Origin of the sequence: Streptomyces hoynatensis (assembly GCF_003626535.1) — a bacterium.
GTDB classification, from domain to species: Bacteria; Actinomycetota; Actinomycetes; order Streptomycetales; family Streptomycetaceae; genus Streptomyces; species Streptomyces hoynatensis.
In genome coordinates, this window is the sequence record NZ_RBAL01000004.1 from 1 (window position 1) to 114651 (window position 114651).

General features: G+C 75.6%; 95 protein-coding genes, 2 rRNA genes and 1 pseudogene. 60 read left to right on the plus strand and 38 right to left on the minus strand.

Annotated elements, in window-relative coordinates; genetic code table 11:
* The 3 genes and pseudogenes from D7294_RS08160 to D7294_RS32970 all read left to right on the plus strand — a co-directional run.
* Positions 1-105: ribosomal RNA gene (locus tag D7294_RS08160) — 23S ribosomal RNA — on the plus strand; the annotation flags it as partial.
* 94 nt (positions 106-199) lie between these two features.
* Positions 200-316 (plus strand): 5S ribosomal RNA (gene rrf, locus D7294_RS08165).
* Positions 317-1611: 1295 nt separating this feature from the next.
* Positions 1612-2257 (plus strand): annotated as a pseudogene (locus D7294_RS32970) (tetratricopeptide repeat protein); the annotation flags it as partial.
* A 557-nt stretch (positions 2258-2814) separates the two neighbouring features.
* Here D7294_RS32970 and D7294_RS08175 read toward each other — a convergent pair.
* The 3 genes from D7294_RS08175 to D7294_RS08185 all read right to left on the minus strand — a co-directional run bounded on the left by D7294_RS08175 (position 2815) and on the right by D7294_RS08185 (position 6572).
* The gene (locus tag D7294_RS08175) at positions 2815-4605 is read right to left on the minus strand and encodes an IucA/IucC family protein (protein ID WP_120677168.1); all 1791 of its coding nucleotides are present in this window, start codon (positions 4603-4605) and stop codon (positions 2815-2817) included.
* A 4-nt stretch (positions 4606-4609) separates the two neighbouring features.
* The gene (locus D7294_RS08180; RefSeq protein WP_120677170.1) at positions 4610-5176 is read right to left on the minus strand and encodes a GNAT family N-acetyltransferase; all 567 of its coding nucleotides are present in this window, start codon (positions 5174-5176) and stop codon (positions 4610-4612) included.
* Between the two features lie 151 nt (positions 5177-5327).
* Positions 5328-6572: a DUF1015 family protein gene (locus tag D7294_RS08185; protein WP_120677172.1), complete on the minus strand. Its 1245-nt coding sequence runs from the start codon at positions 6570-6572 to the stop codon at positions 5328-5330.
* 78 nt (positions 6573-6650) lie between these two features.
* Here D7294_RS08185 and D7294_RS08190 point away from each other — a divergent pair, with 78 nt between their 5' ends.
* Positions 6651-7694, plus strand: coding sequence for an HAD hydrolase-like protein (locus tag D7294_RS08190; RefSeq protein ID WP_120677174.1), 1044 nt, complete (start codon positions 6651-6653; stop codon positions 7692-7694).
* 115 nt (positions 7695-7809) lie between these two features.
* On the opposite strand, the gene D7294_RS08195 is transcribed toward D7294_RS08190, so the two are convergent.
* Both D7294_RS08195 and D7294_RS08200 read right to left on the minus strand, forming a co-directional pair.
* Positions 7810-8646, minus strand: coding sequence for a siderophore-interacting protein (locus D7294_RS08195; RefSeq protein ID WP_120677176.1), 837 nt, complete (start codon positions 8644-8646; stop codon positions 7810-7812).
* Between the two features lie 136 nt (positions 8647-8782).
* A complete protein-coding gene (locus D7294_RS08200) occupies positions 8783-9835 on the minus strand; it encodes an ABC transporter substrate-binding protein (protein ID WP_120677178.1) in 1053 nt (350 codons plus the stop codon).
* A 56-nt stretch (positions 9836-9891) separates the two neighbouring features.
* Here D7294_RS08200 and D7294_RS08205 point away from each other — a divergent pair, with 56 nt between their 5' ends.
* From D7294_RS08205 to D7294_RS08240, 8 genes are all read left to right on the plus strand, one after another.
* Positions 9892-10983 carry a FecCD family ABC transporter permease gene (locus D7294_RS08205; protein WP_120677180.1) on the plus strand — a complete coding sequence of 364 codons (1092 nt, stop codon included), beginning with the start codon at positions 9892-9894 and terminating at the stop codon, positions 10981-10983.
* On the plus strand, positions 10980-12029 hold the full coding sequence (locus tag D7294_RS08210) for a FecCD family ABC transporter permease (RefSeq protein ID WP_174248297.1): 1050 nt from the start codon (positions 10980-10982) through the stop codon (positions 12027-12029). The genes D7294_RS08205 and D7294_RS08210 overlap by 4 nt, the downstream gene beginning before the upstream one ends.
* A 319-nt stretch (positions 12030-12348) precedes the next feature.
* Entirely contained in the window at positions 12349-13143 is a 795-nt protein-coding gene (locus D7294_RS08215) for an ABC transporter ATP-binding protein (RefSeq protein ID WP_174248313.1), read from the plus strand.
* 10 nt (positions 13144-13153) lie between these two features.
* Positions 13154-13657, plus strand: coding sequence for a hypothetical protein (locus tag D7294_RS32975; RefSeq protein ID WP_241562194.1), 504 nt, complete (start codon positions 13154-13156; stop codon positions 13655-13657).
* Between the two features lie 8 nt (positions 13658-13665).
* On the plus strand, positions 13666-14490 hold the full coding sequence (locus D7294_RS08225) for a TlyA family RNA methyltransferase (RefSeq protein ID WP_120677184.1): 825 nt from the start codon (positions 13666-13668) through the stop codon (positions 14488-14490).
* A 2-nt stretch (positions 14491-14492) separates the two neighbouring features.
* On the plus strand, positions 14493-15410 hold the full coding sequence (locus D7294_RS08230) for an NAD kinase (protein ID WP_120677838.1): 918 nt from the start codon (positions 14493-14495) through the stop codon (positions 15408-15410).
* Positions 15411-15451: 41 nt separating this feature from the next.
* Positions 15452-17254 (plus strand): DNA repair protein RecN, encoded by a 1803-nt coding sequence (gene recN, locus D7294_RS08235; RefSeq protein WP_120677186.1) that lies wholly within the window; start codon positions 15452-15454, stop codon positions 17252-17254.
* A gap of 126 nt (positions 17255-17380) precedes the next feature.
* Positions 17381-18481 carry a glycosyltransferase family 4 protein gene (locus D7294_RS08240; RefSeq protein ID WP_422070669.1) on the plus strand — a complete coding sequence of 367 codons (1101 nt, stop codon included), beginning with the start codon at positions 17381-17383 and terminating at the stop codon, positions 18479-18481.
* 99 nt (positions 18482-18580) lie between these two features.
* Here the strand turns inward: D7294_RS08240 and D7294_RS08245 are convergent, their stop codons facing one another.
* Together D7294_RS08245 and D7294_RS08250 are read right to left on the minus strand one after the other, a co-directional pair.
* Entirely contained in the window at positions 18581-19660 is a 1080-nt protein-coding gene (locus D7294_RS08245) for a fatty acid desaturase family protein (protein WP_241562195.1), read from the minus strand.
* A 351-nt stretch (positions 19661-20011) separates the two neighbouring features.
* On the minus strand, positions 20012-21817 hold the full coding sequence (locus tag D7294_RS08250; protein ID WP_120677188.1) for a glycoside hydrolase family 15 protein: 1806 nt from the start codon (positions 21815-21817) through the stop codon (positions 20012-20014).
* Positions 21818-22160: 343 nt separating this feature from the next.
* Here D7294_RS08250 and D7294_RS08255 point away from each other — a divergent pair, with 343 nt between their 5' ends.
* From D7294_RS08255 to der, 13 genes are all read left to right on the plus strand, one after another.
* Positions 22161-23828: a CTP synthase gene (locus D7294_RS08255; protein ID WP_120677190.1), complete on the plus strand. Its 1668-nt coding sequence runs from the start codon at positions 22161-22163 to the stop codon at positions 23826-23828.
* 5 nt (positions 23829-23833) lie between these two features.
* Complete coding sequence (locus tag D7294_RS08260; protein WP_120677192.1) at positions 23834-24487, plus strand: NUDIX domain-containing protein; 654 nt, start codon at positions 23834-23836, stop codon at positions 24485-24487.
* 36 nt (positions 24488-24523) lie between these two features.
* On the plus strand, positions 24524-26779 hold the full coding sequence (locus D7294_RS08265) for a tetratricopeptide repeat protein (RefSeq protein ID WP_241562196.1): 2256 nt from the start codon (positions 24524-24526) through the stop codon (positions 26777-26779).
* Between the two features lie 97 nt (positions 26780-26876).
* On the plus strand, positions 26877-27992 hold the full coding sequence (gene ald / locus D7294_RS08270; RefSeq protein ID WP_120677846.1) for an alanine dehydrogenase: 1116 nt from the start codon (positions 26877-26879) through the stop codon (positions 27990-27992).
* 428 nt (positions 27993-28420) lie between these two features.
* A complete protein-coding gene (locus D7294_RS08275; protein WP_120677194.1) occupies positions 28421-29506 on the plus strand; it encodes a ParA family protein in 1086 nt (361 codons plus the stop codon).
* Positions 29491-30087 (plus strand): hypothetical protein, encoded by a 597-nt coding sequence (locus D7294_RS08280; RefSeq protein ID WP_174248298.1) that lies wholly within the window; start codon positions 29491-29493, stop codon positions 30085-30087. Before D7294_RS08275 ends, D7294_RS08280 begins: the two co-directional genes overlap by 16 nt.
* Before the next feature lie 46 nt (positions 30088-30133).
* Complete coding sequence (locus D7294_RS08285) at positions 30134-31483, plus strand: segregation and condensation protein A (RefSeq protein ID WP_120677197.1); 1350 nt, start codon at positions 30134-30136, stop codon at positions 31481-31483.
* Positions 31480-32166, plus strand: coding sequence for an SMC-Scp complex subunit ScpB (gene scpB / locus D7294_RS08290; protein WP_120677199.1), 687 nt, complete (start codon positions 31480-31482; stop codon positions 32164-32166). Before D7294_RS08285 ends, scpB begins: the two co-directional genes overlap by 4 nt.
* Positions 32166-33161, plus strand: coding sequence for a pseudouridine synthase (locus tag D7294_RS08295; protein WP_120677201.1), 996 nt, complete (start codon positions 32166-32168; stop codon positions 33159-33161). The genes scpB and D7294_RS08295 overlap by 1 nt, the downstream gene beginning before the upstream one ends.
* 43 nt (positions 33162-33204) lie before the next feature.
* Positions 33205-34290, plus strand: a complete 1086-nt coding sequence (locus D7294_RS08300) for a prephenate dehydrogenase (protein ID WP_120677203.1) — start codon at positions 33205-33207, stop codon at positions 34288-34290.
* Between the two features lie 269 nt (positions 34291-34559).
* A complete protein-coding gene (cmk, locus tag D7294_RS08305; RefSeq protein ID WP_241562197.1) occupies positions 34560-35249 on the plus strand; it encodes a (d)CMP kinase in 690 nt (229 codons plus the stop codon).
* Positions 35246-35896 carry a lysophospholipid acyltransferase family protein gene (locus D7294_RS08310; protein WP_120677205.1) on the plus strand — a complete coding sequence of 217 codons (651 nt, stop codon included), beginning with the start codon at positions 35246-35248 and terminating at the stop codon, positions 35894-35896. The genes cmk and D7294_RS08310 overlap by 4 nt, the downstream gene beginning before the upstream one ends.
* Before the next feature lie 114 nt (positions 35897-36010).
* Positions 36011-37477, plus strand: a complete 1467-nt coding sequence (gene der / locus D7294_RS08315) for a ribosome biogenesis GTPase Der (RefSeq protein ID WP_120677207.1) — start codon at positions 36011-36013, stop codon at positions 37475-37477.
* Between the two features lie 36 nt (positions 37478-37513).
* Here der and D7294_RS08320 read toward each other — a convergent pair whose 3' ends face one another.
* Both D7294_RS08320 and D7294_RS08325 read right to left on the minus strand, forming a co-directional pair.
* Entirely contained in the window at positions 37514-37804 is a 291-nt protein-coding gene (locus D7294_RS08320; protein WP_120677209.1) for a hypothetical protein, read from the minus strand.
* Positions 37805-38006: 202 nt separating this feature from the next.
* Entirely contained in the window at positions 38007-38816 is an 810-nt protein-coding gene (locus D7294_RS08325; protein ID WP_120677211.1) for a hypothetical protein, read from the minus strand.
* 417 nt (positions 38817-39233) lie between these two features.
* Here D7294_RS08325 and D7294_RS08330 point away from each other — a divergent pair, with 417 nt between their 5' ends.
* Positions 39234-39449 (plus strand): I78 family peptidase inhibitor, encoded by a 216-nt coding sequence (locus D7294_RS08330; RefSeq protein ID WP_120677213.1) that lies wholly within the window; start codon positions 39234-39236, stop codon positions 39447-39449.
* Positions 39450-39498: 49 nt separating this feature from the next.
* On the opposite strand, the gene D7294_RS08335 is transcribed toward D7294_RS08330, so the two are convergent.
* Positions 39499-40476 (minus strand): phosphatase PAP2 family protein, encoded by a 978-nt coding sequence (locus tag D7294_RS08335; RefSeq protein ID WP_120677215.1) that lies wholly within the window; start codon positions 40474-40476, stop codon positions 39499-39501.
* 333 nt (positions 40477-40809) lie between these two features.
* On the opposite strand from D7294_RS08335, the gene D7294_RS08340 reads away from it, so the two are divergent.
* Both D7294_RS08340 and D7294_RS08345 read left to right on the plus strand, forming a co-directional pair.
* Positions 40810-42480 carry an MFS transporter gene (locus D7294_RS08340; protein ID WP_120677217.1) on the plus strand — a complete coding sequence of 557 codons (1671 nt, stop codon included), beginning with the start codon at positions 40810-40812 and terminating at the stop codon, positions 42478-42480.
* Positions 42481-42552: 72 nt separating this feature from the next.
* Positions 42553-43773, plus strand: coding sequence for an acyl-CoA dehydrogenase family protein (locus D7294_RS08345; RefSeq protein WP_120677218.1), 1221 nt, complete (start codon positions 42553-42555; stop codon positions 43771-43773).
* 59 nt (positions 43774-43832) lie between these two features.
* On the opposite strand, the gene D7294_RS08350 is transcribed toward D7294_RS08345, so the two are convergent.
* Positions 43833-44276 (minus strand): cell division protein SepF, encoded by a 444-nt coding sequence (locus tag D7294_RS08350; protein WP_120677220.1) that lies wholly within the window; start codon positions 44274-44276, stop codon positions 43833-43835.
* 451 nt (positions 44277-44727) lie between these two features.
* Here D7294_RS08350 and D7294_RS08355 point away from each other — a divergent pair, with 451 nt between their 5' ends.
* The 3 genes from D7294_RS08355 (at position 44728) to D7294_RS08365 (ending at position 48485) form a co-directional block, all read left to right on the plus strand.
* Positions 44728-45648: a S1 family peptidase gene (locus D7294_RS08355; protein ID WP_120677222.1), complete on the plus strand. Its 921-nt coding sequence runs from the start codon at positions 44728-44730 to the stop codon at positions 45646-45648.
* Positions 45649-46209: 561 nt separating this feature from the next.
* Positions 46210-47292, plus strand: coding sequence for a S1 family peptidase (locus tag D7294_RS08360; RefSeq protein ID WP_120677224.1), 1083 nt, complete (start codon positions 46210-46212; stop codon positions 47290-47292).
* A gap of 71 nt (positions 47293-47363) precedes the next feature.
* A complete protein-coding gene (locus D7294_RS08365) occupies positions 47364-48485 on the plus strand; it encodes a DUF5685 family protein (RefSeq protein ID WP_174248299.1) in 1122 nt (373 codons plus the stop codon).
* Between the two features lie 136 nt (positions 48486-48621).
* On the opposite strand, the gene D7294_RS08370 is transcribed toward D7294_RS08365, so the two are convergent.
* A complete protein-coding gene (locus D7294_RS08370) occupies positions 48622-49647 on the minus strand; it encodes an aspartate-semialdehyde dehydrogenase (protein WP_120677229.1) in 1026 nt (341 codons plus the stop codon).
* A gap of 324 nt (positions 49648-49971) precedes the next feature.
* On the opposite strand from D7294_RS08370, the gene D7294_RS08375 reads away from it, so the two are divergent.
* Complete coding sequence (locus D7294_RS08375) at positions 49972-50274, plus strand: urease subunit gamma (protein ID WP_120677850.1); 303 nt, start codon at positions 49972-49974, stop codon at positions 50272-50274.
* Between the two features lie 25 nt (positions 50275-50299).
* Here D7294_RS08375 and D7294_RS08380 read toward each other — a convergent pair whose 3' ends face one another.
* Positions 50300-51286, minus strand: coding sequence for a helix-turn-helix domain-containing protein (locus D7294_RS08380; RefSeq protein WP_120677231.1), 987 nt, complete (start codon positions 51284-51286; stop codon positions 50300-50302).
* Between the two features lie 76 nt (positions 51287-51362).
* On the opposite strand from D7294_RS08380, the gene D7294_RS08385 reads away from it, so the two are divergent.
* Entirely contained in the window at positions 51363-52175 is an 813-nt protein-coding gene (locus tag D7294_RS08385) for a phytanoyl-CoA dioxygenase family protein (protein ID WP_120677233.1), read from the plus strand.
* Between the two features lie 58 nt (positions 52176-52233).
* Here the strand turns inward: D7294_RS08385 and D7294_RS08390 are convergent, their stop codons facing one another.
* Together D7294_RS08390 and D7294_RS08395 are read right to left on the minus strand one after the other, a co-directional pair.
* On the minus strand, positions 52234-52878 hold the full coding sequence (locus D7294_RS08390; RefSeq protein WP_120677235.1) for a response regulator: 645 nt from the start codon (positions 52876-52878) through the stop codon (positions 52234-52236).
* A 271-nt stretch (positions 52879-53149) separates the two neighbouring features.
* Complete coding sequence (locus D7294_RS08395) at positions 53150-53800, minus strand: HAD family hydrolase (RefSeq protein WP_120677852.1); 651 nt, start codon at positions 53798-53800, stop codon at positions 53150-53152.
* Between the two features lie 361 nt (positions 53801-54161).
* Here D7294_RS08395 and D7294_RS08400 point away from each other — a divergent pair, with 361 nt between their 5' ends.
* The 6 genes from D7294_RS08400 (at position 54162) to D7294_RS08425 (ending at position 64108) form a co-directional block, all read left to right on the plus strand.
* A complete protein-coding gene (locus D7294_RS08400) occupies positions 54162-57758 on the plus strand; it encodes a DNA polymerase III subunit alpha (protein ID WP_120677237.1) in 3597 nt (1198 codons plus the stop codon).
* The gene (locus D7294_RS08405) at positions 57755-58738 is read left to right on the plus strand and encodes a DNA polymerase Y family protein (RefSeq protein ID WP_120677854.1); all 984 of its coding nucleotides are present in this window, start codon (positions 57755-57757) and stop codon (positions 58736-58738) included. Before D7294_RS08400 ends, D7294_RS08405 begins: the two co-directional genes overlap by 4 nt.
* Positions 58739-59324: 586 nt before the next feature.
* The gene (locus D7294_RS08410) at positions 59325-61007 is read left to right on the plus strand and encodes a pyridoxal phosphate-dependent decarboxylase family protein (RefSeq protein ID WP_206619484.1); all 1683 of its coding nucleotides are present in this window, start codon (positions 59325-59327) and stop codon (positions 61005-61007) included.
* Positions 61004-62362: a lysine N(6)-hydroxylase/L-ornithine N(5)-oxygenase family protein gene (locus D7294_RS08415; protein WP_120677239.1), complete on the plus strand. Its 1359-nt coding sequence runs from the start codon at positions 61004-61006 to the stop codon at positions 62360-62362. The genes D7294_RS08410 and D7294_RS08415 overlap by 4 nt, the downstream gene beginning before the upstream one ends.
* Entirely contained in the window at positions 62359-62724 is a 366-nt protein-coding gene (locus D7294_RS08420; RefSeq protein ID WP_174248300.1) for a GntR family transcriptional regulator, read from the plus strand. Before D7294_RS08415 ends, D7294_RS08420 begins: the two co-directional genes overlap by 4 nt.
* Positions 62725-62950: 226 nt before the next feature.
* Positions 62951-64108: an NAD(P)/FAD-dependent oxidoreductase gene (locus D7294_RS08425; RefSeq protein WP_120677241.1), complete on the plus strand. Its 1158-nt coding sequence runs from the start codon at positions 62951-62953 to the stop codon at positions 64106-64108.
* Positions 64109-64186: 78 nt separating this feature from the next.
* Here D7294_RS08425 and D7294_RS08430 read toward each other — a convergent pair whose 3' ends face one another.
* Positions 64187-65131: an aldo/keto reductase gene (locus D7294_RS08430; protein ID WP_120677243.1), complete on the minus strand. Its 945-nt coding sequence runs from the start codon at positions 65129-65131 to the stop codon at positions 64187-64189.
* A 90-nt stretch (positions 65132-65221) separates the two neighbouring features.
* Between D7294_RS08430 and D7294_RS08435 the strand changes: the two genes are divergently transcribed.
* Positions 65222-65845, plus strand: coding sequence for a TetR/AcrR family transcriptional regulator (locus D7294_RS08435; protein ID WP_241562200.1), 624 nt, complete (start codon positions 65222-65224; stop codon positions 65843-65845).
* A 347-nt stretch (positions 65846-66192) separates the two neighbouring features.
* Here the strand turns inward: D7294_RS08435 and D7294_RS08440 are convergent, their stop codons facing one another.
* Both D7294_RS08440 and D7294_RS08445 read right to left on the minus strand, forming a co-directional pair.
* Complete coding sequence (locus D7294_RS08440; protein ID WP_120677247.1) at positions 66193-67878, minus strand: glycoside hydrolase family 13 protein; 1686 nt, start codon at positions 67876-67878, stop codon at positions 66193-66195.
* Between the two features lie 54 nt (positions 67879-67932).
* Positions 67933-69018 (minus strand): LacI family DNA-binding transcriptional regulator, encoded by a 1086-nt coding sequence (locus D7294_RS08445; RefSeq protein WP_120677249.1) that lies wholly within the window; start codon positions 69016-69018, stop codon positions 67933-67935.
* Positions 69019-69294: 276 nt separating this feature from the next.
* On the opposite strand from D7294_RS08445, the gene D7294_RS08450 reads away from it, so the two are divergent.
* The 3 genes from D7294_RS08450 to D7294_RS08460 all read left to right on the plus strand — a co-directional run bounded on the left by D7294_RS08450 (position 69295) and on the right by D7294_RS08460 (position 73145).
* Positions 69295-70260 (plus strand): pirin family protein, encoded by a 966-nt coding sequence (locus D7294_RS08450; RefSeq protein ID WP_120677250.1) that lies wholly within the window; start codon positions 69295-69297, stop codon positions 70258-70260.
* Positions 70261-70540: 280 nt separating this feature from the next.
* On the plus strand, positions 70541-70945 hold the full coding sequence (locus tag D7294_RS33670; RefSeq protein WP_120677252.1) for a hypothetical protein: 405 nt from the start codon (positions 70541-70543) through the stop codon (positions 70943-70945).
* A 28-nt stretch (positions 70946-70973) separates the two neighbouring features.
* A complete protein-coding gene (locus tag D7294_RS08460; protein WP_120677254.1) occupies positions 70974-73145 on the plus strand; it encodes a tetratricopeptide repeat protein in 2172 nt (723 codons plus the stop codon).
* 13 nt (positions 73146-73158) lie between these two features.
* Here D7294_RS08460 and D7294_RS08465 read toward each other — a convergent pair whose 3' ends face one another.
* Positions 73159-74751 carry a hypothetical protein gene (locus tag D7294_RS08465; RefSeq protein WP_241562202.1) on the minus strand — a complete coding sequence of 531 codons (1593 nt, stop codon included), beginning with the start codon at positions 74749-74751 and terminating at the stop codon, positions 73159-73161.
* A 606-nt stretch (positions 74752-75357) separates the two neighbouring features.
* On the opposite strand from D7294_RS08465, the gene D7294_RS08470 reads away from it, so the two are divergent.
* A complete protein-coding gene (locus D7294_RS08470; RefSeq protein ID WP_120677257.1) occupies positions 75358-75948 on the plus strand; it encodes a histidine phosphatase family protein in 591 nt (196 codons plus the stop codon).
* A 58-nt stretch (positions 75949-76006) separates the two neighbouring features.
* Here D7294_RS08470 and D7294_RS08475 read toward each other — a convergent pair whose 3' ends face one another.
* Both D7294_RS08475 and ilvY read right to left on the minus strand, forming a co-directional pair.
* Complete coding sequence (locus tag D7294_RS08475) at positions 76007-76888, minus strand: phosphotransferase enzyme family protein (protein WP_120677259.1); 882 nt, start codon at positions 76886-76888, stop codon at positions 76007-76009.
* 204 nt (positions 76889-77092) lie between these two features.
* On the minus strand, positions 77093-77980 hold the full coding sequence (gene ilvY / locus D7294_RS08480; RefSeq protein WP_120677261.1) for an HTH-type transcriptional activator IlvY: 888 nt from the start codon (positions 77978-77980) through the stop codon (positions 77093-77095).
* Between the two features lie 142 nt (positions 77981-78122).
* Between ilvY and D7294_RS08485 the strand changes: the two genes are divergently transcribed.
* Positions 78123-78770, plus strand: coding sequence for a cysteine hydrolase family protein (locus D7294_RS08485; RefSeq protein WP_120677263.1), 648 nt, complete (start codon positions 78123-78125; stop codon positions 78768-78770).
* Positions 78771-78822: 52 nt separating this feature from the next.
* On the opposite strand, the gene D7294_RS08490 is transcribed toward D7294_RS08485, so the two are convergent.
* Complete coding sequence (locus D7294_RS08490; protein ID WP_120677265.1) at positions 78823-79500, minus strand: permease prefix domain 1-containing protein; 678 nt, start codon at positions 79498-79500, stop codon at positions 78823-78825.
* On the minus strand, positions 79497-79850 hold the full coding sequence (locus D7294_RS08495; protein ID WP_120677267.1) for a PadR family transcriptional regulator: 354 nt from the start codon (positions 79848-79850) through the stop codon (positions 79497-79499). The genes D7294_RS08490 and D7294_RS08495 overlap by 4 nt, the downstream gene beginning before the upstream one ends.
* A 98-nt stretch (positions 79851-79948) precedes the next feature.
* Here D7294_RS08495 and D7294_RS08500 point away from each other — a divergent pair, with 98 nt between their 5' ends.
* Complete coding sequence (locus tag D7294_RS08500) at positions 79949-80386, plus strand: hypothetical protein (RefSeq protein WP_120677269.1); 438 nt, start codon at positions 79949-79951, stop codon at positions 80384-80386.
* A gap of 4 nt (positions 80387-80390) precedes the next feature.
* Positions 80391-80687 (plus strand): DUF3817 domain-containing protein, encoded by a 297-nt coding sequence (locus D7294_RS08505; protein WP_120677271.1) that lies wholly within the window; start codon positions 80391-80393, stop codon positions 80685-80687.
* 195 nt (positions 80688-80882) lie between these two features.
* Here D7294_RS08505 and D7294_RS08510 read toward each other — a convergent pair whose 3' ends face one another.
* From D7294_RS08510 to D7294_RS08520, 3 genes are all read right to left on the minus strand, one after another.
* Positions 80883-82820 carry a hypothetical protein gene (locus D7294_RS08510; RefSeq protein WP_120677273.1) on the minus strand — a complete coding sequence of 646 codons (1938 nt, stop codon included), beginning with the start codon at positions 82818-82820 and terminating at the stop codon, positions 80883-80885.
* A 354-nt stretch (positions 82821-83174) separates the two neighbouring features.
* On the minus strand, positions 83175-85091 hold the full coding sequence (locus D7294_RS08515; protein WP_120677275.1) for an AMP-dependent synthetase/ligase: 1917 nt from the start codon (positions 85089-85091) through the stop codon (positions 83175-83177).
* A gap of 100 nt (positions 85092-85191) precedes the next feature.
* On the minus strand, positions 85192-86514 hold the full coding sequence (locus D7294_RS08520) for an acetyl-CoA C-acetyltransferase (protein WP_120677277.1): 1323 nt from the start codon (positions 86512-86514) through the stop codon (positions 85192-85194).
* Positions 86515-86589: 75 nt separating this feature from the next.
* Here D7294_RS08520 and D7294_RS08525 point away from each other — a divergent pair, with 75 nt between their 5' ends.
* Entirely contained in the window at positions 86590-88035 is a 1446-nt protein-coding gene (locus D7294_RS08525) for a 3-oxoacyl-ACP reductase (protein WP_120677279.1), read from the plus strand.
* Complete coding sequence (locus tag D7294_RS32990) at positions 88032-88997, plus strand: MaoC/PaaZ C-terminal domain-containing protein (RefSeq protein WP_241562203.1); 966 nt, start codon at positions 88032-88034, stop codon at positions 88995-88997. Before D7294_RS08525 ends, D7294_RS32990 begins: the two co-directional genes overlap by 4 nt.
* Positions 88998-89048: 51 nt before the next feature.
* On the opposite strand, the gene D7294_RS08535 is transcribed toward D7294_RS32990, so the two are convergent.
* Positions 89049-89699, minus strand: coding sequence for a TetR/AcrR family transcriptional regulator (locus D7294_RS08535; protein WP_241562204.1), 651 nt, complete (start codon positions 89697-89699; stop codon positions 89049-89051).
* Between the two features lie 73 nt (positions 89700-89772).
* Between D7294_RS08535 and D7294_RS08540 the strand changes: the two genes are divergently transcribed.
* The 3 genes from D7294_RS08540 (at position 89773) to D7294_RS08550 (ending at position 92315) form a co-directional block, all read left to right on the plus strand.
* On the plus strand, positions 89773-90240 hold the full coding sequence (locus D7294_RS08540; RefSeq protein ID WP_120677283.1) for an SCP2 sterol-binding domain-containing protein: 468 nt from the start codon (positions 89773-89775) through the stop codon (positions 90238-90240).
* A gap of 6 nt (positions 90241-90246) precedes the next feature.
* A complete protein-coding gene (locus tag D7294_RS08545) occupies positions 90247-91461 on the plus strand; it encodes an acyl-CoA dehydrogenase family protein (RefSeq protein WP_120677285.1) in 1215 nt (404 codons plus the stop codon).
* A 272-nt stretch (positions 91462-91733) separates the two neighbouring features.
* Entirely contained in the window at positions 91734-92315 is a 582-nt protein-coding gene (locus D7294_RS08550) for an LOG family protein (RefSeq protein ID WP_120677287.1), read from the plus strand.
* Positions 92316-92393: 78 nt separating this feature from the next.
* Here the strand turns inward: D7294_RS08550 and D7294_RS08555 are convergent, their stop codons facing one another.
* The 3 genes from D7294_RS08555 to D7294_RS08565 form a co-directional block, all read right to left on the minus strand.
* A complete protein-coding gene (locus tag D7294_RS08555; RefSeq protein WP_120677862.1) occupies positions 92394-93125 on the minus strand; it encodes a phosphotransferase family protein in 732 nt (243 codons plus the stop codon).
* A 630-nt stretch (positions 93126-93755) separates the two neighbouring features.
* The gene (locus tag D7294_RS08560) at positions 93756-94166 is read right to left on the minus strand and encodes a hypothetical protein (RefSeq protein WP_206619485.1); all 411 of its coding nucleotides are present in this window, start codon (positions 94164-94166) and stop codon (positions 93756-93758) included.
* Complete coding sequence (locus D7294_RS08565; RefSeq protein ID WP_206619486.1) at positions 94163-94600, minus strand: MarR family winged helix-turn-helix transcriptional regulator; 438 nt, start codon at positions 94598-94600, stop codon at positions 94163-94165. Before D7294_RS08565 ends, D7294_RS08560 begins: the two co-directional genes overlap by 4 nt.
* A 518-nt stretch (positions 94601-95118) precedes the next feature.
* On the opposite strand from D7294_RS08565, the gene D7294_RS31840 reads away from it, so the two are divergent.
* Positions 95119-95283, plus strand: coding sequence for a hypothetical protein (locus D7294_RS31840; protein WP_158674586.1), 165 nt, complete (start codon positions 95119-95121; stop codon positions 95281-95283).
* Between the two features lie 166 nt (positions 95284-95449).
* Here D7294_RS31840 and D7294_RS08570 read toward each other — a convergent pair whose 3' ends face one another.
* Together D7294_RS08570 and D7294_RS08575 are read right to left on the minus strand one after the other, a co-directional pair.
* The gene (locus D7294_RS08570) at positions 95450-96043 is read right to left on the minus strand and encodes a GxxExxY protein (RefSeq protein WP_147450791.1); all 594 of its coding nucleotides are present in this window, start codon (positions 96041-96043) and stop codon (positions 95450-95452) included.
* A gap of 155 nt (positions 96044-96198) precedes the next feature.
* A complete protein-coding gene (locus D7294_RS08575) occupies positions 96199-96936 on the minus strand; it encodes a TetR/AcrR family transcriptional regulator (RefSeq protein ID WP_241562205.1) in 738 nt (245 codons plus the stop codon).
* A 47-nt stretch (positions 96937-96983) separates the two neighbouring features.
* On the opposite strand from D7294_RS08575, the gene D7294_RS08580 reads away from it, so the two are divergent.
* Complete coding sequence (locus D7294_RS08580) at positions 96984-97448, plus strand: SRPBCC family protein (RefSeq protein ID WP_120677293.1); 465 nt, start codon at positions 96984-96986, stop codon at positions 97446-97448.
* A 28-nt stretch (positions 97449-97476) separates the two neighbouring features.
* Here D7294_RS08580 and D7294_RS08585 read toward each other — a convergent pair whose 3' ends face one another.
* Both D7294_RS08585 and D7294_RS08590 read right to left on the minus strand, forming a co-directional pair.
* Positions 97477-100860, minus strand: a complete 3384-nt coding sequence (locus tag D7294_RS08585; protein WP_147450792.1) for a CHAT domain-containing protein — start codon at positions 100858-100860, stop codon at positions 97477-97479.
* Between the two features lie 88 nt (positions 100861-100948).
* Positions 100949-102112 (minus strand): NAD(P)/FAD-dependent oxidoreductase, encoded by a 1164-nt coding sequence (locus D7294_RS08590; protein WP_158674587.1) that lies wholly within the window; start codon positions 102110-102112, stop codon positions 100949-100951.
* Between the two features lie 135 nt (positions 102113-102247).
* On the opposite strand from D7294_RS08590, the gene D7294_RS08595 reads away from it, so the two are divergent.
* A complete protein-coding gene (locus D7294_RS08595) occupies positions 102248-103159 on the plus strand; it encodes a helix-turn-helix transcriptional regulator (RefSeq protein WP_158674588.1) in 912 nt (303 codons plus the stop codon).
* A gap of 86 nt (positions 103160-103245) precedes the next feature.
* Positions 103246-104433 carry an ROK family transcriptional regulator gene (locus tag D7294_RS08600; RefSeq protein WP_147450793.1) on the plus strand — a complete coding sequence of 396 codons (1188 nt, stop codon included), beginning with the start codon at positions 103246-103248 and terminating at the stop codon, positions 104431-104433.
* A 15-nt stretch (positions 104434-104448) separates the two neighbouring features.
* Here D7294_RS08600 and D7294_RS08605 read toward each other — a convergent pair whose 3' ends face one another.
* Complete coding sequence (locus tag D7294_RS08605; protein WP_120677301.1) at positions 104449-107394, minus strand: glycoside hydrolase family 2 TIM barrel-domain containing protein; 2946 nt, start codon at positions 107392-107394, stop codon at positions 104449-104451.
* 215 nt (positions 107395-107609) lie between these two features.
* Complete coding sequence (locus D7294_RS08610) at positions 107610-108464, minus strand: helix-turn-helix transcriptional regulator (RefSeq protein ID WP_120677871.1); 855 nt, start codon at positions 108462-108464, stop codon at positions 107610-107612.
* Between the two features lie 165 nt (positions 108465-108629).
* Between D7294_RS08610 and D7294_RS08615 the strand changes: the two genes are divergently transcribed.
* The 4 genes from D7294_RS08615 to D7294_RS08630 all read left to right on the plus strand — a co-directional run bounded on the left by D7294_RS08615 (position 108630) and on the right by D7294_RS08630 (position 113628).
* Complete coding sequence (locus D7294_RS08615; protein WP_120677303.1) at positions 108630-109487, plus strand: alpha/beta fold hydrolase; 858 nt, start codon at positions 108630-108632, stop codon at positions 109485-109487.
* Positions 109488-109898: 411 nt separating this feature from the next.
* Positions 109899-111038: a cellulase family glycosylhydrolase gene (locus D7294_RS08620; RefSeq protein ID WP_120677305.1), complete on the plus strand. Its 1140-nt coding sequence runs from the start codon at positions 109899-109901 to the stop codon at positions 111036-111038.
* A gap of 356 nt (positions 111039-111394) precedes the next feature.
* The gene (gene pdxR, locus D7294_RS08625) at positions 111395-112789 is read left to right on the plus strand and encodes a MocR-like pyridoxine biosynthesis transcription factor PdxR (RefSeq protein WP_241562240.1); all 1395 of its coding nucleotides are present in this window, start codon (positions 111395-111397) and stop codon (positions 112787-112789) included.
* Between the two features lie 251 nt (positions 112790-113040).
* Positions 113041-113628 carry an ALF repeat-containing protein gene (locus D7294_RS08630; protein WP_120677309.1) on the plus strand — a complete coding sequence of 196 codons (588 nt, stop codon included), beginning with the start codon at positions 113041-113043 and terminating at the stop codon, positions 113626-113628.
* 134 nt (positions 113629-113762) lie between these two features.
* Here the strand turns inward: D7294_RS08630 and D7294_RS08635 are convergent, their stop codons facing one another.
* On the minus strand, positions 113763-114218 hold the full coding sequence (locus D7294_RS08635) for a group II truncated hemoglobin (protein ID WP_120677310.1): 456 nt from the start codon (positions 114216-114218) through the stop codon (positions 113763-113765).
* Complete coding sequence (locus tag D7294_RS08640; protein ID WP_120677312.1) at positions 114215-114544, minus strand: antibiotic biosynthesis monooxygenase family protein; 330 nt, start codon at positions 114542-114544, stop codon at positions 114215-114217. The genes D7294_RS08635 and D7294_RS08640 overlap by 4 nt, the downstream gene beginning before the upstream one ends.
* Positions 114545-114651 lie beyond the last annotated feature (107 nt).

A 114651-nucleotide genomic window follows, 5' to 3' on the forward strand; every position in this document is an offset into this window, starting at 1 on the left:
GTGATGGGGTAAGGCTCCCGGTAGACGACCGGGTTGATAGGCCGGAGATGGAAGCCTTGTGAGGGGTGGAGTTGACCGGTACTAATAGGCCGAGGGCTTGTCCGCAGATGCTCGCGTCCACTGTGAATTCTTGAAGCTCGTGGAGCTTCTTTTCCAACTGAAGAGTGTGCTTGTTCGCTTGGAGCACTTCTTATAGTGTTCCGGTGGTCATGGCGGAGGGGAAACGCCCGGTTACATTCCGAACCCGGAAGCTAAGCCTTCCAGCGCCGATGGTACTGCACGGGGGACCGTGTGGGAGAGTAGGACACCGCCGGACAATTTTTATGGGACCTCTGGTTCCCCAGCGCACATGCTGGGGAATCGGAGGTCCTTTTTTTGTTTTACCGAGTTCGTGGGCAGGGAAGGCAGGAAACGTCGATGACGGATTCATCGGAGGAACGGCCGGAGCGGGGATCGCGCCGTGAAGAGGATCGGCGCGGCGACGGCCGCGGTGAGCGTCGCGACGATCGCCGAGGCGGGTTCCGCCGGTTCGGCGAGCAGCGGGAGCGGCGAGAGGGGCCGTGGCGGGAGCGTTCCGACGAGCGCCGTGAGGGCGGGCGTCACGGCGGTCCGTTCCGGCGCGAGGACCGTCCGCGGGGCGAGCGCTTCGAGCGCGGCGGATACCGCGGGGGCGAGGGCCGCGGGGACTTCCGCAGGGAGGACCGCCGGGACGACCGGCCGCGGGACCGCGAGGAACGGCCGCGTGGCGAGTGGCGGCGCGGCGGCGACCGGAGGTTCGGCGAGGGCCCGCGCGGGGACCGGCCGCGGGACGAGCGTCCCTATGGCGAGCGCCGCGAGGACCGGTTCCGCGGCGGCCGGCCGCACGGCGAATGGCGTCGGGAGGACCGTCCGCGCGGGGATCGGCCCTACGGCGGCCCCCGGCGCGAGGAGCGCGGCCGGGAGGAGCGTGGCCGCGAGGAGCGGCGGCATGGGGAGTGGCGCCGGGAGGAGCGGCCGTACGGCGAGCGCCGGGAGGACCGGCCGCGGGGCGAGTGGCGCGAGGAGCGTCCGCGGGGCGAGTGGCGGCGGGACGAACGGCCGGGCGGCAGGCGGCCGTTCGGTGGCGGCCGGCGCGAGGACCGGCCCTACTCCCAGGGCGCGCGCGGCCGGGAGCGCGAGGAGCGTCCGGGCGGCGAGCGGCCGCGGCGCGAGCGCTGGGATGAGCGCCCGCGCGGCGAGTGGCGCCGGGACGAACGGCCGAGGCCGGATCGGTCCTCGGGCGAGCGACCCCGCGGAGAGCGCGGGTACGGTGACCGGTCCTACGGTGACCGGTCCTACGGGGACCGGTCGTATGGTGACCGTTCCTTTGGGGGGCGTTCTTCCTCCGGGGAGCGGGGGCGTGAGGGCTACCGCGGGCGGGGCGAGCGGGGTACCGAGGAGCGGCCGCGCCGGGACGGCGGCGGCAGGGACTTCCGCGGGCGCCGCGACGAGCGCGGGGGCCCGCGGGCGGGCTACCGGCGGGAGGGGGCCGGGCGGCGCCCGGGGCCGTTCCGCGACCGGGACCGGGAGCGCGAGCCCGGCAGGCGGCTGCCCATTCCCGACGAGGTGACGGGCGAGGAGGTCGACAGGTCGGTGCGGCAGGAACTGATGAGCCTGCCGAAGACCCTGGCCGTCGACGTCGCGCGGAACCTCGTGATGGTGGCCAGGCTGCTCGACGAGGACCCCGAACGGGCCTATGCCTACGCGCGGGTGGCGCTGCGGCTGGCCTCCCGGGTCGGCGCGGTGCGCGAGGCGGCCGGCTTCGCCGCCTACGGGGTGGAGAAGTACGCCGAGGCCCTGACCGAGTTCCGCGCCGCCCGGCGCATGACGGGCTCGGTGCACCTGTGGCCGATCATGGCGGACTGCGAGCGTGGCATCGGGCGCCCCGAGCGGGCGCTGGCCATGGCCGGGGACCCCGAGGTGCGGCAGCTGGACAAGGCGGGGCAGGTGGAGATGCGGCTGGTCGCGGCCGGGGCCAGGCGGGACATGGGCCAGCCCGAGGCCGCCGTGGTCACCCTCCAGAGCCCGGAGCTCGCCTCGCACTCCGTGCAGCCGTGGACCGCGCGGCTGCGGTACGCCTACGCCGACGCCCTGCTCGCCGTGGGGCGGCGGGACGAGGCGCGGGAGTGGTTCGCGCGGGCCCTCGAAGCGGACCAGGGCGGCGTGACCAACGCCTCGGACCGGCTCGCGGAGCTGGACGGCGTGGAGTTCGTCGACGCGCTCGACCCGGAGGCCGAGGACGAGTTCGCCGGCGAGTACCCGGAGTCCTCCGCTGAGGAGCGGGGCGCGGCCCCCGGGGGCCGCTCCCACCTGTCCTCGCAGCCGGAGGGCGGGGAGCGTCCCGGCGAGGGGTACGGCGACGGGCGCGGCGCGTTCGGCGAGGATGGCGAGGACGGCGAGGACGGCGAGTTCGGGGACGCCGGGCACCCCGGGGAACTCGATGAGTTCGACGAGTTCGACGAACTCGACGAGGTGGGCGAGCTTGACGAGCTAGGCGACGGGCCCGGGCCTTCGGGGGCGGGGCGTGGGCGGCGCTTCGCCGAGGACGAGGGGCCGGGGAGTTCCCGGGCCGGCGCGGGCCGCGGACGCGGTCGGGGCGGCGCCAGGGACGAGGCCGACGAGCCGGACGAGGACGGCGGGGACGGCCTGGACGGCGAGGGCGGCGGCGCGTCCGCCGGGAGGTCCCAGGACGCCGAGGGCGCCGACGGGGGCGAGGGCGGCGCCGGCGGCGAGGGGGGCGCGTAGGGCGCGGCCGTCCCGTGGGTGGCGGTCGGTCACCCACGGGACGGGCCGCCGTCAGGCGTGCCCTGCCAGCGGGTTGCGCAGGGTGCCGACGAGCTGCAGCGCGGTCGTCGGGTCCTGCAGGTCGACCATCTGGCGGTTGTCGCGCAGCTGCAGGCGGTTCAGGCAGGATAGGGGGAAGCGTTCGGCGAAGAGGTCGAAGCGCTTGAACTTCTCGGCGAACTGCGGGGCCGCGCGCTGGTAGTCGGTGACGCAGGCCGCGACCGTGGCCCAGAACGTCTCCTCCGGGAGCAGCCCCTCCTCGGCGAGGTGGGCGTTCAGGAAGCGGAAGAAGCAGTCGAAGACGTCGGTGAACACCGAAAGCGCCCACATCTCCTCGGGGATGTGGGCGCGGACGCGCTCCACCTCGGGGGGCAGGGGCGCCTCGTCGTTCATGACGACGATCTCCTCCGCGATGTCCTTCATGAGGACGCGTCGCGGCACGCCGTTCTCCAGGACGAGGATGACGTTCTCGCCGTGCGGCATGAAGGCCAGGTCGTAGGCGTACAGGCAGTGCAGCAGCGGGGTGAGGTAGGCGTCGAGGTAGTGGCGGAGCCAGTCGGCCGGGTCGAGGCCGGACTCGGCGATCAGCGCGCCGGCGAAGGAGCGGCCCTCGCGGTCGCGGTGCAGCAGCGAGGCCATCGTGGCCAGGCGCCGGCCCGGGGCGAGGGCGGGGAGGGGGCTCTCGCGCCACAGGGCGGCGAGCATCTTCAGGTAGGGGGAGCCCTTGGCGGTGGCGGCCTCGTACTGGCGGTGGTGGTAGCCGATGGCGGCGTGTTCCCTGAGGATGGCGAAGCCGGTGCCGGAGAGGAAGGCGTCGCCGGCGACGAGGCCGGCCACCCAGTCGTTGATGGCGGGGGTGGCCCGCATGTAGGCGGCGGAGAGCCCGCGCAGGAAGCCCATGTTGAGGACGGAGAGCGCGGTCTTGACGTAGTGCTTCTCCGGGTGGCTCGCATTGAAGAAGGTGCGGATGGATTGCTGGGGGCGGTAGGCGTCCTCGCCCGGGCCGAGGCAGATCAGCCGGCGGCGGGCGAGTTCGCCGGCGAAGGTGACGGAGAGGCGGTTCCACCACTGCCAGGGGTGGACGGGGATGAGGTAGTGGTCGTCGAGGTCGAGGCCCAGGGCGCGCATCCGGCCGCGGAAGGCGTCCAGGGTCGCCGGGGAGAGCTCGGCCTCGATCAGCTCCTCGTAGGTGAGGTCGGCGCAGGAGGTGAAGGTGGCCAGTTCGCGGCGGGCGGCCAGCCACAGGAGGCGGACCTCGGGGCCGGCCTCCGGGGCGTAGGCGTGGTACTCGGCGGCGTCGAAGCCGATCCTGCCGCTGTTGGCCACGAAGCAGGGGTGGCCCTCGGTCATGGCCGCCTCGATGGTCTGGAAGGGGGCGCGGGCCAGTTGCGCGGCGGTGAGGGCGGGGCGGGAGAGCTTGTAGGCGGCGCCGGCGAGGGTGCTGCTGATCTCCTCCAGGTAGACGGGCAGGACCTCGTCGGACAGGCCGAGGGTGGTGCGCAGTTCGATGACGAGGTCGAGGGCGTCGAGGGGGAGCGGGGTGCCGTCGGCGGTGCGCTGCCTGGTGATGCCCTCCTCGTCGATCAGCCAGTGGTCGAGGCTGAGGAGGCGGGCGGGGAAGAGGTAGGTGACGGTGCCGTCGTCGCTGCGGACGGCGTAGCGGCCGTCGGTCCCGGGCTCGGGGCGGAGGAGGCGCTCGTGCGAGAACTCGGCGAGCGCCTTGCGTATGAGGTGGCGGTTGGCGCGTTCCCACAGCTCGGGGGTGAGGTGGGCGACGGGCTCGTGGGGAGCGGGGGCTGGCATGGCGTCACTCCTGGGGGGCGGTGGCCGCGTACTGCTCGCGGGTGCAGAAGCTGAGGCAGGCGTCCTTGCCTGGGAGGGAGACGGTCTTCTCGACGCGGAAGCCGACGGCGGCGTTGAGGGCGTGCACGGCCGTGTTGCGGACGTCGGGCTCGACGACGACGCGGCGGGTGGCCGGGTCGGAGAACAGCAGGTGCATGACGGTGTGCAGGACGGCGCGGGTGAAGCCGTGCCGGGGGGTGTCGGTCGGGGCGACGAGGAAGTGCATGCCGGTGTCGCCCGGCAGGACGGGGTAGGTGGCGCCGACGGGTTCGCCGGCCGGGTCGTAGCGTTCGGCGAGGAAGGCGGGCTCGCCCTCGTGGAGGCCGAGGAACGCCTCGTGGTCCGGGGCGGCGGCGATGGTCTCGTACTCGTGCCTGACCTCCTCCTCGGTGGCGTCGCCCATCAGCCAGAAGGCCGACTTGGGGTGGGTGAGCCAGCGGTGCAGGAGCGGGGTGTCCGCCGCGGGGTCGACGTGGCGGACGGCGAACTCGCCGAGCGTGGCGTCCCGGCGGGCGAAGAGTACGGCGGGCATGCGGCTCCCTGGGGGCGGGTGGGGAAGGCGGGCGGGGAAGGGGCGGTGAGGGTGGCGAAGGGATCGGACCGTCAGTGAGGTTAGCCTCACCTAAGTTGCTCGGGCAACGGTGGCCGGCGCGGCGCCGCGGCCCCGCGGTCCTGCCGGGCGCTCACAGGGGGCGCAGCAGCAGCCCGGTGGCGGGCTTGGGGGTGAAGGAGGTCGACTTCTGCGGCATGGTGACGCCGCGTTCGGCGAGGGCGCGCACGGTGCGCTCCGGGACGGCGCGCAGCAGGGCGGCGGTGCCGCCGAGGCGTTCCGCCTGGGCGAGGGCGTCGCCCGCGTCGTGCAGGTAGGCGACCCGGGCGGGTGGCTCGGGGGCGGGCCAGAGGGCGGCCAGGAGGGTCTGGTGCAGGACGGTGGCGTCCAGGGCGCGCCAGGCCGGCGGCCGGTCGGCGCGGACGGTGCGGGCGAGGAGGGCGGGGTCTGGGCGGTCCAGGAGGTGGAAGGAGCCGTCTCCGGCCAGGACGAGGGCCGGGCCTTCCGCGGCGTCCAGGGCGCCGAGCGCCTCGGTCGGGTCGGCGGGCAGGCGGCGGGCCCGGAACGCGCCGCCGCGGCAGGCGCGTTCGAGCGCCTCGGGCAGGGGGAGCCAGGGCAGGACGCGGTGGATGGCCTGCACCCGCAGCGGGTGGCGGGCGGTGTCGACGAGCAGCACGAGGGCGCGGTCCCAGGGGGGCTCGGCGCCGTGCTCGGCGCGCAGCCGCAGGGAGGTGGCCCAGCGGTGGTGGCCGTCGGCGATGAGGGCGCGGTGGCGGGCCAGGCCGCGGGCGAGGGTGGCCTGCTCGGCCGGGTCGGCCAGGCGCCACAGCCGGTGGGCGGTGCCGTCCCGGCCGGTCAGGGCGAGCAGCGCGGGGCGGCGCTCGGCCACCTGGTCGGTCAGGGCGCCGGGGTCGGGGTCCGTGCCGTCCCCGCGGTAGGACAGCAGGAGGGGTTCGAGGTTGGCCGCGGTGGCGCGGGTCAGGGCGGCGCGTTCCGCCACGACCTCGGGGAGCACGTCCTCGTGCGGCAGGACGACGCCCTCTTCCGGGGCGGTCAGGCGCAGGGCGCCGAGCAGGCCGCGTTGCAGGACCCGGCCGCCGGGGGCGCGTTGCTCGTAGACGTAGAGGGCGGGGGTCTCGTCGTGGGTCAGGACGCCGGCGGCGCGCCACCGGGCGAGGGTGGCGGCGGCCTCTCCCGGGGAGCGGGGGAGGATGAGGCGCACGACGTTGTGCGGGTCGGCGGTCTCCAGCGCGCGCTGCTCCTCGGGCCTGACGACGACGTCGTAGGGGGGAGAGGTGACGGCGGCGAGGCTGCCGACCCGTTCCGGCGCGTACCGCAGGGCGCAGAACGGCGCGAGGTCGAGCCCGTCGGCATGCATCCCCGCATCGTATGCCGCCGGAACGCCGCGGCGGAGGGCGCGAGATGATCGGGGGGCGAGAGGAATGAGACGGCTGAGATGAGTGAGACGGCTGAGAGCGGTGGCAGGGCCACCGGGCCGCGTACCCGCCCCGAGGGGGCGGCGCGGCCGTTGAGCGAGGCGTACGACACGGCGCTGCTCGACCTGGACGGAGTGGTGTACGCGGGCGGCGAGGCGGTGGCGCACGCGGTGCCCTCGCTCGCGGCGGCCAGGGCGGGCGGGATGCGGCTCGCCTATGTGACGAACAACGCGGCCCGCACGCCGGAGGCCGTGGCGGCGCACCTGACGCGGCTCGGCGTGCCCGCCGAGGCCGCGGAGGTGGTGACCTCGGCGCAGGCGGTGGCCCGGCTGATCGCCGAGGGGGTGCCGGCCGGGGCGCGGGTGCTGTGCGCGGGCGGCGAGGGGCTGCGGGTGGCGCTGCGGGAGCGGGGGCTGGTGCCGGTGGACTCGGCGGACGAGGAGCCGGCGGCCGTGGTGCAGGGCTACGGCGGCCCGGAGTTGCGCTGGGGGGTGCTGATGGAGGCGGCGCTCGCGGTGAACCGGGGGGTGCCCTGGTACGCGTCGAACCTGGACGCCACGATCCCCGGCGCGCGGGGGGTGCTGCCGGGGAACGGCGCGGCGGTCGAGGTGGTGCGGATGGCGGCGCGGTACCGGGTGAGCCCGCGGGTGGCGGGCAAGCCGCGGCCGCCGATGCACCGGGAGAGCATCCTGCGGACGGGGGCGCGGCGGCCGCTGGTGGTGGGGGACCGGCTGGACACGGACATCGAGGGGGCGCACGTGGGGGGCGTGGACTCGTTGCTCGTGCTGACGGGGGTCACCGACCCGGCCGGGTTGCTGGCCGCGCCGCCCGAGCACCGGCCCACGTATGTGGCGGCCGACCTGCGGGGGCTGCTGAGCCCGCAGCCGGCCGTGGAGCGGGACGCGCAGGGCGGCTTCCGCTGCGGGGGCTGGCGGGTGACCGGCGCCTCGATCGAGGGGCGGGGGGAGCCGGTGGACGCCCTGCGGGCGCTGTGCGCGCTTGCCTGGTCGGGGCCGGAGGGGGTGGCGGCGGCGACCGGGCTGCTGGGCAGGGCGGGCTGGTAGGCGCGGCGGGGCGCCGGGGCCGCCCGGCCGGCGGGGGCGCCGGGGCGCCGGGCCCGCGGTGGCGGGCGGGCCCGGGTGGGCCGGGGTGGGCCGGGGGCCGGACCCGGGCGCGGGGTCAGGCCGCGGCGGTGATGGCCTCCTGGATGAGGGTGTCCTCGGAGGCGTCGCGGCGCCAGTAGCCGGTGAAGGTGACCCGGCTGCGGGGGGTGGCGCGGTCGTTGACGAGGTGCCGGCGCAGGGCGCGTACCTGGCCCGACTCGCCCGCCAGCCAGGCGTAGGGGCGGCCCTTCGGCCAGGCGGCGTGGCGCACGGCGTGGGTGAGGGGGTCGGCCGGGCGCGGCCCGGGGCGGTCGCCGCAGAGCCAGATGATCTCCGCGTCCGCCCGGGTGGGCAGTTCCCTGCGGTCCGCGGCGTGCGGCACGTCGAGGAAGACCCGGACCGGCAGCCCGGCCGGGAGCCAGCGCAGGATGCCGGAGACGGCGGGCAGCGCCGAGGCGTCGCCGGCCAGCAGCACCCAGTCGGTGCCGGGCGGGAGCCGGAAGAGGACGCCCGGGTTGTCCTCGGCCACCGGGCCGAGGACCGTGACCGGGTCCCCTGGGGCCGCGGCCCTGGCCCAGCGGGTGGCGACCCCGGTGTCGCCGTGCACCACGAAGTCGATGTCGACCTCGCCGGCCGCGGGGCGCTGCTCGCGGACCGTGTAGGTGCGCAGCATGGCCCGCTCCTCGGGGTGCATCCGCTGCCAGGCCGGCCACCAGTCCTCGCCCGCCTCCCTGGGCGCCCGCACCTCGCGGCACCCGGGGCGGGGCAGGAACAGCTTGACGCGCTGGTCGCGGCCGCCGCTGGCGAACCCGGCGAGCTCGGCGCCGCCCAGCGTGACGCGGACGAAGCTCGGGCTGATGCGGGCGGCACGGGTCACGCGCAGGTCGAAGAAGCCGAACGAGGCGCGGGACATGGGCACTTCCTTCCGGGGGCTGAGCCGGGCGGTCCCGGGAGGCGGGCGCCGGGCGGGGGAGGGACGCGGGGACTGAAGCGGGGGACGTACCGGGAGACGCGGCGGGGCCGCCGGGCGGAGGGGCGGCCCCGGGCCGTCAGCTGACCTTGCGCGCCGCGGAGAGGGCGTCGGCGAGCTGCTGGAGGACGGGGGCGCAGCCGGCGTGGGAGTAGCGCGGCTCGCTGTTCCAGGGGGTGACCTGGTCGGCCACGACGGCGGGGAGCTGGGCCCAGGTCGGCTTGCCGGAGAGGTCGGCGGGCTGCAGGGCCGAGCTGCGGCTGTCGAGCAGCAGCACGTCGGCGGGGTAGCGGCCGGCGTTCTCCCAGCTGAGGCTCTCGTAGAAGCCGCCTTCGTCCAGGTTTTCCGGCACGATCAGGTCGACGCCGAGCTGCTTGAAGGCGGCCAGGTCGGCGGAGGCGGCGGGGTTGGAGACGTAGAACAGGTCGGCGTCGGCGGAGCAGGCCAGCACCTTGATGCCGGCGTTGTCGCGCGCCGCCTGGCGCAGCGCCTCGGCGGCCTGCTCGTACTGGGTCTTGGCCTGGGTCACCGGGCCGGCGGACAGGTCGGCGCCCAGGGCCCCGGCGAGTTCGGTGTAGCGGGCGATGATCGAGTCCAGGGTGACGTCGGGGTCGACGGTGGGGGCCACCTGGATGCCGATGCTCTTGGCCAGGCCCAGGATGTCGTCCGCGCTCTCCTCGGGGACGTACCACAGGGTGTCGGCCTCGAACATGTTGGAGATCAGCAGCTGCGGGTTCAGCTGGGCGTACGCCTCGACGTTGAACTCGCCCCAGGCGCTGCCGAGGCTGGTGAGGCTGTCCACGTCCAGGTCGCCCGCCTGCACGTCCGGCTCGCCGTTGGCCTGCTTGGTGGGGCCGAAGACGCCCACGCACTCGACGCCGTAGTCGTGCAGTGCGGCGGCCGTGCCGACGAAGGCGACGATGCGCTCGGGAATCGCGTCCAGCTCCACCTTCTCGCCGCGGTCGTCGGTGAAGCTGAAGCCGCCGCCCGAGCCGGAGCCGGAGCCCGAACCCCCGGAGGAACCGGAGGAGTCGTCGCTGCCGCAGGCGGCGAGCAGGGCGCCCGCCCCCAGGGCGCCGCCCGCGGAGAGCAGGGCACGACGGGACAGACGCGGGAGGCGGGAGGTGGTCATCTCGGTTTCCTTGGTCTCGTGATGAGCGATAAGCGAGGTTAGGCTAACCTAACCGCATGCCGATTGAGAGTCCCACCGAGGGAAAATCCCCCGTGGCCCTGGTGCGGGAAGAGGGCCCGCCCGCCCCGCAGGCGCCCGCGCCCGAGGCGGCACGCCGGCGCACCGCCCGGCGCGCGGCGGGACTCGTGGCCGCGCTGTGCGTGCTGGCGCTCGTCCTCGCGGCGAGCATCGCCTTCGGCGCCAAGTCCATGCCGCTCGGCCAGGTCTGGCACGGACTCTTCCACTACTCGGGCACGGAAACCGACGTGGTGGTGCGCGACCTGCGCCTGCCGCGGACCCTGCTCGGCCTGATGGTGGGCGCCGCCCTCGGCCTGGCCGGGGCCGTGATGCAGGCGCTGACCCGCAACCCGCTGGCCGACCCGGGGCTGCTCGGGGTCAACGCGGGCGCCGCGGCGGCCGTCGTCTCGGCCATCAGCTTCCTCGGCATCCACTCCGTCGGCGGCTACGTCTGGTTCGCCTTCCTCGGTGCCGCCCTCGTCTCCGCCCTGGTCTACGTGCTGGGCGGCGGCCGCACCGCCACCCCGGTCAGGCTGGCCCTGGCCGGCACCGCCCTGACCGCCGCCCTCTACGGGTACGTCCGCTCCGTCGAGGTGTTCGACACGGTGGCCCTGGACCAGATGCGCTTCTGGGACGTCGGCTCCCTCGCCTCGGCCACCCCCGAGGTCAACCGGCAGGTGCTGCCCTTCATCCTGGCCGGGGCGCTCGTGGCACTCGCCCTCGCCAGGCCGCTGAACGCCATCGCCCTCGGCGAGGACACCGCACGGGCCCTCGGCACCCACCTCAACCGCACCCGCCTGCTGGCCATGCTGGCGGTGACGCTGCTGTGCGGGGCGGCCACCGCGGCCTGCGGCCCGATCGTCTTCGTCGGGCTGATGGTGCCGCACTTCGTGCGCGCCCTCACCGGGCCCGACATGCGCTGGACCCTCCCCTACGCCGCGGTGCTCTCGCCCGTGCTGCTGCTGGGCGCCGACGTGATCGGGCGCCTGGTGGCGCGGCCCTCGGAACTCCAGGTCGGCATCGTGACCAGCGTCATCGGCGGCCCCGTGTTCGTCTACTTCGTCAGGCGGCGAAGGATGGCCCAGCTGTGACGGCGCGGAAGGGGACGACCCTGGCCCTGCGCCCGCGGGCGGGCCTTTCGGTGCGGGTGGACGTCAGGAGCGCGGTCGTCGTGCTCGTGCTGCTGGTGCTGGCCTGCGCCGTCGGCGTGGTCCTGGTCGGCACCGGCGACTACGCCATCTCGCCGGGCCGGGTGCTGCGCACCCTGACGGGCGGGGGCACGCCCGCCGAGGAGTTCATCGTCCGCGAGCTGCGGCTGCCGCGGGTGCTGGTGGCCCTGCTGGTGGGGCTCGCGCTCGGACTCGCGGGCGCCGTCTTCCAGACGATCTCGCGCAACCCGCTCGGCAGCCCCGACGTCATCGGCTTCGGCCAGGGCTCGGCCGCGGGCGCGCTCACCGTCATCGTGCTCTTCGGCGGCGACAGCTTCGCCGTGGCGGGCGGCGCGGTGGCCGGGGGCGTCCTCACCGGCCTCGGGGTCTACCTGCTGGCCTGGCGCGGCGGCATCCACGGCTACCGGCTGATCCTGGTCGGCATCGGCGCCTCGGCCATGCTCGCCGCGGTCAACGGCTACCTGCTCACCAAGGCCGAGATCGTGGACGCCGCCCGCGCGGTGCTGTGGCTCACCGGCTCCCTGGACGGCCGCGACTGGGCCCAGTTCTGGCCGCTGCTGCTGGTCTGCGCCGTGGCGCTGCCCGTGCTCGGGACGCAGACCAGGGCGCTGCGGATGCTGGAGATGGGCGACGACGCCGCCCGGGCGCTCGGCGTGCGGGCCGAGCGGACCCGGCTCGTCGCCGTGGTGGCGGCCGTGCTGCTGACCGCGACGGCCACCGCGGCCTGCGGCCCGATCTCGTTCATCGCCCTCACCGCCCCCCAGCTGGCCCGCCGCCTGACCCGCGCCACCGGACCCAACCTGCTGCCCGCGGCCGGCATGGGGGCGCTGCTGATGGTGGTCTCCGACTTCCTGGCCCAGTGGGCCTTCGGCGACCACAGGTTGCCCGTGGGCGCGGTGACCGGGATGCTCGGCGGGTGCTACCTGGTCTGGCTGCTGTTCACCGAACGCAGGGCGGGCCGGATGTGACCGGGGGGAAAGGGCCGGCCCGCGGCGGGCCGGCGGGCGGCCTTCGGGGCCGGAGAGGCCAGGAGGGCGGGCGGATGAACGCGCGGCGGGCCGGGGATGGGCCGCGGGCCCGGCGAGCGGACGGCCGGGCCGAGGATGTGAGGCATCGGTGAGGCACCCGAGAAAGGACAGGGCCGTGAGCAAGACTTCCCCGGCAGGCGGGGCGCCTGGCCCGGCGCCCGGCACCACGAGGACGGCGGGCGAGGAGCAGGCCCCGCGCACGGGCCGCGGGGAGCGGCCCGCGGGCGCGCGGGAGCCGGGGGAGGCGGGCGGGCCGCGGCTGCGCGCCGCCGAGGTCACCCTCGCCTACGACCAGCGGGTCATCGCCGAGAAGCTCTCGGTGGACATCCCGGACCGTTCCTTCACGGTCATCGTCGGGCCCAACGCCTGCGGCAAGTCGACCCTGCTGCGGGCCCTGTCGCGGCTGCTGCGCCCGGCCGCGGGCGCGGTCCTGCTGGACGGGCAGGCCATCGGGAGCCTCCCGGCCAAGAAGCTGGCCAGGGTGCTCGGGCTGCTGCCGCAGTCGCCGATCGCCCCCGACGGCATCACCGTCGCCGACCTGGTCTCCCGCGGCCGGTACCCGCACCAGGGCCTGCTGCGGCAGTGGTCGGCCGAGGACGAGCGGGTGGTCGAGGAGTCCATGGCCGCCACCGGGGTGTCCGAACTCGCCGACCGGTTCGTCGACGAGCTCTCCGGCGGCCAGCGGCAGCGGGTGTGGATCGCCATGGCGCTGGCCCAGCAGACCCCGCTGCTGCTGCTCGACGAGCCGACGACGTTCCTCGACATCGCCCACCAGATCGAGGTCCTCGACCTGTGCGCGCGGCTGCACGAGGAGCAGGGCCGCACGCTGGTGGCGGTGCTGCACGACCTCAACCACGCGGCCCGCTACGCCACCCACCTCATCGCCATGCGCGAGGGCCGGGTGGTCGCGGAGGGCCCGCCGGGCGAGGTGGTCACGGCCGAGCTCGTCGAGGAGGTGTTCCGGCTGCCCTGCCGGGTCATCGACGACCCGGAGACCGGCACCCCGCTGGTCGTTCCGGCCGCGCGGCGCCCGGCCCGGGTGGTCACCGGGTAGCGTCTGGCGCATGCACCAGCCCGAGCCCGTCCCCGCCAGGCCGCTCCCGGGGCCGCCGCCCCCGCCCCGCCCCGGCGGCCCGAGCGGCCCCCGCCCCGGAGCCCAGGCCGCGAACCCCGGGCCGCCCGCCGCGCCCGCAGGACCCGGCCCGGCCGCCGCCGGGCCCCCGGCCGCGCCGCCCGAGGGCACGCCGGCCGCGGCGGGCACGCCGGCCGCGGAGGCGTCCGCGGCGGGCACGCCCGGCCTCCCGCCGGCCCCGGACGCGGCCCCGGACCCGGAGGCGGGCCCTGGGCCGGAAGCAGGGGCGGCGGGGGAGGGCGTGGCGCCCGGCGCGCCGCGGCCGCTGGGCATCGAGGTGCGGCCCACCGGCCACGGGCAGGTGGACGCCCTCCTCGGCAGGCTGGCCGACGCGGGCCAACTCGGCGTCGACGCCCACCTGGAGGTGTACGAGGATGTGCACCGCGGGCTGCGCGAGACGCTGACCGCGCTCGACCGGCCGACCCCCAGGAGCTGAACCGAACCGTGGCAGCAGCAACCCAGCGACGCCTCAGCCGCCTCGACGCGGAGCTGGTGCGCCGCAAGCTCGCCCGCTCCCGCGAGCACGCCCGCGCCCTCATCGAGGCCGGGCGGGTCACCGTCGACGGCACCAGGGCCGCCAAGCCCGCCACCCAGGTCGCCACCAGCGCCGCCCTGGTCGTGCGGGAGGACGCCGCCGACCCCGGCTACGTCTCCCGCGGCGGCCACAAACTCGCCGGTGCCCTGGCCGCGTTCACCCCGCGCGGGCTGCGCGTCGCCGGCCGCCGCGCCCTGGACGCCGGCGCCTCCACCGGCGGCTTCACCGACGTGCTGCTGCGCGCGGGCGCCGCCGAGGTCGTCGCCGTGGACGTCGGCTACGGCCAACTCGCCTGGTCCCTGCGCAACGACGCCAGGGTCACGGTCAAGGACCGCACCAACGTCCGCGACCTGACCCCCGAGGACCTCGGCGGGACGCTCGCCGAACTCGTCGTCGGCGACCTGTCGTTCATCCCGCTCGGCCTGGTGCTGCCCGCCCTGGTCCGCTGTGCCACGCCCGAGGCCGACCTCGTGCTCATGGTCAAGCCGCAGTTCGAGGTCGGCAGGGAACGCCTCGGCAGCGGCGGGGTCGTGCGCAGCCCCCGGCTGCGGGCCGAGGCCGTCACCGCCGTCGCCGCGCAGGCCGCGGGGCTCGGCCTGGGTGTGCTCGGGGTCACCGCGAGCCCGCTGCCCGGCCCCTCGGGCAATGTTGAATACTTTTTGTGGCTGCGCGCCGGGGCTCCCGCACTCGACGCGGCCGACGTCGACCGCGCCGTGACCGAGGGACCCCAGTGACCATCAGCACCGACGCACGCACCGTCTTCCTGCTCGCCCACACCGGCCGCCCCGCGGCCATCCGCAGCGCGGAACTCGTCGTCAACGGCCTTCTCGCGCACGGCATCGGCGTCCGGGTCCTCGCCGAGGAGGCCGCCGACCTGCCGCTGCCCGCCGAGGCCGAACTGATCGGCAAGGCGGAGAAGGAGGACCTCGGCTGCGGGGTCGTCGAGGGCTGCGAACTGCTCGTCGTGCTCGGCGGCGACGGCACGCTGCTGCGCGGCGCCGAGTTCTCCCGCGCCACCGGCGTGCCCATGCTCGGGGTCAACCTCGGCCGCGTCGGCTTCCTCGCCGAGGCCGAACGCGACGACCTCGACCAGGTCGTCGACCGCGTCGTCAACCGGGCCTACGAGGTCGAGGAGCGGATGACGCTGGACGTCGCCGTCCTCGGCGAGGGCAGGGTCCTGCACCGCGACTGGGCGCTCAACGAGGCCTCCGTCGAAAAGGCCGCCAGGGAACGGATGCTGGAGGTCGTCATCGAGGTGGACGGCCGGCCGGTCTCCGGCTTCGGCGGCGACGGCGTCGTCTGCGCCACCCCCACCGGCTCCACCGCCTACGCCTTCTCCGCGGGCGGCCCCGTCGTCTGGCCCGAGGTCGAGGCGCTGCTGATGGTCCCCATCAGCGCCCACGCCCTCTTCGCCAAGCCCCTGGTCACCGCGCCCGACTCGGTGCTCGCCGTGGAGGTCACCCCCCACCCGCCGGGGGGCGTGTTGTGGTGCGACGGGCGGCGCACGATCGACCTCCCGCCCGGCGCGCGCATCGAAGTGCGCCGTGGGGCGGTGCCCGTGCGTCTGGCCCGCCTGCATCACGCGCCCTTCACCGACCGTCTCGTCGCGAAGTTCGCCCTGCCCGTGGCGGGGTGGCGGGGCGCCCCGCACTGATGTGCGTGGACCGTCGTCGCCAGCCGCCCCGCGAACCTCGTATGGTCGTATCCGTGTTGGAGGAGATGCGGATCAAGGGCCTGGGCGTGATCGACGACGCGGTCGTCGAGCTGTCCTCCGGCTTCACCGCGGTGACCGGTGAGACCGGAGCGGGCAAGACCATGGTCGTCACCAGCCTCGGGCTGCTGATGGGCGGGCGCGCCGACGCCGGCTACGTACGGGCCGGGGCGCCGGCCGCCGTCGTGGAGGGCCGCATCAGCCTCCCGCCCGGCGCGCCGGCCGCGCGGCGGGCCGAGGAGGCGGGCGCCGAGCTCGACGAGGGCGCGCTGCTCGTCAGCCGCACCGTCTCGGCCGAGGGCCGCTCCCGCGCCCACGTCGGCGGCCGCAGCGTGCCCGCCGGGCTCCTCGCCGAGCTCGGCGAGGAGCTGGTGGCCGTCCACGGGCAGACCGACCAGCAGGGGCTGCTGCGCCCGGCCAGGCAGCGGCAGGCCCTCGACAGGTACGCGGGGGAGGCGGTCGCCGGGCCGCTCGCCGAGTACGAGGAGGCCTACCGGCGGCTGCGCGCCGTCCAGGCCGAGCTGGCCGAGCTGACCACCCGCGCCCGCGAACGGGCGCAGGAGGCCGACCTGCTGCGCTTCGGCCTGGAGGAGATCGCCGCCGCCGAGCCCCGCGCCGGCGAGGACGCCGAGCTGGACGCCGAGGCGGAGCGGCTCGGCCACGCCGACGCCCTCGCCTCGGCCGCCGCCGCCGCGCACGGCGCGCTCGCGGGCGACCCGGCGGACCCGGGCGGCCTGGACGCCGGCACCCTGGTGGCCGGCGCCCACCGCGCCCTGCAGGGCGTGCACGGCCACGACCCGGCGCTCGCCCAGCTCGCCGACCGGCTCGGCGAGGTCGGCATCCTGCTCGGCGACATCGCCCAGGAACTGGCCGCCTACGCCGACGCCCTGGACGCCGACCCGCTGCGCCTGGCCGCCGTCGAGGAGCGCCGCGCCACGCTCGCCCACCTCGTGCGCAAGTACGCCGATCCGGCGGCCGCCGCCGGCTCCGCCGAGGCGGGCTGCGCCGGGGTCCTCGCCTGGGCCGCGCGCGGCGCCGCCAGGCTGGCCGAGCTGGAGGGCGACGACGACCGCATCGGCGAGCTGACCGCGGCCCGCGACGAACTGCGCGCCCGCCTCTCCCGGCTGGCCGCGGCCCTCACCGAGGCCAGGACCCAGGCCGCCAAGCGGTTCGCCGACGCCGTCACCGAGGAGCTGGCCCAGCTGGCCATGCCGCACGCCAGAATCCTCGTCGACGTCCGCCAGACCGAGGCGCCCGGCGGCGCCGACGGCCCCGACGCCCTCGCGCTCGACGGCCGCCACGTCGCCGTGGGCCCGCACGGCGCCGACGAGGTCGAGCTGCTGCTCGCCCCGCACCCGGGGGCGCAGCCGAGGCCCATCGCCAAGGGCGCCTCGGGCGGCGAGCTCTCCCGCGTGATGCTCGCGGTCGAGGTGGTCTTCGCCGGCGCGGCCCCGGTGCCCACCTACCTCTTCGACGAGGTCGACGCGGGCGTGGGCGGCAAGGCCGCGGTCGAGGTCGGCAGGCGGCTGGCCAAACTGGCCGACTCGGCGCAGGTGGTGGTGGTCACGCACCTGCCGCAGGTGGCCGCGTTCGCCGACCGGCACCTGGTCGTGGAGAAGACCAGCGACGGCTCGATCACCAGCAGCGGCGTGCGCTCGGTGCACGGCGAGGGCCGGGTGCGGGAGCTGTCGCGGATGCTGGCGGGCCAGGAGGACTCCAGCCTGGCCCGGGCGCACGCCGAGGAACTGCTCGCCACCGCGGCCCGCCTCGGCGGGCGCGGGGCGTAGCCCGTGCGAGTGGCGGGCGCTACCGCGCGGAGGGCCCCGGCTGGCATATTTGAGCGCGATCCCACCCCCAGGCGAACGAGAGGTTGCCGTGCGCGACGACGCCGGACCCCCGAGACGGGGCACGCCGTGAGCAGCGCGGCGCTGCACGTCGTGCAGCTGCTCGGCGGGGGCAGCGCCGGCACCGGGATGCACGTCAGGTCGCTGTCGGCCGGCCTGGTCGCCCGCGGCGTCGGCGTCACCGTCTGCGCCCCGGCCTCGGCGGAGCGGCGTTACCGGTTCACCGCGGCCGGCGCCCGTTTCGTGCCCACCCCGGTCACGGCCAGGCTGGAGGCGCTGAGCACGCTGCGCGCCGTGTGCGCCGGCGCGGACCTGGTGCACGCCCACGGCATGCGCGCCGGCATGCTGGCCGCGCTGGCGCTGCGCCGCCGCGCCGTCCCCCTCGTCGTCACCTGGCACACCCGGTCCACCACGCCGGGCATCCGCGCCCGGCTGCGTTCCGTCACCGAGCACTTCGTGGCGCGCGCCGCCTGGGTGGTGCTGGGCGCCACCTCGGACCTGGTCGACCGGGCCCGCCGGCACGGCGCGCGCGACGCCCGCCTCGCGCCGGTGGCGCTGCCGCCCAGGAGCCGGGGCCGCGGCAGGAGCCCCGACCCGGACAAGGCGCGCGCCGACCTGGGCGCCCCGGACCGCCCGCTGCTGGTCACCGCGGCCAGGCTGGACCGGCAGCGGAGCCTGGACGTGCTGCTGACCGCCGCCCGCTCCTGGCGCGGGCTCACCCCGCAGCCGCTGCTCGTCGTCGCCGGCGAGGGCCGGGACCGCGCGGCCCTGCAGCGGCGCATCGACCGCGAGGAGCTGCCGGTGCGGCTGCTGGCCCCGGCCACCGAGGCCGCCCGGCTGCTCCCGGTCGCCGACGCCGCGCTGCTCGTCGCCGAGTGGGCGGGGCGGGCGCCCCTGGCCCAGGAGGCGCTGCGGCAGGGCGTGCCGCTGGTGGCCACCGAGGTGGGCGGCGTGCCCGAGCTGGTGGGGGACGCGGCCGTCCTCGTGCCGTACGGGGACCCGGTGGCGCTCGGCGCGGCGGTGCGGGCGCTGCTCGCCGACCAGGACAGGCGCGCGGCGCTGGGCGAGGCCGGGCGCGCGCGGGCCGGGACCTGGCCGACCGAGGACACCACCGTCGCCCAGGTCCTGAGCGTCTACGACGAGCTCACCGAGGCCAGGCCCGCCTCCTGAGGGCCCCGGGCACCAGGCCCGCGGGCCCGGCAGGGGCCCGGAGAGCGCCGTGGCCCGGCGTCCCGGGCCGGCGGGGCCGGGGGAGCCGGGCGGAAGGGGTCAGTACTCCAGCTCGGGCCGCAGCGGGCCGCCCACCGCGTGGAGGTGGCGCAGCACCTGCGCGTAGGAGTGGAACAGCCCCGTCTCGTGGTAGTCGATGTGGTGCTGGGCGCAGAAGGACCGCACGATCTCCTGGGCGTGGCGCAGGTTGGGCCGGGGCATCGACGGGAAGAGGTGGTGCTCGATCTGGTAGTTCAGCCCGCCGAGCATGAAGTCGGTCAGCCGGTGCCCGCGGATGTTGCGGGAGGTCAGGACCTGCCGGCGCAGGAAGTCGATCTTGTCCTCCCGGGCGAAGATCGGCATGCCCTTGTGGTTGGGCGCGAAGGAGCAGCCCATGTACAGGCCGAAGAGGCCCTGCTGCACGAGCAGGAAGCACACGGCCTGGAGCGGGGGCAGCACCCAGAACAGCGCGGCGAGGTAGCCGATCACGTGCACCGCGAGCAGCGCCGCCTCCGCCAGCCTGGCCGGCCACCCGGTGCGGCCCCGGTCCAGCAGCGCCCGCACGCTCGCCACGTGCAGGTTGATGCCCTCGAGCAGCAGCATCGGGAAGAACAGCCACGCCTGGTGGCGCGCCAGCCAGCCGGCGGCCCCGCGGCGGCGGCGCGCGTGGTCCTCGGTGAACGCGATCGGCCCGTCCGCGATGTCGGGATCGCGGTCGACCTGGTTGGGGTGGGCGTGGTGCCGGTTGTGCTTCGCGATCCACCAGCCGTAGCTGAGCCCGACGAGCAGGTTCCCGTGCAGGCGCCCCAGCAGGCCGTTGACGCGCTTGGAGGCGGCGATCTGGTGGTGCCCCGCGTCGTGCCCGAGGAAGGCGGTCTGCGTGAACATCAGCGCCAGGAAGGCGGCGACGGCCAGCTGCCACCAGGAAGGCCCGAGCAGGGCGAAGGCGGTCCACCCCGCGGCGAGCAGCAGCAGGTTCACCACGATCTTCACGGTGTAGTAGCCGGGCCGCCGCTCCAGCAGCCGGGTCCGCTTGATCAGCCGGGACAGCGCGGCGTAGTCGCTGCCGCGGCGGCCGGGTGGAGCGCCCTGCGCGGCGAGGCCGGCACCGGCTTCCCGGTCGGCGATGTCGATGGTCACTGCGGTCTCCTTCGAGCCTGGGGAGGGCGCCGGCCGCACGCGGGCGCCGAAAGGGCAGGGCCCGGCGTGGGAATCAGCGAAAAGGCACGATCAGGCAGACTCGCGGGGACCGCCATGGCACGGCGGGCACTTCTCCCGCCGGCGCCTTCCGGGTGGCGTGCGCCCGGGCCGATCGTCGGGGAGACACAGAAGTCGACGCTGCTGTCAACGGAGCGAAGAAGCTGAAGCTTTCATCCGGGTGGAACACGTCCACGGTACAGGGCCGGGCGGGTAACCCGTCCGGCCGTGCGCCCGGGGACCGGGAGGCGGTGAGGCGGCTCCCGGGCGGGGAGCCGCCTCACCGCCCGCGGCTCAGCCGCCGTAGGCGCCGGAGGCGGTGAGGCGCAGGGCCGTGTCGATCAGCGGCACGTGGCTGAAGGCCTGCGGGAAGTTGCCCACCTGCCGCATCCGCCGCGGGTCCCACTCCTCGGCGAGCAGGCCCAGGTCGTTGCGCAGGGCGAGGAGCTTCTCGAACAGCTTCCGCGCCTCGTCCACGCGCCCGATCATCGCCAGGTCGTCGGCCAGCCAGAACGAGCAGGCGAGGAACGCGCCCTCGTCGCCCTCCAGGCCGTCCACGCCCGGCTGCGCGCCCGCGGTCGGGTAGCGCATGATGAAGCCGTCCAGCGTGGAGAGCTCCCGCTGGATCGCCTCGATGGTGCCGATCACGCGCTTGTCGTCCGGCGGCAGGAAGCCCATCTGCGGGATCAGCAGCAGCGAGGCGTCCAGCTCCTGGGAGCCGTAGAACTGCGTGAAGGTGTTGCGTTCCTTGTCGTAGCCGCGCTCGCACACCGTGCGGTGGATCTCGTCGCGCAGCTCGCGCCAGCGCTCCAGCGGGCCGTCGACCTCGCCCGACTCGATCAGCTTCACCGTGCGGTCCACGGCCACCCAGGCCATGACCTTGGAGTGCACGAAGTGCCGCCGCGGGCCGCGGACCTCCCAGATGCCCTCGTCGGGCTCGTCCCAGTGGTCCTCCAGGTACTGGATCAGCTTCAGCTGCAGCAGGTTGGCGTGGTCGTTGCGGGCCAGGCCCGTCATGTGCGCCAGGTGCAGCGCCTCGGTCACCTCGCCGTACACGTCGAGCTGGAGCTGCCCCGCCGCGCCGTTGCCCACCCGCACCGGCTGCGAGTTCTCGTAGCCGGGCAGCCAGCTCAGCTCCGCCTCCGCGAGCTCGCGGTCCCCGGCGACGCTGTACATGATCTGGAGGTTCTGCGGATCGCCCGCCACCGCGCGCAGCAGCCACTCCCGCCAGGCCCTGGCCTCCTCGTGGTAGCCGGTGCGCAGCAGCGAGGAGAGCGTGATCGCCGCGTCCCGCAGCCACGTGAAGCGGTAGTCCCAGTTGCGCGAGCCGCCGATCTCCTCGGGCAGCGAGGTGGTCGGTGCCGCCACGATGCCGCCGGTGGGCTCGTAGGTGAGCGCCTTCAGCGTGATCAGGGACCTGATCACCGCCTCCCGGTAGGGCCCGTGGTACGTGCACTGGGACACCCAGTCGCGCCAGAACTCCTCGGTGGTGGCCAGCGCCTCCTCCGGCTGCGGCACCGGCGGCGGCTGCCGGTGCGAGGGCTGCCAGCTGATCGCGAAGGCCACCCGGTCCCCGGGGGCGACGGTGAAGTCGGCGTAGGTGGTCAGGTTCCTGCCGTAGGTCTCCACCCCGGTGTCCAGCCAGACCGAGTCGGGACCCGCCACCGCGACGGTGCGGTCGCCCTCCTTGCGGACCCAGGGCACCACCCAGCCGTAGGAGAAGCGCATCCGCAGCGCCGAGCGCATCGGGACCCGGCCGCTGACGCCCTCCACGATCCGCACCAGCTGAGGGGCGTCCACGCCGCGCGGCGGCATGAAGTCGATCACCCGGACCGTGCCGCGCGGGGTGTCCCACTCGGACTCCAGGATCAGCGAGTCCCCCCGGTAGCGCCTGCGGCTGGCCGGCGGCGGCGGCGCGTCCTTGCCGTGCGCCGGGCCCAGCCGCCACAGTCCGTGCTCCTCGGTGCCCAGCAGCGAGGCGAAGACGGCATGGGAGTCGAAGCGGGGCAGACACAGCCAGTCGGCAGAGCCGTCCCGGCCGATGAGAGCCGCGGTCTGCATGTCCCCGACGAGTGCGTAATCCTCGATGCGCCCGGCCACGTGCCACTCCAGTCGAACAGTGCTCCGCCCCCCGTGGGACGTGCGGATTTTCCCTCGCCCATCTGAGCGTCCGAGCAGAATACGAGAGGCGAGGCGGTGCTTACGACACCTCTCGGATATCGGATCGGGCCACCGCGGTGACCTTGTTCACGTTAGATGGGAAAAGTCGAGATCCTGCATGAGATCGGCTTCGGCGCCGCTTCAGGTTCCGGCCACTGATACGCTGGCACTCCGTGGAGCGGAGGGCAGCGATCCCCCGAACCCCCTCATCGGCACCTCCCCGGGTACCCCGTGCGGAGGCCGTTGTGCATCCGACCTCGCGACACGGGAGCTCCCTTTGGCCATGCCGCCCAACAGCACGACGACAAAGCACATCTTCGTCACCGGCGGGGTCGCCTCCTCGCTCGGCAAGGGGCTCACCGCCTCCAGCCTGGGCGCCCTGCTCAAGGCCAGGGGCCTTCGGGTCACGATGCAGAAGCTCGACCCGTACCTGAACGTCGACCCGGGCACGATGAACCCGTTCCAGCACGGCGAGGTCTTCGTCACCAACGACGGCGCGGAGACCGACCTGGACGTCGGCCACTACGAGCGCTTCCTCGACGTCGACCTCGACGGCAGCGCCAACGTCACCACCGGGCAGATCTACTCCACCGTGATCGCCAAGGAGCGGCGCGGGGAGTACCTGGGCGACACCGTGCAGGTCATCCCGCACATCACCAACGAGATCAAGCACCGCATCCGGCGCATGGCCACCGACGACGTGGACGTGGTGATCACCGAGGTCGGGGGCACGGTCGGCGACATCGAGTCGCTGCCCTTCCTGGAGGCCGTGCGGCAGGTGCGGCACGAGGTCGGCCGGGACAACGTGTTCGTGGTGCACATCTCGCTGCTGCCCTACATCGGGCCCTCGGGCGAGCTGAAGACCAAGCCCACCCAGCACTCGGTCGCCGCCCTGCGCAGCATCGGCATCCAGCCCGACGCCATCGTGCTGCGGGCCGACCGGGAGGTGCCCACCGCGATCAAGCGGAAGATCTCCCTCATGTGCGACGTCGAGGAGGCGGCCGTGGTCGCCGCCATCGACGCCAAGTCGATCTACGACATCCCGAAGGTCCTGCACGGCGAGGGCCTCGACGCCTACGTGGTGCGCCGCCTCGCCCTGCCGTTCCGCGACGTGGACTGGGCCCAGTGGAACGACCTGCTGCGCCGCGTGCACCACCCGGAGCACGAGGTCACCGTCGCCCTGGTCGGCAAGTACATCGACCTGCCCGACGCCTACCTCTCGGTGACCGAGGCCCTGCGCGCCGGCGGCTTCGCCAACAACGCGCGGGTCCGCGTCAAGTGGGTCACCTCGGACGACTGCCGCCCGCCGGGCGGCGCCGCCGAGCAGCTGGCCGGCGTGGACGCCGTCTGCGTGCCGGGCGGCTTCGGGGACCGCGGCGTGGAGGGCAAGATCGCGGCGATCACCTACGCCCGCGAGAACCGCATCCCGCTGCTCGGCCTGTGTCTCGGCCTGCAGTGCGTGGTCATCGAGGCGGCCCGCAACCTGGCCGGCATCGAGGGCGCCAACTCCACCGAGTTCGACCAGGGGGTCGCCCACCCGGTGATCTCCACGATGGAGGAGCAGCTGGACATCGTGGCGGGCGAGGGCGACATGGGCGGCACCATGCGCCTGGGCCTGTACCCCGCCAAGCTGGCCGAGGGCTCCCTGGTGCGCGAGGTCTACGGCGGCGAGGCGTACGTCGAGGAGCGCCACCGGCACCGCTACGAGGTGAACAACGCCTACCGGGCCGAGCTGGAGAAGAAGGCGGGCCTGGTGTTCTCCGGCACCTCCCCCGACAACAAGCTGGTGGAGTACGTCGAATACCCGGCGGACGTCCACCCGTACCTGGTCGCCACCCAGGCCCACCCCGAGCTGCGCTCGCGGCCGACCCGGCCCCATCCGCTGTTCGCCGGGCTGATCCGGGCCGCGGTACGGGCGCGCGGCGCCGAGCCGCTGGGCGTAGGAAACTGAGCGCCATGACCGAGCAGCCCCGTGACTTCCTCGCCGACACCCCGGCCGAGTGGCCCGTCACCTCGTCCCAGACCCCCTTCACCGGCAACAAGACCAGCGTGCGCGCCGACGAGGTCGTGATGCCGGGCGGCCGCACCGCCCGCCGCGACTACCAGGTCCACCCGGGCTCGGTGGCCGTCCTCGCCCTCGACGAACGCGACCGGGTGGCCGTCATCGAGCAGTACCGCCACCCGGTGCGGCACCGGCTGTGGGAGATCCCGGCGGGGCTGCTCGACGTGCCGGGGGAGCCCCCGCTCGACGCCGCGCGGCGCGAGCTGTACGAGGAGGCCCACATCAAGGCGGACGACTGGCAGGTGCTCGTCGACGTCTACACCAGCCCTGGCGGCTCCGACGAGGCCGTGCGGGTCTACCTGGCCCGCGGCCTCGCCGAGGCGGAGCAGGAGCGGTTCGCCGCCGAGGAGGAAGAGGCGGAGATGCGGCACGCCTGGGTGCCGCTCGCCGAGCTGACCCGCGGGGTGCTGGCCGGCCGGCTGCACAACACCTGCCTCGCCGTGGGCGTGCTGGCGCTCACCGCGGCCCGCGCCGAGGGCGGCCTCGGCACCCTGCGCCCCGCCGACGCCCCCTGGGAGGCCCGCCCCTTCGGGCCTGACGTGTCCTGACCTGGCGTCACCAGGAGCGTGGCATACGCTCGGCCCGTGACGGACCTGACCGAACAGCCAGTCACCGGACGGATGCGGGTTCCCGAGTTCCTCGGCCGCCGGCGGGAACTCGCCGACCTGCGCGCCGGCCTCGACCGGGCCGGGCTCGACACCATGGCGGGCCGTCCCGCGGCCCGCTGCCGGGTGCTCCTCGTGGCCGGCCGCCCGGGCACCGGCAGGACCGCGCTCGCCGAGAAGTTCGCCGCCGAGCTGGTGGCCGAGGGCGGCCACAGGAACGGCGTGCTGCGCGCCCGCCTCACCGGCCCCGGCGGGGTGCCCGAGCCGGCCGAGCGCGCCGTGCGCGAGCTGCTGGCCGCCCTGGGCGTCCGCCCGCCCGTGGGCGCGGACGACGGGGAGCTGATCGACGTGCTGCACGAGGCGCTGTCGGGGCGGCGGGCCGTGCTGCTGCTCGACGACGTGGCCTCGGCGCGGCAGCTCGCGGAGCTGGTCCCCGACGGCCGGGACAACCTGGTGCTCGCCGTCTCGACCGGTCCGCTCACCGGCGTGCCGGACGTGCGGCCCTGCACCCTCGGCGGCCTCGACCGGCAGACCGCGCTGCGGCTGCTGGCGCGCGGGGCGGGCCCGGTGCGGATCGCCAACGACCCCAGCGCGGCCGATCGCCTCGCCGAGGCGTGCGGGGACCGGCCCGCCGCCCTGGTGCTCGCCGCGGGCTGGCTGGCCGCGCATCCGGAGGCCACCGTCGCCGATGCCCTCCGCCGGCTGTCGGCGGCCCGGGACCCGGCGTTCGCGCCGCCGGAAGACCCCGAGGCCGCCGGGGCGGCCGGGCCCGGGGAGGGGGAGGGCGGCGGACGGGCGGACCCGCCCAAAGACCAGGAAGCGGCGGAGGTCCCCGCCGGCGCCGGGGACCTCGCGGACGAGCCGCTGCGCCGCGCCTTCCTCCTGGCCCACTCCGGCCTGCCCGCGCACGCCGCCCGGCTGCTGCGGCTGCTCGTGCTCGCCCCCGCGGGCCTGGTCGACGCCCACACCGCGGGCGCCCTGGCGGGCTGCCCCTTCGGCGTCGCCAGGGCCACCCTCGCCGACCTCGCGGCGGCCGGCCTGCTGCGCCTGGCCAGGCCCACGGTCGTGGGCGGCGCGGAGGCCGGCGCCGGGGACGGCGAGGAGTACGCCGTCCCCGGCTGCTTCGACCCGCTGCTGCGCGCGCTGCTGCGCCACCGCGAGCGCCCCGGCGAACTCCTGCTGGCCCGGGCGCGGATGCTGGAGCGCACCGTCCGCAGGCTGCGCGCCTGCCAGGCCGTCACCGAGCCGCGGGGCTCGGCGGCCAGGGAGTGGCTCGCCGGCCAGCCGGCCGCGCTGCGCTTCCCCGGCCCGGCCGCCGCGAACCGGTGGCTCGCGGCCCACAGGACCGCCCTGCTCGCCGTGGCCCGCCTGGCCGTCGCCGACGGCGAACTCGACACCCTGGCGCGGCGGGTGATCGCCGCGCTCGGCCACGCCCTGCTGGCGCACCTCGGCGACGAGGAGGCGGCGCCCGACCTGTACCGGCTCCACGAGTTCTCGCTCACCGTGGCCGACCGGCAGCGGCTGGCGGGGGAGCGGGCCGCGGCCCTGCTCAACCTCGGCGACCTGGACGCCCGCGCCGGGCGCCCGGCCGCCGCGCTCGACCGGTACCGGGCCGCTCTGGAGGCCGCGCGCGGCGAGCGGGAGCAGGTGGAGGACTCGCTGGTGGGCCGGGCCCTGGAGTCGCTCGGCGCCACCTACGCCTCGGGCGGGGACTGGCCACGGGCCGCCGACTGGTTCGGCCGTGCCCTCGCGCTGCGCCAGGCCCGCGGCGACCTGGCCGCCGTGGCCAGGCTCCAGGGCCGGGCCGCCGACGCCCTGCACCGGGCCGGGCTGTGGGACGAGGCGCTGCGCGGCTGGCGGGCCGCCGCCGCCGCGCACCGCAGGCGGGGCGAGACGGGGGAGCAGGCCGTGGCCCTGGCCAGGGCGGCCGAGGTGCAGGACTTGGCGGGCTGGCCCGAGGACGCGCTGCGCACCGGGGAGGACGCCCTGCGCCTGGCGGCGCGCGCCGGGGACCTGCCGCTCCAGGCGGCGCTGCGCGCCCGGCTCGCGGACTGCGCCGAGCGCTGCGGCCGTCCGGCGGAGGCCAGGCAGCACCGCTCCGCCGCCGCGCGCCTGCCGGCCGCCCCGCCCGCGCCCCGGGACCGGGCGCACCGGGAGCCACCCGGCGGGCAATCCTCTGGATCAGCAGAGGGAACGGCTTTTGAAACACAGAACACACGCCCAGGAAATGAGTGAATGCAAGGCTGGACAACCTCATCTCCTTAGTTAGAATGGCAGTGGTAACGCAACGTAGCGCACCGTAGATCGCCGCAGATCGAGGACCGTGATCGACGTGAAGGTCGGCATCCCCCGCGAGGTCAAGAACAACGAGTACCGAGTAGCCATCACCCCGGCCGGCGTGCACGAGCTGGTCTCCGGTGGGCACGAGGTCTATGTGGAGCGGGGGGCCGGGCTCGGCTCCGCGATCCCCGACGAGGAGTACACCGCGGCGGGCGCCGTCGCGCTGGCGGAGGCGGACGAGGTCTGGGCCCGCGCCGACCTCCTGCTGAAGGTCAAGGAGCCGGTCGCCGAGGAGTTCCACCGGCTGCGCAAGGACCAGGTGCTCTTCACCTACCTGCACCTGGCGGCCTCCGCCGAGTGCACCCGCGCCCTGCTCGACTCCGGCACCACCGCCATCGCCTACGAGACCGTCGAGGCCGCGGACCGCTCCCTGCCGCTGCTCGCCCCGATGTCCGAGGTGGCCGGCCGGATCGCCCCCCAGGTGGGCGCCTACCACCTGATGCGCTCGGCCGGCGGCCGCGGCGTGCTCCCCGGCGGCGTCCCCGGCACCCCGGCGGCGCGGGCGGTGGTCGTCGGCTGCGGGGTGGCCGGCCGGCAGGCCACGCAGATCGCCGTCGGCATGGGCTTCCACGTCACGCTGCTCGACACGGACGTGGCCAAACTGCGCGAGGCCGACCGGGCGTTCGGCACCCGGGTGCAGACGGTGGTGTCCAACGCCTACGAGCTGGAGCGCGCGGTACTCGGCGCCGACCTGGTGGTCGGGGCCGTGCTGGTCCCGGGGGCCAGGGCGCCCCGGCTGGTGAGCGACGCGCTGGTGGCCCGGATGAAGCCCGGCAGTGTCCTTGTCGACATCGCGATCGACCAGGGCGGCTGCTTCGAGGGCTCGCGGCCCACCACCCACGCGGAACCGACCTTCCGCGTCCACGAGTCGGTGTTCTACTGCGTGGCGAACATGCCGGGCGCCGTGCCGAGCACCTCGACCTCCGCGCTGACCAACGTCACGCTGCCGTACATCGTCAGGCTCGCCTCGCTGGGCTGGCGGCGGGCGCTGCGCGAGGACCCGGGGCTGGGGCGCGGCCTCAACGTCCACGACGGGCAGGTGGTCTCCGTCCCGGTGGCCGGGGCCCACGGCCTGCCGCACACCGAACTCGCCGCGATCCTCGGCTGAATCGCGCGCGGCGCCGCGTCAACCGGCGGGTCAACATCAGGAATGTCACACGACCCGCGGTGGTTGGCCGCGCCGCGCGCGAAGCGGTACCCTCCCCTCCGCGCCGCGCCCACCGGTCAACTCGTCATGAATGTTGCGCTTTAGCCGATTCGCGCCCCCGGGAATCGTCCCACTGGCGAGGCTTGTGCCCTTGACAAGCGAGTGTTCGACGGCCGACACATCCGTGCCGGTCCGGCGGATTGTGTTGCTGTGAACCGCCGACACGCCATAGAGTCGCCAATCGTCGGCATGGTGCAACGCTGACTCTGTCTAGAAGTTCCCTGGTCCCCAAGGAGGTAAGACGACTTGTGAATGAGTCGACAATTACTCCCCGGGGAGGACAACCAGGCATCCCGGAGCGGCAGCACAGCGCCTCGGATCTGACGGGCATGGGCTCCGTCGCTGTCCACACCTACGCAACCCACCAGAGCCAACCGAGCATGACAGCGCATCAGAGCACGGAAGGCCATGACGCGAACGCCATGGCAGCGAACCGCACGGTCGGCTCCACCGACCGTCTCCCCGACTACGAAGACCTCCCCGACGGGCAGTTCTACGACCCGGACGCGGAGTACGAGCCCGATCCCGAGTACGCCGCCACCATCGCGCCCGACGCGGCCAGGCAGCGCCGCGAGCGCATCGGCCCCACCGGTCGCCCGCTGCCGTACTTCCCCATCCCGGGGCCGCTGACCGAGCGCGGCCCGGCGAAGATCATCGCGATGTGCAACCAGAAGGGCGGGGTCGGCAAGACCACCTCGGCCATCAACCTGGGCGCCGCGCTCGCCGAGTACGGCCGCCGGGTCCTGCTGGTCGACTTCGACCCGCAGGGCGCCCTGTCCGTCGGCCTCGGGGTCAACCCGATGGAACTCGACCTCACCATCTACAACCTGCTGATGGAACGGGGCATGGCGCCCGACGAGGTCCTGCTGAAGACCGCCGTCGCGGGCATGGACCTGCTGCCGAGCAACATCGACCTCTCCGCGGCCGAGGTGCAGCTCGTCAGCGAGGTGGCCCGGGAGTCGACCCTCCAGCGCGCCCTGCAACCGCTGGTCAACGACTACGACTTCGTCATCATCGACTGCCAGCCCTCGCTCGGCCTGCTCACCGTGAACGCGCTCACCGCGGCGCACAAGGTGATCGTGCCGCTGGAGTGCGAGTTCTTCGCGCTGCGCGGCGTCGCCCTGCTGACGGAGACGATCGAGAAGGTGCAGGAGCGGCTGAACCCCGACCTGCGCCTGGACGGCATCCTCGCCACGATGTACGACTCCCGCACGGTGCACAGCCGGGAGGTCCTGGCCCGCGTGGTCGAGGCCTTCGACGACAACGTGTACCACACGGTCATCGGGCGCACCGTCCGTTTCCCGGAGACCACCGTGGCCGGGGAGCCGATCACCACCTACGCCTCCAACTCGGTCGGCGCGGCCGCGTACCGCCAGCTCGCCAGGGAGGTGCTCGCCCGGTGCCACGCCGAGTGAGTCTCCCGGCGGCCGACGAACTGTTCCGTAATACCGGTGGGGCCGCGGTGCAGCCCTCGACCCCGCACGAGCACGGGGGCGGCGGCACCGCAGCCGAGGCCGCGCCGCGCGTCCCCGCGCCCGCGGGGGAGCCGCGGCAGGGCGCCGCGGACGGCGCCGAGGGCGCCGAGTCCGGCGGCCAGGCGGCCGAGGAGGGCCGCAGGCGCCGGATGGCGGCGGAGGCGCCCGCGCGCGGCGCCACCGAGCGCCAGGTCCCCGGGCAGCCCAAGCGCGACGCGACCGGCCCCGGCGCCTCCGCGGGCGCCAAGGGCGCCAGGGCGGGCGCGGCTCCCGCCCCGCGCAAGGGCGGGCGCCCGGCGCGCAGGCCCAGCGGGCGCGAGCGCCACGACGAGAAGATCACGGTCTACGTCTCCGCCGAGGAGCTGATGGACCTCGAACACGCCCGCCTCGTGCTGCGCGGCGAGCACGGCCTCGCCGTCGACCGCGGCCGCATCGTCCGGGAGGCCGTCGCCGTCGTGCTGGCCGACCTCGAATCCCGCGGCGAGGCGAGCATCCTCGTGCGCCGCCTCCGCGGGCGCTGACGGCGCCGCGCCTCCGGCCCGCCGCCGAGCGATACCCTGCCCCGCGATGACCCCGCCCCCCGCCCGCCGCCCCCTCGGCCGCGGCCCGGGCACCGCCCCCGCCGCGGCGCCCGGCGCCCCCGCCGCGCCCGGCGAACCCGTGCCGACCGGGCGGCCCGCGCCCGTGCCGCAGGCCCCCGCCGCCCCGGCGCCGGCCGCCCCCGGGCAGGCCGCGTCCCCGTCGGCCCCTCCGGCGCCGGCCGCCCCCGAGCGGCCCGAGCCCGCCCCCGAGCGGCCCGAGCCCGCCCCCGAGCGGCCCGAGCCCGCGCCCGAGGGGCCCGTGTCCGCCTCCGGGGCCCCCTCCGTTCCCGACGGCGCGCCGCGCGGCGACGGCGCGCGGGAGGCGCACGCCGAGGGCCGCGAGACCCCGGCGGACCCGGGAGAGCGGGCCGGGCAGGACGCCGGGAACGGCGAGGGCGCCGGGGACGCCCCGGACCCGGGCGAAGGGGCCGCGGGGGACCGGGGGGCGAAAAACGAAGGCGAGGGGGAGGACGAGGGGGAGGACGAGGTCGAGGGGGAGGCCGGGGGCGACGGGGAGGCCGGGGCGGACGACGGCCGGTTCCGGGTGGTGCTCGAGAACTTCGAGGGCCCCTTCGACCTGCTGCTTCAGCTCATCTCCCGCCACAAGCTGGACGTCACCGAGGTGGCGCTCTCCCGGGTCACCGACGACTTCATGGCCCACATCAGGGCCATGGGCCCGGACTGGGACCTCGACCAGACGACGGAGTTCCTCGTCGTCGCCGCCACCCTGCTCGACCTCAAGGCCGCCAGGCTGCTGCCCGCCGCCGAGGTCGAGGACGAGGCCGACCTCGCGCTGCTCGAGGCCCGCGACCTGCTGTTCGCCCGCCTCCTCCAGTACCGCGCCTTCAAGCGGGTCGCCGCGATCTTCGAGGACCGGCTGGCCGCGGAGGCGCTGCGCCACCCGCGCACCGTCGGCCTGGAGCCGCACCACGCCGAGCTGCTGCCCGAGGTCGTCATCAGCATCGGCGCCGAGGGCTTCGCCCGGCTCGCCGTCAAGGCGATGCAGCCCAAGCCGCCGCCCCAGGTCTACGTCGACCACATCCACGCCCCCCTGGTCAGCGTCCGCGAGCAGGCCAAGCACGTCATCGGCCTGCTCAGGCTGCGGGGCGAGGCCAGCTTCGCCGAGCTGACCGAGGACGCCCCCGACACCCTCACCGTGGTCGCCAGGTTCCTCGCCCTGCTGGAGCTGTACCGCGAACGCGCCGTGGCCCTCGACCAGGAGGAGGCGCTCGGCACCCTGATCGTCCGCTGGCAGGGCGCGGAGCCGGGACGCCCGCTCGTCACCGACGAGTTCGACCAGGAGAGCAGGCCGCAGCCCGAGGAGGAACGCAGATGAGCAGCACGGCGCCGAGCGCCGCCGCGACCGGCGGCGGGGAGGCCGCGACCGGCGGTGAGGAGGCCGCGCCCGCCCTCAAGCCCTCCCTGGAGGCCGTCCTCATGGTCGTGGACGAGCCCGCCACCGAGGAGCACCTCGCGAAGGTGCTCGGCCGTCCCCGGCGCGTGGTCGCCGCCGCCCTGCGCGAACTGGCCGACGAGTACACCCGCGAGGGCCGCGGCTTCGAGCTGCGCCTGGTCGCCGGCGGCTGGCGCTTCTACACCCGCGCCGCGTACGCCGAGGCCGTCGAGGCCTTCGTGCTCGACGGCCAGCACGCCCGCCTCACCCAGGCCGCCCTGGAGACCCTCGCGGTCGTCGCCTACCGGCAGCCGGTCAGCCGTTCCCGGGTCTCGGCCATCCGCGGCGTGAACTGCGACGGGGTCATGCGCACCCTGCTCCAGCGGGGTCTGCTCGCCGAGGCGGGCACCGAACCCGAGACAGGTGCGATCCTTTACGTGACGACGCACTACTTCCTCGAACGGATGGGCCTGCGCGGCCTGGACGAACTGCCCGAGCTCGCGCCCTTCCTCCCCGAGGCGGACCAGGTCGAGGGCGAGAGCCAGGAGGCCGGGGACACGGCGTCGTCGTTCACCGGCCTGGTGGACGCGGAAGACGACAGCGGCGACTCCCCTACGGATCATTGATGCGAAGCAGCGGCAGGAACAGCAACCGGAACCACCGGGGCGCGGGCAACGGCCGCGACGAGCGACGGCAGCGCACCGGCCGTCCCCGCCCCGAGGAGCGGACGTACGGCAGGACGTACGGCGGGAAGGGAACGGCGGCCGGCCAGGGTGGCGGCGGCAAGCGGCGGCCCCAGGCCCCGGCCCGTTCCCGCGAGTACGACGCCCAGATCGAGGAGCGCAACCGCGAGCGGCACGAGAAGCCGCCCGTGCGCCTCCCCAGGACCTTCGGCGAGCCCGAGGGCGAGCGGCTGCAGAAGGTGCTGGCCAGGGCCGGCCTCGGCTCCCGCCGCTCCTGCGAGGAGCTGATCGAGCAGGGCAGGGTCGAGGTCAACGGCAAGGTCGTCACCTCCCAGGGACGGCGCGTCGACCCGGAACGCGACGAGATCAAGGTGGACGGGCTGACCGTCGCCGCCCAGTCGTACCTGTTCTTCGCCCTCAACAAGCCCGCGGGCGTCGTGGCCTCCATGGAGGACCCGGAGGGCCGCCAGTGCCTCGGCGACTACGTGCAGAACCGCGAGACCCGCCTCTTCCACGTCGGCCGCCTGGACACCGAGACCGAGGGCCTGATCTTCCTCACCAACCACGGGGAGCTGGCCCACCGCCTCACCCACCCCAGGTACGGCGTCGCCAAGACCTACCTGGCCGCCATCCAGGGCCCCATCCCGCGCGACCTGGGCAAGCGCCTGAAGGAGGGCATCCAGCTCGACGACGGCTACGCCCGCGCCGACCACTTCCGGATCGTGGAGAACACGGGGAAGAACTACCTGGTCGAGGTGACGCTGCACGAGGGCCGCAAGCACATCGTGCGCCGCATGCTCGCCGCGGCCGGCTTCCCCGTGGACAAGCTGGTGCGCACCAGCTTCGGGCCGATCAAGCTGGGGGACCAGAAGTCGGGCTGGCTGCGGCGGATGACCCACACCGAGGTCGGGCAGCTGATGCGCGAGGTCGGCCTGTGATCCGCCCGCGGCCCGGCCGGCCTGCCCCGACTACGCTGGGCTGATGCGCACCGCACTCGTCCTCGGCACCGGCCTGATCGGCACGTCCGCCGCCCTGGCGCTGTCCGCGCGCGGCGTGCGGGTGCACCTGGAGGACCGGGACCCGGACCAGCCGCGGACGGCCGCCGCGCTGGGCGCAGGCACGGAGGAGCCGCCCGAGGGGCCCGTCGACCTCGCGGTGGTCGCCGTGCCGCCCGCCCACCTCGCCCCCGCCCTGCTCGCCCTCCAGCGGCGGGGCGCGGCCCGGGGCTACGTCGACGTGGGCAGTGTGAAGGGCGGGCCGCGGCGCGAACTGGCCGCGCTCGGCGGCGACCTGGGCACCTACCTCGGCACGCACCCCATGGCGGGCAAGGAGCGCTCCGGGCCGCTGGCGGCCACCGCCGACCTCTTCGAGGGCAGGCCCTGGGTGCTCACCCCGACGCCCACCCTGGACACCGAGGTGCTCAACCTGGCGCTTGAGCTGGTCGCGCTGTGCCGGGCGGTGCCCGTGGTGATGGACGCCGACGCCCACGACCGGGCCGTCGCCCTGGTCTCGCACACCCCGCAGCTGGTCTCCAGCCTGGTCGCCGCCCGCCTGGAGCGGGCGGAGGAGGCGGCGGTGCGGCTGTGCGGACAGGGCATCCGCGACGTGACCAGGATCGCGGCCTCCGACCCGGGGATGTGGCTCGACATCCTCGCCGCCAACCCGGGGCCGGTCGCCGACGTCCTCGCCGAGGTCGCCGCCGACCTCGACGAGACCGTGCGCGCCCTGCGCGCCCTGGAGTCCGCGGACGAGGCCAAGCGCGGGGCGGGGGCGGCCGGCGTCGAGGCCATGCTGCGCCGCGGGCGGGCGGGACGGGAGCGGGTGCCGGGCAAGCACGGGGCGGCGCCCGCCGCGTACGAGACGGTCGGGGTGCACATCTCCGACCGGCCGGGCGAGCTGGCCAGGATCTTCGCCGACGCGGGCCGCGCCGGGGTCAACATCGAGGACGTCCGCATCGAGCACGCCACCGGGCAGGCGGCGGGCCTGGTGCAGCTGTCGGTGGAGCCGGAGGCCGCCCGGGTGCTCACCCAGGCCCTGCGCGAACACGGCTGGTCCGTGCGGCAGTAGCCCCCCGGGGGCCCGCCCCGGGCCCTCGGGGGCGGTGCGGGGTCACCCGCCGGGGGCCGGTAGTCTTCTCCTCCGGAGTGTTCTTCGAAAACCGTCTCCCGAGCCTTCAGGGGAGCCCCTTCCCCGGGCCTCCCGCCGAGGGCCACCGCCGGGTCCGTCCCGGGGCCGGAGCCTGGGCCGCGCCGCGGGCTCGCCCCGGGAAGGCCCGCCAGGACCACCCGCTTCCGCGCGCCCGCCGCGTGGCCGCTCTCAGAAAGGTGCCCACCGCCGTGGCTGCAACCCCCGTCATCGTTGCCATCGACGGCCCCTCCGGGACGGGCAAGTCGAGCACGTCCAAGGCGGTCGCCATCCGCCTCGGCCTTGGCTTCCTCGACACCGGCGCGCAGTACCGGGCGATGACCTGGTGGATGCTGTCGAACGGCATCGACGTCGACGACCCGGCCGCGGTGGCCGCCGCCTCGGCCAAGCCCACGATCGTCTCCGGCACCGACCCGCAGGCCCCGACGATCACCGTGGACGGCACGGACGTCTCGGTGCCGATCCGCGGCCGGGAGGTCACCGCCGCGGTGAGCGCGGTGAGCGCCGTGCCCGAGGTGCGGGCCAGGATCACCGAGCTGCAGCGCAGCATCGCGGCCGAGGCGCCCGCCGGCATCGTCGTCGAGGGCAGGGACATCGGCACCACCGTGCTGCCGAACGCCGACCTGAAGGTGTTCCTGACCGCCTCGCCCGAGGCGCGGGCCGCCCGCCGCAGCGGGGAGCTGCGGGGCAAGGAGGCCGCCGACCTGGCGAGCACCCGGGAGGCCCTGATCAAGCGCGACGCCGCCGACGCGGGGCGCAAGACCTCCCCGATGGCGAAGGCGGCCGACGCCGTCGAGGTGGACACCACCGAGCTGACCCTCGACGAGGTCGTCGCGTGCGTGGTCGGCCTCGTCGAAGAGCGCCGACGGCCCCTCCGGTGAGCAGGTCGGGCCCGCCGCACGCGCGCGGTGCGGCGGCCGGGCGGCGGCTCGCGGTCGCCGTCGTCCACACGGCCTACCGGCCCCGGGTGCTCGGCGCCTGGCGGGTCCCGGACACCGGGCCCGCCATCCTGGCCGTCAACCACTCGCACAACGTCGACGGGCCGGTGCTGATGGGCACGGCGCCGCGGCCGGTGCACTTCCTGGTGAAGAAGGAGGTCTTCGTCGGGCCGGTGGGCGCCTTCCTGCGGGGCATAGGGCAGGTCAGCGTCGACCGGCACGGGACCGACCGGCGGGCGGTCACCACCGCGCTGGCCGTGCTGGACGCGGGCGGCGTGCTCGGCATCTTCCCCGAGGGCACCAGGGGCGGCGGGGACTTCGCCAGGCTGCGCGCCGGGCTGGCGTACTTCGCGCTCCGCTCCCAGACGCCCGTCGTGCCGGTGGCGGTGTTCGGCAGCAACGAGCGCCGCGGCCGGGTGATCCCGGCGCTGCCGCCGCTGCGTGGCCGGATCGACATAGTGTTCGGCGATCCGTTCACCGTGGGCGGCGGGGGCAGGCGCACCGGGGCGGCACTGGACGAGGCGACCGCCCGCCTCCAGGAGCGGCTGACCGCTCACCTGAAGGACGCCAGAGGGCTCACCGGCCGCTAGCGGCGCGCGACACTTGAGACGGGGCGCCGCGCGCGGGCGCCCGGCACACGACCAGCCACACCGGCCGCGCGGCCGGATGGGGCGCAGACGAGTACGGACGAGGAACGCAACTCCATGACAGAGCAGAACCACCAGGGCACCGCGGGACCGCACGGTGCGCTCGGCGAGGCCGAGTACGCGGAGTTCATGGAGCTCGCCGCGGAATCGGGCTTCGACGCGGAGGAGGTCGAGAGCGACCTCGCCGCCGCGGCCACGGGACCGCTGCCGGTGCTCGCCGTCGTCGGCCGCCCCAATGTCGGCAAGTCGACACTGGTCAACCGGATCATCGGCCGCCGCGAGGCCGTCGTCGAGGACCGGCCGGGCGTCACCAGGGACCGGGTCACCTACGAGGCGGAGTGGACCGGCCGGCGCTTCAAGGTGGTGGACACCGGCGGCTGGGAACAGGACGTCCTCGGCATCCAGGCCTCGGTGGCCGCCCAGGCCGAGTTCGCGGTCGAGGCGGCCGACGCGGTCGTCCTCGTCGTGGACGCCACGGTGGGCGTGACCGACGCCGACGAGGCCGTCGTCAAGCTGCTGCGGCGCGCCGGGAAGCCGGTCGTGCTGTGCGCCAACAAGGTCGACGGCAGCTCCATGGAGGCCGAGGCCGCGTACCTGTGGTCCCTGGGCGTCGGCGAGCCGCACCCCGTCTCCGCCCTGCACGGCAGGGGCACGGGCGATCTGCTCGACGCCGTGCTGGACGCGCTGCCGGAGGCACCGGCCGAGACCTTCGGCGCCACCGTCGGGGGCCCGCGCCGGATCGCGCTGATCGGCCGGCCGAACGTCGGCAAGTCCTCGCTGCTGAACCGGGCCGCGGGCGAGGAGCGGGTCGTGGTGCACGAGACGGCGGGAACCACCCGCGACCCGGTGGACGAGCTGATCGAACTCGGCGGCAAGACCTGGAAGTTCGTCGACACCGCCGGCATCAGGCGCCGCGTGCACCTGCAGGGCGGGGCGGACTACTACGCCTCGCTGCGCACCGCCGCGGCCCTGGAGCGGGCGGAGGTCGCCGTCGTCCTGATCGACGTCACCGAGCCGATCAGCGTGCAGGACACCCGCATCATCACGATGGCCGTGGACGCGGGGCGCGCCCTGGTGATCGCCTACAACAAGTGGGACCTGCTGGACGAGGAGCGCCGCTTCTACCTGGAGCGGGAGATCGAGCAGGAGCTGGTGCAGGTGCGCTGGGCGCCGCGGGTCAACATCTCGGCGCGCACCGGACGCCACCTGGAGAAGCTGGTCCCGGCGGTGGAGACGGCGCTCGCCGGCTGGGAGAGCCGGGTGCCGACCGGCAAGCTGAACGCGTTCCTCGGCCAGCTCGTCGCCTCGCACCCGCACCCGCTGCGCGGCGGGAAGCAGCCGCGCATCCTCTTCGGCACCCAGGCGGGGACGCGGCCCCCCCGGTTCGTCCTCTTCGCCTCCGGCTTCCTCGAGGCGGGCTACCGCAGGTTCATCGAGCGGCGGCTGCGCGAGGAGTTCGGCTTCGAGGGCAGCCCGATCCACGTGTCGGTGCGGGTGCGGGAAAAGCGGTCGAGGAAGAAGTAGCGGGCCCGGCGGCCCCGTTGGTGCCCGCGGGGCCGCTCACAGCCCGTGCACGGCCGAGTGGGCGCCGCCCTCGTGCCTGGCGGGGGTGAGGGCCGCCGCGGGGGCGGGCTCGCCCGGGTATCCGTAGCCGTAGCCGCCGTGCCTGCGGTCGTAGTCGCCCCAACTGCCGTAGCCCACGCCGTGGATGGTGCCGAAGGCCACGAAGCGCAGCTCCTCCTCGCCCGAGCGGTCGCCGGGCAGGGCGCGGAAGAGCCTGCGGTACTCGGCGCACAGCGAGTCGTAGATGGGCGTCGCGGAGGCCGTCGGCCCCTCGTAGGGGGCCCGCATGGCGGGGATCGCGGGACTCGCGGTGGACAGGGGCGGAACCGCGGGAACCGCCGGAACGTGGCGGTAGGCGGGGGAATGTCCCGAAGGCGCCGTGCGTGAGGGTTCGTAGGAATGCACGTCCCCTTCAACGAGACCGCGGCCCCGCGGATGCGGGGCCGCGCGACGGTATACCTGATCGCCTCAGCCGGGGGCGCGCCGGGGTTCAGGTGCCGGCCAGCGGCATCGCGGCGGCCACCAGCAGGCCGTTGACGGCCGCCTTCTCCAGCGCCTCGCGCAGCAGGTCCTCCCGCGGCTGCTGCCCGATCACGCCGGCCGGGGCGGCGTAGACGAAGACGGTGTGGTGCTGGTTGGCGCTCGCCCGCCACCCGTCGGTGACGGCCAGCGGCTGGTGCGCCTGCCACCAGGCGGAGGGCCGCCCGCCCGCGGGGTCGCCCTGCAGGACGGCGTGCAGCTGCCCCATGGCCAGCAGCACCGACCAGCCGGGCAGGGGGGAGGGGGCGAGGGACACGTCGGCCACCCGCTGGAAGCCGGCCTCGACCAGCAGCGGCAGGAACTCGTCGCCGGGGCCGGTGCTGCCGGGCCGCGCGATCGGGCCCGTGGGCTCCACGACGATGGCCGGGTACAGCTCCTCGCCGATGAGGATCTGGCCGCAGGTGACGCCCAGCACGGCCGCCTCCCGGCCGGGCTCGGCCGAGGTGGGCTGCGGCGGCGCGGACGGCTGCCGGGCGAACTCGCTCTCGCCGCTCAGGGACCGCACGGCTCCCTTCAGCTGCTCCTCGGACACCGAGACCACCTGCGAGGGGATGCAGGTGGCGTGCGCGAAGGCCAGCACGGCCGTCTCCTCGCCGACGAACAGCACGGTGCTGGTGCGCTCCTGCTCGGTGTGCCCCGGGGTGCGGCAGGAGGTGCAGTCGTAGCTGCCGGGGGCGTTCTCGCCGGCCAGCAGCCGGTCTGCCTCTTCGTCGCCGATCTCGGCGCGTACGGCGTCGCTGACTTCGAGCAGCGGAGACAAGGGGGACACAGTGGCTCCTACGTTCGGGCTGTGACGTCTCGGGGGGTGGCGCCCGCCCTCGGCGGCGGGTGCTCCGTGCTCAACGGCGCGGGCGGCGCCCGGGTCACGCCCGGGCCCGGGCAATCGGCGGGGCCCGCCCCGGGCGCCGCCGGAGTTGAGCTGCCATTGACCGGGCGTTCACCAAGGTTCACCTGGTGTGTGAATTTTTTGTGCCGTGCCTTTCGGCGGGAAGTCCCCGGAAAAGCCCCGCGGGGTTTATCCGGGAGACCGGAAACGGGGAGTGCTTTGGCGCGGCAATTACACAACGTGCACGTCGGGCCGAGGGGAAAACGCCGCGGACCTTCGTGACACAAGCGTGACAGTTCGATGATCGGGCCGGGACTTCCGGGGTGTCCACGGGGACCGTACGGTGGCCCCATGGGACCGCTACCTCGCCAGCCGCAGCCCCCGGCCGACTCCCCGGAGGACTACGTCGGCATGGCCGCAGAAGCCGCAGAGCAGCGCGCGCGGGAGCGCGGCTGGCCCCGGGTGCGCCGGCTGCCTCCCGACGCCGTCATCACGATGGAGTACATGGCCGGGAGGCTGAACCTCGCGGTCGAGGACGGCCGCGTCGTGCGCTGCTGGCGGGGCTGAACCCGCGGCACCGCGCCCGGCGGCCCCGCGGGCCCCGGAACGACGCGGCCTAGTGGCTGCCGACCGGGCGCGGCGGGTGCTCGGGGCGGCTCGGCTGGTGCGCCCGGCCCGGCGTCCGCAGCCTGACCCTGGCCTGCACCGGCTCCGTGGGCCGTGCCGGGCTGAGCGGGGGCTCGCCGAGCGGGGCGGGCGGCTCCTCCTCCTGCCGGGCCGCGGCGGTCACCGGCTGCGGCGTCACCTCGAGCGGCGGGAGCGGCCCGAGCCCGGACCCGGGGCGCGGACCGCCGCCGCGCAGCCCGGTCCGCAGCCGGTCGCGCCAGCGCAGCAGCATCCGCTCGACCCGGTCGATCGCCGGCTCGCACCAGGGCAGGGCCAGCAGCACCAGAAGGCCGGCCGTCCAGCCGAGGAGCACGTCGCTGACCCAGTGGGTGCCCAGGTAGACGGTGGTGGCGCCGACGCCGAGGGCGCACAGCGCCGCGATGACGGAAAGGCTGCGCCGCGCGCGCTCCGTGGTGGCCAGATAGGCCAGGATCCCCCAGGTCACGACCGCGTTGGCGGTATGGCCCGAGGGAAATATATCCCCGTTGAGGAACATCTCGTTCGAGCCCATCACGGTCGCGTAGTGCGGCCCCTCGCGGCCCATGCCGAGCTTCGCGGCGCCGACCGTGACGTTCAGCAGCAGCAGGGCGGCGGACATCACCAGGAGCGGGCGCAGCGTGCGCTGCCGCCAGGAGCGCCAGCCCAGCCAGGCGGCGACCAGCACCGCCGTGGGGCCGCGCTGGCCCAGCACGACGAAATAGTCGAGGAAGGCGTGCATGGCCGGCCACTGCTTGTACGGCCGGAACAGCATCACCTGCCAGTCGAGCCGCACCAGCCAGGACGTGCTCAGCACCGCCACCACCACGGCCGCGTAGAAGCCGAGGGTGACCCACAGCAGCACGACGCGCGTGCGGCTCATCACGGGAGCCGGCACGGCGGGCGGCCTGGGCTCCTGTTCGAGCCGGGCCAGGAGTCGGTCGGTACGCACTTTTTCAAGATTACCGGGCCTGTTGCGGGCTTCCGTCCGGGGGCCGCCTTCGTAATGGCGATGTGATGTCCCGCGCGAAATTTCACCCGTCTGGCTTCCCCCGGCTTTACGAAATAGCCAGACCGGGAATTGTCGCTCCGTCATTTGCCGGGCGGCTCGCACGCGCATTCCCCGCGCTGCCCCGTCAGGTGAACACCCGAGGCGAGGCAGGCGAACGGCTGCCGTACTCTGGTGCACCATGTGCCGTCTCCACCGTGCCCGGCGTGCGCGCACCGGCGGGTCTTCCCCCACGGTGGTGAACGGGACGTGAGCGCACGACAGTAAGGAGCGCCGATGTCCGGGACGCCCCGGCCCGGAGTCCCCGCCCGTGGCCCCGCCCCGCGAACCGCCCCTCGGCCCGTGCCCGGCCCCCTCCCCGGCCCGCCGGGCGCGCCAGGACGCTGGATCGTGCTCGCCGTGCTGTGCGTCAGCCTGCTCGTGGTGGCCGTCGACGCCACCGTGCTGCACGTGGCCGTGCCCACCGTCACCGAGGACCTGCGGCCCAGCGGCGTGGAGCTGCTGTGGATCGTCGACGCCTACCCGCTGGTGTGCGCCGCGCTGCTCATCCTCTTCGGCACCCTCGGGGACCGGGTCGGGCGGCGGCGGGTGCTGCTGCTCGGCTACGGCTGCTTCGGGGTGGCCTCCGCGCTGGCCGCCTACGCGCCGGGCCCGGGCATGCTGATCGGCGCCAGGGCGCTGCTCGGGGTCGGCGGGGCCATGATCATGCCGGCCACGCTGTCCATACTGCGCCAGGTGTTCCCCGACCGGCGCGAGCGGGCCGTGGCCATCGGCATGTGGAGCGCGGTCGCCGCCTTCGGGGCCGCGGTGGGGCCGCTGGTGGGCGGCCTGCTGCTGGAGCACTTCTGGTGGGGCTCGGTCTTCCTGGTCAACATCCCCCTGATGGCAGGCTGCCTGCCCGTCGGCCGCCTGCTGCTGCCCGAGTCGACCGGCGACCGCCGCGGGCCCTGGGACCTGGCGGGGGCCCTGCTGGCGGCCGGGGGCCTGTTCTGCGCCGTCCTGGCGGTGAAGCGGGTGGGCGCCGGCGAGCCGCTCACCCCGGCCACCGCCCTGGCCGCGGCGGCCGGCCTCGGGCTGCTGGCGCTCTTCGTCCGCCGCCAGCGCCGCCGCCCCGAGCCGCTGATCGACCTGGCGGCCTTCGCGAGGCCCGCGTTCGGCACCTCCCTGGGCTGCATCGTGCTGACCGTGCTCGCGCTCGTCGGCCTCGCCCTGGTGGCCGCCCAGTACCTTCAGCTGGTGCTCGGCCTCACCCCCCTGGAGACCGGGCTGCGGCTGCTGCCGCTCAGCCTGGCCGCGATCGCCGCGGGGCTGGCCGGGGAACGGCTGCTCGGGCGGCTCGGCCCGCGCCGCATGGCGGCCTGGGGCTTCCTCCTCACCGCCTGCGCCGTGCTCGCGCTCACCCTGCTCGGCGAGCGGGACGAGCCGGTCGTCATGGCCGCGGGCTTCGTGCTGCTCGGCTTCGGCCTGGAGACCACGCTGTTCGCGGCCTACGAGTCCATGCTCAGCGACGCGCCCGCCGCCAGGGCCGGGGCCGCGGCCGCCCTGGGCGAGACCGCCTACCAGCTCGGGGCCGGCATAGGCATCGCCCTGCTCGGCAGCCTCATGAACGCCATGTACGCGCCCGCGGTGCGCGGGGTACAGGGCGTGCCCGCGGCCGACCGGCGGGCGGCCGGGCACTCGCTCGGCGAGGCGTACGCCGTCGCCGGGCGGCTCGGCGGCGGCACCGGCGAGACGCTGCGGGAGGCCGCGCGCGGGGCCTTCGTGCACGGGATGCACCTGACGCTTGCGGCCAGCGCGGGGCTGCTGCTCCTCGGCGCCCTCGCGGCCCGCCGCCTCCCGCGCAGCCTGTGCCGGCCCGCCGCCTGCGCCGAGCCCGAGCCCGGCTCCCGCGCGGCGGGGACGCCGGGGGAGACAGCGTTCTTGCCCAGCCGGATTACCCACCCGTAGCCTCGCCCGGTGACCGAAGAACCCGCCTCGCCGCAGACTTCCTCCACGCCCCCTGGGCCTTCTGGGCCTTCTGTGCCCTCTGCATCCTCCGCCCCCTCCGGGGACCTCGCCGGCCGCTCCCGGGGCTTCGACCCCGGCGATCCGCTGGGCCTCGACGAATTGCTCGACGCGGAGGAGCTGGCCGTCCGCGACACCGTGCGGCGATGGGCCGCCGAGCGGGTGCTGCCGCGGATCGCCGACTGGTACGAGCGCGGGGAGCTGCCCGAGATCCGGGAGCTGACCAGGGAGCTGGGCGCGCTCGGCGCGCTCGGCATGAGCCTGCACGGCTACGGCTGCGCCGGGGCCTCCGCGGTGAGCTACGGCCTGACCTGCCTGGAACTCGAGGCGGCCGACTCGGGCATCCGCTCGCTGGTGTCGGTGCAGGGCTCCCTGGCGATGTACGCCATCCACCGCTTCGGCTCCGAGGAGCAGCGGCGCGAGTGGCTGCCGCGGATGGCGGCGGGCGAGGTCATCGGCTGCTTCGGGCTGACGGAGCCCGACCACGGCTCCGACCCCGCCGGGATGCGCACGCGCGCCGAACGCCGCGGCGGGGACTGGGTGCTGACCGGCCGCAAGACGTGGATCACCAATGGCTCGGTGGCCGGGGTCGCCGTCGTGTGGGCCCGTACCGAGGAGGGCGTGCGTGGCTTCCTGGTGCCCGCGGGCACCCCCGGCTTCGCGGCCGCCGAGATTCGGCACAAGGGCTCGCTGCGGGCCTCCGTCACCAGCGAGCTGACGCTCGACGGGGTGCGGCTCCCGGCGGCCGCCGCGCTGCCCGAGGGCCGCGGCCTGCGGGCGCCGCTCGGCTGCCTGAGCCACGCGCGCCACGGGATCGTGTGGGGGGCGATGGGGGCGGCCAGGACCTGCTTCGAGACGGCCCTCGGCTACGCGCGCACCCGCGAGCAGTTCGGCCGCCCGATCGGCGGCTTCCAGCTGACGCAGGCCAAGCTCGCCGACATGGCCGTGGAGTTGCACAAGGGCCTGCTGCTCGCCTGGCACCTGGGGCGGCGGCTCGACGCCGGGCGGCTGCGCCCGGAACAGGTCAGCTTCGGGAAGCTGAACAACGTCCGCGAGGCGCTGGGGATCTGCCGCGCCGCCAGGACGATCCTCGGCGCGAACGGGATCTCCCTGGAGTACCCGGTGATGCGGCACATGGCGAATCTGGAGTCCGTGCTCACCTACGAGGGCACGAGCGAGATGCACCAGCTGGTGCTGGGCAAGGCGCTCACCGGGCTCGACGCGTTCCGCGGGTAGCGCGGGCCGCGCCGGGCGCCGCCGGGCGCGGCCCGCCGTCGGGCCGCCCCGGCGGGGCCTCAGCTCTGGTTGAAGAAGCCGTCGTCCTCGGCGGTGCTGCCGTCGCCGCTCACCACCTGGTAGTCGGCGGGCGTCAGCAGGAAGACGCGGTTGGCCACGCGGTCGATGGAGCCGCGCAGGCCGAAGATGAGGCCGGCCGCGAAGTCCACCACCCGCTTGGCGTCGGCGGACTCCAGGGTGGTGAGGTTGACCACGACGGGCACGCCGTCGCGGAACAGCTCGCCGACGCGGCGGGCGTCCCGGAAGTTGCGCGGAGTGACGGTGGCGATCCGGCCGCCGCTCTCGTGGGCGGACTCCGCCGCCACCCGCACCCGCGGGTCGGTCGTCCACGGCCCGGCGCCGCCGCCCGGCTCGGGGTCCTCGGCGTACTCGTCTTCGTAGTACGGCATGTCGCGGTCTTCGACGAGACCCAGCCAGGCGCTTGCCTTCCGTACCGATCCCATGGACTCCTCCTCTCACTCACGCGGCCCTGTACCCGTCCGCTCCCCTTATCGTCGTCCATCATGCGGAGGATGCGCCAAGGGGATAGTCCTACGAACCGGGTTTCGTGACGGTTCTGGTGCAATACATGTGCTGTGCCATCAGCGAAGTCGCGGTATCGGGAAGTTGACGCAGCGTGAGGCCGACGCCCCCCGAGCGAGTGACGTGCGGGCCCGCGTGCCCTCCCCGGGCGGCCCTGCCGGCCTTGCTGACCGTGCCGGACCTGCTGACCGTGCCGGCTGTGCTGACCGTGCTAACTGTGCTGGCTAAAAGAGGTTCTTTCCAACAGAGCCGGCGGTGAGAAGACTCGGAGACAGCGCTTGTCAGGAGCATGCCCTATCCGGCGGCTCCCGGCCTCGCCTCCCGGGTCCGGCCACCCAACGGACCCCAAACCCCACTGGAGGTAGAAACAACGTGAGTATGAAGCGCACCAACCCCCACAGACGCGTCTCGCGGCGCGTGCGGCTGCTCGCGGCCGCCTCGGGTCTCCTGGCCGCCGCCTCCTTCGCGCTGCCGAACGCCGCGGCGCAGGCGGAGCCGGTGACCACCTACAGCACGGCCCAGCTCCAGGCCGCGAGCAGCGCCGTGCTCGACGCCGACGTGGCGGGCACCGCCTGGACCGTCGACAAGGCGACCGGGGAGGTCCTGGTCACCGCCGACGAGACCGTGTCGGACGCCGAGATCGCGCGGATCGAGCACGCCGCGGGCTCGCTGGCCGGCGCGATCACGGTGGAGCGCACCGAGGGCACCCTGCAGCGCTACCTCGCCGGTGGCGACCCGATCTACGCCGACCTCGGCTGGCGCTGCTCGGTCGGCTTCAACGTGACCATCGGCGGGGACTACTACTTCCTCACCGCGGGGCACTGCACCGAGGGATACCCCGACTGGTACACCAACTCCTCGCTGACCACCTACATCGGCCCGACCGTGGGCACCAGCTTCCCCGGCAACGACTACGGCATCGTGGAGTACGCCAACTCCTCCATCGCCCACCCCGGGACGGTGAACCTCTACAGCGGCTCGCGTGACATCACCGGCGCCATCAACGCCACCGTCGGCCTGTCCGTGCAGCGCAGCGGCAGCACCACGGGCCTGCACGGCGGCTCCGTCACCGGCCTCAACTACACCGTGAACTACGGCGGTGGCGACATCGTCTCCGGGCTCATCAGGACCAACGTGTGCGCCGAGCCCGGCGACAGCGGCGGCCCGCTCTTCTCCGGCAGCAGCGCCGTCGGCCTCACCTCGGGTGGCAGCGGCGACTGCTCCTCGGGTGGCACGACCTACTTCCAGCCCGTCGTCGAGGCGCTGAACGCCTACGGCGCGTCGATCCTCTGATCCGTCAGGCCGGGGCCCCTGCGGCCCCGGCCGCTGAGGCACCCGGGCTCCGTCGAGCCGCCGGGTTTCCTCCCGCCCACTGCCCCCGCCCGGTCCGCCGGGCGGGGGCAGTGGTGTTTCCCTGGCGTTCTCGCCTCGCCGGCGCCGCGATGTGACGCACCTCACTAGAGGGCGACTCGAATGCCGTCCGGCCCTCGGGCTACCCGGGGCCTGCGGCGTCGATTTTCGGACAGGTCTAGTCCTCCTCGCGCGGCGGTCGAGGCCACGAGCCGCGTGCGTATGCATGCGCAAAGTGCCCCCGTTCTTTCGGCCCGTCGCGGCAAAACCGGGAGTGTTCCGGATGGTTTACGCGCATTACCCCATCCGGTGCGACCGCGAGGGCGGGGCAGGATCTCGGCCTTGTGTGGCCGAGGAGCGCTGGGAATACTCGCCGGTACCGCTTGGCATGGACGTGACTGCTTCCCCCGGGGCCCTCCGGAACCCTCGGGAGTCCCCCGGGAAGTGGCCAAGTTCGTGCTCTCTCCGGAGCCAGTGGCTCCAACCCCCACAGGAGGAAAGAGCGTGACACACCGACGCATCCCACGCCGGCGCGCGGCGGCCTGTGCCGCGGCCGCGGCGGTGCTCGCCGGCACCCTTGCCGTCGCCCAGGCGAATGCGGCGCAGGGCGACGAGACGGACGCCTCCCCGGCCACCCTGTCCTCGGCCGAGGCGGGGCACCTGGCCACGACCCTCGCCGCCGGACTCTCCCCACAGGTCGCGGGCGGCACCTACTACGACGGGGACTCCCGGACGCTGGTCGTCGGGGTCACCGAGGAGTCGGCCCTGGCCGCCGTCGAGGAGGCGGGCGCGCAGGCCCGCCTGGTCGACCACAGCCTCGCCGAACTCGACCGGGTCAGGACCGAGATCGCCGAGGTCGCCGTGCCGGGCACCGCCTGGGCCGTCGACCCGGTCGCCAACCGGGTCCGGGTGACCGTGGACGGCACGGTGCACGGCGAGGACCTGGCCACGATCCGCCGGGCGGTGGAGGAACTGGGCGACACCGCGGCGCTCGACACGGTCCAGGGGCGGTTCCGGCCCTACCTCGCGGGCGGCGACGCCATCTACACCTCGAACGCGCGCTGTTCCCTCGGCTTCAACGTCACGGTGGACGGCCGGCCCGGCTTCCTCACCGCGGGGCACTGCGGAGAGGTGGGCAGCACCTGGTCCGACTCCGCAGGCGGCGAGGAGATCGGCACCCTGACCCAGGGCGAGTTCCCCGGGCACGACTACGCGCTGGTCGAGTACGGCTCCGACACCGAACACCCCAGCGAGGTCGACCTGTACGACGGCACCACCCAGGAGATCACCGGGGCCGCCGAGGCCACGGTCGGCCAGACGGTCGTCCGCAGCGGCAGCACCTCGGGCGTGCACGACGGCGAGGTCACGGCGGTCGACGTCTCCGTGGAGTACCCGCAGGGCGTCGTGGAGGGCACCATCGAGACCACGGTCTGCTCGGAGCCAGGCGACAGCGGCGGCGCGCTCTTCTCCGGCAGCAGCGCGATCGGCCTCACCTCGGGCGGCAGCGGCGACTGCACCTCGGGCGGCACGACGTTCTTCTTCCCGGTGACCGACGCGCTGGCGGCGGTGGGCGCTACCATCCCCTAGCGAAAAGCGGATCAACGGACCATCCGAGCCTCCGGCCCGCCGCCGGGGGCTCGGCCATGTACGGGGGGATCGTGTTCGGAATCATCAGGCCCTGCCGCCACCACCTGTCCCGGGAGCTGCAGCAGGAGTGGACGGCGCACCTGTGCGGCCTCTGCCTCGCGCTGCGCGGCACGCACGGACAGGCGGCGCGCCTGGCCACCAACTACGACGGGCTGCTGATCTCGGTCCTGTTCGACGCCCAGGCGCCCCGGGAGAGCGCGGGCCGCAGGCAGCGCAGGGCGGGGCCCTGCCCGCTGCGCGGGATGCGCACCGCCTCGGTCGCCGAGGGGGAGGGCGCCAGGCTGGCGGCGGCCGTGTCCCTCGTGCTCGCCTCGGCGAAGATCCGCGACCACGTGCTCGACGGCGACGGGCTGCTCGCCCGTCCCGCGATGGCCGCGGCGGCGCGGCGGGTGGCCGCCGGCTGGGACCGGGCGGGCGCCCGGGGCGCCGCGGGCGTCGGCTTCGACACCGCCGTGCTGGTCGAGGCCGTGGAGCGCCAGCAGTCCCTGGAGGCCGCGGCCGGGCTCGGCAGCCCGCTGCTCGCCGTGACGGAGCCGACCGAGACGGCCACCGCGGCGGCGTTCGCGCACACCGCGCACCTGGCGGGCCGGCCGGGGAACGCCGCGCCGCTGGCCGAGGCCGGCCGGCTGTTCGGCCGGGTGGCCCACCTCCTCGACGCGGTGGAGGACCGGGAGGCGGACCTGGCCGCCGGGGCCTGGAACCCGATCACTGCCACCGGCACCCCGCCCGACGAGGTGCGGCGGCTGTGCGACGACGCGGTGACGGGCGTGCGACTCGCCCTGCAGGAGGTGGAGTTCACCGACCGAAGGCTCGCCCACACGCTGCTGGTCCACGAGCTGGGGCGGTCCGTCGACCGCACCTTCGGCACCCCGGGCTGCGCCCACGTCCCGCCGGGCGGGGCGCCCCCGCGGCCGCCGATGACGCCGCGTCAGCGCGGGCTGCTGGCCGGCTGCGCGGTCTGGTCGGCGATGTTCTGCACCTGCCAGGTCTGCTGCCGCGAGGACTACCCCGACCCCTGGTCGGGCAAGCAGCGCCACGGCTGCTGCCACTACAGCGACTGCTGTGACGGCTGCGACTGCTGCTCGAACTGCTGTGACGGCTGCAACTGTTGCGACTGCGGCTGCGACTGCTGAACCCGCCGCGCCCGCCCGGGGCCCTCGCCCGAGCCGTCCCGGGCGGGCGCAGGCGCCGCGTGGCCCCGGGCCCCGGCCGGGGGAGGGGCCGCGCAGCCCGGGCGGGGCGCGGGGCGGCCGGGGCGGGGGCGGGGCCTCAGGACTCGGCGGCGACCAGCTCGGCGATCTGCACGGCGTTCAGGGCCGCGCCCTTGCGGAGGTTGTCGTTGGAGACGAAGAGGGACAGGCCACGCTCCACCGTCTCGTCGGCGCGGATGCGGCCCACGAAGCTCGCGTCGCGGCCCGCGGCCTGCAGCGGGGTCGGCACGTCGGCAAGCGCGACGCCCTCCGCCTCGGCGAGCAGCTCCCGGGCGCGGTCCGGGCTCAGCGGCCGGGCGAAGCGGGCGTTGATCTGCAGCGAGTGGCCGGTGAAGACCGGCACCCGCACGCAGGTGCCCGAGACGGCCAGGTCGGGGATCTCCAGGATCTTGCGGCTCTCGTTGCGCAGCTTCTGCTCCTCGTCGGTCTCCCCGAGCCCGTCCTCCACGATCGAGCCGGCGAGCGGGAGCACGTTGAACGCGATGGGCCGGGCGTAGACCTGCGGGGCGGGGAGGTCCACCGCCTCGCCGTCGAAGGCCAGCCGGGCGACGTCCTGGCCCACGGCGGACCTGACCTGCCCGTCCAGCTCGGCCACGCCCGCCAGGCCGCTGCCCGACACCGCCTGGTACGTCGCCACCACGAGGGCGGTGAGCCCGGCCTCCGCGTGCAGCGGGCGCAGCACGGGCATCGCGGCCATCGTGGTGCAGTTCGGGTTGGCGATGATGCCCTTGGGGCGGCGCGCGATCGCGTGCGGGTTGACCTCGGAGACCACCAGGGGGACGTCGGGGTCCATGCGCCAGGCCGAGGAGTTGTCGATCACCACGGCGCCGGCCGCCGCCACCTTCTCGGCCAGCGCCTTCGAGGTGCCCTTGCCCGCGGAGAACAGCACGATGTCCAGGCCCGAGTAGTCGGCGGTCGCCGCGTCCTCGACCGTGAGCGCCGCGTCCTCCCAGGGCAGCGTGCTGCCCGCGGACCTCGCCGAGGCGAACAGCCGGAGCTGGTCCACCGGGAACTTCCGCTCGGCCAGAATGCGGCGCATGACGCCGCCGACCTGCCCGGTGGCTCCGACGATTCCGATCTTCATGGGGCTCCTTCGGCTTTCTGGTACGGCTGCTCTCGTTCGGCTGCTCCCGCCGGGGTACGGCGCCGGCCGTCCCCCTACCCTGCCTCGCCCGCGGCGGTCACGGCCAGTCGATTCCGGCCGGTGGACGCGCCACCGCCCGTCACCGTGCGCATTCCCGGCCGCCCCCGGGTACCCGGCACGCCCGGCATCCGCCCCGGCGGGGGCGGCATTGGCGGGAAGCGTGCGGTGTGCGTGCTGTTTCGTGCGGGTGTGCACGGGTTCGTACGGGTTCACTACAAGTTCCTGCCCATCGTAGACAGAGGACAAGGTGAGGTGGACGGCGAGATGCGACTGAGCCAGGACGAGCAGGAGCGGCTGCTGACCCACGTGGCCGCCGACGTCGCGGCCAGGCGCCGCGCGCGGGGGCTACGGCTGAACCATCGGGAGGCGGTCGCCATGATCACGGCGCACGTGCTGGAGGGCGCGCGGGACGGGCGTTCCGTGGCGGAGCTGATGGACTCGGGGCGGCGGGTGCTGGGACGGGCCGACGTGCTCGACGGGGTGGCGCAGCAGCTGACCGAGGTGCGGGTGGAGGCGGCCTTTCCCGACGGGACCCGGGTGGTGACCGTGCCCGAGCCGGTGGTCTGACCCGCCGCGGCGCCTCCCGGCGCCCTCACTCCCGGCCGCCCGCCTCCCCGGCCGACCCGGCCTCCTCGCCCGCCCCGCCCGTCCCGGTCTCCCCGGCCGCCCCGGCCCGCCGGGCGCGCCAGTCCCGGGGCGGCAGGCCGTAGCGCTGCCGGAAGACGCGGCTGAAGTGGTAGGGGCTGGCGAAGCCCGAGGCGGCGGCGACCCGTTCGACGGGCAGGCCCGTGGCCTCCAGCAACTGGGCGGCGTGCCGCAGCCTGGCGTCGCGCAGCGCCCGCATCGGGCTCTGCCCCAGCTGCTCGGCGAACAGGTGGGCGAGCCGCGAGGGGGAGAGCGCCACGTGCGCCGCCAGCGACTCGACCGTGTGCGCCGCCCCGGGGTCGGCCGCCAGCAGCGCGGCGGCCCGCCGCACCCGTGGATCGACGCGCCCGGCCGCCCCCGCGCCCGGGGCGGCCGCGGCGGCCGTGGCCAGCACGATCACCTCCTCCAGGCCGCTCAGCGCGAGTTCGCGGGCCGCCGCGCCCTGCGCCACCGCGACCCGCGCGGGCACCGGCTCCGGCTCGGGCCCTGGCGGCGCCGCCTCGCCCGCCCACCTGGCGTCCGCGTGCATCCGCCGGAACGCACCGGTCACGCGCGGCCACAGCTCCCGCGGCACCCGCCGCACGGCGTACAGCCGGTCGCCGAGGAGCGAGGGCCGCAGCCAGCCGCCCCAGGCGGCCCTGGCCTGGCAGTGCACCCACCAGAACGCCCAGTGCCCGGCGCCGGGCGCCACCGCGTAGTGGTGCGGCACCCCGGGCCCGAGCACGACCAGCTCGCCCGCCCCCGCCTCGGCCGCCGTCCCGCCCTGCCGCAGCAGGCCCCGCCCCGCGGTGGTCCAGGTGAACAGCCAGCTGCGGGCGCCCACCGGCCGGCGCACGGCGTACCCGGGCGGCTCGTCCAGGCAGCCGACCGTCACCAGGCCGGCCGGCGGCCCCGGCGTAGCAGGCGCGGGCAGGTCCTCAGCATCCACGGGCATCCCCTCGCGGCTCGGGCCCGCCTAGCGTCTTCGCCGACAGGACACAGGGGCGGGCCACAGGGAAGGAACAGGCGTCATGACGGCGACGGCGATCCTGCCAGACGAGGACTACCGGCGGTTCGGGGAGCAGGGCTTCACGGTGGCGCGCGGGCTGTTCGGCCCGGCGGAGATCGAGGAACTGCGCGGCGAGTTCATGGCGCTGCACGCGGCAGGTCCCGTGCCGGGGCACTTCGAGCCGCGGCGCCGCGCGGGCGACCCGGCGGGGGACCCGCTGCACGCGTACCCGCGGGTGATGCACCCGCATCAGATCAACGAGGTCGCGCGGCGCTACCTGCTCGACGCGCGGCTGCGCCGGGTGCTGGAGCGGCTGCTGGGCGAGGAGGTGCTCGCGGCGCAGAGCATGTTCTACTTCAAGCCCCCGGGCGCCCGCGGCCAGGCCCTGCACCAGGACAACTTCTACCTGCGCGTGGAGCCCGGCACCTGCGTGGCGGCCTGGGTGGCCTGCGACGAGATCGACCGGGAGAACGGCGGCCTTGAGGTGGTGCCGGGCACCCACCGGATGGACCTCTTCTGCCCGGAGGAGGCCGATCCCGAGCTGTCCTTCGTGCGCGAGTACGTGCCGCCGCCGCCCGGCCTGGCCGCGGTGCCCGTCGACATGTCGCCGGGCGACGTGCTGTTCTTCAACGGCAGCCTGGTGCACGGCTCGCAGCCCAACCGGACGGCCGACCGGTTCCGCCGCTCGTTCATCGGCCACTACGTCGGGCGCTCGGCGCGGCGGATCGGCACCTGGTACCGGACGATGACGATGAGCGGGGACCCGGTCCCGCTGCCGGAGAGCGAGGGAGCCGGCCCGTGCGGCACCGAGTTCGGGCAGGCGGGACCGCACTGAGCCGGTGCGGGGCCGCGGCGGGCCCGCGCCCGGGTGCGGGCCCCGGGCCCGGGGCCGTTCAGCCGAGGATGCCGCGGGCGTAGGCGGTGGCCACCGCGGCGGCGCGGTCGTCGGCGTCCAGCTTGGCGCAGATGTGCGTGAGGTGCGTCTTCACGGTGGCCTCGCTGACGAGCAGCCTGGCCGCGATCTCGCGGTCGGGCGTGCCGCGGGCGGCCAGTTCGAGCACCTCGCGCTCCCGGCCGCTGAGCGCGGGCCGCTCGCGGCGGTCGCGCGGGTTGCGCGCCCGGGACACCAGCCGGGAGGCGACGGCGGGGGACAGCACGGTCCTGCCCTCGGCCGCCGCGCGCACCGCGGCGAACAGCTCGTCGCGCGGGGCGTCCTTCGGCAGGCAGCCGGTGGCGCCCGCCTCGACGGCGGGCAGGGCGCCGGAGTCGGTGTCGTAGGTGGTGAGCACCAGCACGCGGCAGCGCAGCCCGCGGCGGGTGAGTTCGGCGATGGCCGCCACGCCGCCGCGGCGCGGCATCCGCAGGTCCATCAGGACGACGTCGGGGTGCAGGCGCTCGGCCTCCTCGACGGCCGCGACCCCGTCGGCGGCCTCGCCGAGTACCTCGAAGTCCCCGTCGGCCGCGAACATGCCGCGCAGCCCGTCCCTGACGGCGGGGTGGTCGTCCACGATCAGCAGGGAGATGGGGCGGTCAGGCATGGCGCACCGCGGGGATCCGCGCCGAGGCCGCCGTGCCCCGCCCATGCTCCGGCGCGAGGCCGGGCCGGCCCGCGATCCGCGCGGCGGCGCCCTTCCCGGGCGGGGGGCGGAGGGCGGTCGGCTCGGCGCTGGTCATGGCCTCCAGCATGCCGTTCTCCTCCCACCGCAACCAGCGGACGGCCGCCGAGGGGCCGATCGGCCGGATGCGTGGGTTCGCCCGGCCGGGCGGGCCGGGCGGGACGGTGGGCCCGGCGGCCGGCGGCCGGGGGGCTCAGGCGGCGAGGAGGGCGGGGAGCTTGCGCATGTCGTCGAAGACCACGGTGCCGGGTCCCGCCAGCCATTCCGCCGGGGTCAGGCCCCCGGCGTAGCCGAAGGAGCGCATGCCCGCGGCCCTGGCCGCCCGGACGCCGTACTGGCTGTCCTCGACGACCGCGCAGTGCGCGGGGGCGACTCCCATCTGCCGGGCGGCGTGCAGGAACAGGTCGGGCGCCGGCTTGCCGTGGGCGACCTCCTCGGCGCTGAAGATGCGCCCGGCGAAACGCGGGTACAGGCCGGTGCGGGCGAGGGTGCGGCGCATCTTCTCGTGCCTGCCGCTCGACGCGATGCAGTGCGGGATGTCGATCGCGTCGAGCGCCTCGGAGACGCCGTCGACCTCGGTCAGCTCCTCCTCGATGATCTCGGCGAGCCGCAGCTGGTACTCCTCGGCCCAGCGGTCGGCCGCCGTCTCGCCGAGCCGTTCGCTCACCTGCGCCCGCACCGCGCGCTCCGAGCGGCCGAGGAAACGGTCGACGATCTCGCGCTCGCTGAGCGGCCAGCCGAGCTCGGCGCCGAGCTCGACGCAGACGCGCAGCGCGAGCGGCTCGCTGTCGACCAGGACTCCGTCGCAGTCGAAGATGACGAGTTCGACGCGGGGGACGGCCAGGGGCTCAGGAATAGCTGCCACCCGGGCAGCCTAACCCGTGGCCCACCCCGGGCCGGTGGGGAGAGGGGGCCGGGCGGCTTCGCGTGGCGGCCGGGGCGGCGCGGCGCCCCGGGGCCGCGGGGGCCGCGGGAGCGCATTCCGCGCCCGGGGAAACGAAGTTGGGCAGGGGAGTCGGGGAGGGGCGCGGGGGCGGGGCGTGGGCCGGGTTCCGCCGTGCCGGGCGGCGCTCGGTTTTCGGCCAGGGGGCGGGCGGCCACGCCGGGGGTGACCTGCGCTTTCCCGCAATCGCACGCGTGTTCGATGGCTGGTTTATGGTGGGACCGAACGGTACGGACGGGGTCCGGCGCGACGGGAGGTGCGGATGGCTGCTGGGTTCGTCCACCTGCACGTCGCCTCCGGCTTCTCCGCCAGGTACGGCGCCTCGCACCCGGAGGCGCTCGCCGCGCGGGCCGCGGAACGCGGGATGGCGGCCCTCGCGCTGACCGACCGGGACACCCTGGCGGGCGCGGTGCGGTTCGCCAGGGCCTGCGTGCGCGCCGGGGTCAGGCCGCTGTACGGGGCCGACCTCGCCGTGGCGCCCGCCGCGCCGCCCGCCCGCGGCCGGAGGGACCGGCCGAGGACGCCGGTGCGCGGCGGCGCGTTCACCGACGAGTCGGCGCCGCGCGCGGTCTTCCTGGCCGGGGACGGCGCGGAGGGGTGGGCGCAGCTGTGCCGCCTGGTCACCGCCGCCCACGCCGGGACCGCCGGGGGCGGGCGGCCCGTGCTGCCCTGGTCCGAGCTGCGCGCGGGCGGGCTCGACGGGCTGATCGTGCTGCTCGGCCCGGAGTCCGGGCCCGGCCGGGCGCTGGCCGCGGGCCGCCCCGACCGGGCCGCGGAGCTGCTCGCCCCCTGGCGCGAGGTCTTCGGGGAGGCGCTGCGCCTCGAGGTCGCCGCCGCGGGCCCGCCGGACGCCCGCCGCACCGCCGCCCGCACCCTCGGGCTGGCCGCCGGGACGGGCGTGCGCCCGGTGCTCACCAACGCCGTCCGCTACGCCGACCCGGGCCAGGGGCAGGTCGCCGACGTGCTCGACGCCGCGCGGCGCCTGGTCCCCATCGACCCGCGCGGCCCGCTCGACGGCGGGGAACGCTGGCTCAAGGGCCCGGCCGAGATGGCGCGGGCCGCCGCGGAGATTGCCGAGGCGGCGGGCTACGGGCGGGCCGCGGCCCACCGGCTGCTCGCCCTCACCGAGGAGACGGCGGCGGCCTGCCGCGTCGACCCCGAGGCCGACCTCGGCGTCGGCAGCGTCCACTTCCCCGAGCCGCGCCTGGTCGGCGCGGGCGCCCGCACCGCCGACCGGGTGCTGCGCTCCCGCTGCGCCGCGGGCATGGTGGCCCGCCGCTACGACCGCGACCCGCGCCGCTGGCGGCGCCTGGAGGAGGAGCTGCGGATCGTCGCGCGCCTGGGCTACGCCTCCTACTTCCTCACCGTCGCCCAGGTCGTCGAGGACGTCAGGGGCCTGGGCATCCGGGTCGCCGCCCGCGGCTCGGGCGCCGGCTCCCTGATCAACCACCTGCTCGGCATCGCCCACGCCGACCCGGTGGAGCACGACCTGCTGATGGAGCGCTTCCTCTCCCCGCGCCGCGCCGTGCTGCCCGACATCGACATCGACGTGGAGTCGGCCCGCAGGCTCGACGCGTACCGGGCCATCTTCGAGCGCTTCGGGGAGCGGCGGGTCGCCACCCTCGCCATGCCGGAGACCTACCGGGTGCGGCACGCGGTGCGGGACGTGGGCCTCGCGCTCGGCCTCGACCCGGCCGAGGTGGGCCGGCTGGCCACGTCCTTCCCGCACATCAGGGCGGGGGACGCGCGCGCCGCCCTGGCCGAGCTGCCCGAGCTGCGCGGCATCGCCGCCGAGCCGCACGACCCGAGGCTGTGGGAGCTGGTGGAGGCGCTCGACGGGCTGCCGCGCGGCGTCGCCATGCACCCGTGCGGGGTGCTGCTCTCCGACGCCTCCCTGCTGCGGCGCACCCCCGTCGTGCCCACCGCGGGCGAGGGCTTCGCGATGTCGCAGTTCGACAAGGAGGACGTGGAGGACCTCGGGCTGCTCAAGCTCGACGTGCTCGGGGTGCGGATGCAGTCCGCGATGGCGCACGCCGTCGCCGAGACGGAACGGGCCAGGGGGGAGCGGATCGACCTGGACCGGGTGCCGCCAGACGACCCGGAGACCTACCGGCTGATCAGGTCGGCCGAGACGCTCGGCTGCTTCCAGATCGAGTCGCCCGGCCAGCGCGACCTGGTCGCCAGGCTCCAGCCGAGCACCTTCCACGACCTGGTTGTCGACATCTCGCTTTTCCGGCCTGGGCCCGTGGCCGCCGACATGGTGCGGCCGTTCATCGCCGCGCGGCACGGCGAGAAGCCGCCGCGCTATCCGCACCCCGACCTGGAGCCCGTGCTGCGCGAGACCTACGGCGTGGTGGTCTTCCACGAGCAGATCATCGGCGTCGTCTCCCGGCTGACCGGGTGCGACCGCGCCCTGGCCGACGAGGCGCGGCGCGCGCTGTCCGACCGGGAGCGGCAGGGGCGGGTGCGCGCGTGGTTCTTCGCCGAGGCGGAGCGGCGCGGCTACGCCCCCGAGGTGATCGCCCGCACCTGGGAGATCGTCGAGGCGTTCGGCTCCTACGGCTTCTGCAAGGCGCACGCCGTCGCCTTCGCGGTGCCGACGTACCAGTCGGCCTGGCTGAAGGCGCACCACCCGGCCGCCTTCTATGCCGGGCTGCTCGAACACGATCCGGGGATGTACCCCAAGCGGCTGCTGCTCGCCGACGCGCGGCGGCGTGGGGTGCCGGTGCTCCCGCTCGACGTCAACGCCTCGGACGCCGCCTATAGAATCGAACTGGAGTCTGAATCCGGCCGGTGGGGGATTCGGCTGGCCCTCGGCGAGGTGCAGGGCATCTCCGAGGCGGAGGCGGAACGCATCGCCGCCGGGCGGCCGTACGCCTCGCTGGCCGACCTCTTCGCCAGGGCCGCCCCCTCCCGGCCGGTCGCGGAGCGGCTGGCCAGGGTCGGCGCGCTCGACGCCTTCGGCGGCAACCGCCGCGACCTGCTGCTGCACCTCGCCGAACTGCACAGGCGGCAGCGGGGGAGTGGCCAGGGTGGGCATGAACTGCCCTTCGGCGAGGCCGAGTTGTCCCCGCCCGCGGGGCTGCCCGACCTCGATGGGGGCGAGCGGCTCGGGGCGGAGCTCGGCGTGCTCGGCATGGAGACCTCCCGCCATCTCATGGCGGACCACCGGGCCTTCCTCGACGAGCTCGGCGCGCTGACCGCCCGCCGGCTGCGCGAGGCGGGGCACGGCGAGACCGTGCTGGTCGCCGGGGCCAAGGCGGCCACGCAGACCCCGCCGATCAGGTCGGGCAAGCGGGTGATCTTCCTCACCCTCGACGACACCACGGGCCTGGTGGACCTGGCCTTCTTCGAGGACAGCCACGCCGCCTGCGCCCACACCGTCTTCCACTCCTGGCTGCTGCTGGTGCGCGGCACGGTCCAGCGGCGCGGGGCGCGCGCCCTGAGCGTGGTCGGCCAGGCCGCCTGGGACCTCGCCGAGCTGGCCGAACTCCGCCGCACCGGCGGCCTGGACGCGGTCGCGGAACGCCTTGCCCGGGACCCGGACCCGGCCGCGGCGGACGCCGCCGGGGACGCCGCAGGAGGGGACGCCGCCGGGGAGGACGGCGCCGGAGGGCCGGAGGGCGGCGCGGGAGGCCCGGCGGAGGGGGCCCGGGAGGAGGCGGGCGCCGGCGCCGCGCCGGGCGGGCCCCCCGCGGGCGACGGCCGGGGGAGCGAGGGGCCGCGGGACCGGCGCATCGGCCTGCCCACCGGCTACACCCTCCACCCCTGGGCCGACCTGCGCCCCGCGGGCGGCTCCGTGAAGTCCGGGGCGGCGCCGCGCAGGCTGTGGCACGCGAGCCCGGGGAGCGCGGGATGAACGACCGCCAGGTGCTGTACGTGCGCTTCCTCGGCCCCGCCGGGCGTTACCCGGGACTGCTGCGGGTGCTGCACGGCATCACCCCCGTCGTGCAGGCCGTGCCGCCCGCCTCCGCGCTCGCCGACGTCAGGGGCGCGTTGCGCTACTTCGGGCTCGACGCGGCCCGGCTCGCCCAGCTGGTCAGGGTCAGGTCGCTCGCCCTGCTCGGCGCCGACTGCGCCATCGGCGTCGCCGTCAACCCGCTGCTCGCCAGGATGGCGGCGCACCGGCCGGACGGCGCCCCCGGCGTGGCCGCGGTGCCCGGCACCCCGGAGGCGATCGCCGCCTTCCTCGCCGGCCGGCCCGTGGGCGACCTGCACGGCGTCGGCCCCGCCACCGTCCGCACGCTCGCCGGGTACGGCCTCGACACCGTCGGCGGGGTCGCCGCCACGCCCCCCGCCACCCTCCAGCGCATCCTGGGCGCCGCCGCAGCCCACCGCCTGCTCGCCCTGGCCAGGGGCGTGGACCCGACCCCCGTCACCCCCAGCGCCCCGCCCCGCTCCGCCTCCGCGGAACACCGCTTCGCCCGCGACGAACTCGACCCTGGCGTCAGGCGGCGGGCCCTGCTCACCCTCGCCGACGAGCTGGGCTACCGGCTGCGCGGCACCGGGCAGAGCGCCCGGGCGCTGACCCTCACCGTCCGCTACGCCGACAGGACCGCCACCACCCGCAGCCGCACCCTCGCCGAGCCGACGGCCCACACCCAGGCGCTGGCCGGCACCGCCTACGCGCTGCACGACGCGCTCGGCCTGCAACGCGCCCGGGTCAGGGCCGTCTCGCTGCGCGCGGAGGAACTGGTCGACGCGGCCCTGGCCCCCCGGCAGCTCTCCCTCGACCCGGCCGAGGAACGCCGCCGCCGCGCCGAGGCGGCGGCCGACCGCGCCCGCCGCCGCTTCGGCCGCCGCGCCGCGGGACCCGCGGGGAACCTGGGGGCCGCCTGAGCGGCCGGGACCGGCCCCGGCCCCGCGTCACGGCCGCGGCGCCCGCCTCACTCCCCGCACGGCCGCTCGGCCCGCGGGGCCCCGGACCCCGGTCGCCGCCTGCGGCCGTCCGGCGCCTTCCCGGCCCGCGCCCGGCGCCGGGCCTGCGCCGCGCCTGCGCCGGCGCGAAGCGGCGGGAGCGGCGGGAGCAGGTGGGAGTGCCCGAAGCGGCGGAGTGCCGGGAGCGGCGGGAGTGCCCGAAGCGGCGGGAGTGCCGGGAGCGGCGGAACGCCGGAAGAGGCGGAACGCCGGAAGAGGCCGGGAACGCGGCAGTGCCGCCGCCTCTCCGGGGGGTGGGGGGGTGTGAGAGGCGGCGGCACTGGTCCTCCTTGCCGACGTGCAGAACGCTAACCCGCCCGGAGGGCCAAGTCCCCCCGCTTATGGTCCCGTTAAGGACCTGCTCAGGGTCGGTTAAGTCCCGTCCCCCGGGCGGGTGTGACCGGGGCGCACGCCCGAGGCGCGGTTGACAAGGTTAGGTATGCCTAACCTAAATTGACTCCGCGTCGCACCCGCAGCACCGCCGAGACAAGGGACACCCACAGAACCCATGAGCACGCCCGGCCACGCCCCATCGGTGCCCCCGCCGCCCCCCCTTCTAGAGCCGGACCTGCTGGCCGGCACCGCCGCCGGGCTCGCCGAGACGGGCCGGCTCTTCACCGGGATGGCACGGGAGGCCGCGGCGGCGCTCCGCGGCCGCCCCGGCCCACTCCCCGCCCTCGCCCCCCACGAGCTCACCCGCCTGCTCGACGCCGAACTCCCCGACGGGGTCCTCCCGCCGGCCGGCGGCGGCCGGCAGGCCGTCCTCGCCCTCGCCCGCTCCTACGCCGCCCACACCGTCGACCTCGCCGCCCCCAGGACCGCCGCCCACCTCCAGCCCCCGGCGCTCGCCGTCGCCGTCGCCGCCGACGCCCTCGCCTCCGCCTTCAACGCCTCCGTCGACACCTGGGACAGCGGCCCCTACGCCGTGGAACTCGAACGCCGCCTGATCCGCGCGCTCGCCGCGCTCGCCGGCTTCGGGCAGGCCGCCGACGGGGTCATGACCGCAGGCGGCACCGCCTCCAACCTCCAGGCCCTGCTGATCGCCCGCGACGCCGTCCTGCGCGCCCGCGCCGACGTCAGGGGCGCCGGGCTGAGCGGGCTCGCCGCACGCCCCACCGTCTACTGCTCCCGGCTCGCCCACTTCTCCGTCGCCAGGGCCTGCGCCGTCCTCGGCCTCGGCGAGGACGCGGTCCGCCAGGTCCCCGTCGACGCGGCCCACCGGATGGACCCGGAGGCGCTCGAACGGGCCCTGCGCCACCGGCCCGCGGAGGAGGTGCCCGTGGCCGTCGTCGCCACCGCGGGCACCACCGACTACGGCTCCTTCGACCCGCTGCCGGAACTCGCCGCCGTGGCCCACGCGCACGGCGCCAGGCTCCACGTGGACGCGGCCTACGGCGGCGGCGCGCTGTTCTCCGACCGGCTGCGGCCCCTGCTGGACGGGCTCGACGCCGCCGACACCGTCACCATCGACCTGCACAAGACCGCCTGGCAGCCCGCCGCCGCCAGCGTGCTGCTCGTCCGCGACGCCGCCGACCTCAAGGCCAGCACCGGCCTGCGGGTCGCCTACCTCAACCCGGACGACGACGGGGCGGCCGGATACGACGGGCTGCTGGGCAACTCCCTGGCCACCACCCGCAGGGCCGACGTCCTCAAGGTGGCCGCCACCTTCCTCGCCCTCGGCCGGGCCGGCATCGGCGCGATGCTGGAGGCCTGCCACGACCTCGCCCGGCACGCCGCGGATCGCGTCCGGGCCCACCCGCGGCTCGAACTCGCCGCCCCGCCCGTGCTGACCACCGTCGTCTTCCGCTACCTGCCGCGCGCCGCGTCCGGCGCCGCCGCGCCGCGGCACCCCGGGCCCCTGCTGGACGCCGTGAACGCGATGAACGCCGAGCTGCGCCGCGGCCTGCTGCGCGGCGGCGGCGCCCTGGTCGGCAGGACCGAGGACGCCTCGGGCGCGGTCCGGCTCAAGCTCACCCTGCTCAACCCCCAGGCCACCGCGCACGACGTCGACGAGCTGCTGGCCGCCGTGGACGCCGCGGGCCGGGCCACGGAGGAGCGCGGCACGGCCCGCCTGGGCAGGCAGCGCGAGGCCGGGCCCCCGCGGCCGCCCAAGGCCCGGGAGGAACGCGAGGCACGAGTGGCCCGCGAGGAACGCGAGGAACGCGAGGAACGTGAGGAGCACTGCCGATGAACGACCGTCAGCCCGCAGACGTCCTGGACCTGGCCGCGGTCGGCATCGGGCCGTTCAACCTCTCCCTCGCGGCGCTCGCCGACGGGGTGCCCGGCCTGGCCTTCGCGGCCTGGGACCGGCGCCCCCGCTACGACTGGCACCCGGGGCTGATGTTCGACTGGGCCACGCTCCAGGTGAGTTTCCTGGCGGACCTGGTCTCGCTGATCCGCCCCACGAGCCGCTGGTCCTTCCTCAACTACCTGGTCGAGCACGACCGGATGTACCCCTTCTACCTCGCGGAACGCTTCCACGTCCCGCGCCGCGAGTACGCCGACTACTGCGCCTGGGCCGCCGCCGCGCTGCCCGGCTGCCACTTCGGCACCGAGGTCGAGGCCGTGCACTGGGACGCGGAGCGGGCGCTGTGGGAGCTGCGGCTGCGCCCCACCGGCGAGGGCGGCGCGGCGGCCCCCGCCGTCAGGCACGCCCGCAACCTCGCCCTGGGCGTCGGCACGGAACCCGTCCTGCCGCCGCCGCTCGCCGCGCTCGCCGGCGAGCGGGTCTTCCACTCGGGCGAGTACCTCGGGCACGTCGAGCGGCTGGAGCGGGCGGGCGTCCGGGACGTCACCGTGGTCGGCTCGGGGCAGTCGGGCGCCGAGGTCTTCCTCGACCTGCTGCGCCGCCAGCGCGCCGCGGGCTGGTCGATCAGCTGGCTGACCAGGTCCTGGGGGTTCGCCCCCCTCGACTACTCCAAGCTGGTCCTGGAGTACACGACCCCCGCCTACATGCGGTACTTCCACGGCCTGGCCCCCGAAGTCCGCGACCGCCTCATCGCCTCCCAGTGGCAGCTCTACAAGGGCATCGACACCGAGACGATCGACCTGATCCACGCCGAGCTCTACGACCACCTCCTGGACGGCGACCGGCCGCCGGTCACGCTGCTGCCGGCCACCGCGGTCCTGGACGCGGAACGCGCGGGCCCGGGCGTGCGGCTGACCACCTCCCACGCCGACACCGGCGGCCGGGCCGAGCGCACCACGGGCGCGGTGATCGCCGCCACCGGCTACGCCGCCCGCCGCCCCGCCTGCCTGGAGCCCGTGGCCGACCTCGTCCGCTGGGACGCGCAGGGGCGTTACGAGGTGACCGAGGAGCACCGGGTGCGCACCGCCCCCGAGGTCACCGGCGGCCTCTTCGTGCAGAACGCGGAGCTCCACACCCACGGCGCCGCCGCCCCCGACCTCGGCATCGGCGCCTACCGCAGCGCCCTGATCCTCAACGCGGTCTGTCCGGCCGCCGCCTTCCCCATCCCGCGCCGTACCGCGTTCCAGACCTTCGGCCCCGCCAAGCAGGAGGACCCTGGGGCAGAATTCGGGGCGTGAACGTCCACATCGATCCGCGTTCCCCCCTCGCGCCCTACGAGCAGCTGCGGGCCCAGGTCGCCGCGCAGGCCCGCAGCGGCGAGCTGCCCGTCGGCCACCGGCTGCCCACCGTCCGGGGCCTGGCCGGGGAGCTCGGGCTCGCGGTCAACACCGTGGCCAAGGCCTACCGTGCGCTGGAGGCCGACGGCGTGATCGAGACCAGGGGCCGCCACGGCACCTTCGTCGCCGCCGCGGGCGACGCCGCCGCCCGCGAACTCGTGGCGGCGGCCCAGGCGTACGCGCAGCGCGCGCTGCGCCTCGGCCTCGACCGCGCGGCGGCGGAGGCCGCCGTCCGCGACGCCCTGCGCGCCCACTACGGCTGACCGGCCCCGCGCCCGGGAACGGCCGGGCGGCGTGGCGTGCGGCCGGGCGCGGCCCGGCGGCGTGCCGGCCGGGTGCGGCCCGGTGCGGCCCGGTGCGGCGCTGCCGGGTGTGGCGTTCGCCGGAGCGGGTAGCGGCAGCGGACGGGGCGGGACCGGTTCGGGACGGGACCGGTTCGGGACGGGAGAACGCGGGGGCAGGGAAGCGGGGGCAGGGAAGGGGAAGCGCATGCGCGTCGTGGTGATCGGCTCGGGCATCGTCGGGGCGAGCGCCGCCTACCACGCGGCCGGGCTCGGCGCCGAGACGGTCCTGGTGGACGGGCCCCTCGCGGGGGAGGCCACCGCCGCGGGGGCGGGGATCGTCTGCCCCTGGGTCTCCGCCCACGAGGACCCGCACTGGTTCCGGCTGGCGGCCGAGGGCGCCCGGTACTACGCCCCGCTGGCCGCCGAGCTCGCCGAGGCGGGCGAGCCGGAGTTCGGCTACCGCCGGGTCGGGGCCCTGCGGGTCTCCGCGGACGAGGCCGAGCCGGCCCTCGCCCGCGAACGCGCCCTCGCCAGGCGGCAGTCCGCGGCCGACACCGGCGAGCTCGAACTGCTCGCCCCCGACCGGGCCGCCGAGTTGTTCCCGCCGCTGGCGCCCGGCCTGCACGCCCTCCACATCCCGGCCGCGGCCAGGGTGGACGGGCGGCTGCTGCGGGCCGCGTTGCGGCGGCAGGCCGAGCGGCGCGGCGCGCGGGTGCTGACCGGCCGGGCGGAACTGGTCCGCGCGGGGGACCGCATCGCCGGCGTGACCCTGGCGGGGGAACGCCTCGCCGCCGACGCCGTGATCGCCGCGGCGGGCGCCTGGACGGCGGACCTCCTCGCGCCCCACGGCATCGAACTCCCCCTGGCGCCGCAGCGCGGCCAGATCGTCCACCTCGGGCTGCCCGGCGTGGACACCGCGCGCTGGCCGGTCATCCTGCCCGGCGGCACCGGCCACTACCTGGTGCCCTTCGGCGACTCCCGGGTGGTGGCCGGCGCGACCCGGGAGACCGGCGCGGGCTTCGACCACCGGGTGACCGCGGGCGGGCTGGCCGAGGTGCTGGTCCAGGCCCTCGCCGTCGCCCCCGGGCTGGCCGGGGCCACCCACCTGGAGACCCGCGTCGGCTTCCGCCCCGCCGCCGCGGGCGACCGCCCGCTGCTCGGGGCGGTGCCCGGGCTCGCGGGCCTGGTCCTGGCCACCGGCCTCGGCGCCACCGGCCTCACCATGGGCCCCGTGGCCGGCCGCCTCGCCGCGGCCCTCGCCGTCACCGGGACCGCCCCGTTCGACCTCGCCCCCTACGCCCCCCTCGGCCCCGCCTCGCCCGCGCCCCCGTCCCCCGCCGAACCCGGCACGGCCCGCGACTGAGCCCCTCCCCGCCCGGGGCGTTCCCCGCCCGGCCCGACCGGGCCCCCGCCCCGGAGTTCCCCGCCCCGGCGCGCGAGTTCAGTCCCGGGGGGCTTCGCCCGGCCGCGTGCCGAGGGCGTCCAGGGAGGCCCGCGCGGCCTCGTCGAGGGCGATCGCCCCGGCGGCGATGTTCTCCGCCAGGTGGCCGGGGTCCGCGGTGCCCGGGATGAGGAGGACGTTCGGCGCGTGGTGGAGCAGCCAGGCCAGGCCGACCTGCCCGGGGGTGCAGCCCAGGGAGCCGGCGGCGGCGGTCACGGCCGGCTGCTCGGTCACCTTGGGCACGCCGGGGAAGGCGCCGCCCAGCGGGAAGAACGGCACCCAGGCGATGCCCTCCGCGGCGCACAGCCGCAGCATCTCCTCGTCGCCGCGCGAGGCCAGGCTGTAGGAGTTCTGGACGCAGACGATCCCGGCGGGCAGGGCCCGGCGCAGCCCGTCGAGGGTGACGGCGCTGAGGCCGATCGCGCCGATCTTGCCCTCGTCCCGCAGCGCGGTCATCACCGCGAGCTGGTCGTCGAGGCCGACCACCTGGTCCCCCTCGGCCCGCAGCCCGGGCCCGGTGTCCAGGCGGCGCAGGTTCACCACCGGGATCTGCTCCAGGCCCAGGGAGGCGAGATTGTCCTCCACGCTCGCCCGCAGCTGCTCGGGCCGCTGGGCGGGGCGCAGCGGGAGCGGGCCGTCCGGATCGGGGTCGGCCCCGACCTTGCTGACCACCACGACGCCGTCCCCGGGCCGCAGCGCTTCGCGGATCACCTCGTTGACGAACCCGTCGCCGTAGAACCGGGCGGTGTCGAGGTGGTCGGCGCCCAGCTCGATCGCGCGGCGCAGGAGCGCGACGGCGGCCCGGCGGTCGGCGTGCAGGCGTTCCAGCTGCATCGCGCCGTACCCGATGCGGGAGACCGTGTGGGCGCCGAGCGTCCCGGCCCCTCCGGGGCGTGGCGCGCCGGTGGCGGTGTACTCGGCGGAGGCGTGGGCGGACGAGGGCATGGGAGATCCCCTCCTCATGAGACGATGAACGTAGCGGAGGAGCCTCCGCTTCATCCGGACTATAGCAGCTTTACCGGAGGTGCCTCCGCTTTGAGTTCCGCCGACCCGACGACCCCCGGCGCCGGCCCCGGGAAGAGGCCGCGCACCCCACGCGCCGACGCCCAGCGCAACCGGGACCGGCTCCTCGGGGCCGCCCGCGCCGCCTTCGCCACCGTGGAGGGCACCGTCTCGCTCGAGGCCGTCGCCCGCGCGGCCGGCGTCGGCATCGGCACCCTGTACCGCCACTTCCCGACCCGCGAGGCCCTGGTGGAGGCGGTGTACGCCGCCGAACTCGACGAGGTCACCGGCAGCGCCCCCGCCCTCCTCGGGGAACTTCCGCCGGACGCCGCGCTCAGGGCCTGGATGGGGCGGTACGCCGCGTTCGTCGCGACCAAGCGCGGCATGGCCGACACCCTCCGCGCCGGCTGGGCCTCGGGCCGGATCGCCACCCCGGCCACCCGGGAACGCATCACCGCCGCCCTCGCCCTGCTCCTGGCCCGCGGCGCCGAGGCCGGCTCACTCCGCGGCGACGTCGAACCGGGGGACCTCACGGTGATGCTGATGGGGATCTTCCTCGCCGGCACGGCCGACGGGTCCGCGGCACAGACCGCGCGCCTGGTCGACCTCGTCATGGACGCGCTACGGCCCCCGGCCGCGCCCCCCACCACCGGCTGACCCCGGAAACGACTCGGCCGCACACGACTCGGGCGGCCCGCTTGTCCGGACCGCCCACACCTCGCGGGCCCCGCCGGCGCCCCCACCACGCCGCCACGCCCGCGCACTCCCCGCTCCCCGAAGCCGCCGCGCCCGGGGTTCCCGCCCGGGCCCACGGCTCCCGCCGCGCCCGGGGCTCCCCGCCGCGTTCACCTTCCCGCCGCGGCGCGGGGCCGTTGCCGCCCGGTGCGGCGTGCGGGCCGCACCCGGGCCTCACCCGGGGCCGGCTGCCACCGGGCCACCACCCGCACGGGGCGAGTGGTGCGCGGGCGACTCTCCGCGCGGGGAGCGCCGCCCGGTCCCAAGGGTCAGGGGCGGGACGCACCGCCTCCCCACAGCCAGGCCGTCGTGTCCGGCGGCAGCAGCCCCCCGGCCAGCCGGTCACTGGTCAGCAGCACCCCCCAGTTCCGCGGCAGCGGATAGGGCTCGCCGGAGAAGTTGACCGCGCAGCGCAGCAGCGGGGAACGCTCGAAGGCCAGCACGCCCTCGGGGGTGTCCAGCCAGCGCAGCGTCTCGCCGTCGAACCCCGGCTGCCCCTGCCGCAGCCGCAGCGCCGCCCGGTACAGCTCCAGCATCGAGCCCGGGGTGCCGGACTGGAACTGGGCGCTGAAGTGCTCCCACTCCACCGGCTGCGGCAGCCACGGCTTCTCGCCGCCCTTCGGCCCGAAGCCGAACGGCGCGTCCGAGCCCGACCACGGCAGCGGCACCCGGCAGCCGTCCCGGCCGCGCACCGTGCCGCCGGAACGCGTGAACGCCGGGTCGCGCAGGACCTCGTCCGGCAGGTCCTCCACCTCCCACAGGCCGAGCTCCTCGCCCTGGTAGAGGTAGGCGCTGCCGGGCAGCGCCAGCATCAGCAGCGCCGCCGCCCTGGCCCGGCGCGTGCCGAGACCCAGGTCGGAGGGGCCGGCGTCCGCGTCCCGCTCCCTGGCCGAGGTCACCCGCCGGCCGTAGCGCGTGACGTGGCGGGGCACGTCGTGGTTGGACAGCACCCACGTGGAGGGGGCGCCCACCGCGCCGAGCGTGGAGACGCTGCGGTCGATCGCCTCACGCATCGCGTTCGGCTCCCAGGCCGAGCCGAGGAAGGTGAAGTTGAACGCCGTGTGCAACTCGTCCTGGCGCAGGTACAGCGGGAGCCGGTCCTCGCTGACCCTGGCCTCCGCGACGAAGACCCGGTCCCCCGCGTAGGAGTCGGCGATCTTCCGCCACGTCTGGTAGATCTCGTGCACCGCGTCCTGGTCCCAGTGCGGGTGGTCCTCCTTCCGCCGCTCGTGCTCGAACTCGAACAGCGCGTCGTCCGGCAGGCCGAGGTCGGGCAGCGCCGGGTCCTTGGCCAGGCCGTGGGCCACGTCGATGCGGAAGCCGTCCACGCCCCGGTCGAACCAGAAGCGCAGGATCGACTCGAACTCCGCGCGCACGTCCCGGTTCACCCAGTTGAGATCCGGCTGTTCCGGCGCGAAGAGGTGCAGGTACCACTGCCCTGGCGAGCCGTCGGGCTCGGTCACCCGGGTCCAGGCCCGGCCGCCGAACCTGCTGCGCCAGTCGTTGGGCGGCAGCGAGCCGTCCGGGCCCTTGCCGTCACGGAACACGTACCGGTCGCGTTCCGGCGATCCCGGCTGCGCCGCGAGGGCCTCCCGGAACCAGCGGTGCCGGTCCGAGGTGTGGTTGGGGACGATGTCGAGGACGACCCGGACGCCCAGCGCGTGGGACTCCGCGATCATCTCCTCGGCCTCGGCCAGCGTGCCGAAGACCGGGTCGATGTCCTTGTAGTCCGCGACGTCGTAGCCACCGTCCTTCATCGGGGACGGATACCACGGATTGATCCAGACGGCGTCGACCCCCAGCTCCTTGAGATACGGCAGGCGGGCGCGCAGTCCGGCGAGGTCGCCGACACCGTCCCCGTTGCCGTCCGCGAAACTGCGGAGGTAGACCTGATAGACGACGGCGGTGCGCCACCAGGGTGCGGCCGTTTTGTCGTGAATGCGGGTGCGGGGCACGTATCTTCCATTCCTCTTGCGAGTTGACCCTGGAAAATGCGCGGGTGGAGCGGCTCACCGCGCAAGTGTGCGGCTGTGCTGGTCCGGTTCAGGTCCCGGCCGAGGTAGGGAGACGGTCTGATAACGGGGTCGCGCGACGGGGGCCGCGCCCGTGGTGCCGCGAACTATCAGCTCGGTGGGCACCACCACCCGGGAGGGTTCCTCGCTCGCCCCCGACAAGGCGTCGAGTATCTGGCGGGCGAGCAACTCCCCCTGGTGAGCAACGGGTTGTGCGATCGTGGTGAGATCGAGCAGCTCGGCGGTCTCGTGGTCGTCGAAGCCGATGACCGAGACGTCCTCCGGCACGCGCAGGCCGACCCGGCTCAGCATGCGCAGGGCCCCGAAGGCCATCTGGTCCGATTCCGCGAACACCGCGGTCGGCGGGTCGGGGAGGGAGAGCAGCCGCGACATCGCCGAGGCGCCCTCCTTGATGCCGAGGTGCCCCGGGGCTTCCAGGTCCGGGTCGTAGGGAATCCCCGCCTGGGCCAGCACCGTGCGGTACGTGTGCTGGCGGACGATCGGGGTCGTGAAGCCCCTGGGGTCCACGGGGGCACCGGTGATCATCCCTATCCGCCGGTGCCCCAGGTTGATGAGGTGACGAACGGCGGTGCTCGTCCCCTCGGCGTTGTCGATGGAGACGTGCCAGCAGCCGGGAATGCGGGTGCCGAGCACGGCGATCGGCACTTCCATCGACACCAGCGCCTCGCGCTCGGCCGCCGAAAGCGGCAGGTTGAGCACGATCAGCGCGTCCACGCGGCGACGCAGCGGCATGCGCGCGAAGAAGCGCTCGTGCACCCGCTCGTCGCCCAGGTTGTACAGCAGAATGTCCAGGTCGTTGGCGCGCAGGACCGAGTCGATTCCGGCCACGACCTGGCTGTAGAACCACCGGTTCACGAACGGCAGGACGACACCCACGGTGCCCGTCCTGCCGCTGGCGAGGCTGGAGGCGTGCGGGGAGATCGTGTACGAAAGCTCCTCCGCGGCGCGCAGCACCCGCTCCCGAGTGGCCTCGGAAACATTCGGTAACCCGCGCAGGGCGCGCGAGACCGTGGCGGTGGACACCCCCGCGCGCCTGGCGACATCGATGATGCTGGCGGCCATAACCCTCCGATCACGGCGATGAGCCGAACGTACTGCCGCAAGCCGAGGGAGTGCAATCGCTTACATGAAAAGATCTTGGGTGTTTGCCGAATTGGTGCCCCAAGGCGCCGGCCCGACGGAAGACTCCCAGGTGAAACGCGTGAAACGGATGATGTAAGCGTGTACATGCACGGCCGTCCCGAGGCGCTGACCAGGCATGCTACCCGCGTTGACCCAAGGGCCGCGCACGCGCGCCGACAACTCTGTGGCCAGGGGGAGAGGGGAGAGGATCGGCCCATGAGCAATCTCGACCTGAAACCGACCCCTACCGTCTGTGGGGGCGCCGGGGATTCGGGCCCCGTCCACGACGTGCAGCCGGCGCGGCAGGTGCCCCTCGGCGAGAGCACGGTGGTCCGCCGGCTGCTGCCCCACCTCGGCCGCCGCACGGTGGGCGCCTGGTGCTTCGTCGACCACTACGGGCCCGAGGACATCGTGGACCGCCCCGGCATGCGGGTCCCGCCGCACCCGCACATCGGCCTGCAGACCGTCAGCTGGCTGCACGCCGGCGAGGTGTTGCACCGCGACAGCCTCGGCAGCGCCCAGACGATCAGGCCCCGCGAACTGGGGCTGATGACGGCGGGCCGGGCGATCGCGCACTCCGAGGAGTCCCCACGCGCCCGGGCGCACGCCCCCGTGCTCCACGGCGCCCAGCTCTGGGTCGCGCTCCCCGCCGAACAGCGCCACCGCGCGCCCTCGTTCGAGCACCACGCCGCCCTCCCCGAGGTCACCGGCGGCGGCCTGAGCGCCACCGTGATCCTCGGCACCCTCGACGGCGCCACCTCGCCCGGCACCACCCACACCCCCCTGGTCGGCGCCGACCTCGCACTGGCCGAGGGCACGGACACCCGGCTGCCCCTGGAGGAGTCCTTCGAATACGCGGCCCTGGCGATGGCGGGCGCCTGCGAGGTGGACGGCGTCCCCCTGACCCCCGGCGCCCTCCTCTACCTCGGCAACGGCCGCCGCGAACTCCCCCTCCGCGCCACCACGCCCGCGTCCTTCATGCTCCTGGGCGGCGTCCCCTTCGAGGAACGGCTCCTCATGTGGTGGAACTTCGTCGGCCGGTCGCACGAGGACATCGCCCAGGCCAGAACCGACTGGACGAACGGCGTCCGCTTCGGCGAGGTCCACGGCTACGACGGCCCCCGCCTCCCCGCCCCCGAACTCCCCGCAACTCCCCTGAAACCACGGGGAAGAACCCCCTGACCGGCCCGAACGCCCCCCACCCGGCCCTCGCGTTCCTCCCGCCCCTCACCGTTTCCGGGCGCGTGCGTCCGGCAACGCCCCCACCCGCTGACCGCCCCGCCCGGCTCCCTCCGCCCCCATGGCGGGCGGGGGCGAGCGCCCACGCGGCGCCGCGGCCCCCGGTGCGGCAGGGCGGCCACGCGGGGGTGCGGACGTGGCGCTGGGGGCCGGACCGGTGCGGGCGTTGGCGCTAGGCTGGTCACGCGACGGTGTGGTCCGGTGACAGAGGTGGGGGTGGCTGATGGTTGATCCGCTTTCGCTGGGGGCCGTTTCGGCGGCGGTGACGGCCGCGGCGAGTTCGGTGGGGACCGAGGCCGGGCGGGTTTCCTGGGAATCGCTGGCCTCGCTGGTGCGCCGGGCCTTCGGCCGTGGCGGCGAGGAGGCGGCGGGGGATGCGGAGGGGGCGGCAGGCGCGAGGGTGCTGCCACTTGACCCCTCCGAGCCCGGCCAGCCGGAGGAACTGGCGGCGCTGATCTACGGCAGGATCTTCCAGGACGAGGAGTTCGCGGAGGCCTACCGGAAGTGGTGGCACAGCAGCGAGGCCGTGGTGGGCATGGGCGGCGTCCAGGTGAACAACACGGTCGGCGGGCACGCCCGGGTGCAGCATCTGGTCCAGGGCCAGAACGTCACCTGGCACTCGCACTGAGCGCACCGCAGGCAGAGGCGGAGCAGCGATGACGGACGAGAGGCCGCAGGCCATCCGCAACGAGCTGGCGCACATCGGTGCCCATACGGTGATTCAGGCCGGGGGCGACGTCGTCGTCCACGGCGGGATGGACCGCGGCCCGTACCGGCCCCCGGTGCCCTCCCAGGTGCCCCCCAGTACCCCGTGGTTCGTGGACCGCACCGGGGCGCTGGCCTGGTGGTCGGATCTGCTGCGCGGGACGGAGCAGCGCCCGGCGTGTGTGGCGGTGGTCAGCGGTATGCGCGGTGTGGGGAAGACCGCCCTGGTCCGGCGCATGGCCGAGGAGGCCGGGGGCCGGTTTCCCGGCGGCCAGATGCACGTCGACCTGCTGGACTGGCGTGGCGAGACGGGCCGTGTCGACGTCTCGGGCGCCCTGCGCGGGTGCCTGCGGGCGCTGGGCGTGACCGAGCCCTTCCTCCCGGCCGCCTTGCCGGACCTCATGGCCATGTTCCGCACCATGACGGCACAGTCGAGCGTGCTCGTCGTCCTGGACGAGGTGACCGAGCCGGCGCAGGTGGAGCCGTTCGTGCCCAAGGCGGCCGGCAGCGTCGTCCTGGCCGTCAGCGATGCCCGGCTCGCGGAACTGGTCACCGCCGGCGCGTTGCCCCTGCCGGCGGTCAGGCCGCTGGAGCGCACGGATGCCCTGAAACTGCTGGCCGCTCGGTGCGGCGAAGAACTGGTCGCCGCGGATCGCGTATCGGCCGAGAACCTCGTCGAGTGGTGCGGCGGCCTGCCGCTGGCGCTCGACCTCATCGCCGGGCGGCTGGCGCTCGACCCCGTCCGGACCCTGTCGGATCTCGTCGCCGAACTGGCAGACGACGGCGCCCCTTCGGACGATTCCGCCTTACGGGAGACCCGTGCCGTGACCGCTGCACTCACCGCCGTGTACCGGAACCTTCCCGAGCGCTGCCGGCACCTCTACCGAGGGCTTGCGGTGTTCCCCGGCAGCGAGTTCGACGCGGACATCGCGGCGGTGATCGCGGAGGTGAGCCCGGCCGCCGCCGGCCGGCTCCTGCGGGTGCTGGAGGAGGCGAGTCTGATCACCGCGGCCAGGGCGGGAGAGGAGCGCTATCGCTTCTACGAGCTGGCCAGGACCCACGCACGTGCGCAGGCGGAAGGGCGGCCCGAGGCCGAGCGGAGGGCGGCGCTGCGGCGCGTCGTGGAGTACTACCGGGTGCGGGCCGCGTGCGCCGACCGGGCCGTGATGGGAGACCGGTACCGCGTCACCGAACACGCCACGCTCCTGGCCGGTGTCGAGGACCCCTTCGCCGGCAAGGACGGCGCACCGGCGGCGCTGGCCTGGCTGTCGCGGGAGCGGGGCAACGCCCTGGCCGCGCTGCGTGCCGCCGTGGCCGAGGGGAGGACGCTGTTCACCGCGGCCTGGCAGCTGGCCGAGGCGTTGACCGCGCTCTACCTCAACCAGCGCTTCGTCCGCGACTGGATCGAGTCGGGCGAGCTGGGCATCGCCGCGGCGGCCGGGGAGCCGGACGGCGGAAACAAGCGGGCCGAGGTCCGCTTGAGCTGCCTGCTGTCGCGGCCCCTCGCGGACGACGGCCAACTGGAACGCGCCCGGGAGCTGATGGACCGAGCCGTGCCCCTGGCCGACCAGACCGGCGACCTCGTTCTGCGCGCCTCGGCCCGGGAGTTCCTCGGACGCCTGTGGGAGCGGGACGACCCGGAGCGCGCCATCGCCCTCTTCGAGAGGAGCGCGCGGCTCAACGAACAGGCGCACGTGCCGCGTGGCGTCGCGCTGGCCGAGTACTTCATCGGCTGTGCCGAGACCGCCCGCGGTCGCCACCAGGCGGCCCTGGACCGGCTGACCCGGGCACTGCACCTGTTCCTCGCGCCTGAGGAGGGCGAGGGGGACCGGCGCATGGCGGGTCGGGCCAAGGTCGCCCTCGGCGAGGCGCACCGGGCCCTCGGCGACGAGGAGGCGGCCAGGCGGAGCCTGAGCGAGGGCGCGGAACTGCTGGAGACGGCGGGCGCGGTGGCCTATGAACTCCCCGCCCGCAGGCTGCTGGCCGGCATGGCGCGGGCCGACGGCGACCGGGGCGCCGAACGCGCACAGCTCGGCCGGATGCTCGACATCCTCACCGCCGGCGGCAGCCCGGACGCCGCCGCGGTACGCGAGCGGCTGGACGAGCTCGACGGCCCACCCTGACGCGCCTTCCGGCTCATCGCTCCGGCCACGGGCTCAGCGACACCTCACGCGCGCGCCCACCCAGCCGTACCCGGAAGGCGCCCGCCATCGGCAGTCCGGCCCGCAGGCACACGTAACCCACCGCCGACAGCACGGCGGGATCGTCGGGTTCCCCCCTCCCGGCCGCCCGCACCGTCCGGCCGTCCCGCGTGAGCAGCAGCGCGCCGCCGTCCGGCAGCCGGACGGCGGCGAGGGCGCAGCCGGGATGGCCGTGCCGAAGCGCCGCCAGGCGCCGCAGCGACTCCTCGGCCGAGGAGACCGGATCGCCGCGCGTCACCACCGACGCGCTCTCCGCCCATCCGTGTCCGCCGTCGGCGAGATCGCTGACGAGGTGGCTGAAGGAGCGGTCCGACTCCTCGCGTCCTGGCCGGGCCGCGGCGGGGAAGCGGCGCACCTCGATCACCCACGCCCCGGCCTCCCGGACCAGGACGCTGTTGATCACCTGCGCCGTGTCCCGGCGTCGTTCGGGTACCGGATCGGCGAACGCCGCGGGGCGGCGGACCGGTGCGGGCGGCTCCGCCAGGTGCAGCAGGCCATAGACGGCCGAGCGCAGGCGCGCCAGGGCCGTTCCCGGGTCCTGGAACGCCAGCCTTGCCAGCTCCCCGGCCGTCTCGGGGCGGTGGCAGGCCAGTTCGCTCTCGATCTGCTCACGCAGTCCCTTGGCCGCGTCCAGGCGCGGCGCTCTGCGCCCGAGCCCGTCCATCGCCGTGCCCGGCACCGACTCCTCGCCGAAGGCCGCCAGCAGCACGGGGCGGCCCAGCGCCGCCGCGTACAGCGTCACGGAGCCGTGGTCGCCGAGAACGATGTCGCCCGCGAGCACGGCCGCCTGCCATCCGGCGAATGGCGGGATCAGCAGCAACCCCGCGTCCAGCGCCGCACGTTGCAGCGTGCGGATCTGCCAGGGGCTGTGCCCGAACCACACGTTGGGATGCAGGATGGCGGCCACCGCATAGTCGTCCAGCGGGAGTTCGGCCAGCAGCCGCCGCGGCAGATCCGGCACGGTCCCGATCAGCGACTGCGTTCCCCAGGTGGAGGACACCACCACCAGCCGCCTGCCGTCGCCCTCCTGGAGCCCCAGAGCCCGCCGGTAGCGCGTGCGCGCGGCACGGCTGTCCAGCAGCCGGTCGTAGCACGGGTCCCCCACGAGCAGCGTCCGTCCCGCGAGATCCGGCCGCGCGGCCGCCAACTGCCCGGCCTGCCCCGGGTGCGACACGGCGTACCAGGACCGTTCGCTCTCCAGCAAGGCGGCCGGGACGACCCCCGACAGACGCCGTCCCGGCCCCCGCGCGTCCGGGACCATCTTGTGGAACCCCACGCCGTGCGGCAACACCAGCACCGGGGCCCGCAGATGCCCGAACGAGGCGTTCTCCGTGGCCGTCAGCACCAGGTCGCACGGGCCCTCGCCCGCCTCCTCCCACCCGATCACCCGCACCTTGTGCGCCCCGAGCAGGTCGAGGACCCCGCCGTTGAACGCCGAAGTGGAGTCGTACCCGAACAGCACCTCGACCCGCGGATCGTCCCCGAACAGTGCCGGCAGCACCTCAAGCAACCGCGTGGACGACGTCACCGTCCGGGCGGCCACAAGCACCGTGCGCTCGGGAAGGAACGTCCGCCACCGGTCAGCACGGGCACCCACCGACACGGCCGGCGCTGAAGCCCCGTTCACGCCGCCCCCGAACGCAACGTCATCCCATCCCGGCTCCCCGGCTCCCCGGCTCCCCGGCTCCCCGGCTCCCCGGCTCCCCGGCTCCCCGGCTCCCCGGCTCCCCGGCTCCCCGGCTCCCCGGCTCCCCGGCTCCCCGGCTCCCCGGCTCCCCGGCTCCCCGGCGTTAGCATAGGGTGTCCTTTCTTGTCAAGTGTGGGTTGCTGTGCCACGTCTTCCTACGGTACGGCCGCCGCCTGCCGGCGCGGCGCCGCAGTGAACTCGCCCGTGGGGATGTCGGCCGGTGCGCGATACGCGACGTGCTGCCCCGCGGCGGGCGCCGCGCGGCGGGGCGGTCCCCTCCCGTGCGGCGGCCTTCCCGGTCCGCCCCGGAGGAACGGGCCGTCCGGCAGGCGCCGTTGGCCCGGGCGTGCTCGTCCCGCCACCCGCCCGCGCCGCTCGTTTCGCAGGCGCCCCGGCCGGGAAGGCCGGACGGAGCGGCCCGTCGCCGCCGTCGGGGGGAGCCTGGGCATGGCAGTGGAGATCGTGTACGAGACGCACGCGACGACCACGGACAACGAGGCCGGCGTCTCGACCGGTTGGCTTCCGGGTCGGCTCTCCGCGCAGGGGCGGCGGGAGGCCCGCGAACTGGGGGAGCGGCGCCGCGGCCAGGACCTCGCGGTGGTCTTCACCTCCGACCTGCGGCGTTCCGTGGAGACCGTTCGCCTCGCCTTCCCGGACGGGCGGCCCCCGATCCGGCAGGACGCGCGGCTGCGGGAGTGTGACTACGGCGAGTTGAACGGCGGGCCGTCCTCGCTCGTCGCCGCCCGGCGGGCCGGTCACCTCGAGGTTCCCTTTCCCGGCGGGCAGAGCTACCGGCAGGTCCTGGACGCCACGGGTTCCTTTCTGCGGGAGGTGGCCCGGGAGTGGGAGGGGAGGCGTGTCCTGGTGATCGCCCACACGGCCAATCTGTGGGCGCTGGAGTGCCTGCTGGCGGGGGCCTGCCTCCCGGATCTGCTCGCGGCCCCCTTCGTCTGGCAGGCCGGCTGGTCCTACACGCTGCCCACCGGCTGGGGCGGGAGAGCCGGCGAGCCCGCCCCGCCGGAACCCCGGCCCGGGTAGGCGCCTCCCGGCCACCGGCGAACGGCAGCGGCCGGGCCGTGCGCGGCAGGCCCGGCGGTCAGCCGTTGAGCCTGGCCGCCTGCACCAGCCGCCCGGTCACCGCGTCGAGGGTCGGCCAGGGCGGGCCCTGCCGCAGCAGGCGGAGGAGTTCCTCCCCGAATCGCCGCCCGTGGGGAAACTGGTCGCCACGCTCCCAGCGCCACGCCGCGACCATCGCGAGAACGAGGTGCCGGCACTCGTCCAGCAGCCCTCGGTCGACGTTCGGGTAGTGCGCGCAGACCGCCTCGGGCACGTGGGCGAGGTCGAACTCGACGGGTCCGCGGCAGCACGTTTCGAGGTCGATGACCAACGGCCCGTCTGCCGTGGCGAGCACATTGCCCGGATGCGGCTCGCCGTGGAGCAGCTGCTCCGCGGCGCCGCGCTCCTCGATCGCCCGCCGCAGGCTCGTCAGGCTGCCGCCGAGGAACGCGCGGTCGCTGTCGGCGAGTTCCGGGGAGAGGTGCGGGTCGGCAACGATCTTCTCCGCATCCGCGATCCGGTCCGTGAACCGCGGGCTCGCCATCTCGACCCGGCGCATGCCGGCGTGCAGCCGCTCCAGCGTCTTGGCGTAGTCGGCCGGTGCGAGTGGGGGCGGCACGGGCTCGTAGTAGGTCCACAGCGTCACGGCGAAGCCCTCGCGCGTGTACACCCGCGGGTCCACCCGGGGCTCCAAGGGGCACACCGGGCAGCCGGCCTCGGCGAGGCGTTGCGCGAGCTCGACTTCGAACTCTGCGACCTCCTGCCCGACCGGGGCGACCCGGGCGAAGACGTCGCACGGCGTCAGCCGCAGCGCCAGCTTGTTCGAGTTGTGCAGGACGGTCGCGTGCTCGGCCGGCAGGCCGAGCGAAGCGGCGACCGACGTCGCAGCCGCGATCGCACGCGTGATGTCGGGCCTCTCCACCCCCGCATGCTGTCAACGAGCGTGACCTGGTGCCAACGGAATTACCGTGGCCCGCGCGGCGGGGCGGCGGCCGGCCGCCCTCCCGGAACCCCGGAACTCCCGGAACCCCGGGAACTCCGGGGGCGAGGGGCGGACGGGCCGGCCGACGGGCCCGCGTCGACGGCGGTCAGGAACCGCGGGTTCGGCGCGTGGCGTCGATGCCCGTCACGGCCGGGCCGGGCGGTCCGCCCTGTCCGGCCGGGTCGCCGCCCAGGCCGCGGCGATCACGGGGCGGTGTACGTCGGCCCGCCGGATGCAGACGCCGATGGTGAGCCGGTCCGGGGCGGGCGAGACGGGCACCTGCCGCAGCCTGGGGCGGAGCCCGCTGTGCCGGAGGACGAGAGCGGGGACGATGCCGGTGCCGTAGCCCAGCGCGACCAGGGTGAGCAGCGCCTCGTGGCCGTCGGTCTCGGCGGCGATGTGCGGGCGGATGCCCAGGCCCCGGAAGTACTGGTCCGCGGCGGTGCGTACGAGTCCCTGCCGTGGCAGGACGAAGGGCTCCGCCGCGGCGGTGAACTCCTCGCCGGCCGGCGCGGAACCGGCCCGGACGAGGACGAGGGGCGTCCTGGTGATCTCCCGGGCGAGCACGGTGGCGGGTATCCGCGCCGGGAGGGCCGCGACGGCGAGGTCGGCCTCGCCCTGGTCGAGTCGGGCGAGAGCGGCCGCGGCGTCACCGGTCCGCAGGGAGACGGTCACGCGCGGGTGCGCGTGGCGCAGGGGGCCGAGCAGGTCGGGCACGAGGGTCTGGCATGCGGTGACGGAGGCGAACACCCGCAGGTGCCCGCTGAGATCGTCGTCTGCCGCGGCGTCGCTGCGGTAGCGGGCCCACAGGTCCAGGGCTTCGGCCGCGTACCTGCGGAAGGCGCGGCCGTGCGTGGTCAGGCACACCCCGTGGGGGCCGCGGTCGAGGAGGCGATGGCCGGTGGCGGCTTCGAGGCGCTGCACGGTCCTGGACAGCGTGGCGGGGCTGACGTGGCAGTCGGCCGCGGTGCGGGTGAAGCTGAGTGTCTCCGCGAGGTGGAGGTAGAGCCGGTACTGGTCGTGGTCCTGCACCTTTCACCTTTCGCAATGCCGCGGTACGCACGTTGCCGTTGACGTAACTCCTGGCGGGAGCATACAAACGGGGCCTGTCACCACGTGCCGGCGACCAGCCGATGCGTGGATACCGGCCGAAGGCCGGAGCGTGAGGAGACCGATGCCCCCCATGGACTACACCGATCCGCAGTGGCGTTCCTCGGCCCTGGTGCTCGTGGACGTGCAGCGGGACGTGCTCGACGACGGCGCCCTCCCGGTGGCGGGGACCCGCAAGGTGCTGCCGCGCCTCGCCGAGCTGGTGACGGCGTTCCGCGCGGCCGGACGCCCCCTCGTTCACGTCGTGCGGCTGTATCCGCCGGGCGGCACCGACGTGGACCTGCCGCGCCGGGCGGCCGTCGAACAGGGCCTCGGCGTTCTGGCGCCCGGCACGCCGGGCAGCCGGCTGCTCCCGGAGGTCCTGGGCGAACGGTGTGCCGAGCTGGATGCGGAACTGCTGCTTTCCGGGCGTCCGCAGTGGCTCGGGGCCGACGAGGTGGCCCTGTACAAGCCGCGTTGGAGCGCCTTCCACCGCACCGTCCTGGAGGACCTGCTGCGCGGGTGGAACGCGAACACGGTGGTGGTCGCCGGCTGCAACCTGCCCAACTGCCCGCGAGCCACTCTGTTCGACGCCAGCGAGCGCGACCTGCGCTCGGCACTGGTGACGGACGCCGTCTCCGGGGCGAGCCCGGAGCGGCTGGCCGATCTCGCCGGGATCGGCGTGCGGCTCACCGTCACCGCGGAGGTGGTGGCGGAGCTGGCCGGGCCGTGACCGGCCGGTCGGGGCGCCGGGGGTGAGCGGGGCGGGCCGCCGTCCCCGCGCCTCAGGCGAGGGGCCGGGGCTCGGGGGGCCTCGCCAGGCGGGCGCAGTGCCGGCAGGCGCGGGCGGCGGCGGCGATCCGGGTGTGGCCGGCCACCGTGAGGAGGGCGAGCACGGCGGCGAGGGCCAGGTGGCCGGTCAGGGCGGCGGCGGTGGCCAGCGTGAGGGCGCCGAGGCCGAGCGTCACGGCCGCGGCGGTCCCGGCCCAGGCGACCGCGAAGGGCAGCCCGCGCGGGAGGGGCAGACGGCGGCCGAGCCCGCCGGTCACGGCCAGGGCCGCGGCGGCGAGCAGCGCCGCAAGGGCCGCGGCGCCGCCCAGGTGGGCGGCGGTCACCTCGGCGGCCGACAGCGGCCGGCCCCCGGGCACCGTCGTCACCAGCTGCCGGCAGAGCAGCAGCAGGGGCGCGGCCAGCGCGACCCGGCGCGCGGTGTGCCTGGCCTGGGCGATCGTCAACTCCCGCTGGAAGGAAGGCGCGACCTCCTCGACGGTGCCGAACTCGCGGACCGCCTCGCGGGCGGCCCGCTCCCGCTCGGCCGGCGTGCCGTCCCCGGCCCGGTCGGCCACCGCGTCGGCGAGCCCGTCCCGCACCTCGGCCAGCATCCGGTTCTTGGCGCGCGCCGGGCCGTGGAGCGCCGCGGAGAGGGCCGTGACATGCCGCTCGACCGGGTCGGCGGAGCTCACGCGGCCGGTCCCGGGGCGGCTGCGGGGCCCTGGCCCGGGTCGAGCACGGACCCGATCGCGGCGGTGAACCGGCGCCAGGCGGTGCGCTCCTCGGCCAGGCTGCGGCGGCCCGCGTCGGTCAGCTCGTAGCAGCGCCGCCGCCGCTCCCCGGCGGAGCGCCAGTCGCTGCGCAGCAGCCCGAGCCGCTCCAGCCGGTTGAGCGCCGGGTAGAGCGTGCCGGTGCGCAACTCGAGGGCGCCGCCGCTGCGTTCCTGGACGGCGGTGATGATCGCGTACCCGTGCAGCGGCCCCGCCTCGAGGACGGACAGCAGCAGGGCGTCCAGGTGTCCCCGAACGGCGTCTCCCTTCATAGGTAGACAGCCTACAGCTCCGCCCGGGGTGTCGTGGTATGTATTGGCTACCTACATGTTGGCTGTCTACTCTCACTCGTGGTTCCTGGAGGACACCCGTGACCGCGTTCCTGCTGTCGATTCACGTCCTGGCCGCGATCCTCGTGGTCGGGCCGATCGCCGTGGCCGCCTCCGCCTTCCCGCGGCACGCCCGCGAACCGGGCCCGGAGGCCGCCGGGCGGGCGGCGTTCCTGCACCGGATATGCCGGGCGTACGCCGTGGCCGGGGTCGCCGTCCCGGCCTTCGGCATCGCCACCGGCGCCTCGCTCGGCGTCCTCGGCGACGCCTGGCTGCTCGCCTCCCTCGCCCTGACCGCGGGCGCCGCCGGGTTGCTGGCGGCGGCGATCCTGCCCGCCCAGCGGCGGCTGCTGGCCGAGCCGCCGGGGGAACCGGGGCCGGCCGCCCGGCTGTCGGCGCTGACCGGGATCTTCAACCTGCTGTGGGCGGCCGTCGTGGTGCTGATGATCGTCCGCCCCGGCTCGTCGACGGGGGCGTGACCCGATGACCTCGCTCCGCGCGCTCCGGGCGGCGGCCGCCGTCGAGGCCGTCTCGCTCCTCGTCCTGCTGGCCAACCTCGCCACCGTGCACGTCGAGGCCGTGGCCTCGCTGGCGGGGCCGGTGCACGGCACCGCCTACCTCGCCATCATCGCGCTCACCGCGCTGACCCCGGACTTCGCGGCCGTCCCCGGCGCCCGGCTGCTCGCCTGGGTGCCGTTCGCCGGCGGCATGCTCGTGCTGCGGCGGCTGCCCCGCGGGGCGCGGCGGCGTGAGGGACCCGCGGCGCGGGCGCCGCGGTGAACCGGCGTGGTGACGGCCGCCGTTGACCCGGCCGTCACCGGCCCGGCGCGGGCCGGCGGGAGGCGCCATGGGCCCGTCCGGCCGGCCGCGTCCGTCAAGGCAGCGGCCGGTCCCCCGGGTGCAGCCCGGGAACCCGCACCGGACCCGTGGCCGGCGGCGAGGACGGCGCCGCCCGGCCGGGGGAGCGCCGGTGGGTCAGGGGCTCGTGGCGCCGGTGGCGCGCAACCACAGCACGAGGTGCCAATCCTGGTCGTTGGCGACGGGGTCTGCGGTGTGGCCCGGGCGGCCGTCGATCGCGGAGGGCATGACGAAGGCGCAGGTCGCCGAGCCGTCTTCGCGGTAGTTGGCCATGTTGGCGCGGAGGATCGCCTCGGCGAGACGGTCGGTGCCCGGGGTGCGGAGGGTGGCGGGCAGGCGCAGGAGGGTGGTGGCGGTCAGGGTGCTCCAGTAGTGGGGGAAGACGTCTCCCCACAGGCGGTTGGCCCCGAACCAGTAGCCGTCCCAGTGGCGGATGGCGATGCCGTGCAGGCGGGCGTGCGGCTGCGGGCCCCCGAAGGCCAGTAGCCAGGGCAGCCGTTCGGATATGGCGTCGTGGAAGACGGCTTCGCCGGTGAGGGCGTGCGCGTCGGTGAGGAGGTCGATCAGCGGGGCCACCATCGACTGCTCGTAGTTGACCTCGTGCGCGGGCAGCCGGCGGCCCCGCGCGACGAACTCGCGGGCGCTGTCGACGAGCCGGTCCCGCAGGGCGGCGGCCCGCACCGCCTGCCCGGCGGCCTGGAGGCTGCCGCACACGGCGGTGGTGGTGGGGGAGCTCCCGATGGACAGGTGGGTGGCGCCGCCCAGTTCGAAGCTGCGCTCAAGGATGCAGGCGGCGCGCGCCAGGTCCTCCTCCCGCCCGTGGACGCAGTACCGGTCGTGGAAGAACTGGGCCAGCCACGGCATGTCGTACAGCCGGGGCTTGATGTGCCGGCTGAAGGAGCCGCGGCGGGGCGCGCCGGTCTCGTCCAGCAGGTGGCGGACGGCGAACCGGGACCAGCCCTCAAGCAGCGGGCCCGGCTCCTCCGGGTCGGCCAGGCCGCGGGCGGCGGCCTGCTGGAGCAGCAGGGGCATGGCGATCCGCTCCGAGCCGTCCGACCAGTCCGACCAGCCGTTGGTCGCCAGCCTCAGCCCGGTACGGGTGTCGACCGGCACGAACGCGTGGGCCAGCAGGCCGGGCCGCTCCACCGGCCGCTGGTGCGCCGCGATGTAGGCGACCCGGCGCCGGACCATCTCCTCCAGGGGCAGGTGGAACAGGACCTCGGTACGGGCGCCTTCCCCGACGTCGAGGGTGTGGGTGCCGTGCACCGACGACTCCACGCGGAAACGGCCCTCGCTCTCCCGGGTCACCTGCACGCCGGGATCGGGGCTGTCCACGAAGGCCGCCTCCACCAGGATCGGCTTCCCGACCTCGGCGGCGTAGGCGGAGAAGGCGGCGGGCGGCCGGGTCGCGGCGGTGAACTCGGCCACCGAGGCGTACCAGCCCAGCTCCCACTCCAGCGTGACCGCCTCCCCGGGGGCCAGGTGCAGCGCCGGCTGGCCGCCGAACGCCTCCGGGTTGCGCGCCCGGTCGGTGACCAGCAGCACCAGATGGCCGCGGACGTGGGAGAGGGACGCCTGGTTGCGGGACTCCACCGCATACGCCCGCAGGGCGCCCTCCCGCACGACCAGGCCCAGGCAGCGGCCCCGGCCCGACATCGGCTGCGCCAGGGCCCACGCCCAGGTGCCGCCGGTGAACAGGTGCGCGTGCACCGCCCGTTCCAGCGAACCCTCCGCGTCGGGGTACCAGTCGGCGAACGGGGTCTGCACGCCGAGTCCGGTGAGCGTAAGGGGTTCTGCGGCGGTGTTCACCACCGCGTACCGCTCGCGCAGCAGCTCGCCGTCCACCCGGCGCCGCACCTCGACGCAAACCCCGGGCAGCGGCGTGTGCACCGCCTCCACGGCGCCGTCCACCACCCGCAGCGCGGCCGGAGCGTGCCAGCGGGCCGCGCCCCGGTCCGTGACCAGGTGGCCCGAGCCCCACTGGTGTTCCAGGGAATGCCACACGGCCGTGGCCGCGTCGTGCAGAAAACCGCGCTCGGGGGCCTGCTCGTCCACGAACTGCGACGGCGCACCCGTGACCGGATCGAGCTCAGCCCGCCCGGAACCGAAGAGAAGTGCCGGGGGAATCCGGGTCTCGACAGGCGGCAACGGCGTGGCCTTTCCCTCCGTGCGGCGCCCGGCCTCGCAACCGGCGCGCCGAAAGCGCTTTCTCAGATCCGCGGGCATGCCGCCGCATCGCCCCGTCCCCACCCGGGGGAAGGCGCGCCGGACGCCCTCAGCATCGCCACCCGGGCGCGGCACCGTCAACCCTGTCGCAACAGAATCCAACAGGAATGTCCAAAGCCGGACAGGGGGATGGAATGAAAGCCGGAGCCGGAGCCGGGGTGCGGGCGCAGGCCCAAGGGCCCGTCACCTCGCGTACAGCTCCTCGACGGCCTCGGCGTAGGCCGCCGCCACCGCCTGCCGTTTCACCTTCAGCGACGGGGTGAGCAGCCCGTTCTCCTCGGTGAACTCGCCCGGCACCAGCACGAACTTCCGGATCGCCTCGGCCCGGGACACCGCCTCGTTCGCGTAGTCCACCGCCCGCTGCACGTCGGCGCGCAGCTCGGGGTCCCGGCACAGCTCCTGGCGCGGCGTGTCGAGGGGGCGCTTGCGCACCGTGAGCCAGTGGGCGAGTGCCTCGGGTTCGAGGGTGATCAGGGCCGCGACGAACGGGCGCCCGTCGCCGACGACCATGCACTGGCCGACCGGCGGGCGGCTGCGCAGCCGGTCCTCCAGGACGCTGGGGGAAACGTTCTTGCCGCCGCTGGTGACGAGGATGTCCTTCTTGCGGCCGGTGATCGTCAGATAGCCGTCCTCGTCGAGGCGGCCCAGGTCGCCGGTGGCGAACCAGGCTCCCTCGCCCAGCGCCTCGCGCGTGGCCGCCGCGTCGTTCCAGTAGGCGCCGAACACCGTGCCGCCGCCGACCAGCACCTCGCCGTCCCCGGCGATGCGCACCGCTGTCCCCGGGATCGGCCGCCCGACGGTGCCAGGGCGCGGGGCCAGCGGCGGGATCAGGGTGGCGGCCGAGGTCGTCTCCGTGAGGCCGTAGCCCTCGTAGACGAGGATGCCGCAGCCGAAGAAGAAGAGGTTCAGCCGGCGGTCCAGCGGCGAACCGCCGCTGATCGCGTACCGGATGCGGCCGCCGAGCGCGGCCCGGACCCGGCGGTAGACCAGCAGGTCGTACAGCACCCTGGCCAGCCGCAGCCCGGGCCCGGGGCCGCGCCCCTCGCCCAGGTAGGCGCGCAGCGCCGCCTGGGCCCAGGCGACGGCGATCCGGTCGGCGCGGTCGAACGAGGCGCCGCGGCCCATCCGTTCGGCCTGCGCCCGGCCGAGGTCGTGGATCTTCTCGAACAGGTAGGGCACGCCGACCAGGAACGTCGGCCGGAACGAGGCCAGTTCGGGCCGCAGCTCCTCGGGCCGGACGCTGGGGCAGTGGCCGATCTCGATCCGCGCGGACAGGCAGGCGAGCTGGATGGTGCGGCCCAGGATGTGGGCGAGCGGCAGGAACACCAGCGTCGAGGGCGTCTGCCTGGCCACTTCCAGGAAGACCGGCTGCAGCAGCTCCACCAGGTTGGCGGCCTCGGCGTGCAGGTTCGCGTGGGTGAGCACGCAGCCCTTGGGGCGGCCGGTGGTGCCCGAGGTGTAGACGAGGGTGGCGACCGACCCGGGGGAGAGGGCGGCGCGCCGGGCGGTCAGCTCCGCGTCGGGCACCGCGCGGCCGAGCGCGGTGAGCCTCGCCAGCGCGCCGTCGTCGATCTGCCACAGCGGCCGCTCCCCGATCACCTGCCGGGCGGTGGCGGCGTGCGCGGCCGTCTCGACGACGACGAGCGAGGCGTCCGAGTCGGTCACGATCCACTCGATCTGCCCGGCCGACGAGGTGGGGTACACCGGCACGCTCTGCCCCCCGGCCGCCCAGATCGCGAAGTCGAGGACGGCCCACTCGGGGCGGGTGCGGGCCATCAGCGCCACCCGGCCTCCCGGGGCGAGACCGGCGGCGATCAGGCCCTTGGCCACGTCCGCCACCTCGCGGGCGAACGCGGCGGCGGTGACCGGCAGCCAGCGCCGCCCGTCCGGCGACTTGCGGCGCATCACGACCGCGTCCGGGGCCTCGGCGGCATTGCGGAAGGGGATGTCCGCGGCGCTGCCCGTGGTGGGCGGCGCCACCAGGGGTGCGGCCCGCACCTCCCGCACCGTTCCGCCGGCCTCGCGCGTCACCTGGTAGGCGACGCGGTCGGCGAGGTCGCCGCGCTTCTTCGCCCGCTTCAAGTCCTGCCTGGCGCCCATGGCACTCCCTGGGGTCGAGGCGGCCCCGGAGGGCCGGGTGTGGCGGTGTGGGGTCGTGGGGGAGAGGAGCGGGGGAAGGGCGGGAGGGCGGCGGCTTCCGTCAGGCGGCCGCCGCGGTGGCCGGCGCAGTGGCCGGGGTGGCCGGGGCTTCGAGGAGGGCGGTCACCGCCTGGCCGCCGGCCGCGCAGATCGAGATCAGCCCGTGGCCGGTGCCGCGCGCGTGGAGCAGCTTGGCCAGGGTCGCCACGATGCGGCCCCCGGTCGCGGCGAAGGGGTGCCCGGTGGCGAGCGAGGAGCCGGTGACGTTCAGCCGGTCCCGGTCCACCGCGCCCAGCGGCTTGTCGCGGCCGAGGCGGTCCCTGCAGAACGCCTCGTCCTCCCAGGCGGCCAGGGTGGCGAGCACCTGGGAGGCGAACGCCTCGTGGATCTCCAGGAGTTCCAGGTCGCCCAGGGTCAGGCCCGCCTGGTCGAGCAGCGCGGGCACGGTGTGGGCGGGGGCCGTCAGCAGGCCGTCGGGACCCGACACGAAGTCGACGGCGCCGGTGCGCGCGTGGCCGAGGTAGGCGAGCACCGGCAGGCCGTGCGCGGCGGCCCACTCCTCGCTTGCCAGCAGGACGGTGGCGGCGCCGTCGGTCAGCGGGGTGGAGTTCCCCGCGGTCATCGTGCCCTCCTGGCCGCCGAACACCGGCCGCAGCCTGGCCAGTTTCTCCGGCGTGCCGTCCTCGCGCAGGTTCTGGTCGCGGCTCAGCCCGCGGAAGGGCGTCAGCAGGTCGTCGAAGAAGCCCTCCGCGTAGGCCGCGGCCAGCCGCCGGTGGCTGGTGGCGGCGAACGCGTCCTGCTCCCGGCGGCCGATGCCCCACTCGGCGGCGGTGCGCGCCGCGTGCTCGCCCATGGAAAGGCCCGTGCGCGGCTCGGCGTTGCGCGGGATCTCCGGCACCACGTGCCGCGGCCGCAGGCCGCCCAGGGCCCGCAGCCGCCCGCCGAAAGAGCCGGCCCGCCTGGCGCGCAACAGCACCTGGCGCAGCCCGTCGTTGAGGGCGAGCGGCGCGTCGCTCGCGGTGTCCACGCCGCCCGCGACGCCGCACTCGATCTGGCCGAGCGCGATCTTGTTGGCGACCAGGATGACGGCCTCAAGGCCGGTGCCGCACGCCTGCTGGACGTCGTAGGCCGGGGTGCGGCTGTCCAGCGCGCTGCCGAGCACGGTCTCCCGCGCGAGGTTGAAGTCCCGGCTGTGCCTGAGCACCGCGCCGGCCACGAACTCCCCCAGCAGCCTGCCCTCCAGGCCGAACCTGGCCACCAGGCCGGACAGCGCGGCGCCGAGCATCTCCTGGTTGGAGGCGGTGGCATACGGCCCGTCGGCGCGGGCGAAGGGGATGCGATTGCCGCCGAGGATCGCCACCCGGCGGGCGACTGCCGCTGTCATGCCCGTCTGCTCTCTCTCCCTGTGCGCTCCTGCTTTACTTCTCAGTAGACTTACCTTCCAGTAAGGAGGAAATCAATGGCCGATCGGTATCTGTCGTTCGCCACCAGCCGCCCCGGCCGCTTCCTCGCCCGCCGCCTGGGGCTGCCGCGGCCGGTCCGGCTGACGCGATACCGGCCGGGTCAGCCGGTGGCCCGCGGCCCGGTGGTGCTCGGCGGTGCGGAGGGTGCCCGGGCCGGCAAGCAGCTGCGCGCGGTGCTCGACTCCTGCGGGGCGCGGGTCGGGGAATCGCAGGGCAGGGAGGGCGGGGGCGAGCAGCGCGGGGAGGGCGGGGGCGAGCAGCGCAGGGAGGGCGGGGGCGAGCGGCGCAGGGAGGGCGGGGGCGAGCGGCGCAGGGAGGGCGGGGGCGAGCGGCCCGGCGCGCTCGTCTTCGACGCCACCGGCATCGCCGACAGCCGGCAGCTCGCCGAGCTGCACGCCTTCTTCCACCCCAGGGTCCGCGCCCTGGCCCCCTGCGGCCGGGTGCTGGTGCTCGGCAGCCCGCCCGAGACGGCCGCCACCCCGGGAGAGGCAGCGGCGCAGCGGGCGCTGGACGGCTTCGTCCGCTCGCTCGGCAAGGAGCTGCGGAACGGCTCGACGGCGCAGCTGGTGCTGATACCCCCCGGTGCGGAGGACGCGCTGGAGTCCACCGTCAGGTTCCTGCTCTCGGCCCGCTCGGCCTACGTCTCCGGGCAGACCCTGCGGCTGGCCCCGGCGGGCGCGGCGGCGCCGGCGGACTGGGACCGGCCGCTGGCCGGCCGGACCGCCCTGGTGACCGGGGCCGCCCAGGGCATCGGCGCGGCGGTGGCCGAGGTGCTGCACCGCGACGGCGCCCACGTGGTGTGCCTCGATGTCCCGGACAAGGCCGAGGCGTTGCGCGCGGCCGCGGACCGCCTGCGGGGCACCGCGGTCGCGCTGGACGTCACCGGCGAGGACGCCGCGCGCCGGCTGGTGGACGGGCTGAGCGGCCCGGCGGCCGAGGGGCTCGACATCGTGGTGCACAACGCGGGCATCACCCGCGACAAGACCCTGGGCCGGATGGACGCCGCCCGCTGGCAGGCGGTCATCGACGTCAACCTGCGGGCCGTCGAGCGGCTGACCGCAGGGCTGCTGCCGCAGCTCCGCGACGGCGGCCGGATCGTGTGCACCTCCTCCATCAGCGGCATCGCGGGGAACGTCGGCCAGACCAACTACGCAGCGAGCAAGGCCGGGTTGATCGGCCTGGTCCAGGCCACGGCCCGCGCCGCGGAGACCGCGGCGCGCGGCATCACCGTCAACGCGGTGGCGCCCGGGTTCATCGAGACCCGGATGACCGCCGCCCTCCCGCTGTTCATCCGCCAGGCCGGCCGCCGGATGAACAGCCTGAGCCAGGGCGGCCTGCCGGTCGACGTGGCCGAGGCCGTCGCCTACCTGGCCTCGCCGGGCAGCGGCGCCCTGAACGGGCAGGTGCTCCGCGTGTGCGGCCAGGCCCTGCTGGGAGCGTGACCGCCGTGCTCGCCGCCTACGCCCGCGCGCTGGTGCCGCGGCGCCGCGCCGACCCCGCCGGGGCCGTGGTGCCCGAGCGGACCGTGGTGCTCCCCGACGTGGCGTTCGGCCGGGACCGGCTGGAGCGCTACGCCCGCCTCACCGGCGACCCCGCCCCGCGGGACCGGGTGCCGGCCTGCTACCCGCACCTGATCGCGTTCCCGGCCGCCATGGACCTGATGACGCGGCGTGACTTCCCGTTCCCGGTGCTCGGCCTCGTCCACACCGCCAACCGCATCGACCAGGTGCGGCCGATCGGCCCGGCGGAGCGGCTGACCTACCGGGTGGGGATCGAGCAGCCGCGCCCGCACCGCAGGGGCAGCACGTTCGCCGTGGTGACCGAGGCCGACGACGGCACCGCCGTGGTGTGGCGCTCGGCCGCCACCTACCTCAGCCGCCACCCGCGGCCCGAGGGCACCGCTCCCGGCCCTCCGGAGGTGGGGGATGGCACGGTGGGGGATGGCGCTACGGGAGAGTGGCCAGGCGCGGAGGCTGCGGCGGCGGGGCATCCGGCGGCGGTGCATCCGGCGGCGGGGCGTCCGGCCGCGGGGCGTTCGGGCGGGGAGGAGGAGCCCGGCGGGGCGTGGGCGGCCGAGGAGTGGACCGTGCCGGCCGCCATCGGCCGCAGGTACGCGGCCGTCTCGGGCGACCGCAACCCGATCCACCTGCACCCGCTCACCGCCCGCCCCTTCGGCTTCCGCCGGGCCCTCGCGCACGGCATGTGGACCAAGGCCCGCTGCCTGGCCGCGCTGGCCGAACGGGGCGCCCTGCCGGAGGAGTTCACCGTGACGGTGACCTTCCGCGCGCCCGTCCTGCTGCCCGCCCTGGTGACCTTCAGGACCCGCGGCGGGGCGTTCGGCCTGCGGGGCGAGGACGGCCGCCGGGAGCACCTGCGCGGCCTGGTGTCCCCCCACCGGGCCTGAGGCCGCCCGGTGGCACCCGCGGTGACCGCGCCGCCCACCCGGCGCCCGCGGTCACCGCGGGGGCGCCCAGACCTCGCCCGCCAGCACGTTGCGCATGCCCACCCAGGTCATGTTCATCAGCCGCAGCGTGACGCCCTCGGGCGGCTCCCCCGGGTGCAGCTCCATCCAGTCGGTCAGCGAGTCGGCCGCGCCCACCAGGGCGTGGGCCACGAAGTCGGCGTCGTCCCGGCCCAGGTGCACCGCGCCGCCGGCGCCCCGCGCGATGCCGTCGCCGATCAGCCCGGTGACCTCGGCCCGCACCGAACGCCTGGCCGCGGCCAGTTCCGCCGCGATGGCCTCGCTCTGCTCGGGCGCCTGCCGGTGCAGCACCACCCAGCTGTCCCGGTGCGCGGCCACGAAGCCGAAGAACGCCGTCAGCCCCGCCCACAGCCGCCTGGCCGGGTCGTCCCCGGCGCCGGCCGCCTCCCGGAACGCGGTGACCAGACGCTGGGTCTCGCGCCGGATGCAGGCGATGAACAGGCCCTCCTTGGAACCGAGATACAGATAGACCATCGGCTTGGAGATGCCCGCCAGGTCGGCGATCTCGTCCACCACCGCCGCGCGGTAGCCCCGCTTGGCGAAGACCCGCAGGGCGGCGTCGATGATCTCCTGCTCGCGCACGCTGCGGGGCAGCCTGCGTCTCGGCCTGTCGATGTCGGTCACCCTTGCCAGCCTATCCACACGTCTTCTAATCTTACTCATCAGTAAGTCTACTTGAGGGTAAGGAATGGATGCGATGCCCGATCCGACGCCCGGCCTCGGCGGCCTGGCCGACCTCGACTTCGCGAGCATCACGCCGGCCGAGTTCGCCGCGCTGGTCAAGAAGCTCTCAGGCAAGGAGATCGCCGAGCTGATGCGCGGCGACCTGCGCACGCGCGTGCTGGCGGAGATCTTCGCCCGGATGGTGCGGCAGTTCCGCCCGGAGAGCGCAGGATCGCTGCGCGCCCTGATCCGCTGGGAGGTGCTCGGCGACCCGGCCGTCGTCTACGAGACCACCATCGCCGACGGCGCCTGCACCGTACGCGAGGGCCGCTCCGACGCCGAGCCGCGGGTGACGCTCACCCTGCGCGACGCCGAGTTCCTCAGGCTGGTCTCGGGCAACGGCAGCCCCGTCACGATGTTCATGACCCGCAAGCTCAAGGTCGGCGGGGACATCGGGCTGGCCTCGGGACTCACCCGCCTCTTCGACATCCCCAAGGCGTGAGGGCACATGAGCGGTTTCTCCCTTGACCTCACCGAGGAACAGCGCGACCTGCGCGACTGGGTGCACGGCTTCGCCGCCGACGTCGTACGGCCCGCCGCCGCCGAGTGGGACGAACGCGAGGAGACCCCCTGGCCGATCATCCAGGAGGCGGCCAAGATCGGGCTCTACGGCTTCGAGTCGCTGGCCGAGATGTTCGGCGACCCGAGCGGGCTGTCCCTTCAACTGGCCAACGAGGAGCTGTTCTGGGGCGACGCCGGCATCGGCATGGCGCTGTTCGGCACCTCCCTGGCCGTGGCGGGGATCTTCGCCGCGGGCACCCCGGAGCAGCTGGCCGAGTGGGTGCCGCAGTGCTTCGGCGACGCAACGGCCCCCAAGGTCGCGGCGTTCTGCGTCTCCGAACCCGAGGCCGGCTCCGACGTGTCCGCCATGCGCACCCGCGCCCGGTACGACGAGGCCCGCGACGAGTGGGTGCTCAACGGGCAGAAGGCGTGGATCACCAACGGCGGCATCGCCGAGGTCCACGTCGTCGTCGCCTCGGTCGACCCCGCCCTCGGCGCCCGCGGCCAGGCGGCGTTCGTCGTCCCGCCCGGCACCCCGGGCCTGGCCGGCAACCGCAAGATCAAGAAACTGGGCCTGCGCGCCTCGCACACCGCGGACGTCTTCCTCGACGACGTCCGGGTGCCGGGCCACTGCCTGCTGGGCGGCAGGGAACGCCTCGAACGCCGGCTGGCCAGGGCCAGGGAGGGCGGCCGGGCCAAGGGGCAGGCGGCGATGGCCACCTTCGAGGTGTCACGGCCCACCGTCGGCGCGCAGGCGCTCGGCATCGCGCGCGCCGCCTACGAGTACGCCCTGGAGTACGCGGGCGGGCGGGTGGCGTTCGGCCGCCCCATCGTCGAGAACCAGGCGATCGCCTTCGCCCTGGCCGACCTGCGCACCGAGATCGACGCGGTGCGGCTGCTGATCTGGCGCGCGGCCTGGATGGGCCGCAACGAGCGCCCCTTCACCGCGGGCGAGGGCTCGATGGCCAAGCTCCGCGCGGGCGAACTCGCGGTCCGCGCCACGGAGAAGGCCGTCCAGATCCTCGGCGGCGCCGGCTACAGCCGGGAGCACCCGGTGGAGCGGATGTACCGGGACGCGAAGATCTACACCATCTTCGAGGGCACGAGCGAGATCCAGCGCCTGGTCATCGCCCGCGCCATCTCGGGCCGCCAGATCCGGTGAGCCGGCGGCGGGGCCGGGGCGTGCGGACGGCACACCCCCGCCCCGTCCAGCGCGAGCCCCGCACCGCGCACGAACGGGCGCCACCAGGCGCGCGTACCCTTGCCGTCCCTCCCGGAGGGGTGGGCGGCGAGCCGGGCCCCCGCCGGGCGCCGCCACCTGCCCCCGCCTCGCCGGGCCGGTCCGAGGGTCGTTACCCGTGGTTAAGCCTTGGCCGGCGCCGGCCCGCCTGTGGTACACCGGAGCCTCCGCCGCCGCCGACCCGGGAGATCTTCATGCGCCGCCTCGCCGTCTTCCTCGCCTCCTCCGACGGGCACGACCCGGCGCACGCCGAACTGGCCGCCGGCGTGGGCACGGAGCTGGCCAGGCGCGGGATCGGCCTCGTCTACGGCGGTGGCCGCCGGGGGCTGATGGGCGCGCTCGCGGACGCCGCCCTGCAGGCGGGCGGCGAGGTCATCGGCGTCATCCCGCGCAGCATGGTCGAGCGGGAATGGGCGCACCAGGGAGTGACCGAACTGCTCGTCTGCGACTCGATGCACGAGCGCAAGGCGCTCATGGCCGAGCACGCCGACGCCTTCGCCGCCCTGCCCGGCGGCCTCGGCACCCTGGAGGAGATCTTCGAGGTGTGGTCCTGGCGCCAACTCGGCTTCCACGCCAAGCCCGTCGGCCTCCTCGACGCCGGTGGCTTCTGGACGCCGCTGCTCGCCGCCCTGCGCGGCATCGCCGACGCCGGCTTCCTTGCCGCCGCCACCCTGGACGACCTCGCCGTCGCCACCGACCTGCCGGGCCTGCTGGAGGCACTGGAGGAGCGGCTGCGCGCCATCCCCCGGCCCGCGCGCGGCGAGAGCCTGCGGTAACGCGGGGGGCCTGCGGCGGGTCCCGCCCGTCTAGCCAGTGCCGGGCGGGGGTGCGGGGCGCTCGCGCGAGGCCCAGGCTCACGGCATCCGGGCCCGCAGGACGGCGATCTCGGGCGCGGGGTCGAAGCCGTGCTCCGACAGCCAGCGGATCGCGCTCAGGCTGCGCACCGACCACCAGGCCCGGATCACGTCGCGGTCGACGTCGGTGCCGTACCCGGCGAGGACGTCATCGAGGTGCTCCTCGTGGCCGAGCGTCAGGGTGGCGAGGTCGAACAGGGCATCGCCCGGGCCCGCCTCGGACCAGTCGAGCACGCCGGTGACCCGCTCACCGTCGACGAACACGTGGGTGATCTGGAAGTCGCCGTGTGCGAACACCGGCGTCCACGGCCGCAGCGCCGCCTCGGCGACCCGGCGGTTGTGCGTGACCACGTCGGCGGGAAGGATCCCGCCGGCGATCAGCATGGCGCATTCGCGGTCGAGGTGTGAGACGGTCTTGTCCAGGCTCTGACCGGGCCACGGCGGCGGCGGCGCGTCGTGCAGCGCCCGCGCGGCGGCGCCCGCCGCGGCCCACGCCCCCGGCGTCGCCTGCGAGGGCTCGCCGAGGCGGCCGAGCGCCACCCCCGGGAGGGCGGCCAGCGCCAACACGGGCGGCTTGCGCCACAGGACCTCCGGGGTCGGGATCGGCGCCCTGGCCATGGCCTCGACCTCGACGTCGGCCCGCGCCTGATCGGCGTCCACCTTCAGGAACACGTCGCCGACGCGCAGGGTCGTGCGTTCGCTGTGGGCGACGACGACCTCGACCTCTGCCATGGCGGCCTCGACCTCTTCCACGCCGGCCATTGTCGCCGGGCGGGCGGCGCAGTTCACCGGGTTTTCCCGCGCCGGGGCGCACCGGGCCCCCGGTGGGGGTGGGGTTTGTGGGTGGTCTGCGTGGTGGGTGGTTGGCCGGGGCGGGAGCGGTGGGCGGTCTACATGGCGGGTGGTCGGCCGGGTGCGGGTGGGTGCGGATGCACGAGGGGGAGGCTGGCTGCGGAGGGGGGTGCCGTGGGTGGCGGGGGGTTGTCCGTCTGCGGGGGTGTGGGGGGTGGGGCGCCGTTCCGGGGTGGGTGGGGGTGCGGGCCGGTGGATACGGGGGTGGCGGGTCTCGTCGCGGCCGGGGTCACAGAGGCAGCTGCTGCCGCGTACGACTTCCCGCCGTGGGGACGGCCGGGCGCCGTTGCTGAGGCCATTCCCGTCGACGAGAGAGGTGAGTTGTTCTTCCCCCGGGATGGCACCCGGCTGCTATTCGGGGGGTTTGCCCTGTGGGCGGCTGGTGCCGTGGGCGCAGGGGGCCGTCGGGTTGGCGTGGACGCAAGTGCAGGGAAAGTGCGCGAGGACCGGAAGGTCCACGGATACGGCTCGGCAGTCACGGCATGTGGCTGGTGTTGGGCTGGGGCTGGGTCAATGACCGTTGGCCGTCCAGGGGAACGGGGTCCGGTCCGGTGCCACCCAGCCCGTGCGGGCGGGAGCGCTCGCGAGCGTTGCCGGGTGGTAGAAGCGGGTGAGCAGGCGCTTGTCGAGGAGCGCGGGGTGGAGGGCGGCGAAGTCGTCGAAGTCCGCGCAGGGCGTTTCGGCGGCGTGGTGGCCCACCAGTTCGACCCAGGCGCGGCTGATGGTGGTGTGGTACTTCTGCGGCGCGCCGGCGTATCGGGCGGTGCGCCGGATGCCGCCGCTGACGAGGGTGATCGCGGCGGGCGTTCCGTATCGGCGCACGGCCAGCCAGGTCAGGTGCACGTGCTGGCGATGCCCGAAGTGCCCGGTACCCGCCATGACTTGGGTCATCAGCTCGTCGAACGGATCGGCCGCACTCACGCCCCCACCTCCGCCAGCGCCCGGAGCACGGCGTGAAAGCCCTCGACGGCTTGGCGCGGCAGCCCGTCGAGGGCGCGGCGTTCCAGTCCGGAGACGGCCTCGGTGACGGTGGCCGCCACCTGCCGCCCGGATTCGGTGAGTTCGATGAGCACGGAACGGCGGTCACCCGGACGCGGCCCGCGGGTGACGTGGCCGCGCCGCTCCAGCCGGTCCACGATGCTGGTCAGCGTGGTCGGCCGGGAGCCGACCGCGGCGGCAAGTTCGGAGGCGGTACGGGGGCGGCCGTCGGCGAGGTTGGCAAGGGCGTTGATCTCGGCGGCGGTCAACCCGAGCCCGGCGAGTTCGGCGGCGAGGACCTGAAGGGTGGCGTGAGTGGCGCGCTGGAGCGCCAGAAGAGGAGAGAGACCTTCCGGCGGCACGTCTGCGGATGTCACGAAAATGGATAGTACGAATTCGTAGTAACTTGCGCAAGTGCCTTCCATCGCCGCCCACCCCCGCCGCCCCGTTTCCTGCTCACCGGTCCCTCCCGGAGACATGACCGGGCACGCGTGCCATGCGTCGAACGTCCCACGAAGCTCGGTGGAGTCTCCGCTTTTCGTCGACGGGAATGGCATCGGCAACGGCGCCCGGCCGTCTCCGCGTCGAGAAGTCGTACGCGGCAGCAGCTGCCTCTGTGACCCCGGCCGCGACGAGACCCGCCACCCCCGTAGACACCGGCCCGCACCCCCACCCACCCCGGGACGGCGCCCCACCCCCCACACCCCCGCACACAGACAACCCCCGCCACCCACGGCACCCCCCCTTCCGCAGCCAGCCTCCCTCTCGTGCATCCGCACCCACCCGCACCCGGCCGACGGCCCGCCACGTAGACCGCCCACAGACTCCGCCCACAGACCCCGCCCCCCGGCGGGAGCCCGGTGTGCCCCGGTGTGCCCCGGCGTGAGCCCCAGGAGTGCGCCCCCCGGTGGTCGTCGGCGGCGGCATTCGCGAGACCGAGGCTCTGCTGCCGCTCTTCGAGCGGATCGTGAACCTGATCCGGCGCCATGCGCCCCAGGCCGCCATCGCGTTCAACACCAGCGGCGGGGACAGCGTCGAGGCGGCACAGCGGTGGCTTTGAAGGCGGCCGCTCCCTTGAGACGCGGTCGGCTCGTACCCGATGCGGTGTGAGTTTCGCGCGGACGCGCGGGCGCGCCGGCTTCGGCGGACAGCCGCTCGTCCGCGCCCCCGGGTGAGCCTTCCCGCCGGGTGGGGGGTGTGGGCCTCCGGCGGGCGGCCCGGTGGGATCAGCTCGTGTGCTCGAAGAAGATGTCGACCGCCGGGGTCTTCCTGCGGAGGAAGCCGCCGAGCTTCACCATCTCGCCGGCGGTGGCCTCGTCCACGACGAAGGCGACGACCACCGCGGGCGTTCCGCCTTCGCTCTCACCCTCGCTTTCCTCGGAGCCCGAGGGCTCCTCGATGGCGTCGACCTTCTCCCGGTCTTTGTCCACCCTGGCGGCGAAGGCATGCGGCTTCTCCGCGCTCGTTTCCGCCTTGAGTTCGACGATGACCTCGTTGTCGAGCAGCAGGTCCGCCCGTTGCCTGGCGCCCGCCCCCGCATAGCTGCGCGCCTGCCGGCTGACGGACAGGTTGCTGTTCGCCCGCAGCCACAGGTACAGCTCGAGCTCCAGCCACAGCTCCCAGCCGCCGTCGCTGTTGTAGGCCGCGGTGATGCGCTGCGCGTTCGCCTGCGCCCACCCCGCGGCGTGCCCGACGAACGTGTTGACCGCCGCTTCGGCGGCGCTCATCTCGTCCTCGGACATGTGTTCCTCGGAGTCCTCGCTCGGCGAGTACGACCCTTGAGAATCCGGCTCTTCCTCCTCGGAGGAACTTCCGTCCATGGCCTTTCCCCTTCCCCTTGGGCCAGGTGTGGGGAGGACTCTGGCACGGTAATGCGGCGCCGGACATGCCTACTTCCGGCCGCAATCGGGGTGGCGCACCCGCCGCAGGAGGCACCCCCGGCTCAGCAGGGGGCGGGCGGCGGCCCGGGGCCGGGTTACTGCCGGTGGCCGGGGGCGGGTGCGGGCTGCGTCTGGGACAGGCGCAGGAACTCCTCCATCGCCGCGTCGACGCCCGCCCGGTCGCCGGTGGCGAGCAGGTCGAACAACAGGCCGCGGACGGCGGCGAGTCCGAGGCGGGCGCGGGCGCGGGCCGTGGCGGGGTCGGCGCCCTGCGCCCGCTCCGCCTCGGCGAGGGGGGCGAGCCAGTCGGTGACGAGGCCGTCCAGGACCGGCACCGCCTCGGGGCGTCCCTGAAGGGCCTGGCCGCAGATCTCGAAGAACAGCCGTTCCTGCGCGGCCAGTCGGGGGTCGGTGAGCCGGTGCCAGAGGCTGCGGGCGGCGTCGGCGGGGGAGAGCGCCGGGTCGTGCCCGAGCCGGGCGAGTGCCTCGCGCTGCCGCTCCTCGGAGGCCCGCACGATCTCGACGAACAGCCGCTCCTTCGAGCCGAAGTGGTGGATCAGCATGCGGTGGCTGGTCCCCAGCGCGGCGCCGAGGCGGCGCAGGCTCAGGCCGGCGATGCCGTGCTCGGCCACGTAGTCGGTGGCCGCCGCGAGGAGTTCCCCGCGGCGGTCCACCGCGCCGTCACCCCCGGGCTCCGCGGGCCCCGCTGCCTCGCCCCGCTCCTCCGTGGCCTGTTCCCGGGCCTCCGTGGCCTGTTCCCGGGGCGCCTCGTCCCGTTCCTGCGCGGCGCGCGGGTCAGGGCCTTGGGCGTTCCGCTGTCGTTTCGTGGACACCGCCCGACTGTACCAAGTGGTTCATGGGTGGGTGTACCGTTCGGTTCATGAGGGCTGTCATCGTGTCGATCGACGTACCGCAGGAGCCGGAACCGGTCTACGAGTTCCTCGACGTCATGGCCAACCACGAGCTGTTCACCGACCACTACCTGACCCACTGGCGGGGCGAAGGGCCCGGCCGCGGGGTCGGGTCGCGGGCCACGGTCACCGCCGCGCTGGGGGGTGCGAAGGCGGAGGTCGGCATCGAGGTGATCGATGCCGAACGTCCTTGGCGCATCGTCGAGGAGAACACCAGCGCGGGCGGGCGCAGGCTGGCCCGCGGCACCTACCGCATCGAGCCGTTGCCCACCGGAGGGAGCCGGGTCTCCTTCGAGTACGCCTGGCTGCGGGCCCCGCTCGCCGACCGGCTGCTGGCGCCGCTGGTGCGGGCCACGATCCGCCGGGCCAACACCGTCGCCATGCGGCGCCTGGCCGCCGAACTGGCCCGCGGCGGCTCGCCGGCCACCCCCTGAGGGCCGAAGGCGGCGCCGCGGCCCGCGGTCAGCCGGCCGGGGCCGGGTTGCCCTGGTGGGTGAACGCGGCCCACAGGTGCGGCTGGTTGAGGTCGGAGCGGGTGGCCTCGCGGCGCAGGAGGGGGTCGGCGAGCGGCGCGGGCGGACGGCGGCCCGGGTCGAGCATCCACAGCTGGGCGGCCCGCAGGGCGTCGGCGGGGGCGAGTCCTTCGGCCGTCAGGCAGTGGTGGAAGACGCTCATCATGACCGCCGTGGCGCCGTCCCGGGTGGCCCAGCGGGAGCCGACGACGTCGGAGGCGCCCCGGGCCACCAGGGCCGTGGCGAGGGTCAGCGCCTCGTCGTGGTCCTGGGTGCTCAGGTCCGTTTCGCAGGCGCCGAGCACCACCAGCGGTCCCGCGGCCCCGGGCGGCCCGGCGTTGGGGTGGTCGAGGATGCGGGCCACGCTCAGCTCGCCGCCCGCCAGCCGCAGGGCGGAACGGGCCGGGCCCGGGCCCGCGAGGGCGTGGCAGGCCAGGTGGATCAGCCCGGGGGGAGGCGCCGCGCCGCCGGGCAGCGCGGCCAGGACCTCCTCGGGGGTGCCGGGCACGTCAGCGGGGGAGCCGGGGAGTTCGCCGTAGCACTGGGCGGCGGGGTAGTACGCCGCCCGCAGGGCCTCGACCTCGATGGCGGACCACACGAGGCTCAGCTCCGGGTCGGCGACCAGCACCTGCCGCCCGGCGAGCGGCAGCCGCGGCCTGGCCGCCGCCCGCAGGAAGTCGGCCCCGGAGGGCGCGTGGCTGAACACCGCCTCCTCGCAGGCGTAGCGGAACCCGGCCGCCCCCGTCCGCGGGCGTGTGCGTGCCGCGTGCCAGGGGACCAGGCCGAGCCGGTCGCAGGGGATCAGCACGATCCGGGGCAGCGCCCGCGGGGCGGCCTGCGGGGGCGCGTGTGGGCCGGCGGTGCGCGGGCCGGCGGCGCGTGGGGCGATGCGCTCCAGGAGCGGCCCGATCGCCGCCGGCCAGGCCCAGTCGCACAGCTCGCCCAGCGCCCGCCGCCACCTCTCCTCGGCCGCCTCGCGCCGGGCCGCGCCCGCGTCGGGGCCCAGGCGCGAGCGCGCCGCGGCGGCGGCGAGGTAGGCCCGCGGCGCCGGGTCGGTCAGGGTGAGCCGCGGCAGGGTCAGCACGGCGGGCGGGTTCCCCGGCCGCACCAGCAGGGCGTGGCCCGGGAGGTGCGCGGCTCCCGGCACCAGGTAGACGAGGGCGTCGACCCCGGCCGCCGTGACGGCCTTCGCGAGCTGCCCCAGGGTAGGGGAGACGACCAGCGCCGCAACGCCCCGGCCGGTGCCCGCGCCGAGCGCGGCGAGGGCGCGGCGGCGCAGCGTGCTCGGGATCGAGGGCCCCGGCGGGGCGTTCGGCCCGAGCAGTTCCATGGCCGGCCTCGGCCGCAGCAGGCCGCGGTGCTCCGCCTGCCGCCACTCCCCGGCCAGCGCCGGATGCCCGGCGGCCGTCAGCAGGTGCGGCACGTTCCGCGAGACGGCTGCGGCGCGCAGCACCATCGCCCGGCCGGTCTCCAGCACCTCGAAGAACTCCCGGCCGCGGCGCTCGGCCGCGGCGAACCTGGCCAGCGACAGGGCGTGGCCCGCGCCTTGGCGCGCCCGCTCCAGGCCGTGGCCGGCGCCCAGTTGCAGCAGCACCTCGGCGGCCAGCTCGGCCAGCGCCGCCCGGCCGGCCTTCAGCGCCGCGTCCACGTCGGCGCGGGCGCGCGCGGTGGCCTCGGCCGGGGTGCGCGGGGTGCCGTCGCCGGGGGAGTGCGGAAGCCGGGAACGCGTGGCGTGGGCCTGGGCGAGCAGCGCGAGCGCCTCGTGGAGACCTCCCCGGCCGGAGGCCGCTGCCAGTGCGCGGGCCCGGGTCAGTTCCGCGATCGCCTGCTCCAGCCGCTGCGGGTCCCGGTCCCGCTCGGCGGCGGTCAGCAACGCCCGCCCCAGCTGCCGGCGGAGGGCGCACTCCTTGTCGGGGTAGACCCGCCAGGCGGCCAGGGCGCCGTGCGTCGCGGCCACCGCCTCGTCGAGGAGGGCGGCGCCGGCGTCCGGGTCGATCTCCGCCAGCAGCGCAAGCACATAGGCCCGCAGCAGGGGGAGGTACGGGCCTGGCAGGGGCCAGTCGACCTCGATCGCCTCCCGCAGACGGCGGCATCCCGCGCGGCGCAGGTCCGCATCGCCGGTCAGGTGGCCGTGGCGGACCAGGGCGTTGCCCAGGGCCAGCGCGACCTGGTGGCGCCTGACGTCGTCGGCGGGCAACGTCTCGTGGAGCCGCGTCAGTTCGTCGATCAGTCCGGGCAAGGCCGAGCCGCCCAGGCCGCGTTCGGCGCGGGCCGTCTCGTGCAGGGCCCGGGAGACGGCGAGGTCGGTCCCCGGGCGCGAGCGCCCGGGCAGGCCCGCGAGGTCGTTCTCGACGGCCCGCCGCAGCTCGTCGGCCGCCTCGCCGTCCTGGAGGGCGCCCGAAAGCCTCCCGGCGTGCGAGAGGGCCGCGGCCAGGTCGAGCCGCGCCCGCCGCGCCGCGGGGGCGTCCGGGGGCAGGGCGTGGAGCGCCGCGCGTATCCGGGTGGCGAGGCGCTCCAGGCGCTCGGGGTCCGCCCGTCCGGCCGGGTCCCGCAGGAGGGCGCCGAGTTCGGGTTCCCCTTCCTCCTGGGCCCGCCCCGGCGGGCCGGTCTGCCCGGCGCCCGCGGCGGGCTGGGGCGGCTGCCAGTACCCGTGGGAGGCCGGCAGGGCGTGCCCGGGAACGAGGGGAAGCACCCTCCGCAGGTCCTCCAGGGTCATCTCCGAGGAGAACACGCGCCGCACCAGCTCCAGGCGGTCCCGGGTGCGGTCCAGCCGCTGCCGCAGGGGCGGCGGGAGCGGGGCGGAGGCGAGCCGGCCGAGGACCCCGCAGGCCTCGGCCAGGTCGGGCGCCGGGGCGTGGGGGCCCTCGCTCCCGCTCCTGCCGAAGGCGAACGCCGCCCAGAGGATCTCCTCGGGGGAGCCGGCCCGTTCCAGCAGGACCCGCTCCGGCACCAGGAGGCTCAGCAGGGCAAGCCGCGCCGCAACGGTGGGCTCCGCGCCGGTGGCGTCCGCCCGGCGCAGCAGGCGCAGCGCCTCGGCCCGGTCCCCCGGCCGCGCGCCGGGGCCGGAGGCGGCGCGGGCGGCCAGCAGCAGGCCGAGGGCGGTCTCCGCGGCGGAACGCGGCGGGGCGTCCCCGGGCAGCAGCCGCAGCAGGGCGGACCAGCGGCCGATCAGCCGGTCCAGCTCCCGCAGCTGATCCGGGCGGAGGTTGACGCCGCGCAGCAGGTCGTCCGCGTACCCGGCGGCGGCGGACTCCCGCACGGCACGGAGCGCGGCCTTCAACTCCCCGGGGCCGGGACGCGGATCGGGGCGCGGGCCGGGACGCGGATCGGGCATGCGGTCCCCCTCGTCGTTCCCCTCATGCATGCCCCCGCCGGGGGAGGCGTCACCCACTGCGCCGGCGCAACGCACTCGCGGTACCGGCCTAGCGGATGCCCCGCTCGGGGTAGGGGCGGTCGTCGAGGACCCGCTGGTAGCCCATGCGGTGCAGGTCACAGCTGGTGTACGCGCCGCCCAGGATCAGTTCGGCCAGGCCCCGGCCGACGCCCAGGGCGTGCATGAAGCCGTGACCGGAGAAGCCGGAGGCGACGTAGAAGTTGTCCAGGTGGCCGGGCCAGTTGCCCAGGATCATGTTGCCGTCGAGACGGTTCTGGTCGTACAGCCCCGTCCAGGTCCTCAGCTCCTCCACCTGGCCCAGGCCACGCAGGCGGTGGGCGAGGGCAGGTGCGACGCGCCGGGCGTAGTAGGTGGGGTCGACGCGGAAGTTCTCGCCCCCTGGGTGCCCGAAGTCGACCAGGCCCACCGAGAGACCGGACAGGTGGGGATGGACGGCCAGGCCGTCGACGTCCTTGAGGAACGGCAGGTGGCCGATGTCGCGGCCGGTCCGCACGTAGTGTTCGTGGCGGCGCATGGGTTCCACGGGGAGCCGCATGCCGAGCCCGGCCGCCAGGCCGGGCGCCCGGGTCCCGGCCGCGTTGACCACGGCCCCCGCGGTCAGCGCCCGGCCGGAGGCCAGGGTGGCGGAGCGGACCGTGTTCCGGGCGACGGTGAAGTCCACGACCCGATCGGTCAGGAAGGCGGCGCCCAGGCGTTCCGCCTTGGCCCTTACCCCCGCGAAGAACGCCTTGGGGTCCAGCCAGCCGTCCCTGACCGAAAGCACCGCCCCGGCCAGGTCGGCGACGTGCAGCTGCGGGTAGCGCGAGGCCAGGGCGGCGGGCTCGATCCACTCGGCGTCGACGTGGTGCAGCCGCTGCGTCTCGAAGTTGTCCGCCAGTGCACGCACGTCCGCCTCGCCCGCGACGAACAGGTAGCCCTGGGGACGCCAGCGCAGGTCGGGCGCCCGGCAGGACGTGGTCCCGGCCCAGTCCTCCCAGTGTCCGATCACCTCCAGGGTGTACTGGGACAGGGCGATGTTCTCCGGGCAGGTGAACAACTGCCGGACGCCTCCGGTGCCCCGGCCGGTTGCCGCCCTCGCATGAGTCGGGTCAGGCTCGACGACCACCACGTCGATGCCCGGGCTCGCCTCCAGCAGGTGCACCGCCGTTGCGCAGCCCACCACGCCTCCACCCGCTATCACCACATCCGGCACGGCTCGTCTCCTTCCGGGCGAGGCCTCGGCCGGCGAGCCCTCTGCCCGCCTGCGGCCTGCCGCGTTCCCCTTCGCCTGCCCCGCCAGACTGCGCCGCCCCGCACCCCGGTACCAGCACGTGCCTATCGTGGGACCGTGACTCCCACGCCACGGCCCGCCGCCGGGCGGGACTTCCCCGGGCAGGACGCCCCTGGGCGGGACGCCGCACCGGACGAGGCGCCGCGCCGGCAGGAACTCGCCGCGTTCCTGCGCGCCCGGCGCGCCCGGCTGGCCCCCGAGCAGGTCGGCCTGCCGGCCCGCCGGCGCCGCCGTACCCCGGGACTGCGCCGCGAAGACGTCGCCGAGCGGGCCGGGATCAGCACGGCCTGGTACACCTACCTGGAGCAGGGCCGGGCCGTGCGCCCCTCACCGGAGGTGCTCGCGCGCCTCGCGGACGCGCTGTGCCTGACGGACCCCGACCGCGCCTACCTGAGGGTGCTGGCCGGTCACGCCCCGCCGCCGCACGGCGCCCCCGGCGGCCCGGGGGCGCGGCTGCTGCAATCCCTGGTCGACCGCCTCGCCGCTCCGGCCTACGTCACCGACGCCGCCACGCGGGTGCTGGCCTGGAATCCGCCGGCCCGCGAGGTGTTCGGCGACTACGCCGCCTGGCCGCCCGAGGAGCGCTGTCTGCTGCGGTTGCTGTTCACCCAGCCGGCCTTCGCCACCGCTCTCGTGGATCGCGACGCGTACGCCGCCCGCGTGGTCCACACCTTCCGCCAGCGCTCCGACGCGCACCTGACCGACCCGGCGGTCATGGCACTGGTCGGTGAACTGGCCCGGTGCAGCGCCGAGTTCAGGCGGCTGTGGGAGAGCAGGGAGCTGCGGCGGGCCGACACCGACACGCTGCTCGTCGACCACCCCGGCGGACGGCTGACGTTCACCATGCTGATGTTCCAGGACCTCGGGGCCACCGGCATTCGCTTCAGCGCCTACCTGCCCGCCGACGCGCACACCGAACGCGCCATGGCGGCTGCCGGCCGCGCGGCGCGACCCGCCCGGGGCACCTGAGCAGGCGGCACCCGCCCGGTGCGCGCGGCGCCGGGCGGATTCGCGCGGAAGCGCCGGGTCGATTCGGCTACTTGTACCCTGCGCCTGTGCATGTGACATCCGAGCAGCGCGGCGACCGGCCGTCGATCGAGGCGTGGGAAGCCGTCTCGCCGTCTGCCCGCCCCATCATCAGGGAACTGCTGGTCACCGGCCCCAGGACCAGGACGGAACTCGCCCGCCGCCTCGGCCTTTCCACCGGCAGCCTGACCCGCCTGACGAAGCCGCTGGTGCGCTGCGGGCTCCTGGTGGAACGGGGGATCGTGCACGACGAAACGCACGGGCACCCGACGCGCCCGCTCGACCTCGTCGCCGGGGACTACCACTTCCTCGGCGTGAAGATCACCGCGGACGGCATGTACGGCGTGGTCACCGATCTGCGGGCCGAGGTGGTCGCGGAGCACGCCGAGCCGCTCGGGGCCCGCACCCCCGAGGCGGTCGCCGCGCAGGTCGCGGCGCTGCGGGACCGGCTGGCGCGGGAGAGCGTGCCGCCCGTGGCCGCGGGGGTGACCCTGGGCGGGAACCCCTCGCCCCTGGGCGGCGCCGGTCAACTCGCCACGTTCGACGCCCCCTTCCTCGGCTGGCGGCAGGTCCCCCTGGAGTCCGTGCTGCACGAGACCCTGAAGATCCCGTGCGTGGTCCGCAACGACGTCGCGGCCCTCGCGCACGGCCAGCACTGGTTCGGGGCGGCCCGCGGGCTGACCGATTTCGCCCTGGTGACCATCGGCGCGGGCATCGGGTACGCCCTGTGCCTGGGCGGCCGGGTGCTGGAGAGCACCGAGGAGGACCTGGTGGAGTTCGGCCACCACATCCTCGACCCCGGGGGCCCGATGTGCCCCGTGGGGCACCGCGGCTGCGTCGGGTCCTACCTGTCGACGGAGGCGATCCTGTCGGCCGCCGCCTACGGGCTGCACCGGCCGGTGCAGCCCGAGGAGATCGCCCGCCGGGCCGGGGAGGGCAACGCCGTCTGCCAGGACATCGTGCGCCAGGGGAGCTGGGCGCTGGGCGTGCTCGCGGCCACCATCGCCAATCTGACCGGCGTGAAGACCGTGCTGATCGCCGGGGAGAGCCTGGAGGTGGTGCGCGCCGGCCGCCGGCACATCGCGGAGGGGATGCGCCGGCGGCGCCTGCACCACCACCGCCCCATCGACATGCGGATGCTGTCCTCCTCCTTCAGCGAGTGGGCCCGCGGCGGGGCCGTGGAGGCGGTCAGGACCTTCGTCGTGGAGGGGCGCTGAGCACGCCCGGCCCCCTCAGCGCCCTTCCCTGAGGCGGAAGGCCAGGCCGAAATCCGCGGGGGCCGCGGTCAGCCGGTGGCGGGGGAGCGGGGCGGGGCCGCAGGACTGGCTGCCGATGCCGTGCTGGGCGTGGTCGAGATTGACCCAGACGACCTCGCCCGGGGAGAGGTCGACGGTGTGCCCGGCCGCGTCGAGTTGTTCGCTGCTCCAGCGGCGGGCGGTGAGCCAGAAGGGCTCCGGGTCGGCCTCGATGCGCAGCGTGGCCTCGCCCGCGGAGAGTTCGGCCCACCGCACGTCGGCGCGCGCGCCGTTCTCCTGCGGGCGCACGTAGGGCGTCTGCAACTCCTCCACGGTCGCCCGGTAGCGGCCGAGGCGGGAGGCGGCGCGGGTGTCGGGGTAGGCCTCGCCTGGGCCGCCGCCGTACCAGGACACCCGGCCGAACGCGGCGGGCAGCCCCAGGCGCAGCCCGAGCCGCGGCAGCGGGCAGGGCCAGTCGCCCTCCGGGGTGACGGCGACCCGCAGCCGGAGCGTGCCCTCCTCGTCCGCGGTCCACCGGTAGGTGGTGGCCAGGGCCAGGTCGCGGGCGTCCGGGGCGACGCGGGTGCGGACGGTCAGCGCCTCGTCCGTCAGGCGCACCTCGTCGGTGCGGTGGCGGACGCGGTGCAGCCCGATCCGCTCCCACAGCACGCTGACCTGGGTGCCCGGCTCCCAGTGCATGCCGATGTCGTTGTCGGTGGGGGCCCGGAAGACGTCCAGGCGGGGGCCCTCGGCCAGCGGCAGGCCGCCCAGGGCGCGCAGCCGCCCGCGCCCGGCGTCGAAGACGGCGGGCCCCAGGGTGATCAGGCCGCCGTCGCGGCGGGGCGCGACCCGGGGGCCGGGCGGCGCGGCGGGCGCGGGCGCGGGGGCGGCGGGCCACTGCCCCCAGGCGACCTCGTGGCCGGCCTCGGCCCAGGCGGTGCCGGCGCGCAGGCAGGCACGGACCGTCCAGACCGCCTCGCCTGGCGGGGCGTCCGCGGGGGCGGCGGGCAGCGGGAGGCGCGCCTTGTGGCCCGGCTCCAGCGGCGGAACGGCGAGGTCCCCGGCGGCGATGCGCCGCCCCTCGACCTCGTAGGCCCAGGTGAAGGCGAGGTGGGAGGTGCCGGCGAAGTCGTGGCCGTTGCGGATGGTCACGCCCTGGGCGGCGTCGCCGGTGATGCGGACCGGCTCGACGACCTTCTTGTACTCGATCAGCCCCGGGGAGGGGGTGCGGTCGGGGAAGAGCAGCCCGTCGCAGACGAAGTTGCCGTCGTGGTAGCCCTCGCCGAAGTCGCCGCCGTAGCCGAAGTACTCCCGGCCGTCCGCGGTCCGGGTGAGCAGGCCGTGGTCGATCCACTCCCACACGAAGCCGCCCTGGCAGCGCTCGTAGGTCTCGAACAGCCGCTGGTAGTCGGCCAGTCCGCCGGGGCCGTTGCCCATCGCGTGGGCGTACTCGACCAGCAGGAAGGGCAGGGAACGGCGGTGGGCGTCGCGCTCCGGGTCGCTCAGCGGCTCCTCCTCGCGGCGCCCGATCCGCTCCACCTCCTCGTGGGGCGCGTACATCCGGGAGAAGATGTCGCTGTCCGGGTACTCCGGGTCGTTCTCGTAGTGCACCGGCCGCGCGGGGTCGCGTGCGCGTATCCAGGCGGCCATGGCGGACAGGCCGCGGCCCGCGTGGCACTCGTTGCCCAGCGACCAGACGAGGACCGAGGGGTGGTTCTTGTCGCGTTCGACCATGCGCCGGGCGCGGTCCACCAGGGCCGGCGTCCAGCGCTCGTCGGCCACCGGGTTGCCCCGCCAGTCGGGCATCCAGCAGAAGCCGTGGGTTTCCAGGTCGCACTCGTCGATGACCCACAGGCCCAGCTCGTCACACAGGTCGAGGAAGGCCGGGTGGGGCGGATAGTGGCTGGTGCGCACGGCGTTGACGTTGTGCTGCTTCATCAGGACGATGTCGCGCCGCATCGTCTCCCGGTCGAGGGCGCGGCCCGTCTCCGGGTGGAACTCGTGCCGGTTGACCCCGCGGAAGAGGACCCGGCGGCCGTTGACCTTCAGCAGGCCGTCCTCGATCCCGACCGTGCGGAAGCCGATGCGCAGCGGAATCCGCTCGCCCGCGGTGACCAGCTCCCCCGCGTACAGGCGCGGCACCTCGGCCGACCAGGGCTCCACCGCGGCCCGCGCCTCCTGCCCGCAGGCCAGGTCGAGGCCCAGTTCCGGCACCAGGACGCGGCCCGGCACGTCGCACTCCACGCGCAGCGTGCCCTCGCCCGTGGTGTGGTCGTATCCGGCGTGCACGAAGTGGTCCGCGGGGGAGCCCGCGGGGCGGTGCAGCAGGCTGACCTCGCGGAAGATGCCGGGCAGCCACCACATGTCCTGGTCCTCCAGGTAGCTGCCCGCCGACCACTGGTGCACCCTGACGGCCAGGACGTTGCCGCGCCGGCGCAGCAGCGGGCCGACGGCGAACTCGTGGGGCAGGCGGCTGCCCTGGAAGGTGCCGAGCTCGGTGCCGTTGAGCCAGACCCGGGCGCAGGAGTCCACCCCCTCGAACCGCAGGAGGGTCTCCCCGTCCGCCGGCCAGTCGCCCGGCAGGTCGAACTCCCGCCGGTGGTCGCCCGTCGGGTTCTCGTCCGGCATCCGCGGCGGATCGACCGGGAAGAGGTAGGCGACGCCGGTGTAGGCGGGGGCGCCGTGGCCCTGGAGCACCCAGTGCCCGGGGACGGTGACCCGGTCCCAGCCGGCGGTGGCGGCCGGGTCGTCTGCGGTGAAGCCGGGGCCGGTTCCCGAGGCGGTCGGCGCGAGCCGGAACGCCCAGCTGCCGTTCAGCGTAAGGCGCGCCGCGTCCGAGGCGCCCCACCAGGCGCGGGGCGGGAGGGTCCCGGGGGTGGGGAGCGGGTTCTCGTAGTAGGGCGGCGCGGGGGAGGGCGTCTCGTCGCGGGGCCGGTCGTCCATGGCTCTCCAAGGGGGAACGCCGGGTCCGCGGGCGGCGGGCGGCGGCCTGGCGCGCCGCCCGGCACGCGATCACCGGCCAGGTTGGCTTTGATGCAGAACCTACCCGGCGGCGTGGCCGGTCCTGAAGGGGGCGATCCGGGAATCCTGGCGGGGAGTTGGCTTGCCTGCGGAATCAACCCGGCGCGGCGGGGCGGGAATCGGCGCCCCCGCGGGCCTCAGCGGTGGCTGCGGTGGGCGGTCTCGGGGCCGACGACCCGGAGGAGTTCCAGCGCCTCGGTGCTCCGGGAGCCGGGCGGCGGCGTGAACAGGCGCAGGCGCTGGTCCGCGGCCTGGGTCTGCAGCAGCTCGAAGTCGAACTCGATGGGCCCGACGGACGGGTGCAGGACGCGTACCCGGCTCTCGCGGCGCACCGCGACCTCGTGCCGCTGCCAGAGGGCGGCGAACTCCTCGCTCGCCGCCTCCAGCCGGCCGATCAGGGCGCGCGCCGGCGGGTCGAAGCCGCGACGGGTCGCGGCGGCGCGCAGGTCAGCGACGTGCAGGCGGCCGAGGCGGTCGTGCTCCCCCTCGGGATAGGCCTCGCGCACGAACGGGTCGGTGAACCAGCGCCACACGACGTTCCGGTCCGGCTCCTCGACGGTGCACACGCAGCCGAACAGGGCCTCGGCCAGGGCGTTCTGCGCGAGCAGATCGCCGAGGTCGGTGAGGAGCTGGGCCGGCGTGTCGCCCAGCCGGTCCAGCAGGTAGCGCAGGCCGGGGCGGATGTGCTCCCCGGCGCGCGCCCCCTCGGGCGGGCGGTGCCCGGCCAGCAGGTACAGGTGGTCCCTCTCGTCCCCGGTCAGCCGCAGGGCCCGGGCGAGCGCGCCCAGCAGCTGGGGCGAGGGCTGGGAGCTGCGCGCCTGCTCCAGCCGCATCACGTAGTCGGCCGACACCCCGGCCAGCTGCGCCAGCTCCTCGCGGCGCAGCCCGGGCGTGCGGCGCCGCGGCCCGGCGGCAAGACCCGCCTCCTCGGGCCGCAGCCGCTCGCGGGAGCGGCGGAGGAAATCGGCCAGCCTGACGCGATCCATCTTCATGCCGTCCATCGTCGCCGACCCGGCCCGCCGCGCGGGCGGCGCAGCCTGGGAGGGCCGGTCCTAGGGAACGGCCTCCGCTCCTCAACGCCCCCGCCGCCCGGCATCGTTCTCCGGCGTCGGACAAGGACATCGGGTCAGGAAGACCAGGAAGACGAGGAGAGAGACATGTCTCACATCACGGCCGGGATCGCCGCGGAGACCACGGCGGCCGGGATCGCCGCGAAGACGGGAACGGGGACCGCGGGGGAGTGCGCCGCGGAGGTCACCGTGGGCGCCGCGCGGGTGCCCTACCGGGTGCGGGGCGCGGGCCGCCCGCTCGTGCTGGTGCACGGGACCAACCGGGGCTCGGCCTCCTGGGACGGCCTGGCGGGGGCGTTCGCCGAGGACAGGACGGTGGTGCTGCCCGACCTCTCGGGCAGCGACGCGGCCCGGGACGACGGGGGTCCGCTCACGGTCGAGCTGCTGGCCGGGCAGCTCGCCGCGGTGCTCTCCGCCCACGGGCAGGGGCCCGCGGACGTGGTGGGGCACTCCATGGGCGCCCCGGTGGCCGCCGCGTGCGCCGCCCTCAGGCCCGACCTGGTCCGCCGCCTGGTGCTGGTCGCGGGTTTCGCCGGCCAGGGCGACGAGTACCTGCGCAACGTGCTGACGCTGTGGCGCGGACTCGAAGGCGACGCCGCCGCCTTCGCGCGGTACGCGATGCTGTTCGCCTTCAGCCGCGAGCACGTGAACTCCCTCGGCCGGGCGGCCGTGGAGGAGCTCGCCGCGGCCTACCGGGTCACGCCGGGCAGGCTCCGGCAGCTCGACCTCGACCTGCGGCTGGACGTCCGCGGCCTGCTGCCGCAGATCCAGGCCCCCACGCTGGTCATCGGGTGCGCCCGCGACACGCTGGTCCCCGTGGCGCACTCCCGCGAACTGGCCGCCGCCATCCCGGGCGCGGCCTACCGGGAGGTGGACAGCGGGCACCTGGTGACGGTCGAGCGGCCGGCGGAACTGGTACGGCTGGTGCGCGACTTCGCCGGCTGATGCCGCGCGGGAGCGGCGCGGGCCGCCGCCGGCGCGGCGCGGGCGCACGGGTCGTCCGGGCGCGGGCCGCCGGTGGCGAAGGGGCCGCCGGAGGCGAGGGACCGTCGGAGGGCGGGGCGGCGGCGAGGGGCGGGCCCTCGCCGCCCTCCGTGCCGATCGAAACTGATCGATCCTGATCGTTCGGTGTGAAGTCTGTTGACCCGCCGGGGCGTTCGGCCGAATGTGAACGGCACGCGCCGCGCGGGCCGGGCACCCGGGAGGGACGCCGGGACCGGCGCGAACGGCGCCCCGTGAGCCCGGCCGGCGAGCCGTGAGCCTCCCAGCCCTGGCGGCCCGCCGGCCGGCCCCTGCCCGCCATGCGACAGAAGGCGCCGCCCACGCCGGCGGCGCGCCCCCCACGAGAGGACCCTCATGCACCTCTTCCATGCCGCACGCGCCGCCGGGAAGGGCCCATCCCCCCGCCGCCCGGCCCGCCCCCGCCACGTACGCCGCGCCCTGGCGGCCACCCTCACCGCGCTGCTCGCCCTCCCCCTGGCGGCGCTGCCGACCGCCTCGGCGGCCGGGCGGGAACCGGCGGCCCGCCCGGCGCCCCTGGCGGCCACCGACTTCCGCGGAGTCAACTGGGCCATGCCGGGAGACAACTTCGAGGACGGCCCCGTCGTGCCCGAGGGGCTGAGCACCTCGGACGACTACGCCACGGTCGCGGCCAAGGCGGCCTCCGTCTACGAGGGCTTCGCGCGCACCATCGGCGCCAACACCGTCCGACTGCCCCTCAACACCTCCTCCGCGCCCGGCACGCGCTGGGGAGACGCCTACGCCGGAGCCGTCGACGCCGCGACAGAGAACGGCTTCCGGGTGATCCTCTCCTACTGGGAGGACGGCGCCTCCTCGGGCGGCCGCATCGTCGACACCGGCGCCTTCGACGCCATGTGGGACGCGGCCGTCCGCCGGTGGCAGTCCAACGACCTGGTGTACTTCGAGCCGATGAACGAGCCCCACGGCTACGGCGCCGGCGAATGGGCCGACCTCGCCGCGGACTGGATCGCCGGCCACCCCTCGGTGCCCAGGCAGCGGATCGTCGTCAGCGGCCACGGCTACAACGGCGACGTCACCTCCGTGTGCGGCGACAGCCGCCTCGACGGCACCTACCTGTCGCTGCACCTGTACGCGTTCCAGTTCGGGGAGATGAGCGAGGCCGCCTGGCGGGACCTGTTCGCCTCCCGCGTCGGCGCCTGCGGCTCCCGCACCGTGCTGGACGAGTTCGGCGCCCCGATGGACGACGGCAGGGACTACAACGCCCAGGACAGCGGCGACAACTTCGTCCGGTACATCCGCGCCGCCACGGACACCGTCCGCTCCCTGCACATGGGCGCGGTCTACTGGCCGGCCCTCGGCGGCAAGCACACCCAGCGGCCCGACCACGACTGGTACTCCCTGTACGCCCTCGGGGGCAGCGGCACCGCACTCACGCTCAGCCTGCGCAACACCAGCATCGTCGACCGGCTCCACCACGCCTGGGCCCTCGACGCGAACGCGCCGGCCGCCGGCTGAGTCCCCGGGAACCGCCCCGGCCTCCGGCCCCGCGGTGGCCGGGGCCCCGGGGCCGCCTCGCCCCCGGCCCGCCCCGCTCCCGCGGACCGGGCGGCGCGGCGGTCCGTGGCAGCATGGGTCCGGTGAGCGAGGGAGAACCGGTGACAGACGGCCCCGACCCGGCCTCCGCGGCCCCGGACGCGCCGGACGCCCCGGACGCGTCGAGAGCACCCGGCGCGCCTGGGACGTCAGGCGCGCCGGGTGCGCCGGCGGGCGCCCGACCCGCCGCCTACGGCTCGGACTTCCTGCAACTGGACGCCGGGAGCGTGCCCGCGGGCGGCAAGGCGGACTGGCTGGCGCGGCGACTGCGGCAGGCGATGGCCGACGGGCGGCTCGCCGTGGGACAGCGGCTCCCCTCCACCCGGGTGCTCGCCGCCGAACTGCAGGTCTCCCGGGGGGTGGTCACCGAGGCGTACCGGCGGCTCTCCGAGGACGGCCAGGTCGAGGGGCGCCGCCGCGGCGGCACGGTGGTGGTCGCCGTCCCCCTCGCCGCGCCCCGGGCGCCCGCCGGGCCGCTCCCCACTCCCCGCCCCGCCCGGGCCACCGGCCGCCGCCCCGAACCGGCCAGGTCAGGCCCGCTGTTCGCCGGCGGGCCGGGCGCCGACGCCTTCGACGCGCTGCGCGCCGCCCCCGCCCGGATCGACCTGGTGCCGGGCCAGCCCGACCTCTCCGCCTTTCCCCGCGCGGCCTGGCTGCGCGCCGAACGGGCCGTGCTCTCCGAGCTGTCCACCGAACACCTCGGCTACGGCGACCCCCGCGGCGCGCCGCGGCTGCGCCGCGCCGTCGCCGACTGGCTGGCGCGCAACCGCGGCATCAGGGTCGAGCCGCAGGAGGTGCTGATCGTCGCCGGCACAGCGCAGGCGCTCACCCTCCTGCACCCCGTGCTGCGGGCGGACGGCCTCACCGGCGTCGCGGTGGAGGACCCCGGCTCGCTGGGCACCCGCCAGCACCTGCAGTACGGCGGCCTGGCCACCCCGCCGGTGCCGGTGGACGAGGAGGGCCTGCGCGTCGACGTGCTGCGGGCCACCGGCGCCGGCGCCGTCCTGCTCACCCCGGCGCACCAGTTCCCCACCGGCGTGGTGACCAGCGGCGAGCGCCGCCGCGAACTCGTGCGCTGGGCGGCGGACGGCGGGCTGATCCTGGAGGACGACTACGACGCGGAACACCGCTACGACCGGCCGCCCGTGCCCGCGCTGCGCGCGCTGCTCGCCGAGCGGCTGTGCTACATGGGCAGCGTCTCCAAGCTGCTCGCGCCCGCGCTGCGGATCGGCTGGATGGTGCCGCCGCCCCGCTACCGCGAGGGGCTGACCGACGCGAAACGCTTCACCGACCTGGGCAACGCGGTGCTGCCCCAGCTGGTGCTCGCCCGGCTGATGGAGTCCGGCCAGCTGGAGCGGCAACTGCGGCTGCTGCGCGGCCGCCACAAGCGCCGCCGCGACGCGATGATCGACGCCGTCGCCGCGCACCTGCCGGGCGCGGTCGTGCACGGCGCGGCGGCCGGCCTGCACCTGACCGTCACCTACGCGCCGCAGGTGCCCGACACCGCGCTCGCCGACGCCGCCCTCGCCCGCGGCGTGAAGTGCCACCCCCTGTCCTGGCACCGGCAACTGCCCGGCCGCCCCGGCCTGGTCCTCGGCTACGCCGCCAGCCCGCCAGGCGCCATCGCCGAGGGGGTGGCGGTCCTCGGCCGGGCCCTGCGCGAGCTGTCCTGACCCGGCCCCGGCCCCGCCGCGGCCTGCCCCGCACCGGCGCGCGGCGCCGTGCAGGAAACCCCGCCGGAACATTGCCGGTTCCGGGCAATGACCTCGATCCGGCTCGCGGGCAGGATGGCCCACGACCCAGGGAAAACCGCGAGGAACGCGCGGGCAAGGTCCGCGCGCTCCTCGCGGTTCCGGCCGGTCGGGCATCGCCTGCGGCCGAGGTTCCCCCCGCGTCGGGTCCTTCGAGCAAAGGCAGGTTCTTCATGTCACTGACCCGTGTGGCACTGGTGGTCACGACCGGCGCGCTGGCCCCGGTCCTCGTCCTCTCCGCCCCGGCCCTCGCCGCCGGGGCGACGCCGCCGGCCGCCGGACCGGCCGCCACGGAGGCCGGTTCGCCCTACGACTCGATGACGGAGGACGAACTCCGCATCGCGATCCTCCGGGTCCTCAACGACCCGGAGAGCGGCGTCGGGGTGCGCCGCGAGGCGCAGGAGGCCCTGGACGGCACCGTCGAGGACATGCGGTACTTCTGGGAGACGGGGATCGTGCTGGCGCAGGCGGAGGACGATCGGGTGGCGATCGCCCGGCTGCTGGGCGACCCGGCGACGGGGATGGGGGTGCGCCGGGAGGCGACGGAGGCGCTGGATGCGGGGACCCCGGAGGCGTTGCGGTACTTCCTGGAGACCGGGATCGTGCTGGCGCAGGCGGAGGACGACCGGGTGGCGATCGCCCGGCTGCTGGGCGACCCCGACATCAGCGACGCCCTGCGCGCGGCGGCGGAGGCGGCGCTGGACGACGGCAGCCCCGAGGCGCTGCGCCACTTCGTGGAGGTCGGGCAGTACGAGGTGTGACGGCGGTGGGCGGCCCCGGCCGCCCACCGGTGCGGTGGCCCGATGCCCCGAGCCGGCGGGAACCGGAGCGCCGCCCGCGCGCCCGGGCGTTCCGGGGGCCCACGCCGCCCCCGGGCCCCCGGGCGCCAGGGCCCTCAGGCCAGGCCGTCCCAGCCCCAGCGCGGGGTGGGGCCGGGCTCGCCGAGGTCGGTGCCCGGCGGATCGGCGGAGACGTCCCTGGCGATGCGGGTCCCCCAGTCGAAGTACTCCATGACCCGGCGGCGCAGCAGCTCGTCCCCGGGGAGTTCCTTCTCCACCGCGGCGGCCATCAGCTCCACCCAGCGCACCCGTTGCTCCTCGGTGATGGACAGGCCGAGGTGGGCCCGCAACAGGCCCTGGTGGCCGCCGAGTTCGCGCGTGTAGGCGTCCGGCCCGCCGAAGATCTCGGCCAGCCAGATCGCGACGCGCTCCGCGTGCGTGGCCGTGAAGCCGGCGAACACCGGCGCGAGCACCGGATCGGGCAGTACCGTCTCGTAGAAGGTGCTCACGAGCCGCCGCAGCGCCTCCAGGCCGCCCACCGCCTCGTAAAGCGTCTCGCCGCGCTCGCTCATGCGGACGCCGCCTCTGCGCGGGCGGAGACGACGGCCGTCCTCGCGTAGTGCTTCATCTCCTCGATGTCGCCTATGTAGGGCCGGATCGCGGCCAGGAAGGGCGGGAAGTGCGGGCCCCCGCGGAAGCCCTGCTCGTGGTCGGCCACGGAGGACCACTCGATGCGCAGGACGTAGCGTTCCGGCTCCTCCACGCCGTTGCTCAGCTCGTAGCCCAGGCACTCGGGCGCCCGGTCCAGATGCGTGGCCGCGGTCGCGTAGTCCTCCTCGAAGGCCGCGCGGCGTGCGGGATCGGTGATGCGGTATCGGATGTATTCGAGCGATGTCACGGCTTGGCCCTCGTTCCCTCGGCGGTGCCCGATCACCGGCGACGCTAGGCGGTGACGGGCCGGCGACCAAGCGGTTTCGTCCTCGGCTGAGAGCGGACGGCCGGTGG

Excerpts from the sequence above, each read along its gene's own strand:
- D7294_RS08260 (WP_120677192.1), top strand. The coding sequence starts at position 23,834 with ATGACCGAGCAGCCCCGTGACTTCCTCGCCGACACCCCGGCCGAGTGG.
- D7294_RS08525 (WP_120677279.1), top strand. The coding sequence starts at position 86,590 with ATGGCCGATCGGTATCTGTCGTTCGCCACCAGCCGCCCCGGCCGCTTC.
- D7294_RS08370 (WP_120677229.1), bottom strand. The coding sequence starts at position 49,647 with ATGAAGATCGGAATCGTCGGAGCCACCGGGCAGGTCGGCGGCGTCATG.
- D7294_RS33670 (WP_120677252.1), top strand. The coding sequence starts at position 70,541 with ATGGTTGATCCGCTTTCGCTGGGGGCCGTTTCGGCGGCGGTGACGGCC.
- D7294_RS08390 (WP_120677235.1), bottom strand. The coding sequence starts at position 52,878 with ATGCCTGACCGCCCCATCTCCCTGCTGATCGTGGACGACCACCCCGCC.
- D7294_RS08635 (WP_120677310.1), bottom strand. The coding sequence starts at position 114,218 with ATGAGCGAGCGCGGCGAGACGCTTTACGAGGCGGTGGGCGGCCTGGAG.
- D7294_RS08385 (WP_120677233.1), top strand. The coding sequence starts at position 51,363 with ATGACGGCGACGGCGATCCTGCCAGACGAGGACTACCGGCGGTTCGGG.
- D7294_RS08580 (WP_120677293.1), top strand. The coding sequence starts at position 96,984 with ATGAGGGCTGTCATCGTGTCGATCGACGTACCGCAGGAGCCGGAACCG.
- D7294_RS08505 (WP_120677271.1), top strand. The coding sequence starts at position 80,391 with ATGACCTCGCTCCGCGCGCTCCGGGCGGCGGCCGCCGTCGAGGCCGTC.
- D7294_RS08285 (WP_120677197.1), top strand. The coding sequence starts at position 30,134 with ATGACCCCGCCCCCCGCCCGCCGCCCCCTCGGCCGCGGCCCGGGCACC.
- D7294_RS08400 (WP_120677237.1), top strand. The coding sequence starts at position 54,162 with ATGGCTGCTGGGTTCGTCCACCTGCACGTCGCCTCCGGCTTCTCCGCC.
- D7294_RS08470 (WP_120677257.1), top strand. The coding sequence starts at position 75,358 with ATGGCAGTGGAGATCGTGTACGAGACGCACGCGACGACCACGGACAAC.
- pdxR (WP_241562240.1), top strand. The coding sequence starts at position 111,395 with ATGGCCGACGGGCGGCTCGCCGTGGGACAGCGGCTCCCCTCCACCCGG.
- D7294_RS08185 (WP_120677172.1), bottom strand. The coding sequence starts at position 6,572 with ATGCATGCCGACGGGCTCGACCTCGCGCCGTTCTGCGCCCTGCGGTAC.
- D7294_RS08330 (WP_120677213.1), top strand. The coding sequence starts at position 39,234 with ATGGGACCGCTACCTCGCCAGCCGCAGCCCCCGGCCGACTCCCCGGAG.
- D7294_RS08180 (WP_120677170.1), bottom strand. The coding sequence starts at position 5,176 with ATGCCCGCCGTACTCTTCGCCCGCCGGGACGCCACGCTCGGCGAGTTC.
- D7294_RS08195 (WP_120677176.1), bottom strand. The coding sequence starts at position 8,646 with ATGTCCCGCGCCTCGTTCGGCTTCTTCGACCTGCGCGTGACCCGTGCC.
- D7294_RS08540 (WP_120677283.1), top strand. The coding sequence starts at position 89,773 with ATGCCCGATCCGACGCCCGGCCTCGGCGGCCTGGCCGACCTCGACTTC.
- D7294_RS08175 (WP_120677168.1), bottom strand. The coding sequence starts at position 4,605 with ATGCCAGCCCCCGCTCCCCACGAGCCCGTCGCCCACCTCACCCCCGAG.
- D7294_RS08350 (WP_120677220.1), bottom strand. The coding sequence starts at position 44,276 with ATGGGATCGGTACGGAAGGCAAGCGCCTGGCTGGGTCTCGTCGAAGAC.
- D7294_RS08255 (WP_120677190.1), top strand. The coding sequence starts at position 22,161 with ATGCCGCCCAACAGCACGACGACAAAGCACATCTTCGTCACCGGCGGG.
- D7294_RS08405 (WP_120677854.1), top strand. The coding sequence starts at position 57,755 with ATGAACGACCGCCAGGTGCTGTACGTGCGCTTCCTCGGCCCCGCCGGG.
- D7294_RS08570 (WP_147450791.1), bottom strand. The coding sequence starts at position 96,043 with ATGGACGGAAGTTCCTCCGAGGAGGAAGAGCCGGATTCTCAAGGGTCG.
- D7294_RS08445 (WP_120677249.1), bottom strand. The coding sequence starts at position 69,018 with ATGGCCGCCAGCATCATCGATGTCGCCAGGCGCGCGGGGGTGTCCACC.
- D7294_RS08415 (WP_120677239.1), top strand. The coding sequence starts at position 61,004 with ATGAACGACCGTCAGCCCGCAGACGTCCTGGACCTGGCCGCGGTCGGC.
- D7294_RS08630 (WP_120677309.1), top strand. The coding sequence starts at position 113,041 with ATGTCACTGACCCGTGTGGCACTGGTGGTCACGACCGGCGCGCTGGCC.
- D7294_RS08190 (WP_120677174.1), top strand. The coding sequence starts at position 6,651 with ATGAGTGAGACGGCTGAGAGCGGTGGCAGGGCCACCGGGCCGCGTACC.
- D7294_RS08380 (WP_120677231.1), bottom strand. The coding sequence starts at position 51,286 with ATGCCCGTGGATGCTGAGGACCTGCCCGCGCCTGCTACGCCGGGGCCG.
- D7294_RS08205 (WP_120677180.1), top strand. The coding sequence starts at position 9,892 with ATGCCGATTGAGAGTCCCACCGAGGGAAAATCCCCCGTGGCCCTGGTG.
- D7294_RS08295 (WP_120677201.1), top strand. The coding sequence starts at position 32,166 with ATGCGAAGCAGCGGCAGGAACAGCAACCGGAACCACCGGGGCGCGGGC.
- D7294_RS08495 (WP_120677267.1), bottom strand. The coding sequence starts at position 79,850 with ATGAAGGGAGACGCCGTTCGGGGACACCTGGACGCCCTGCTGCTGTCC.
- D7294_RS08200 (WP_120677178.1), bottom strand. The coding sequence starts at position 9,835 with ATGACCACCTCCCGCCTCCCGCGTCTGTCCCGTCGTGCCCTGCTCTCC.
- D7294_RS08425 (WP_120677241.1), top strand. The coding sequence starts at position 62,951 with ATGCGCGTCGTGGTGATCGGCTCGGGCATCGTCGGGGCGAGCGCCGCC.
- D7294_RS08555 (WP_120677862.1), bottom strand. The coding sequence starts at position 93,125 with ATGGCAGAGGTCGAGGTCGTCGTCGCCCACAGCGAACGCACGACCCTG.
- D7294_RS08585 (WP_147450792.1), bottom strand. The coding sequence starts at position 100,860 with ATGCCCGATCCGCGTCCCGGCCCGCGCCCCGATCCGCGTCCCGGCCCC.
- D7294_RS08375 (WP_120677850.1), top strand. The coding sequence starts at position 49,972 with ATGCGACTGAGCCAGGACGAGCAGGAGCGGCTGCTGACCCACGTGGCC.
- D7294_RS08275 (WP_120677194.1), top strand. The coding sequence starts at position 28,421 with ATGGGCTCCGTCGCTGTCCACACCTACGCAACCCACCAGAGCCAACCG.
- D7294_RS08320 (WP_120677209.1), bottom strand. The coding sequence starts at position 37,804 with ATGCGGGCCCCCTACGAGGGGCCGACGGCCTCCGCGACGCCCATCTAC.
- recN (WP_120677186.1), top strand. The coding sequence starts at position 15,452 with ATGGTCGTATCCGTGTTGGAGGAGATGCGGATCAAGGGCCTGGGCGTG.
- der (WP_120677207.1), top strand. The coding sequence starts at position 36,011 with ATGACAGAGCAGAACCACCAGGGCACCGCGGGACCGCACGGTGCGCTC.
- D7294_RS08450 (WP_120677250.1), top strand. The coding sequence starts at position 69,295 with ATGAGCAATCTCGACCTGAAACCGACCCCTACCGTCTGTGGGGGCGCC.
- D7294_RS08340 (WP_120677217.1), top strand. The coding sequence starts at position 40,810 with ATGTCCGGGACGCCCCGGCCCGGAGTCCCCGCCCGTGGCCCCGCCCCG.
- D7294_RS32975 (WP_241562194.1), top strand. The coding sequence starts at position 13,154 with ATGCACCAGCCCGAGCCCGTCCCCGCCAGGCCGCTCCCGGGGCCGCCG.
- D7294_RS08520 (WP_120677277.1), bottom strand. The coding sequence starts at position 86,514 with ATGACAGCGGCAGTCGCCCGCCGGGTGGCGATCCTCGGCGGCAATCGC.
- D7294_RS08430 (WP_120677243.1), bottom strand. The coding sequence starts at position 65,131 with ATGCCCTCGTCCGCCCACGCCTCCGCCGAGTACACCGCCACCGGCGCG.
- D7294_RS08460 (WP_120677254.1), top strand. The coding sequence starts at position 70,974 with ATGACGGACGAGAGGCCGCAGGCCATCCGCAACGAGCTGGCGCACATC.
- D7294_RS08515 (WP_120677275.1), bottom strand. The coding sequence starts at position 85,091 with ATGGGCGCCAGGCAGGACTTGAAGCGGGCGAAGAAGCGCGGCGACCTC.
- D7294_RS08620 (WP_120677305.1), top strand. The coding sequence starts at position 109,899 with ATGCACCTCTTCCATGCCGCACGCGCCGCCGGGAAGGGCCCATCCCCC.
- D7294_RS08485 (WP_120677263.1), top strand. The coding sequence starts at position 78,123 with ATGCCCCCCATGGACTACACCGATCCGCAGTGGCGTTCCTCGGCCCTG.
- scpB (WP_120677199.1), top strand. The coding sequence starts at position 31,480 with ATGAGCAGCACGGCGCCGAGCGCCGCCGCGACCGGCGGCGGGGAGGCC.
- D7294_RS08300 (WP_120677203.1), top strand. The coding sequence starts at position 33,205 with ATGCGCACCGCACTCGTCCTCGGCACCGGCCTGATCGGCACGTCCGCC.
- D7294_RS08550 (WP_120677287.1), top strand. The coding sequence starts at position 91,734 with ATGCGCCGCCTCGCCGTCTTCCTCGCCTCCTCCGACGGGCACGACCCG.
- D7294_RS08615 (WP_120677303.1), top strand. The coding sequence starts at position 108,630 with ATGTCTCACATCACGGCCGGGATCGCCGCGGAGACCACGGCGGCCGGG.
- D7294_RS08605 (WP_120677301.1), bottom strand. The coding sequence starts at position 107,394 with ATGGACGACCGGCCCCGCGACGAGACGCCCTCCCCCGCGCCGCCCTAC.
- D7294_RS08545 (WP_120677285.1), top strand. The coding sequence starts at position 90,247 with ATGAGCGGTTTCTCCCTTGACCTCACCGAGGAACAGCGCGACCTGCGC.
- D7294_RS08610 (WP_120677871.1), bottom strand. The coding sequence starts at position 108,464 with ATGAAGATGGATCGCGTCAGGCTGGCCGATTTCCTCCGCCGCTCCCGC.
- D7294_RS08410 (WP_206619484.1), top strand. The coding sequence starts at position 59,325 with ATGAGCACGCCCGGCCACGCCCCATCGGTGCCCCCGCCGCCCCCCCTT.